The 115,343-nt window shown below is 64.6% G+C and carries 94 protein-coding genes (1 of these 94 running past the window's edge); 34 read left to right on the top strand and 60 right to left on the bottom strand.

All coding sequences use genetic code 11. The annotated features are described in order from the left end of the window. From J2Y55_RS10605 to J2Y55_RS10585, 5 genes are all read left to right on the top strand, one after another. On the top strand, positions 1 to 1,032 hold the 3' portion of the coding sequence (locus J2Y55_RS10605) for an ATP-dependent nuclease (RefSeq protein WP_310151916.1). It extends 567 nt beyond the left edge of the window; the window shows 1,032 of its 1,599 coding nt (coding positions 568-1,599); its start codon lies beyond the left edge, outside the window; its stop codon occupies positions 1,030 to 1,032. Further along, positions 1,019 to 2,110: a UvrD-helicase domain-containing protein gene (locus J2Y55_RS10600; protein WP_310152046.1), complete on the top strand. Its 1,092-nt coding sequence runs from the start codon at positions 1,019 to 1,021 to the stop codon at positions 2,108 to 2,110. Before J2Y55_RS10605 ends, J2Y55_RS10600 begins: the two co-directional genes overlap by 14 nt. A gap of 9 nt (positions 2,111 to 2,119) precedes the next feature. After that, positions 2,120 to 2,710, top strand: a complete 591-nt coding sequence (locus tag J2Y55_RS10595; protein WP_310151913.1) for a hypothetical protein — start codon at positions 2,120 to 2,122, stop codon at positions 2,708 to 2,710. Continuing rightward, the gene (locus J2Y55_RS10590) at positions 2,703 to 4,379 is read left to right on the top strand and encodes a hypothetical protein (protein ID WP_310151911.1); all 1,677 of its coding nucleotides are present in this window, start codon (positions 2,703 to 2,705) and stop codon (positions 4,377 to 4,379) included. Before J2Y55_RS10595 ends, J2Y55_RS10590 begins: the two co-directional genes overlap by 8 nt. Before the next feature lie 79 nt (positions 4,380 to 4,458). After that, the gene (locus J2Y55_RS10585; protein ID WP_310151909.1) at positions 4,459 to 5,562 is read left to right on the top strand and encodes a hypothetical protein; all 1,104 of its coding nucleotides are present in this window, start codon (positions 4,459 to 4,461) and stop codon (positions 5,560 to 5,562) included. 85 nt (positions 5,563 to 5,647) lie between these two features. Here the strand turns inward: J2Y55_RS10585 and J2Y55_RS10580 are convergent, their stop codons facing one another. The 6 genes from J2Y55_RS10580 to J2Y55_RS10555 all read right to left on the bottom strand — a co-directional run bounded on the left by J2Y55_RS10580 (position 5,648) and on the right by J2Y55_RS10555 (position 9,103). Beyond that, positions 5,648 to 6,421, bottom strand: a complete 774-nt coding sequence (locus tag J2Y55_RS10580) for a hypothetical protein (RefSeq protein ID WP_310151906.1) — start codon at positions 6,419 to 6,421, stop codon at positions 5,648 to 5,650. A gap of 299 nt (positions 6,422 to 6,720) precedes the next feature. Further along, entirely contained in the window at positions 6,721 to 7,317 is a 597-nt protein-coding gene (locus J2Y55_RS10575) for a mobile mystery protein B (protein WP_310151903.1), read from the bottom strand. Continuing rightward, complete coding sequence (locus J2Y55_RS10570; RefSeq protein WP_310151900.1) at positions 7,314 to 7,775, bottom strand: mobile mystery protein A; 462 nt, start codon at positions 7,773 to 7,775, stop codon at positions 7,314 to 7,316. Before J2Y55_RS10570 ends, J2Y55_RS10575 begins: the two co-directional genes overlap by 4 nt. A gap of 275 nt (positions 7,776 to 8,050) precedes the next feature. Then, positions 8,051 to 8,443: a hypothetical protein gene (locus J2Y55_RS10565; RefSeq protein ID WP_310151897.1), complete on the bottom strand. Its 393-nt coding sequence runs from the start codon at positions 8,441 to 8,443 to the stop codon at positions 8,051 to 8,053. 66 nt (positions 8,444 to 8,509) lie between these two features. Further along, complete coding sequence (locus tag J2Y55_RS10560; protein ID WP_310151894.1) at positions 8,510 to 8,854, bottom strand: hypothetical protein; 345 nt, start codon at positions 8,852 to 8,854, stop codon at positions 8,510 to 8,512. An 87-nt stretch (positions 8,855 to 8,941) separates the two neighbouring features. After that, positions 8,942 to 9,103, bottom strand: a complete 162-nt coding sequence (locus J2Y55_RS10555) for a hypothetical protein (protein WP_310151892.1) — start codon at positions 9,101 to 9,103, stop codon at positions 8,942 to 8,944. 279 nt (positions 9,104 to 9,382) lie between these two features. Between J2Y55_RS10555 and J2Y55_RS10550 the strand changes: the two genes are divergently transcribed. Continuing rightward, entirely contained in the window at positions 9,383 to 9,976 is a 594-nt protein-coding gene (locus tag J2Y55_RS10550; protein ID WP_310151890.1) for a tyrosine-type recombinase/integrase, read from the top strand. An 89-nt stretch (positions 9,977 to 10,065) separates the two neighbouring features. On the opposite strand, the gene J2Y55_RS10545 is transcribed toward J2Y55_RS10550, so the two are convergent. Next, positions 10,066 to 11,058 carry a hypothetical protein gene (locus tag J2Y55_RS10545; RefSeq protein ID WP_310151889.1) on the bottom strand — a complete coding sequence of 331 codons (993 nt, stop codon included), beginning with the start codon at positions 11,056 to 11,058 and terminating at the stop codon, positions 10,066 to 10,068. Between the two features lie 86 nt (positions 11,059 to 11,144). Between J2Y55_RS10545 and J2Y55_RS10540 the strand changes: the two genes are divergently transcribed. Next, complete coding sequence (locus tag J2Y55_RS10540) at positions 11,145 to 12,008, top strand: glycoside hydrolase family 75 protein (RefSeq protein ID WP_310151887.1); 864 nt, start codon at positions 11,145 to 11,147, stop codon at positions 12,006 to 12,008. Between the two features lie 289 nt (positions 12,009 to 12,297). Here J2Y55_RS10540 and J2Y55_RS10535 read toward each other — a convergent pair whose 3' ends face one another. Together J2Y55_RS10535 and J2Y55_RS10530 are read right to left on the bottom strand one after the other, a co-directional pair. Further along, entirely contained in the window at positions 12,298 to 12,849 is a 552-nt protein-coding gene (locus J2Y55_RS10535) for a hypothetical protein (protein WP_310151885.1), read from the bottom strand. A 14-nt stretch (positions 12,850 to 12,863) separates the two neighbouring features. Next, positions 12,864 to 13,667 carry a hypothetical protein gene (locus tag J2Y55_RS10530; RefSeq protein ID WP_310151882.1) on the bottom strand — a complete coding sequence of 268 codons (804 nt, stop codon included), beginning with the start codon at positions 13,665 to 13,667 and terminating at the stop codon, positions 12,864 to 12,866. A gap of 409 nt (positions 13,668 to 14,076) precedes the next feature. Between J2Y55_RS10530 and J2Y55_RS10525 the strand changes: the two genes are divergently transcribed. From J2Y55_RS10525 to J2Y55_RS10515, 3 genes are all read left to right on the top strand, one after another. Next, on the top strand, positions 14,077 to 14,298 hold the full coding sequence (locus tag J2Y55_RS10525; RefSeq protein WP_310151879.1) for a hypothetical protein: 222 nt from the start codon (positions 14,077 to 14,079) through the stop codon (positions 14,296 to 14,298). Next, positions 14,295 to 14,456, top strand: a complete 162-nt coding sequence (locus J2Y55_RS10520; RefSeq protein WP_310151876.1) for a hypothetical protein — start codon at positions 14,295 to 14,297, stop codon at positions 14,454 to 14,456. The genes J2Y55_RS10525 and J2Y55_RS10520 overlap by 4 nt, the downstream gene beginning before the upstream one ends. Positions 14,457 to 14,549: 93 nt before the next feature. Continuing rightward, positions 14,550 to 14,957 carry a hypothetical protein gene (locus tag J2Y55_RS10515; protein ID WP_310151873.1) on the top strand — a complete coding sequence of 136 codons (408 nt, stop codon included), beginning with the start codon at positions 14,550 to 14,552 and terminating at the stop codon, positions 14,955 to 14,957. Positions 14,958 to 15,170: 213 nt separating this feature from the next. On the opposite strand, the gene J2Y55_RS10510 is transcribed toward J2Y55_RS10515, so the two are convergent. From J2Y55_RS10510 to J2Y55_RS10475, 8 genes are all read right to left on the bottom strand, one after another. Beyond that, positions 15,171 to 17,123: a type IV secretory system conjugative DNA transfer family protein gene (locus J2Y55_RS10510; RefSeq protein ID WP_310151869.1), complete on the bottom strand. Its 1,953-nt coding sequence runs from the start codon at positions 17,121 to 17,123 to the stop codon at positions 15,171 to 15,173. 18 nt (positions 17,124 to 17,141) lie between these two features. Next, positions 17,142 to 18,425, bottom strand: coding sequence for a relaxase/mobilization nuclease domain-containing protein (locus tag J2Y55_RS10505; protein WP_310151866.1), 1,284 nt, complete (start codon positions 18,423 to 18,425; stop codon positions 17,142 to 17,144). Beyond that, the gene (locus J2Y55_RS10500; protein WP_310151864.1) at positions 18,422 to 18,844 is read right to left on the bottom strand and encodes a hypothetical protein; all 423 of its coding nucleotides are present in this window, start codon (positions 18,842 to 18,844) and stop codon (positions 18,422 to 18,424) included. Before J2Y55_RS10500 ends, J2Y55_RS10505 begins: the two co-directional genes overlap by 4 nt. A 10-nt stretch (positions 18,845 to 18,854) precedes the next feature. Beyond that, positions 18,855 to 19,115 carry a hypothetical protein gene (locus tag J2Y55_RS10495; protein ID WP_310151861.1) on the bottom strand — a complete coding sequence of 87 codons (261 nt, stop codon included), beginning with the start codon at positions 19,113 to 19,115 and terminating at the stop codon, positions 18,855 to 18,857. Between the two features lie 365 nt (positions 19,116 to 19,480). After that, complete coding sequence (locus J2Y55_RS10490) at positions 19,481 to 21,673, bottom strand: methyl-accepting chemotaxis protein (protein WP_310151858.1); 2,193 nt, start codon at positions 21,671 to 21,673, stop codon at positions 19,481 to 19,483. A gap of 929 nt (positions 21,674 to 22,602) precedes the next feature. Then, the gene (locus J2Y55_RS10485; RefSeq protein ID WP_310151856.1) at positions 22,603 to 23,913 is read right to left on the bottom strand and encodes a hypothetical protein; all 1,311 of its coding nucleotides are present in this window, start codon (positions 23,911 to 23,913) and stop codon (positions 22,603 to 22,605) included. Between the two features lie 143 nt (positions 23,914 to 24,056). Next, positions 24,057 to 24,944 (bottom strand): transglutaminase-like cysteine peptidase, encoded by an 888-nt coding sequence (locus J2Y55_RS10480; protein WP_310151853.1) that lies wholly within the window; start codon positions 24,942 to 24,944, stop codon positions 24,057 to 24,059. A gap of 177 nt (positions 24,945 to 25,121) precedes the next feature. Then, complete coding sequence (locus J2Y55_RS10475; protein ID WP_310152043.1) at positions 25,122 to 26,030, bottom strand: LysR substrate-binding domain-containing protein; 909 nt, start codon at positions 26,028 to 26,030, stop codon at positions 25,122 to 25,124. A gap of 98 nt (positions 26,031 to 26,128) precedes the next feature. On the opposite strand from J2Y55_RS10475, the gene J2Y55_RS10470 reads away from it, so the two are divergent. The 11 genes from J2Y55_RS10470 to J2Y55_RS10420 all read left to right on the top strand — a co-directional run bounded on the left by J2Y55_RS10470 (position 26,129) and on the right by J2Y55_RS10420 (position 39,110). Further along, positions 26,129 to 27,439 (top strand): aspartate aminotransferase family protein, encoded by a 1,311-nt coding sequence (locus J2Y55_RS10470; RefSeq protein ID WP_310151850.1) that lies wholly within the window; start codon positions 26,129 to 26,131, stop codon positions 27,437 to 27,439. A 459-nt stretch (positions 27,440 to 27,898) separates the two neighbouring features. Continuing rightward, the gene (locus J2Y55_RS10465; RefSeq protein ID WP_310151848.1) at positions 27,899 to 29,086 is read left to right on the top strand and encodes an ABC transporter substrate-binding protein; all 1,188 of its coding nucleotides are present in this window, start codon (positions 27,899 to 27,901) and stop codon (positions 29,084 to 29,086) included. Between the two features lie 59 nt (positions 29,087 to 29,145). Continuing rightward, positions 29,146 to 30,018, top strand: a complete 873-nt coding sequence (locus tag J2Y55_RS10460) for a branched-chain amino acid ABC transporter permease (RefSeq protein ID WP_310151845.1) — start codon at positions 29,146 to 29,148, stop codon at positions 30,016 to 30,018. Between the two features lie 40 nt (positions 30,019 to 30,058). After that, positions 30,059 to 31,045 (top strand): branched-chain amino acid ABC transporter permease, encoded by a 987-nt coding sequence (locus J2Y55_RS10455; protein ID WP_310151842.1) that lies wholly within the window; start codon positions 30,059 to 30,061, stop codon positions 31,043 to 31,045. Beyond that, positions 31,042 to 31,812, top strand: coding sequence for an ABC transporter ATP-binding protein (locus tag J2Y55_RS10450; RefSeq protein WP_310151840.1), 771 nt, complete (start codon positions 31,042 to 31,044; stop codon positions 31,810 to 31,812). Before J2Y55_RS10455 ends, J2Y55_RS10450 begins: the two co-directional genes overlap by 4 nt. Continuing rightward, positions 31,805 to 32,545 (top strand): branched-chain amino acid ABC transporter ATP-binding protein, encoded by a 741-nt coding sequence (locus tag J2Y55_RS10445; protein WP_310151836.1) that lies wholly within the window; start codon positions 31,805 to 31,807, stop codon positions 32,543 to 32,545. Before J2Y55_RS10450 ends, J2Y55_RS10445 begins: the two co-directional genes overlap by 8 nt. A gap of 75 nt (positions 32,546 to 32,620) precedes the next feature. After that, entirely contained in the window at positions 32,621 to 33,589 is a 969-nt protein-coding gene (gene nac / locus J2Y55_RS10440) for a nitrogen assimilation transcriptional regulator NAC (RefSeq protein WP_310151833.1), read from the top strand. A 175-nt stretch (positions 33,590 to 33,764) separates the two neighbouring features. Continuing rightward, positions 33,765 to 35,828: a hydantoinase/oxoprolinase family protein gene (locus J2Y55_RS10435; RefSeq protein WP_310151830.1), complete on the top strand. Its 2,064-nt coding sequence runs from the start codon at positions 33,765 to 33,767 to the stop codon at positions 35,826 to 35,828. A gap of 56 nt (positions 35,829 to 35,884) precedes the next feature. Further along, a complete protein-coding gene (locus J2Y55_RS10430; RefSeq protein ID WP_310152040.1) occupies positions 35,885 to 37,570 on the top strand; it encodes a hydantoinase B/oxoprolinase family protein in 1,686 nt (561 codons plus the stop codon). Between the two features lie 18 nt (positions 37,571 to 37,588). Beyond that, a complete protein-coding gene (locus J2Y55_RS10425; RefSeq protein ID WP_310151827.1) occupies positions 37,589 to 38,392 on the top strand; it encodes an SDR family oxidoreductase in 804 nt (267 codons plus the stop codon). 16 nt (positions 38,393 to 38,408) lie between these two features. Beyond that, a complete protein-coding gene (locus J2Y55_RS10420) occupies positions 38,409 to 39,110 on the top strand; it encodes an HpcH/HpaI aldolase family protein (protein WP_310151824.1) in 702 nt (233 codons plus the stop codon). A gap of 95 nt (positions 39,111 to 39,205) precedes the next feature. Here the strand turns inward: J2Y55_RS10420 and ggt are convergent, their stop codons facing one another. From ggt to J2Y55_RS10360, 12 genes are all read right to left on the bottom strand, one after another. After that, on the bottom strand, positions 39,206 to 40,801 hold the full coding sequence (gene ggt, locus J2Y55_RS10415; RefSeq protein WP_310151822.1) for a gamma-glutamyltransferase: 1,596 nt from the start codon (positions 40,799 to 40,801) through the stop codon (positions 39,206 to 39,208). Between the two features lie 107 nt (positions 40,802 to 40,908). Continuing rightward, a complete protein-coding gene (locus J2Y55_RS10410) occupies positions 40,909 to 42,495 on the bottom strand; it encodes an ABC transporter substrate-binding protein (protein ID WP_310151820.1) in 1,587 nt (528 codons plus the stop codon). Between the two features lie 104 nt (positions 42,496 to 42,599). Next, complete coding sequence (locus tag J2Y55_RS10405; protein WP_310151816.1) at positions 42,600 to 43,337, bottom strand: GntR family transcriptional regulator; 738 nt, start codon at positions 43,335 to 43,337, stop codon at positions 42,600 to 42,602. 633 nt (positions 43,338 to 43,970) lie between these two features. Further along, positions 43,971 to 44,942: an ABC transporter ATP-binding protein gene (locus J2Y55_RS10400; protein WP_310151812.1), complete on the bottom strand. Its 972-nt coding sequence runs from the start codon at positions 44,940 to 44,942 to the stop codon at positions 43,971 to 43,973. Further along, on the bottom strand, positions 44,939 to 45,916 hold the full coding sequence (locus tag J2Y55_RS10395) for an ABC transporter ATP-binding protein (RefSeq protein WP_310151809.1): 978 nt from the start codon (positions 45,914 to 45,916) through the stop codon (positions 44,939 to 44,941). Before J2Y55_RS10395 ends, J2Y55_RS10400 begins: the two co-directional genes overlap by 4 nt. Continuing rightward, positions 45,916 to 47,460 carry a gamma-glutamyltransferase family protein gene (locus J2Y55_RS10390; RefSeq protein WP_310151807.1) on the bottom strand — a complete coding sequence of 515 codons (1,545 nt, stop codon included), beginning with the start codon at positions 47,458 to 47,460 and terminating at the stop codon, positions 45,916 to 45,918. The genes J2Y55_RS10395 and J2Y55_RS10390 overlap by 1 nt, the downstream gene beginning before the upstream one ends. Continuing rightward, positions 47,460 to 48,356 (bottom strand): polysaccharide deacetylase family protein, encoded by an 897-nt coding sequence (locus J2Y55_RS10385; RefSeq protein ID WP_310151804.1) that lies wholly within the window; start codon positions 48,354 to 48,356, stop codon positions 47,460 to 47,462. The genes J2Y55_RS10390 and J2Y55_RS10385 overlap by 1 nt, the downstream gene beginning before the upstream one ends. Positions 48,357 to 48,367: 11 nt before the next feature. Continuing rightward, positions 48,368 to 49,153, bottom strand: coding sequence for an SDR family NAD(P)-dependent oxidoreductase (locus J2Y55_RS10380; RefSeq protein WP_310151801.1), 786 nt, complete (start codon positions 49,151 to 49,153; stop codon positions 48,368 to 48,370). A gap of 37 nt (positions 49,154 to 49,190) precedes the next feature. Next, positions 49,191 to 50,042, bottom strand: coding sequence for a nickel transporter permease (gene nikC / locus J2Y55_RS10375; RefSeq protein WP_310151797.1), 852 nt, complete (start codon positions 50,040 to 50,042; stop codon positions 49,191 to 49,193). After that, complete coding sequence (locus tag J2Y55_RS10370) at positions 50,039 to 50,965, bottom strand: ABC transporter permease (RefSeq protein ID WP_310151794.1); 927 nt, start codon at positions 50,963 to 50,965, stop codon at positions 50,039 to 50,041. Before J2Y55_RS10370 ends, nikC begins: the two co-directional genes overlap by 4 nt. Positions 50,966 to 50,970: 5 nt before the next feature. Next, positions 50,971 to 52,479: an ABC transporter substrate-binding protein gene (locus J2Y55_RS10365; protein WP_310151791.1), complete on the bottom strand. Its 1,509-nt coding sequence runs from the start codon at positions 52,477 to 52,479 to the stop codon at positions 50,971 to 50,973. Then, on the bottom strand, positions 52,479 to 53,273 hold the full coding sequence (locus tag J2Y55_RS10360; RefSeq protein ID WP_310151787.1) for a GntR family transcriptional regulator: 795 nt from the start codon (positions 53,271 to 53,273) through the stop codon (positions 52,479 to 52,481). The genes J2Y55_RS10365 and J2Y55_RS10360 overlap by 1 nt, the downstream gene beginning before the upstream one ends. A gap of 431 nt (positions 53,274 to 53,704) precedes the next feature. Here J2Y55_RS10360 and tagH point away from each other — a divergent pair, with 431 nt between their 5' ends. Together tagH and J2Y55_RS10350 are read left to right on the top strand one after the other, a co-directional pair. Further along, positions 53,705 to 55,183 carry a type VI secretion system-associated FHA domain protein TagH gene (tagH, locus tag J2Y55_RS10355; protein ID WP_310151784.1) on the top strand — a complete coding sequence of 493 codons (1,479 nt, stop codon included), beginning with the start codon at positions 53,705 to 53,707 and terminating at the stop codon, positions 55,181 to 55,183. A 162-nt stretch (positions 55,184 to 55,345) separates the two neighbouring features. Further along, positions 55,346 to 55,855: a PAAR domain-containing protein gene (locus J2Y55_RS10350; protein WP_310151781.1), complete on the top strand. Its 510-nt coding sequence runs from the start codon at positions 55,346 to 55,348 to the stop codon at positions 55,853 to 55,855. A 425-nt stretch (positions 55,856 to 56,280) separates the two neighbouring features. Here J2Y55_RS10350 and tssH read toward each other — a convergent pair whose 3' ends face one another. From tssH to J2Y55_RS10310, 8 genes are all read right to left on the bottom strand, one after another. Continuing rightward, positions 56,281 to 59,058, bottom strand: a complete 2,778-nt coding sequence (gene tssH, locus J2Y55_RS10345; RefSeq protein ID WP_310151778.1) for a type VI secretion system ATPase TssH — start codon at positions 59,056 to 59,058, stop codon at positions 56,281 to 56,283. Next, positions 59,055 to 60,098 (bottom strand): type VI secretion system baseplate subunit TssG, encoded by a 1,044-nt coding sequence (gene tssG / locus J2Y55_RS10340; protein ID WP_310151775.1) that lies wholly within the window; start codon positions 60,096 to 60,098, stop codon positions 59,055 to 59,057. Before tssG ends, tssH begins: the two co-directional genes overlap by 4 nt. Beyond that, complete coding sequence (gene tssF / locus J2Y55_RS10335) at positions 60,095 to 62,056, bottom strand: type VI secretion system baseplate subunit TssF (protein ID WP_310151772.1); 1,962 nt, start codon at positions 62,054 to 62,056, stop codon at positions 60,095 to 60,097. The genes tssG and tssF overlap by 4 nt, the downstream gene beginning before the upstream one ends. Before the next feature lie 252 nt (positions 62,057 to 62,308). Next, positions 62,309 to 62,854, bottom strand: a complete 546-nt coding sequence (gene tssE / locus J2Y55_RS10330) for a type VI secretion system baseplate subunit TssE (RefSeq protein ID WP_310151768.1) — start codon at positions 62,852 to 62,854, stop codon at positions 62,309 to 62,311. Between the two features lie 124 nt (positions 62,855 to 62,978). Beyond that, complete coding sequence (locus J2Y55_RS10325; protein WP_310151764.1) at positions 62,979 to 63,464, bottom strand: Hcp family type VI secretion system effector; 486 nt, start codon at positions 63,462 to 63,464, stop codon at positions 62,979 to 62,981. Positions 63,465 to 63,595: 131 nt separating this feature from the next. Beyond that, the gene (gene tssC / locus J2Y55_RS10320; RefSeq protein ID WP_092164285.1) at positions 63,596 to 65,089 is read right to left on the bottom strand and encodes a type VI secretion system contractile sheath large subunit; all 1,494 of its coding nucleotides are present in this window, start codon (positions 65,087 to 65,089) and stop codon (positions 63,596 to 63,598) included. 93 nt (positions 65,090 to 65,182) lie between these two features. Beyond that, entirely contained in the window at positions 65,183 to 65,704 is a 522-nt protein-coding gene (gene tssB, locus J2Y55_RS10315; RefSeq protein WP_310151756.1) for a type VI secretion system contractile sheath small subunit, read from the bottom strand. 80 nt (positions 65,705 to 65,784) lie between these two features. Then, entirely contained in the window at positions 65,785 to 67,080 is a 1,296-nt protein-coding gene (locus J2Y55_RS10310) for a type VI secretion system protein TssA (protein ID WP_310151753.1), read from the bottom strand. 329 nt (positions 67,081 to 67,409) lie between these two features. Here J2Y55_RS10310 and J2Y55_RS10305 point away from each other — a divergent pair, with 329 nt between their 5' ends. The 3 genes from J2Y55_RS10305 (at position 67,410) to J2Y55_RS10295 (ending at position 70,377) form a co-directional block, all read left to right on the top strand. Continuing rightward, complete coding sequence (locus J2Y55_RS10305; protein WP_310151750.1) at positions 67,410 to 69,293, top strand: type VI secretion system Vgr family protein; 1,884 nt, start codon at positions 67,410 to 67,412, stop codon at positions 69,291 to 69,293. Positions 69,294 to 69,297: 4 nt separating this feature from the next. Further along, on the top strand, positions 69,298 to 69,861 hold the full coding sequence (locus tag J2Y55_RS10300; protein ID WP_310151747.1) for a DUF6931 family protein: 564 nt from the start codon (positions 69,298 to 69,300) through the stop codon (positions 69,859 to 69,861). 174 nt (positions 69,862 to 70,035) lie between these two features. After that, on the top strand, positions 70,036 to 70,377 hold the full coding sequence (locus tag J2Y55_RS10295; protein ID WP_310151744.1) for a hypothetical protein: 342 nt from the start codon (positions 70,036 to 70,038) through the stop codon (positions 70,375 to 70,377). A 365-nt stretch (positions 70,378 to 70,742) separates the two neighbouring features. On the opposite strand, the gene J2Y55_RS10290 is transcribed toward J2Y55_RS10295, so the two are convergent. The 7 genes from J2Y55_RS10290 to J2Y55_RS10260 form a co-directional block, all read right to left on the bottom strand. Next, a complete protein-coding gene (locus J2Y55_RS10290) occupies positions 70,743 to 74,030 on the bottom strand; it encodes a serine/threonine protein kinase (protein WP_310151741.1) in 3,288 nt (1,095 codons plus the stop codon). Between the two features lie 102 nt (positions 74,031 to 74,132). After that, positions 74,133 to 74,996 (bottom strand): PP2C family protein-serine/threonine phosphatase, encoded by an 864-nt coding sequence (locus J2Y55_RS10285; RefSeq protein ID WP_310151736.1) that lies wholly within the window; start codon positions 74,994 to 74,996, stop codon positions 74,133 to 74,135. Beyond that, positions 74,996 to 75,733: a type VI secretion system-associated protein TagF gene (tagF, locus tag J2Y55_RS10280; protein WP_310151733.1), complete on the bottom strand. Its 738-nt coding sequence runs from the start codon at positions 75,731 to 75,733 to the stop codon at positions 74,996 to 74,998. Before tagF ends, J2Y55_RS10285 begins: the two co-directional genes overlap by 1 nt. A gap of 6 nt (positions 75,734 to 75,739) precedes the next feature. Further along, positions 75,740 to 79,363: a type VI secretion system membrane subunit TssM gene (gene tssM, locus J2Y55_RS10275; protein WP_310151730.1), complete on the bottom strand. Its 3,624-nt coding sequence runs from the start codon at positions 79,361 to 79,363 to the stop codon at positions 75,740 to 75,742. Positions 79,364 to 79,381: 18 nt separating this feature from the next. Further along, positions 79,382 to 80,959, bottom strand: a complete 1,578-nt coding sequence (gene tssL, locus J2Y55_RS10270) for a type VI secretion system protein TssL, long form (RefSeq protein WP_310151728.1) — start codon at positions 80,957 to 80,959, stop codon at positions 79,382 to 79,384. Next, a complete protein-coding gene (gene tssK / locus J2Y55_RS10265; RefSeq protein ID WP_310151726.1) occupies positions 80,956 to 82,293 on the bottom strand; it encodes a type VI secretion system baseplate subunit TssK in 1,338 nt (445 codons plus the stop codon). Before tssK ends, tssL begins: the two co-directional genes overlap by 4 nt. A 182-nt stretch (positions 82,294 to 82,475) precedes the next feature. Continuing rightward, positions 82,476 to 82,820, bottom strand: coding sequence for a hypothetical protein (locus J2Y55_RS10260; RefSeq protein ID WP_310151723.1), 345 nt, complete (start codon positions 82,818 to 82,820; stop codon positions 82,476 to 82,478). Positions 82,821 to 83,336: 516 nt separating this feature from the next. On the opposite strand from J2Y55_RS10260, the gene J2Y55_RS10255 reads away from it, so the two are divergent. Beyond that, entirely contained in the window at positions 83,337 to 84,719 is a 1,383-nt protein-coding gene (locus J2Y55_RS10255) for a M23 family metallopeptidase (protein ID WP_310151718.1), read from the top strand. Positions 84,720 to 84,981: 262 nt separating this feature from the next. Here the strand turns inward: J2Y55_RS10255 and J2Y55_RS10250 are convergent, their stop codons facing one another. Further along, positions 84,982 to 85,461: a hypothetical protein gene (locus tag J2Y55_RS10250; RefSeq protein ID WP_310151715.1), complete on the bottom strand. Its 480-nt coding sequence runs from the start codon at positions 85,459 to 85,461 to the stop codon at positions 84,982 to 84,984. A gap of 181 nt (positions 85,462 to 85,642) precedes the next feature. On the opposite strand from J2Y55_RS10250, the gene J2Y55_RS10245 reads away from it, so the two are divergent. After that, positions 85,643 to 87,016 carry an amidase gene (locus tag J2Y55_RS10245; protein WP_310151712.1) on the top strand — a complete coding sequence of 458 codons (1,374 nt, stop codon included), beginning with the start codon at positions 85,643 to 85,645 and terminating at the stop codon, positions 87,014 to 87,016. A 9-nt stretch (positions 87,017 to 87,025) separates the two neighbouring features. Here J2Y55_RS10245 and J2Y55_RS10240 read toward each other — a convergent pair whose 3' ends face one another. The 9 genes from J2Y55_RS10240 to J2Y55_RS10200 all read right to left on the bottom strand — a co-directional run bounded on the left by J2Y55_RS10240 (position 87,026) and on the right by J2Y55_RS10200 (position 101,658). Continuing rightward, positions 87,026 to 88,516, bottom strand: a complete 1,491-nt coding sequence (locus J2Y55_RS10240) for a carboxypeptidase M32 (protein ID WP_310151710.1) — start codon at positions 88,514 to 88,516, stop codon at positions 87,026 to 87,028. Positions 88,517 to 88,673: 157 nt separating this feature from the next. Next, positions 88,674 to 89,765, bottom strand: a complete 1,092-nt coding sequence (locus J2Y55_RS10235; RefSeq protein WP_310151705.1) for an NADH:flavin oxidoreductase/NADH oxidase — start codon at positions 89,763 to 89,765, stop codon at positions 88,674 to 88,676. Between the two features lie 183 nt (positions 89,766 to 89,948). Then, positions 89,949 to 93,221 (bottom strand): hybrid sensor histidine kinase/response regulator, encoded by a 3,273-nt coding sequence (locus tag J2Y55_RS10230; protein WP_310151702.1) that lies wholly within the window; start codon positions 93,219 to 93,221, stop codon positions 89,949 to 89,951. Positions 93,222 to 93,376: 155 nt separating this feature from the next. After that, complete coding sequence (locus J2Y55_RS10225) at positions 93,377 to 94,711, bottom strand: beta-propeller fold lactonase family protein (protein ID WP_310151699.1); 1,335 nt, start codon at positions 94,709 to 94,711, stop codon at positions 93,377 to 93,379. A gap of 42 nt (positions 94,712 to 94,753) precedes the next feature. Then, the gene (locus tag J2Y55_RS10220; protein WP_310151696.1) at positions 94,754 to 97,690 is read right to left on the bottom strand and encodes an FAD-binding and (Fe-S)-binding domain-containing protein; all 2,937 of its coding nucleotides are present in this window, start codon (positions 97,688 to 97,690) and stop codon (positions 94,754 to 94,756) included. 7 nt (positions 97,691 to 97,697) lie between these two features. Beyond that, positions 97,698 to 99,224 carry a tripartite tricarboxylate transporter permease gene (locus tag J2Y55_RS10215; protein WP_310151693.1) on the bottom strand — a complete coding sequence of 509 codons (1,527 nt, stop codon included), beginning with the start codon at positions 99,222 to 99,224 and terminating at the stop codon, positions 97,698 to 97,700. A 23-nt stretch (positions 99,225 to 99,247) separates the two neighbouring features. Further along, complete coding sequence (locus J2Y55_RS10210; protein WP_310151690.1) at positions 99,248 to 99,775, bottom strand: tripartite tricarboxylate transporter TctB family protein; 528 nt, start codon at positions 99,773 to 99,775, stop codon at positions 99,248 to 99,250. Between the two features lie 8 nt (positions 99,776 to 99,783). Further along, positions 99,784 to 100,764 carry a Bug family tripartite tricarboxylate transporter substrate binding protein gene (locus J2Y55_RS10205; RefSeq protein WP_310151687.1) on the bottom strand — a complete coding sequence of 327 codons (981 nt, stop codon included), beginning with the start codon at positions 100,762 to 100,764 and terminating at the stop codon, positions 99,784 to 99,786. A gap of 198 nt (positions 100,765 to 100,962) precedes the next feature. Beyond that, positions 100,963 to 101,658 (bottom strand): GntR family transcriptional regulator, encoded by a 696-nt coding sequence (locus J2Y55_RS10200; protein WP_404978875.1) that lies wholly within the window; start codon positions 101,656 to 101,658, stop codon positions 100,963 to 100,965. A 178-nt stretch (positions 101,659 to 101,836) separates the two neighbouring features. On the opposite strand from J2Y55_RS10200, the gene J2Y55_RS10195 reads away from it, so the two are divergent. The 6 genes from J2Y55_RS10195 (at position 101,837) to J2Y55_RS10170 (ending at position 109,423) form a co-directional block, all read left to right on the top strand. Beyond that, positions 101,837 to 103,039 (top strand): pyridoxal-phosphate-dependent aminotransferase family protein, encoded by a 1,203-nt coding sequence (locus J2Y55_RS10195; RefSeq protein ID WP_310151684.1) that lies wholly within the window; start codon positions 101,837 to 101,839, stop codon positions 103,037 to 103,039. 100 nt (positions 103,040 to 103,139) lie between these two features. Next, complete coding sequence (locus J2Y55_RS10190; protein ID WP_310151681.1) at positions 103,140 to 103,817, top strand: transglutaminase-like domain-containing protein; 678 nt, start codon at positions 103,140 to 103,142, stop codon at positions 103,815 to 103,817. A gap of 145 nt (positions 103,818 to 103,962) precedes the next feature. Beyond that, positions 103,963 to 104,445: a MarR family winged helix-turn-helix transcriptional regulator gene (locus J2Y55_RS10185; RefSeq protein ID WP_310151678.1), complete on the top strand. Its 483-nt coding sequence runs from the start codon at positions 103,963 to 103,965 to the stop codon at positions 104,443 to 104,445. Between the two features lie 20 nt (positions 104,446 to 104,465). Next, entirely contained in the window at positions 104,466 to 105,683 is a 1,218-nt protein-coding gene (locus J2Y55_RS10180; protein WP_310151674.1) for an efflux RND transporter periplasmic adaptor subunit, read from the top strand. Positions 105,684 to 105,727: 44 nt separating this feature from the next. Next, on the top strand, positions 105,728 to 108,814 hold the full coding sequence (locus J2Y55_RS10175) for an efflux RND transporter permease subunit (protein ID WP_404978882.1): 3,087 nt from the start codon (positions 105,728 to 105,730) through the stop codon (positions 108,812 to 108,814). 87 nt (positions 108,815 to 108,901) lie between these two features. Beyond that, a complete protein-coding gene (locus J2Y55_RS10170; RefSeq protein WP_310151668.1) occupies positions 108,902 to 109,423 on the top strand; it encodes a tetratricopeptide repeat protein in 522 nt (173 codons plus the stop codon). A gap of 36 nt (positions 109,424 to 109,459) precedes the next feature. Here the strand turns inward: J2Y55_RS10170 and J2Y55_RS10165 are convergent, their stop codons facing one another. From J2Y55_RS10165 to J2Y55_RS10140, 6 genes are all read right to left on the bottom strand, one after another. After that, entirely contained in the window at positions 109,460 to 110,407 is a 948-nt protein-coding gene (locus tag J2Y55_RS10165; protein ID WP_310151665.1) for an amino acid ABC transporter substrate-binding protein, read from the bottom strand. A 14-nt stretch (positions 110,408 to 110,421) separates the two neighbouring features. Then, the gene (locus J2Y55_RS10160) at positions 110,422 to 111,717 is read right to left on the bottom strand and encodes a dicarboxylate/amino acid:cation symporter (RefSeq protein ID WP_310151661.1); all 1,296 of its coding nucleotides are present in this window, start codon (positions 111,715 to 111,717) and stop codon (positions 110,422 to 110,424) included. A 115-nt stretch (positions 111,718 to 111,832) separates the two neighbouring features. Beyond that, entirely contained in the window at positions 111,833 to 113,551 is a 1,719-nt protein-coding gene (locus tag J2Y55_RS10155) for an SDR family oxidoreductase (RefSeq protein ID WP_310151658.1), read from the bottom strand. Next, entirely contained in the window at positions 113,548 to 113,976 is a 429-nt protein-coding gene (locus tag J2Y55_RS10150; RefSeq protein WP_310151655.1) for a thiol-disulfide oxidoreductase DCC family protein, read from the bottom strand. The genes J2Y55_RS10155 and J2Y55_RS10150 overlap by 4 nt, the downstream gene beginning before the upstream one ends. Beyond that, positions 113,973 to 114,641, bottom strand: a complete 669-nt coding sequence (locus J2Y55_RS10145) for a DUF4166 domain-containing protein (RefSeq protein WP_310151653.1) — start codon at positions 114,639 to 114,641, stop codon at positions 113,973 to 113,975. The genes J2Y55_RS10150 and J2Y55_RS10145 overlap by 4 nt, the downstream gene beginning before the upstream one ends. A gap of 88 nt (positions 114,642 to 114,729) precedes the next feature. Beyond that, on the bottom strand, positions 114,730 to 115,287 hold the full coding sequence (locus J2Y55_RS10140; RefSeq protein WP_310151648.1) for a GbsR/MarR family transcriptional regulator: 558 nt from the start codon (positions 115,285 to 115,287) through the stop codon (positions 114,730 to 114,732). Between the last annotated feature and the right edge of the window lie 56 nt (positions 115,288 to 115,343).

The following is a 115,343-nucleotide window of genomic DNA, read 5'->3' as shown; positions in this document are numbered from 1 at the left end:
GTTGATATCGTTAAAGAGAGTCTCAGTTCTACGGAGAGGGTTGATCTTGCTCTGAGCTATCGGCTCATGAAGGACCGCTTTCTGGAGCAACCAAAGGTCAAAAATATCAATGATGCTTTGGCACTGAAAAAGGGTGGGATCAGCGACAAGACGATTTCCGTCTCCCTCGACACCTCTGCGCGCGCGAGCTGGGAGGCGGGGATCATGCCGCATCTGGACGACATTCCGCTCCCGCTGGTTGGCAAGGGCGAGCAAAATTCTGTCAAGATCAAGCTCGCGATGGAGACTTCCGCGAAATCGCATATCATCCTCATCGAAGAGGCCGAAAATCATCTCTCCTATGCCAGTCTGAACGAGCTAATCAGCCACATTTCCGCCAACGCTGGCTCGCGGCAGATATTTATAACGACCCATAGCAGCTTCGTGCTGAACAAGCTGGGGGTGCAATCGGTGCTGCTATTCCAGCGCGGCGAGGGTATTCGCCTTACTGATTTGAAGGATAGTTCGACGCAAGATTACTTCATGAAGCTGCCCGGCCACGATACGCTCCGATTGATCCTGGCAAAGCGCTCCATTCTTGTTGAAGGTCCCTCAGATGAGCTGATCGTTCAACGGGCTTACGTGAAGAAGCACGGCAAGATGCCGCTTGAGCACGGTATCGATGTTATCTCGGTCAATTCGCTTGCCTTCAAGCGTTTTCTTGAGATTGCGGTAATTCTCAAAAAGACCACCGACGTCGTGACCGACAATGACGGAAATGTTGCTGCCATTAAGAAGAAGTATGCTGACTATCTTAGCTCTTCTGTCGTCTCTATTCAGTATGACGATGACGAAGCGGCCAGCACTCTTGAACCGCAGCTCATGAAAAAGAATAAGCTCCCGGTAATCAATGCTGTCTTAAAAAAATCATTTACCGATGAAGCTTCGGCCATAGCCTATATGGTGGCCAACAAGGCTGACACGGCCCTGAGGTTTTTCGAGACAAGCGTGGACTGGTCCCCTCCGGACTATATTGACCGTGCCCTCGGCTAGCCGCGTCATCATTTCCGCCGCAGGCGGTGGCAAGACCACGCGGGTGGTCGATCAGGCGCTCGCTGCGACCGACGGGATAACTGCGCTCGTCACCTACACGCGGAACAATGTGCGCGAAATTCGGCTAAAGGTGCATGCGCGCGTGCCCATCATTCCGATACATGTCGAGGTGATGTCATGGTACTCCCTGCTCCTTCGAGAGATGGCACGTCCGTACCGAAGGGCACTACACAAGAGACGGATCGAAGGCATTCATTTTATCGAGGGCAAGTCGGTCCCGTATATCCCCGAAGCCAAAACAGCCCCCCATTACTTCCTCGACGGTGGTCGCATCTACTCCGACAAAATCGCGAAGTTTATTTGTGAGTGCGACAAGCTGTCTGGCGGTGCGGTTATACGTCGCCTCAAGGCGCGCTTTGCCCATATCATTATCGACGAGATTCAGGATTTGGCTGGTTACGACCTAGAGGTATTGGAGCTCATCCTGAAGGCCAATATTCCGGTGTCCTTCGTTGGAGATCATCGGCAGGCGACGTTTTCTACCAACAACTCGGCTAAGAACAAGGCCTTCGCCGGCCCCGCTATCGTTAAGAAGTTTGAGGCTTGGAAGAAGGCCGGGCTGATCGCCATGGACTACGAATGTCACACGCATCGGTGCAATCAAGCGATCGCCGACCTAGGTGATGGCTTTTTCCCAAGCGAACCAAAAACCAAATCCCTAAACACCGTCGTGTCCGGCCATGACGGCGTGTTCCTTGTCGCCAGCGCGGACGTAGATGCGTATGTGAAACAGCACAACCCGCAAGTATTGCGCTATTCCGCCGCGACCAAGTGCGATCTCGACGATGCGATGAATTTCGGTGCGTCCAAGGGGCTCACTTTCGATCGAGTGCTCATCTTTCCGCACGGCAAGGCGGTTTCCTGGCTGTCGTCCGGAAAACTCAGTCATGTCGAGAAGTCAGCTGCCAAGATGTACGTGGCCACGACGCGGGCGCGTTATAGCGTTGCGTTCGTGTTCGACGGCAAGACTTGTGGCATATCGGCGACCCGGTGGGACCGCAATCAACCTCCAAAATGATAAGCCAAGATGGAAAAAACCGCAGCGCCGAAAAGTGAAACCATCGCTTGCATCGGCTGGGGCTCGCTTATTTGGGACACGAGCCGCCCCTTTTCAGTGAAGGGAAGCTGGCGTGATGATGGGCCTAGCTTGCCGCTCGAATTCGCCCGCCAGTCGGCAGACAACCGAATGACGCTTGTACTGGTCGATATGGACCACCACACCCCCACGCTTTGGGTAGAGTTGGACGCCACGTCCCTTGACCAAGCGGTTTCGGCGCTCGCAGAGCGGGAGGGTGTGCCCAACAAAAGGGTCATTGGTCGATGGCCGAACGACGGCGAGGAACAGTATCTGCATCAGAGCGCAATCGCCGAATGGGCCATAGGTAAAGGCCTGACTGGCGTCGTTTGGACTGCGCTTCCGCCGGGGATGAAAGGGTGTCGCGGCACGGTTCCGACACTCGCCGAGATGAAGACCTACTTAGTAGCGCTGAGCGGCCTAGAGCGCTCCGGTGCAATTGAATATATCCATAGAGCACCCAGGCAGATAGCGACGCCCTACCGCTCTGAACTAGAAATTTCCTTTCCGGTTCAGCATCATAAAGTGAGCGATCATGACTGAACCCGGGGCGGAATCTCACGACGCGCAACACGAACTGCTCGATGCGTTGAACGATCAGCGCGAAACTATTCCGACGTTCGAGGCGTGCGTTAATGCGCATGGAATGTACGAGACGATGCGCTTCGTTCTCCGGCTCAGTCCGCGCAATCACGAGCTGATGGCGATCGTCGAAGCCAACTCCTTTGATACGGATCCCGTAACGTCAGAGGTGATACAGGCCTACTCGACATATATTCACGAGACAATCCACTGGTGGCAGCACGTCGGTTCGACCTCCGGACTTCTGCTTAGTCTGAGCTACCTTGCACAGCTCCACTCCAGCATGGGAGAACTTAAGGAAGTGCTCGCCACTTTCGGACCCAAAAAGCCACTAAAGGGTTGGACCGATCAAGTTTTGTCAGCCGAGGGCAGTGCGGCCCAAGCGAAGCTTGCTTCCGCTAATATAGCCGTCAACAATGCGATCGATGTAGAATACTATAAATCCTACGCGCTTGATCCACGCAAAAATATCAGATGGATGATGGAGGAGAAACATTTTGAATCGGTCGGGCACGGGTATTTTGTAGTTTACAGTCAGCTTGTGGGTATGGTCGCGGCGCTAATCGACCCCGATTTCGAGACACTTCCCAAAATACAAGAGTGGGATCCGGAAATTCTGAGGCTTAACACTGAAAAGTGTGAGGGCTTCTATTGGAGATCACCCGTCCAACTGCCTGCGGTAGGCATGCAGGCGATTTACGAAGGGCAGGCGCGGTTCATTCAGCTCCAGTTTCTGGATGATACTCGGGGTGAGTCGTTATCCTGTAAAGAGTGGCGCGAAATGGGGTTCCTCTCCGGCATTTATGTAGAGGCATTCGAAGCCTTCCTAAAACTCTCCGAAACAGAGTGGCCAGAAAGAATGTCAGATCCCGTAATGGGGCTGTTCCTCCTCGTGTGCGATCTAGCGATCAACCCAACACGGGGTTTTCCTATCGACGTTGACAGCTTTGAAGATTTCATCCTCGATGTTGACGTAGGCATCCGCTTCACCCGGCTGTGTCTAGCGGTCAAAGCGCTTCCCCATTTGAGACGTGCGGTGGTTGATCATTCAAGGGAAGAATATATCGCGATTACAACCGAACTGTCTGACCTTACGGAATATGATTATCCACTTACCGGGCTTCAGAGAATCATCAAATGGATCGACGAGACGCCTGGTCTCAAAGCGCTCATGGAGGAGCATCGGACGTTTGAGTTCGATCAAATGAATCTGCCCACAAGGGTCTTCGTTTCTCACTTCGTTGCGTTTTGCAAAGACAGGTATGCACATCCAGAATTTTTCTGCTGGCCCGGTCGATATTTATCGGGCAGCAGGGATAAACAGGACTCTAGGGAAATTTGGCTGCGCCACCTTTCTTTATTCGCCGATCGAGGAGATAAAGACGGAGTGTATCCGAGAAAATGGCCAATGCGATCAGAAGCGGCAGTCAAGAAGACATTCGATAATTTCTATGGAACTATGGCGCTCTATGACCTGACACGCCAATGGATTTTAAAGAATGGCCCGTTCATCTGTGATTATCGGTGGCTGTTAGAGAATTACGATCAACAGCGTGCGGATACTTGGGCGAACGACACATTCAAGAAGGTGTTCGGCGTCACTTTGGACGAGTTCGAGATAGTGCAGTAAATTACGATGATTTTTTTGTTGATCAGTGTGGTAATATTGGGTGTGTTGCCCTCCTAGATAGGGACGATAATCTCGAAGCATGGCAGTGACCAAGCCTATCCACACACTTAATGCACGCGGCAATATAATGCTGGAGGTGATGCGTGATCATTTTAAACTGACGCCTCAGCACATGCAGCGTGAGATTCAGGGCATGCGTCGTATGCTGGAAGATGCACTTTCGAAGAAGGGCATATCGTACGAGAAGTTGAAAAGCGCGCTTGTTCCAGATCAGAAGCGCCGTGAGATAGCACTCGTTTTCGATACACTCACCATTGAATCAAGCTGGTATGGATTTGACGTTTTCAAACGAATTATTCCTCTCTTAGAGAAGAAGAGTAACCATAGTATTCTGGTGGGAGACTACCTTGATCAACCCGGTCAGACGGATCGGCTTTTTGCAGCGTTCGAGGAGTCAGTTAATCTCCGGCGCAACGTCGAATTCCGTCATCCGACGCAGTTTTACATCGTCTATCTGAATAATTTGTCGGCCTCGATGATTCAACGGTTCGACGAAGGGCTCAAGGACTATGAGGCCTATGTCGGCTTTGCCGATACGACGTATGCGTCTGTCTTCAAGTTATATCTGTCGACTATGCTGGTTAACCTCGGAATCAAGCACGGTTCGCTCTTCATCCAAGGCCACGAGCCGGATCGCCCCGAGACAGACGATGTGAATATGTGCGGATATCCGTTCGAGGCATCCGGCTTTGTATGCCGAAGCATCTCCGCGGATTTGGAAGGGGTGCTCCTCACTTATAAAATTGAACGCCCGGTGTTCCAAGGCTTCGAAGTCGATACCGAGTTCGCTTTGAATGCCATAAGCGTGCAGCCTTTGCCGCTGGACGATTTCACGATCGAGGTCGAAGATGCGAAACTCGCTTACGTTAAGAGCATAAAAGAAGGCTCTGTCGAGCGCGCCGGGTTGGAAGCAATTACACCTGCCGAGCTTGCGGGCCTGATAAAGGCCAAGATATCGGCAAGCTACATCTACAATCTCGTCTTCCTCGCCGAGCACGATGTCGCCAAGTTTAACGTAATCATTGAATTGCCTTCGCGAGCTTCGCGCGAACCCACGCGCTTGCTAGCCGCGCTGGAATACAAGCCGGATCAAAAGGTTCTGAGACTTCTCACTTTGTTTTAAGAGTTCGGCCACTTTTTGAGCTTCACTCTCAGCGCCTGACTATCGCTTTTAACAAAATATAGGGCGTAAAAGGGCGGGAATGTCTTTAGCCGCCCGCGCGCAATTCAGGCGTTTCTCCTCGTTGATCAAGGAGTTCGCCGAGCGCAAGAATGTCCGTCGCCAACCTAGTTTCGAATTTCCGGTCAAGGCCTGATTGACGAGCCAAATTAACAAACTGGTTTTCGCCAATCACGAGGTCCGCATACGGGATGGCCGCACAGAAAGATTGCATATCCCGAAAATCATTCTGATCAATCGGTCTGCTCTGTGCTTCAAGTCGCAACGCAATTTCGCGCTCAATGTAATAGACCGGCACCTCATTGATAATGCGGCGCGCATTCGTTGACCCCACATCTTGAACGGTCTGCCAAGGTATGCCCATTCCGTTTGCAAACCGGATGATGCGTTCCACATCATCGATCATCAGAAGCGCACTGTAGATTCTCCGACGCATGGACACGGGTTCGTTTGCGTGTCTGGCGCGTCGATCCTCCACCAGCGCTCGCAGGCGTTCAGAGCCATCGGAAAAATTGCTGACTGCAGCCGTTCGGACAGCCTCCGACGTTCCGATCAGATACTCGTAAAGCTGGGCGGCCGGGTCCGCACGAATGAAGCGAACTACCCTTTCCGAGATCCGGAGCCCCAGCCGTTCGTCGTTCCATTCGGCGAAAGCTTCAAAAAAGACACTCGACAGAAACCAGTGCGGCTCACGGACAGGCAGGGTCAGCCTGCAACAATTGGCTAAAACCGCGCCCAACTCCGCTTCCAGGCGCCTTTGCCGCCCACGAAAGACGAGCCCTCGGCTGAATGCGGCTTGCATGAATGCCAGATCATGGCGCCGCTCCGGACTGTTGACCTTTTGCGTTTCGTAGATGTTTGTGGACGTGAGGGGCAACGCCAGCGAGCCGGCATCAATGCACTCACGTATGCGCTTCAGAAGCGGTTGTAGACCGGCATGTTCATCCGGTCGCTTAGCCGCGCGGGCCAGCTCAATCCATTTGTTCTGATCGAGATAAACGATACGCAGACGCTTGTTCCAGACTTTGGTTGCCCTTATCCATCCTAGTGTCGAAATGCGCCTGCCAGAAGCGCCAATCTGCCACTCTACAAATCCGCGTCCTACGACCGCGCGAATGCCAGCAGCGCGCGGATGTCGTGACTGTCGGCTGCTTGGAGCGCGGTGACATAGCCCCGGCGCAGCGTCCCAATATCGGCCAGACTGCCACCGCCCCAACTGAACGGCTGGCCGCCCAGCCGTTCGATCAGCAAATCCGCCATCAGCCGCGCATGACGCCCGTTGCCGTTCGGAAACGGATGGATCGCCACAAGGCGGTGATGCAGGCGCACCGCGATTTCATCCGGCGGGAAGGTCTTGTGCTCGACCCAGTAGCGGATGTCGTCGAACATGGCGGGGACTTCAGCGGGGATGCGGTAGGCTTCGATACCGATATTGCGCTCGGTCCGGCGGTACGTCCCTGCCCATTTCCAGACATCGCCGAACATCCGCCGGTGCAGTGTTTTCGCGAAATCCTCGCTCAGGATGTCGGCGGGATTGGTGCCACGGCTGCGGCGAGCCCAGGCCGCACCTTTCACGATGTTTTCCTGCTCGGCCTCGTTCAAGTCGCGCCGATGCGTAATCCAGCTCTGCTTGAGGTCGTCGCGCTCCGAAGGGTCCAGCGGCGTGGCGTCATCCGGTTCTTGAAACAGATCCGTCACGACCGCGCCCACAGATCGCGGTCTTTCAGCGTGTCGCGGATATAGGACTCGATACGCCGTTCCATGTCGGCATCGCCCGTGCCCTGCGCTTCCAGCTTCATCGTATGCGCGACGCGCCCGAGATCATGCAGGGCGATGGCGCGGGCGCGGTCAGTCACGACGCCTTCCAGCGACGTGTTGGGAACCAACGCATAGACCAGGGTGCAGTCGAGGGCTTCCGCCGCACGGCGCAGCGTATCGAGCTTGATGGAGCCGGTCGCTTCCGACTTCTCCAGCGCGTCCACGCTTTGCGGGCTGACGCCGAGACGCCGGGCAAACTGGACGCCGGTCATGCCGAGTGCATCCCGGATTGCCCGGAGCCATCCCTTGGGGGGCTGCTTGTATCGTTCGATCGGCTTCAGCGGCAAAAGCCGTTCGTCGAGGCGCTGGCGGGCGCGGTGTCGCGTGTCATTTTTCATATCAGAGCCTGATCCGTACTATGCGTTATCAGTCTCTGGTATGATACATCATTGCATTAAATCATGCTACAGCCTTATTTTACTTCTGTATTATCAGCCTGTAGCTTGTTTTTTATTTCCCCCAAATCTCATATAAATCGTTATTTTTCAATATGATAATGCAATTTAAGATATGCCGCATACCCAATTTGATACCCGATTATACCCAATCAGCCGTGATGCTGGCCGCGCGTTGTGGCCAGCATCACGGAGAACCGAGACAGGGAGCCATGCCCCTACCGCGTCCCCCACGGACTCGGCAGCGTGTTCGCCGCGCAGTAGCGGCTTCTGAATGTGCCGTACTCGTTTTTCAGGGTGTAGGCGGTATCGCTTTCGACGGTGATTTCCGCCGCGATGCTGGACCGCGATTCATCGCGCGCGGAGGTGCATTCCTGCCGGACGCGATACGTGTTGCCGGTCTGCGTCAGAATTCTCATCCGGCACTGCGCGGGCCCGACGCCGAAAGCTGTGCCGCCGCTATAGGTCGAGAGCGTGCCGTGCGAGGCGTTCCCGCACGGGACGTTCGCCACGTAATGCCCGCGCCTGAGCGGGAACGAGTCGGCGGACATCGCGGGCTGCCCGCAGCCCAGGATGCCGACGATCAAAAGCAGGCCTGTCATTTTCTGCATGGTCTTCTCCGGATGATTGCGTGGCGGCATTCCGGAGCGCGAGGCGCTTCCGGAATGCCTTGAACGTCAGGCCGGGCGCCTTGTTCTGCCATAGAGAAACAGGCCGCCGCCACCGAGCAGGATCATGATGCCCGCGATGCTCAGATAGGGGACGGCGGTCACGCCCTGGCACAGCGCATAGCGCGAGCTGAACAGACAGCCGTTATAGGCAGAACTCGCCGCATCACCGTTGCGCACCGCCTCCTCATAACACTGGTCATACTGTCTGCCGCCGGGGCTGCCGAACAGACCGCAGGTCGAGGTGCCGAGTTTGTAGAAATCGGGCTTGTTCCCCACCCACATGATGACGGCGAACAGGAACAGGGCCGCACCGAAGCCGGTGGCGGCGAGCGAGATGGTCTTGATGTTCACGGACTGACTCCACTGATGGGTGATGGGATTTTCTCGTGAAGAAGGGCCAGGGCGCTTCTGCCCCGGCCCTTCCCTCGTCAGCGGCGCTTACTTGCGCTTCTCGCTCTCGCTGCGCTGGCGGGCGACTTCCGCGTTGTACGCATTGCGCACAACAGCATCGTTGATGGTCTGCGGTGTCACCATCGGCGTCTGCGGATTGAGGTTGAAGTTCTGCTGCGCCTGTTTCTGGGCATGGTCGATGTCAGACATGGTCATCTCCCTTGATGAGCGGCCTTGAATCAAAAAAGCCCCCGGAAAATCCGTGAGGCTTTGCTATGTACGAGAAGGTCAGGTGGTACGACAGACTTGCCTATTCTGTCGCGTATGCCGGAAAATACGCGCGATTCCCTTGCCGATGACTGAACGTCGTGCTAGCAATTTAAGCGCGAAAGGCGCCCCGACGCAGCGTTTGCAAGGGGTTGAAGGCGGTCAACAGAATAGGCAACACTGTCGCGTCCCCTCGTCGGCCTTGCCGGATGGGACGATCCAATGCCGGTTCTTCGCGCGCCAAATGCGAGCCTCTACACACAGGGCGGACAGCGGAAATACCTCACCGCCGCAGAGCGTGCGCGCTTCCTCGATGCGGCCGAACAGTGTGCGCGGCCCGAGGTAAAAACCCTGTGCCTGACGCTGGCCTATACTGGCTGCCGGATCTCCGAGGCTCTGGCGTTGCAGGTCGGGCAGGTCGGCATGGATTCTGGGCTCATCGCTATCCGCAGTTTGAAAAAGCGCAGCCGGACGATCGTCATGCGCGAGGTGCCGGTGCCTAACGAATTGCTTGTGATGCTCGACGCCGTGCACGGCGTGTCAACGCGCAATGCCGATGCATGCCTGTGGCATTGGTCGCGCAGCCGCGCGTGGCAGCTCGTGAAGCAGGTCATGGTGGAGGCGGGCATTCCCTCCGGCATCCATGCGACGCCGAAAGGATTGAGGCACGGGTTCGGGCTGCACGCAGTCAATTCCGGCGTCCCGCTCAATCTGGTGCAGCGCTGGCTCGGCCACGCGAGCATGACTACCACCGCCATCTATCTCCAGGCCATGGGCGAGGAAGAGCGGATTATTGCAGCGCGGATGTGGATGTAGGCAGAAGCCCTGTCGGTTTTGGATTTATCGGGCATCGCGTGAAGAACCGCCTTGCCTTCGGGGGCTATTTAAAAACCCTCGCCAGCGCTCTATCCGCAGCTCGCCGCAGGCGCATTCGCGGAGTCACGCAGATAGCGCCGGCCAAAACTACTGCAAATGGGATAGCCTGTGCATCCCTTGCCCGTGGCGTTGACCTCGCTGACTTCCATCTTTCCCCATACCAGATAGCCCGGAACTCGTTGCGGAAAACAGGCCGCCGCTTTGCGCGCGATCTGCACACCGGCGTCGAAAATTGCTTCCGAGCACTCGCTGGCGTGCGAGGGGCTGCATTCAGCAGACAGAGTGGGGATGATGATCTTGTCTCTATAGGTGTTCATAAAGCGTTTGAGTTCCGCGTCGAGCTCATTCGGTTTATAGGCAAAATGAGCACCATAGAGTTGTGGGCTGATCATGTCGGCGGCAGCGATCAATTCGAGATGAGATCTATCGTAGCCATTAGTGCTGACCATGATTTTTGATCGTGGTGTCGTTTCACGAATTGCCTTCACAAGCTCAGCGCTTGCCTTGCTCGTCTCTATGCTGTCGGCACAATTTCTGAATTTGGAACGCTTGCGTGATTTTTCAGTCCAGTTGTATTCAAGATCAAGCTCAATCGTAACACCACCAAATTCAGCGGCAATAGCTAAAGGTTTATCTCCGCCTTTTAGAGAATCTAGAAAAGCACGTGACTGAAACAAAGGGCTTAACGTGTAAACAGTGCTAATATTTTCGTCAGCTAGGGCTTTTGTAAAGCCGCGCAAGCTAGCAGGATGAAAGTAGCCGTTCGGGCCTTTGTAATCGAATGTCGCTTTGCAGTTGGCGACATCGATATTTTCGTTCAGCCAAATATGAACTTCAGATACGCCGTAAGATTTTATCTCGTCAATCGCGGCTTTTGTTTTTGCGGGGTCGCTGCCTACGCCGTTTGTGTCTCTAACATTCCAGTAAAGCCCACGTTTTGGCGCGTCAGCTGACGCGTTCGATGCAAAAGTCGCGACGGCAAACACGCTCGCGATGAGCGATTTAAGAAAAAATGCTTTCACGCGCCCATCCCCGGATTCAGGAATTGCTATACAACCATAGTTGTTGGATCTTGCAACCTGGGATTTAAAGCAGGAGGGGCTGGCCCATGCGCGCGTGGATTTCAATTTTTGCGGGTGTCCTTATGTTGGAGGCTGCGCACGCCGCTGAATGCCCAACCATTAATCCGATTGCCAAGCATGGCTCCAATACCGCCTGGAAAATCGAAAACGCCTTGGTGTACCGCACCAATATATTGAAGGTGGATGCGGACGGAGCTCCGAATTCCTACCGTGTCGATGGCAGAGGCCTTTCGTTTACGTGCGATGGCGTGGCCGCAATCGAAAACGGGCGGAGGGTCACAACAAGCGATCCCGACTGGCAATCAAAATGCCAGACTGCATGGGCCGCAGCAAAAATCAGTGGAAATTACAATAGTGTGGCCATTTTTGGCTTCATGAAAGATAAAGTAACAGGCCAGCCTGCCATCCAGAAAGCTGGCGACCCACTGCCGGGTGAAGCCTTTATCTCGACAACTTTTGTTGAGGTTAAGGATGCGGCAGAAGGCACGCAGCGTCGATATATCGACGCCACAGCTATTCCGTATGTTGTTTTACCTGAGGCGTTCCGGTCGGCCCATAATGTACAAAATGGTGCGCTTGCCGCAGTGTATCGACCTAAAACCGGAAAGCTCGCCTACGCCGTATTTGGAGATACGGGTGGTCGTCTTGACGAGGCGTCCGTACGTTTACAACAGGATCTTGGCGGCAAGCCGTACGTCAAAATGAGGGGCGTCCTGCGTGCTTACACCAACATAGAGGACCAGGTAGCGGTGGTCGTTTTCCCTGATACCACATCCAAACCACGTCTCGATATCGACGCCTGGCGCGCTGATATCAACGAATCTGGCGCGGCTGCCTTACAGAAATGGGGCGGCGCGGAGCGCCTTAAAGCCTGCACGGCAAGAAATTAGAGCACAAGAAGGCCTACCGCGCTGGCCACCTTCCGATGACGGGACGATCTCCGGCTGCGCTCGTCGCTGACTACTGACGATGGCGAGCTTCGCGCCACTTCAGCACTGTCGCCCTGCACGTTTCAATGACGGCAAGCGGTCGGCGCGCGCGTGAGTCGACCGCCATCTATCTCCAGGCAATGGGTGAGGAAGAGCGGCGCATCGCCGCAAGGATGTGGGCATAGACAAACGTCCAAATTGAGTGATTTGACCGTCAGAGGGGGGCAGTTAAACCGCGCAAATCAGTCGTTCAGCGCCGTCTTCCTTGGAAAACTATAAATATTCCGATGAATATCGTCAAAAGAACGCAACATAAAAGCCATGACAACGTAAGGATCATCCGAACAATTGTTATAGACCATTCCGTCCACAGCAACTCAGCCCGGTACTGCGCGTCAGCAAGCCTTTCCGGAGTGAGATCCGGGCACTCTTGAGAAAATGCTAATTTTACTTCGGGTCGACATACAAAGCCTTTTATAGATCGAGTTGATGCATTGGGAGCCTGGTAAGTGAATTGCGAAAAAGTCGACAGGTAGACAACGCTGGTAAAAGCCAAACTCAGAACGACAAAAATCATAGATTTTTCTACAATTCGTCGGCTTTTTTGTTTATAGAACTGAAAAGAAATAATAAGCCCTAAAAGCTCGACTATCGCCGTTAGTATCATGATCCCCGGTGGCCATGGCGGAGATATTTTCGCCAGATAAGCAAAAAATGGCACAACCGCGCCGCCCGATACCGTCAATACAGACAGACTGCGAAATCGCCTCAGCGTCTGCAAAAAATCGTCATAACCAGACATCGTAGTTATTCCTGCTACTGGCTTACCCTCCATATTCTTGTTCCGGCACCGCCGTCTCGCAAATTGTCAACGTCCATATCAAATATCTTTGAAGAATTAGTCCAAGTTACCAGAACCTTATAACGTCCAGCCATATAGATCCCGTCTTTCTCGGAAGCGTAGTCGGTATAATGATCGCATTCAGATGGCTTAGAGGCGTCTAGTTTTTGAAATTTACACAAATCAAAATAAATCTTATTAATAAACTGAACACGGATAGCTTTGGGATCAGTCACGATTTTCACATCGATCTCTCCGTCGCCGCATTCTGTGGCTGTCGGTAAAATAACGGGCAGACGTCTATTGTTCTTGCGACGGTAATCATTCAATTCCGCTGCCAATCGTTTAGTAAAACTGTTTCCATTTCGATTATCGACCATTTTCCTTGATAGACTAACAGCTATGATGCTGTCCCGTTCGTACGCAGAAATTTTTGAAGCCCAGGTCGAAGTTGGATAGCCTGTAGTTTTGAGCATCGCCTCCATATAAAGCATCTCAAATGCAAAATTGATAAGATTTGTGCTTTTAATTTTTTTTTGTTGACCAAACGCTAGTGTCGTATCAGAGCATGTCATTAGCGTCCGACGATCATCATTAATGTCGATGTCCGTTCCGGACGGCATAAGTGAATTAATGCGCTGATCTGATTTTAAATACTTCTTTATAAAAAAATAATTGCTTTTCGGGTCGTCAACCATTTTCTGAGTTGAAGTCTCGGCTATCGCTGTCGAGCACAACATGCTTGCAATCATGGTACCTGCAGTCAGCTGTCTCAACATCATTGACCCCAGTGCTCAGCAATCTTGACGACTAACACACCACAAAGAGGCACCTTCTACAATCAGGTTTGCGCGTCCGTGGTATCCAGTATGCGACTAAAGCTCCCAGCGAAAATAGTGCCGAGTAGGTCGCGAAGTCCGGTGCTGTCTCAAGCGCGTGGCTAGGTAGCATCCTGTCGCTTCTCAATTTCTGGCACATGACCGTCCTCATTCATGGAAACCTGACCGGGTCCGGCTGCGGTTCAACCCGGCTCGCTTCCGCACTCGTTGCACGCGCTTGTGCAGCTCCGCCCCTCCGGCGCGCGTGACCGCGCGGGGTGTGATCCGCCGCCTATTGGCCCCGCTCCAACGGCTTTCCATGAGGACGGCGCAGTACCGCCTCGAAACGAACACGCAAAGGACTATGACCATGACCACACAAGACACATCACGCCGCCGCCCTGACCACATCATCTGGCAGGTGATAGGCGAAGGCGACGCCGCCAAATGGGTTCGCGTCGGCGCAGGCTGGAGCAACCGCGACCAGAAAGGCGTCTCGCTCAAATTCGACAGCTTCCCCCTCACGGGCCGCATCCAGGTTCGGGCTGTCAGCGAAGCCGACGAAGCCCGCGCCAACGGGGGGCAGTCATGACCCCCAAAGGCAAGCCGCTCAAATCCGTGCCTCTCAACATTCGCGAGGTTGAACGCATTCTCGTGTTTTGCATGGGCTGGGAATACGAGGATGTCGCGGCCTTCTGGCGCGAGGTGCGTTGCATCGAGCGCGAGCGGCGCGAGGCCGATAAAGCTTAAAGCCAAGCATGGGCGCTTCACGCGCCCATGCTCACAGATTGGCCTCAGTCGGGTGGAATGTTTTCGGCATCAGAGGCGCCAGGGGGATGCGTCATGGCGGATGAAACCGATCGCGACAAGCGTTGGCGCGGCAACACGGATCATGATCCCAAACCCGATTTCGCCAGCCGCAGAAACGTCTTGCAGCGCGGCCTCGCCGCGCCGGTTCCGTCAGGACCGGGCGGCATAAGTGGGGGCGGCGCACGCAGCGCAGCGCGCCCAGACCGGCCACGCGACCCCGCCAGTTTCGAAAACAAGCCGCCCACGCCGCCGCGCGACGTGCCGATCGCCGCGCCCAATCCCGGCGAGAAAGAACGGCCCTTCAAGCGCCGTCTGGAGGGCCGCGATACTGTCTCGCGGGAGCAAGGCGCGTCGTCGCGTGACCAGACAAGCGAGCGCAAGGAGTTCCAGCGCTTTGCGCCCGGTGACCTTAGCCGCGAGAGAAATGATCGCTCCCGATAATCATTGATCGCCGTTGGCGCGGCTTGATAGAATCCGTCATGGACGACGGAGAATATCAGGCACAAACGGACGAAGAAGAGCTTGTCGGACGCTATGTGGACAATGCGCTGGGTGAGAAAGAGATCGTCTTTCTCACCCAGCGCTACTGGGATTATCTCGACTGGATCGACGCCAGCGGCCTCGATGTCGCCATGTACATCAGGACATGCGATCTCAGCCGGAAGGATTGCCCCCTGTCGAACGCGCTGGCCTGGAATCTGTACTGGACCTGGCTCGCGCGGGAGAAGGCAGGTTTGCCACGGCCTGACTGGCTGGGGCCGCCGGAGCCTTGGGAGCACGATGAAGATTGACACCGAGATTCTCGAAAGCGGGATCGCTGTGCCAGACGATCTTGCGGGCGGCGATGGGGTTCATGTTCTCGACCAGCACAAGCTGAATATCCTTGCGCATCGTCATCAGCTCGTCAGGCAGGACGAGGCTGCGCGCCGCCTCACCCGTATTGCTGCTGCTGGTCGTGGTCTCGCCGCCGCCTTGCTTGCCGACGCTGGACGAGACGGCGCGCGACAGGCCGGACGATAGCGTCTTCACCGTCGTGGTGCCGCAGAGCTTGGAGAAATACTCCGCCGTCTGCGCATCGCGGCTGCCGAGATATTGCAGGACGCCGCTATTGGCGACGAAGGTGGACCAGCCCTTGCCGTAAATGTGCTCAAGCTGCCCGATGTCCTGCACGATACCCCACATGAGCATGCCGTAGCCCGCCATCAGGCCATAGGCCTGCTCGACCATGGTGAGTTTGCCGAGCGCCGCCATCTCGTCGAGCATGAACAGGATCGGGCGCTCAGGTTTATGCGCGATATTGCGCGCGTTGACGGTGATCGCCTGCTGGAGCAGCAGGCGCAGCCAGCGCGCAAACGGCTTCATCCGATCGGCGGGCAGGATGAGAAACACGCTCGCGGAGTCGTGCTTCAAATCCTCAAAGCGAAAGTCCGACGCGGACAGGCTCTCGCGCACCTGCGGGCTGTCGAGAAAATGCGTATGCGATTGCGCCGACGCGAGCACATTGGCGAGCAGCTTTTCTTCCTTCTGAAGCCCGCGCGCGCCCGCGCCGGAGACGACGGCGTTGTTGCTCTGATACATCCGGCGCAGCAGCGCCTCGGTGCCGTCCGCATCGAGCAGCAGGCAATCGCGGACACGACCGAGGTTGCGCCGCCCCTCTTCCTCCGCGTCAGTTGCGACATGAAGAATGATGCCGACCAGGAAGGCTTTCGCTTCCTCATCCCAGAACTGCTCCTTGCCGCCAGACGACACGACCAGCGAGTCCGCGATGATGAGCGCGTTCTCGTTGATATGCGCAGGGTCCGTTTGCAGCCAGTCGAGCGGATTGAAGCGTGCGGCGGGGATTTTGTAGAGCGGCGCGACCAACCCCCACGGATCGACCACATGCAGCTTTTGTCCCATGCGATGCCGAGCGGGCAGCGACACGAGCGCGTTCTCACCCTTGGGATCAATGCAGATGACGGAGCCGCGATAGGTCAGGAGATTGGGCAGGACCGTCCCGGCCCCCTTGCCCGAGCGCGCTGGACCAATCGTGAGACCGTGGCGGTCACCGATATAACGCAGGGCCTTCAGTTCGACGTTGCCGCTTGCAACATCGGTGACCGGAAACCGCCCGAGATAGAGGCCATCTCCCGCGAACAGGCCGTTCTCGTCGATATGCGCGGCATTGGCCCACATCGCCGAGCCGAAGGTCGTAGATCGCGGCGACGCGTCATACAGGAACCGGGCATAGGCAATGGCGAGGCCGACCGCGAGGCCGGTCAGCGCTGCGATGGGGATCATCATGTTGCCGACGAAGGGCACGAGCGTGATGTAAAGTCCTGCCAGCGCCAGAAGTGCTATCGCAACGTCGCGGTAGCGCCGCATCAGCACAATGATGGCGACGGCGCAGAAGCCGGCGATGAACCCGCCCGCGCCCACCATCACAACCTGAGTCAGCTGATTGAGCTGGATCTGCCCGGTCGGAATGAGCTGGCCCCAGGCATTGGTCTCGCGCCGCGCCGCCAGCCAGGCGACGGGCGCGCCGGTGGTGAAGGTCAGCAGTCCGCGAAAGTGGCGCCCGCACCAAAGCGACAGCGAAAGATGCACATTGTCGAGAAAGTTCAGCATGAGTTCCTCCTGTGATGGTCAGCGGTCGAGCGAAGGCCCGCGCGGGCGAATGCGTCGCGCGAACGGTTTGGACTGGTCGCGATCGGGCGGATCGGGCGGGCGCAGCAGCGCGCCGATACGGCGGGCCAGTTCGCGGCGGCCCTGCCGCTGCGCTTGCGCCAGCGCATCGATGCGGGCTTGCAGTTCACGCCGCTCGCGCATCTGCGCGCGATAGAGTTCTTCCTGCTGGGTCCGATCGCGCGAGAAGGTCGCGTATGACTCGCGCTCGTTCTCGCGGCGTATGACGCGGGCGCGGCCGGTCAGCAGATCCCAGGCACCGCGCATACCAGTGCGCAGCCGCGCGACGCGCTCGCGGGCCTCTCGCTGCCAGCGTTGTTCCTGTCCTTCGCGCAGACGCTCGCGCTCGGCCTGGTGCTGGGCCTTCATCGCCTCGCGTTCGGCGATGAAGGGGGCCTGTTCAGCTTCCTGCGTCTGACGGTTCTCGCGCCGAAGTTCTCGCGCGCGTTCGATCATGCGCGTCTTAAAGGTTTGGTGGACGTCCGCGACGCTCGGCAATTGCGCCGGGTCGCCGAGGCGGTCTGTGATGTCCTTAGTTTTGACGCCTACGGCCCGCGCGAGCGCGAAGACCTCGCCATGGATATCGACCGCGACGAAGCCGCGCCTGTCGCCCTGCGCCAGAAAATACCCGCTCTCTTCCAGCGCGTGCCGGAACCCGGCGAGGCTGTCCGAGCGGATCCACGCGTCGCGGAAGAGCTGCTTCAGCTCTCGCGGATCGAGGCCGAGACGCTGCGCCTGCTGCCATTCCGCCAGATCGAAATTGAGCGGATTGCGCCAACCATTGGTGCGATAGCCTTCCGGCAGCTCCCAGCCGTGTTCGAGGAAAAGATCCCGCGACAGCGCGTTGAGGCGGGTTTTGTAATACGGGAGATTGATCGCCTTCAGCGCGTGCGCATCGATACGGCTCCACACACAGTGCCAGTGCCGCCGCCCGTGCTTCTCGTGGCACACGATGACTCTTGGCTGGCCGGTCAAACCAAGAGACTGCTCCGCACGCTCGACGGCGTCTTTCAGTCCTTCCAGATCGATATGGGCGTCGCGTGGTGGCGAGAGGCTCAGCGAGAACAGGTACTGCTTTGCCTTCGTGGCCTTCGAGATGGCATGCGCTTCGTCGAAGGCCTCGCGTAGCGTCGTGCCGACGAAACCGCGCCGCTCGACCACGGTGACGTGGTCGTTCTCGTCGAGTTTCATCAGGTGTTGAGCGAGGTTGGCCCCGCCGCCGCGCTGCGAGCCGACGAGGATCATAGCCAATCCTCCGGATTGGCTGGCGGCGCGGTCTTGCTGGCGTCGAGGATGCGCTTGCCCAGCGCGTGCAGCAGCAGGAGGCGCATGGTGACGATGGCATCACAGGCATTGTGCAGCCGCTCAATGGTGACGGCGTCGCCGATCAGCGCGCCCGCCTCGGCATGCCGGGCCAGGGTGTTCAGGCTGTCCGCGAGGCCCGACTCGCCGAGCATTGCCAGCATCCGCGCCAGCAAAGCGGCATCGGTGCGCGGCACGAGGCCGACAGCGTCACGATGCTCGGCGTTGTCGCCGAGCAGGATTTTACGGGCATAGGCTCCGAGCGGCACGCGCCCGGCCTTGGCCTGAAGCGCCGCCTTCTCGCCATCCGTCAGGCGAATGGAAAAGGGCCGCGCTTCCGCAGCGCGTTCATGTCTTGCCATGGCCCGGCCCTCAGTTCGGCGTCAGAGGCGACGCGCGGGGGCGCAGGACGCGCTTCCTTGTCTTGCGGGCCGCGATGGCCGGAAGCGACGTTATCGGAGCGGGGGCGGCCGGTTTAGCGGGGGTAACGGCACTGTTTGGCAGGCTGTCGAAGTCGATGCCAGAATGCTTGAGTTGGTGGTTCCAGTCGGCCAAGATGTCGAAGAGGGAGTTCGAATTTAGGTCCGAACTCTCCGCCACTTTCTTGATCTCGCGCCAGTTCGCTTCGCTCACGGCTTCGATGGGGCGGCCTGAGCGGCCGGCGGGCAGTCCGCCCCCTTGCGAAGGCTGTGCGTTCGCCGCCAAAGGCCGCCTGAAGCGGCTCTACAACCGCTTGAGCACATAGCCGGCCGCCTCGCGATCCCAGGTGCCGACCGTCGCGCCGCGCTCGCGCAGCGTGAATTGCTGAACCTTGCCGTTCTCGGTCGTCAAGCTCCCTGAACCGCGCCGGATTTGTCGGAGGCTCCCGCTACTAAGCAGGTGGAGTCATGACGAGTAAGACGACGAACATGGTCTCGCCTGAGGTGCGGGGCCGCGCGGTGCGGATGGTGCTGGACCAGGAGGGCGAGCAATCATTGCCGCGCCGGAGGGGCTGGCCATCAAGCTGCCGCCTTGACCAGCCTGGGCTTCGACGCACCGTGATCCTGGGTCTTGAAGCTGTCGACCATCTGGTTCAGTCGGTCGATCTGCTCTGACAACGAGATCGCCGAAGCAGCGCTTTCCTCCGAAAGGGCCGCATTCTGTTGTGTCATTTCGTCCATATGCGCCACGACCTGCGCCATTGCATCGATGCCGTTGGATTGCTCGCCGGACGCTGCTGCTATCTGCGTGATCGTTCCGCAGAGGGTATTGGCCGACGAGGCGATCTTGCTCAAGACCTCTCCGGTGGCTCTCACCAGCGCCACACCTTGGGTGACTTCCGATCCCGAGGTGCTGATCAGCAACTTGATGTCGCGAGCCGCCTCGCTCGAGCGTTGCGCCAGGGTGCGAACTTCGGAGGCCACGACGGCAAAGCCCTTGCCGGCATCACCTGCCCGCGCGGCTTCGACAGCCGCGTTCAGCGCTAGCAGGTTGGTCTGGAACGCGATTCCGTCAATGACCGTCGTGATGTCGGCGATCTTGCCGCTCGACAGCTCGATGCGCGCCATCGCTTCAACCGCATCGCTGACAATGTCGCCGCCCTGTTCGGCAATGGACGTCGTCTCATGAGCCAGCGAAACGCTATGACGCGAGGACGTGGCGCTCTCTTTGACAGAAGCCGCGAGCTCCTCGGTGGTTGCGGCCGTCTCTTCCAGCGAGGACGCCTGCTGTTCCGTGCGCTGCGACAGATCATTGGCGCCCATCGTGATTTCGCGCGCCGAAAGGCCAATCTGGGCCGCCGTGGCTTGAATCGTGGTCACGGTCGCGCTCAGCTTGTGAACGGTGCCGTTGATCGCAGCCTTGAGTTCGCCGAGTCGGCCCTCATAGGCATTTTCGACCTCTTGCGTGAGGTCTCCCTCGGCCACGGCGTGCAGAACGGTCGCAAATTCGTCCGTCGCGCTGTCGACCACCTGGTTGATCAGATTGACGCTTTCAACGAGTTTTCGCAGCTCGGGCCCAATGTTGTCGCTCGAAACACGCCCGCTGAAATCGCCTTTGGCGGCGCGTTCGACGATACCCCCAACTTGGATCACGACATGGGCCATCGCCTCGGCGCGCGCGATACGCTCGACGGCACCGCGTTGCTCTTCGCCTTCCAGAGCGCGAACCCGAATGATGTTGTCCCTGAACACTGCGATAGACGCCGCCATCGCTCCGATCTCGTCCTTGCGGCCTTGATGAGGGACCACGACATCGAGATGGCCCGAGGTCAGCGACTTCATGACGCTTGTCAGATGCTCGATCGTCCGCACGCTGCGGCGCGAGATCAGCGCCACAAGCGGAATCAGGACCAGGAGCATGAGCATCGCCTTGACCGCGAGCCCCAGTTCGAAGGCAATGAGGGCTGACTGCCTCGGCCCGCGGTCGGTCAGCGTCATGACGACGAGAGGTTCTGCACCATGCAGTGGCAGTGACAACCCTGAAGCTTCGAAGGAGCGTTCCCCCAACTGGAGCGGGGCGGTCGCGTTCGCTGCCAGTGCCCCATCGGGTATGGCGAGAGACTTAAGATCAGGAAGCGTCGAGGCATTCACCATGGCCTTGTAGATGAGCACGGCCTCTGCCCCGGTCAGTCGCTTGATCTCGGCAGCCGTATCAGCCCTAAAGCGAGAACCGATCTTCAAGGTGCCGATGCGCTGCTCGCCAAAATTGATCGGCCGAACGGCTTCGGTCGCGACCTCTCCGGATGAGGGCGATACGGAAAGGCCGTTCGCCGCCTGACCCGCGATGGCCTGGCTCACCAAAAGCTCCCTGCTCTTGTCATCGCCGGCGCTGCTGGGGTTGTGACCGCGCATGATCACTATGCCCTTGGCATCGGTCACTTCAAGCGTGCCGACGATGGGATCGAGTTTTTTGATCTGCGCGAAGAGGCGCTCGAACGTCTCCCGCAGCCTGGCCGTGTCGCCGCTTCGAACCGCCGCGACAACGTCGGGGTGCGTCGCGTAGATCGAGGAGTAGGTTTCGACCCGTTGGCCGATCTTGGCCAGCACGTCCTGAGCTCGATCGCGCGTCGCCAAAGCATCTTTCGCCATGACCAGATCCGCATCTGACTTCAGTTCGAAATGCGAGAGCCCCAGCAGAACGACACAGCACGTCACGCACATGATGATGACAAGTCCGGCAGCCTTGGCGCCCAACGACTGAAATCTCGGCACGTTTCTTCTCCCACGCGAACGCGTGTGGATATATTTAAATACTTTGCGTTAACGATAATGACGCAGCGTCATACTAGAGTTTCGCTGATGGCGCACGCAGAGCGCGCATGGGCGTCGCCGGAGCTTCTTTTGGCTGCCTGGACCAATTCTCGAAAGGGGAACAGGCAGGTTGGCGCCGCGGCGATCATCCCCGCGTGAACGCGCTGTTCGACTGGCGCGGCAAAGGCACGCTGCCCTCTTCAGCTACACCATTGCGCCGACGCCGCCTGCAGGGATTGCAGGTCCGACCCGCTATGACCTTTAAAATCTCGGTGAGATCTTCGATGGGAAGCGCGGCCGCTTCGTCCGGAAGTAACCCCATCGGATTAGTTCGAACGAACTGAAGTTTTCGCTCGAATAGAATAAAATCAAGCCGATACCGCATGCTATTGCTTAACGTGTCGGATTGGCCCTCTTCCGAAATCTAAGCAGGCCATCCCGAAATAAATCTTTTTTGCGCTGGGCAGCCGCTAGGCCTCCCGGGCGGGAGGCACGTCATGCGCTACCTGCAGAACAAGATCTTCATCGCAGGACTTCTTGCGACCACATCGACCTTTGCTTACGCGCAAGGGGCCCAGCCATGGCCGGAGTACCATGAGGGCTTCGCGATCGACGGCAGTCCGACGCCGAGGCCCCACGGCGCTTGCGAACGCAAGCTCATCAGAGGCAACTGGCTGTGGGAATGCGATCCGGCGGCACCCGGCAACCCATTCCGCCTGAGCGCAGTCCCACCGGCAGCGCCCGGGCCAACCCTGGCAGATGCGGGTGGGGTACGATACTACAACGCCGTATCCCCAAATGGCCGCAGAACGCGGGCGCCGAGCCGGGAGTGCATCGTCGTACAATACGCCGATGACCTGCTGTGGACATGCCCGCCACTGACAACCGCGTCAATCGGTACGCCGGCGCCCGCGCCCGCGCCTCAGGGCGCCACTGCCGGCAATGTCCAATATTACAGTGCGGTTTCCTCCAATGGCAGGCGCATGCGCGCACCCAATGCCGCGTGCACCCTGGTTCAGCAGGGCGGCAGTCAATATTGGATGTGCCCACCCCTGACGACGGGAGCCTTGTCCTCGGACGGCTCGAGCAGCGCTGCAAGCTCTGGAGGCGGCGGCGCTGGCGACGGTTCTGGAAGCGGCTCCAGTAACGGGGCGAGCGGCAATTCCGGCGGCGGTGGCCAAGGCGGCGGTGGCCAAGGTGGCGGCGGTCAGGGCGGCGGTGGCCAAGGCGGCGGCGGTCAGGGCGGCGGTGGCCAAGGTGGCGGTGGCCAAGGCGGCGGTGGCCAAGGTGGCGGCGGTCAGGGCGGCGGTGGCCAAGGCGGCGGCGGTCAGGGCGGCGGTGGCCAAGGTGGCGGCGGTCAGGGCGGCGGTGGCCAAGGCGGCGGTGGCCAAGGTGGCGGCGGCCAGGGCGGCGGTGGCCAAGGAGGCGTCGGCCATGGCGGCGGAGGTCACGGCGGTGGCGGTGGCCATGGCGGCGGAGCTCACGGCGGTGGCGGCGGCCATGGCGGCGGAGGTCACGGCGGTGGCGGCGGCCATGGCGGCGGAGGTCACGGCGGTGGCGGCGGCCATGGCGGCGGAGGTCACGGCGGTGGCGGTGGCCATGGCGGCGAAGGTCACGGCGGTGGCGGTGGCCACGGCGGCGGAGGTCACGGCGGTGGCGGTGGCCATGGCGGCGGAGGTCACGGTGGTGGCGGTGGCCACGGCGGCGGAGGTCACGGCGATGGTGGCGGTCACGGCGGCGGCGGTAATGGTGGCGGCGGCCATGGTGGTGGCGGTCACGGCGGCGGCGGTAATGGTGGCGGCGGCCATGGTGGTGGCGGTCACGGCGGCGGCGGTAATGGTGGTGGCGGCCATGGTGGTGGCGGTCACGGCGGCGGCGGCAATGGTGGCGGCGGTCATGGCGGTGGTGGCCAGGGCGGCGGCGGTAATGGTGGCGGCGGTCATGGCGGTGGTGGCCAGGGCGGCGGCGGTAATGGTGGCGGCGGTCATGGCGGCGGTGGCCAGGGCGGCGGCGGCAATGGTGGCGGCGGTCATGGCGGCGGTGGCCAGGGCGGCGGCGGTCATGGTGGTGGCGGCCACGGTGGCGGCGGTAATGGTGGCGGCGGTCATGGCGGCGGTGGCCAGGGCGGCGGCGGCAATGGTGGTGGCGGCCAGGGTGGCGGCGGCGGTAACGCCGGCGGTCGCTGAAAGCCGCAACTGCATCCGGTCAGGCTATGTTACCAGCCTGACCGTTCGCGCGCTCCAATCAGGCAAGCTGATCCCGGCCAGCAGCCGACGCAGACAAAGGCGAGCACGTCCTCAGATCTCCGGCTACCCGAAACGGGTATCCTCGATGATCAGGCCACTCAGGGCCAATGCGGGCGCCGTGTTGCAGCGGTTACGGTGATCGTACCGCCATCGATCGACTCCCAGGCGCGCGGATTGGCTTGCGACATGCGGGTGAAGAACAGGTATCCGGTTTGCGACCAGGGCAGGACGCGGGAGGTCTTGTTGTCGAGAACGAGATCCCCCTCGGAGGTCGTTGCCATCAGCACCGCGTGCCCTTCGCCGGCGGGCGTGGCGACGACCGCGACCAACAGGGTCGACGATGGCCAGCCACGCTCGATCAGCAGCTTGCGCTTCAAGAGCGCGAAATCCTCGCAATCACCCCGCCCGTCGGTCGGGATGCTCCAGACATCCTCGCGGCCAAAATGATCCCGGTCGGATACCTCGGATATCGTGGAGTTCACCCGCGCATTGACCTCGTGAAGGTCGCGCTGGTGTTCCGGTGTCAGCAGAATCTGCCGCGTCAGGGCGCCGGACCGGCGGCATTCCGCCGGGTTGTTGGCGCAGAACGTCAGGAATGCCGGTGGTGGCGACGCCGGCCCGCGGGTCCTGGCCGCGAGCTGATCGGCCTGGGCCGAACCTGGCAGGGTTCCGGCGAAAAGAGCGACACCGAGAGTCCATGTCGCGACGGAGGCAAAGGTCGTCATAGCCGAAACCACATGGTCATGGTCCGCCTTGCGGGTTGCGAGATCGCGGGAAAGGCTGCTGAAGGATGGGGGCCTTTGCTTAAGAAAGAAGGCAATTCTGTGATGAGAATGCGCGGGAGATTCGCGCCAGTCGCATAAGTGCTTTGTGCAATTCGGCTCGCCGGCCAAGGCTGAAAACACCGCCGTCAACAGTGCGGTCCGCGGCGCATCATCGCGCGCCGGGTGAGCCACTCGCGTCAACGCACGGGTTTCGTTCGCCAAAATGGCGGCTCTCCGAAGGCAGGTTCTCGGCCGCGAACGTCGGGCGGTGCCGGAATGGGCGTACGCGTTGCAGTCCAGCCAGCGATCGCTCGCCTCCAACTCGTCCTGACACTAGGCCCGGCAATCGGCGCGTGATTCTTTCAGGCGGCTGCAGTTCGTCCCCAGTGGTGCCTGTCTTCACAGCCCGCGCGAGGCAGGAGACGCAGATCCCGAGCAGGAAATCGGGCGCGCCTCGCCCGCAAGGGTCGGCAACACGGCCGCGATGTGGTCGCCCAACGCCCGCGCGGCGGATGATGGCCGTAGCTCCGCGAACTCCAGCGCAATCCCGATCGCGGGCAGCACCGGCAATCCTGCCGAGACGATGTGCAGATCCGGCGGAACCGCGGTTCGGGTCAGAACGCTTATGGCGTGCCCCGATCGGGCAATGGCGATGAGACCAGCAAGGCTGTTGCTGGCAAAGGCCACCCTGTAGCGACGGCCAGCCGCTTCCATGGCATCGCAGGCCGCGCGGTAATCTAGTGTCATGGGCGCCGAAAGCGCCAGGGGGAGGACGGCCTGGTCAAGGATGTCCGGCTCCACCGCGTTTGCGACCCAGACGAAGTGTTCTCTCCGGATGACCTCGGCGCTGGCCGGATCCGGGAGGGAGACGAGCGCCATCTCGATCTGCCGCCGATGCAGCAGCGGGCGCAGCTCCGAGGTCGGCGCGCAGACCATGCGCAACTCGACATCGGGATGCAGGGCGCAAAACTCCCGCAGCAGATCCGGCAGAAACGCGATCGAGTAATCCTCGGGACAGCCGAAGCTGACCGAGCCCTTGAGGCCGGTTCCGCGCATGTCGGCGAGGATCTCGTCATGCCTGGCCAAAAGGGATTCGGCATGGGCGAGCAGCTTGTCCCCCGCTGTGGTCAGGCGCACGCCCGAGCCGCTGCGGTGCAGGAGAGCCTGGCCCGTCAGCGCTTCCAGGCGCTGCATCTGCATGCTCAACGCCGATTGCGTCCGCCCGATCTGCAGCGATGCGACGCTGATCGAGCCCGTGCGCGCGATGACGGCGAAGTTCCTGAGCAAGGCGAGGTCGAGCGTGCGCATGGTCATCAATTTAATCGATATCGGCTTGAAAGAGTATCAATTTGCGCGGTGCAACAGCCGCAACTAACCATGGGACGCTCCCGCTTCCGAGGTGATCCATGTCGCTGAACGCCGATCCCGCCTTCTGGGCCGCCGCAAACACGCATCTGACGCGCTATGGGCCCGATTTCGAATCGATCATCGTCGAGCGGGCCGAGGGCAGCTTCGTCTATGATGCCGACGATCGCGCTATCCTGGACTTCACCTCGGGCCAGATGAGCGCCGTCCTCGGCCATACCCATCCCGACATCGTCGCGACGGTGGACCGGCAGATGCGGTCCGTGGCGCATCTCTTCAGCGGGATGCTGTCGCGCCCGGTTGTCGATCTGGCCTCGCGTCTTGCCGCGCTCGCTCCCGGTCTCGACCGGGTGCAGCTCCTCACCACCGGGGCGGAATCGAACGAAGCCGCCATTCGCATGGCGAAGCTGGTGACCGGCGGACATGAGGTCGTCGCCTTCGCACAGAGCTGGCACGGCATGACGGGAGCGGCCGCTGCGGCAACCTACAGTGCCGGCAGGAGGGGCTATGGGCCGGTCGCTGCCGGCTCCCTCGTCATCCCTGCGCCCAACTCCTACCGCCCGCGCTTCACGCATCCCGACGGCTCCAATGATTGGCAGGCCGAACTCGACGACGCCTTCGCGCTGATCGACAGGCAGTCGACCGGCAACCTCGCCGCGTTCATCGCCGAACCGATCTTGTCGAGCGGCGGCATCCTCGAGCTCCCGCTTGGTTATCTCGCCGCGCTCAAGCGCAAATGCGAGGAGCGGGGCATGCTGCTGATCCTCGACGAGGCCCAGACCGGCATCGCCCGGACCGGCAACATGTTCGCGTTCCAGCGCGATGGCGTCACGCCCGACATTCTGACGCTGTCGAAGACGCTTGGCGCCGGCCTGCCGCTCGCGGCCGTGATGACCTCGCAGGCGATCGAGGAGAAGGCGCATGAGCGCGGCTTCCTGTTCTACACGACCCATGTCTCCGATCCGCTCCCGGCGGCGGTGGGCGTGACGGTCCTCGACGTGGTCGAGCGCGACGGCTTGGTCGCGCAGGCCATCGCGCGCGGGCAGCGGCTCCGTAATGGACTTCTGTCCCTTCAGCAGAAATTCGAATGCGTTGGCGACGTGCGCGGGCGGGGCCTGCTTCTCGGGCTCGAGATCGTGACCGATCGGCAGAGCAAGGCGCCGGGCTTCGAGCTCGGGGCCAGGATCATGGAAGAGGCCATGCGCCAGGGGCTCAGCATGAACATCGTCAAGCTTCCCGGCATGGGAGGCGTCTTCCGGATCGCGCCGCCGCTGACGGTCTCGGAGGCCGAGATCGACCGCGGCCTGGCGATCATGTCGGACGCGATCGAAACCGCCATCGCCAGGAACTGACCCTGGCGACGGGCGACGTCGCCTTGACCTGATCAGGCTGCCCGGCATAGGCGGAGTTTTCCGCATCGCGCCGCCCCCAACCCCAAGCCGGTTTGCCGTGCGTTAGCGAAAGCGGGCATCTTGGGCGCTCGCTATGGGGCAGCGCGCAAGCTTGGCTCGCGCCCGTAAGCGGGCGTCCCTTTGCTTGGCGGATGCTCTGGCCGATGCCTATGCCCGAGGGGCCGTCGCGCGCGACCCGGACCCTCCAATTTATCGTTGCGCCTTGCCGCGCCATAAAGAAACGCTATGGCGGCAGAATGCAGTTGTGGTTCCCAGAGCGAGTCCGCCGAACCTAGAATTTTCTCCCATCGGGCCTGCAAATCGTGCCCGATCGGGTCGGATCGTTGCGTGCCTGCGACGAAGCCGGTTCCGGCTAACCGCGACACGATCGCGGAACACGATCAGGGAACGGAGTCGATCATGGCCAACACAGTTCACCGCAGGGCTTTCTGCCTTCTCGCATCGGCCATCTGCCTTGCCGGCGCGCCTGTCTTCGAGACCCCAGCGCTGGCGCAGGACAACAGCATCCGCCTCGGCATCGTCGCGCCGATGAGCGGACCCAATGCCCGCTACGGCGCCTTCTCGCTGCGCGGCGCGCAGCTTGCCGCCAAGGACATCAATGCGGCTGGCGGCATAGATGGCCGCAAGATCCAGATCTTCTCTGCCGACAGCCAGGGCACGCCGGTCGAGGGCGTCTCGGCGACACGGCGCCTGATTGATCAGGACAAGGTCGATTTCCTGATCGGCGACGTGTCGAGCTCCGTGACGCTGGCGATGCAGCCTGTCGTCGAGGATGCCGGCGTCCTGCTGATCAACGCGGCTTCGTCGAACCCCAAGATCACCTATGCGGCGGGCGTCGGCGGCTTCAAATGGAGCTTCCGCAACTATCCCACCGATGAGAACCGCGCCCTGATCGTCGCGCAATATGCCGCCGAGAAGCGCGGCTTCACCAAATTCGCCGTGCTCTCGGTCGACAGCGATTATGGCCGCTCGGCGATCGACTTCACCAAGAAGTACCTGCCACGCTTCAACGGCCAGATCCTGACCGAGGACTACTACAAGGAAGGCGAGGTCGATTTCCGCAGCGTGCTGGCCAAGATCCGCGATTCCGGCGCTCAGGCGATCATCATGTACGGCCTTGCCGACACCACGCCGATCGTGGCGCGGCAGATGACCGAGGTCGGGCTCGCCGGCAAGGTGCCGCTGATCGGCAATGGCGAGTTCAACACCGAGAAGACGATCAAGTCGGCGCCGAAGGCGCTCGAAGGCGCCGTCGAGGCCGCAGCCTGGCTGCCGGCCTGGGACAGCCCCAAGAGCAAGGGCTTCGTGACCCGGTTCACGGCCGAATACCGCGAGGCGCCCAACAACCACGCTTATGTCCATTGGGAGACCGTCAACCTGCTCGGCAAGGCGGTCGAGGCCGCCAAGAGCGCCGACCGCGCCAAGGTCCGCGATGCGCTCGCCAAGATCAAATATGACAGCGCCGTGGGCGAGGTGACCTTCGACGACCACAACCAGGCGAAGCTGCCGATGATCCTGTTGCAGATCGAGGACGGCAAGCCGGTGGTCAAGGGCGCCTATTCCGCCGATATCGACTATCCGCGCTGACCGTCCCGCGCGGGTGCAAGAGCGCGGGGGTAAGCGCGCGGGCTTAAGGGGAGGTCGGGATGCTGTTCCAAATCTCAGAGCAGGTCGTCAACGGCATCGTCACCGGGGCCGTCTACGCCCTGGTCGCCGTCGGCATGACGATGATCTTCGGCGTCCTGCGGGCCATCAATTTCGCCCATGGCGAATATTACATGGTCGGCACCTTCGGGGCCTGGGTCGCGATCGAGTATTTCGACCTGCCTTATCCGGTCGCCATCGTCGCCGGCGTCATCGCCACGGCCTTCGTTGCGCTGGTCATCGGGCAGTTCGTGATGCGGCGCATGGTCGGGGCGCCGGCCGAAGCCGGCGTCTTGGCGACGCTGGGCATCGCGCTCATCCTTCAGAACACCGTCATCCTGCTCTTCGGCGGCGGCTACAAGTTCTTCGAAGGCGGCTATATCGAGCCCGTCACCATTCTGGGCGTATCGCTCGCCGAGCAGCGCCTGCTGATCATCGCGGTCGCCGTGCTGGTCTTCTTCGGGCTCGAGCTCCTGGTGACCTATAGCCGCATGGGCAAGGCGATGCGCGCCGTGTCGCAGAACGTCGAGTGCTGCGCCGTGGTGGGCATCGACGTCCGCAAGGTCGTGGTGAGGACCTTCGTCCTGGGGGCGGCGCTCGCCGGCCTGTCAGGGGTGCTGACCGCCCCGGTCAATGTCAGTGTCTACGGCGGCATGGGCGAACTGATCACCTTCAAGACGCTGCCGATCATCATCATGGGCGGCCTTGGAAATGTCCGCGGCACCTTCTTCGCCGCGATGATCCTGGGCATCGCTGAGAGCCTGGTTGCCACCTATGTCGGCCTGCAGTTTCGCGACACGGTCGGCTTCGCCACGCTGATGCTCGTCTTGATGTGGCGCCCGCACGGGCTGTTCTCCGCCCAAGCCCGTTACTGAGCCAGCGACCCTTTCCAGCCAATCTGTCCGAGGATCGACCATGTCGCTGAACGAGAGCTCGCTTCCGCTGCCTGGCCGCGACCTGAGGCTGCCCTTCGGGCTGGCCGTCGTCGTCCTGGCCTGTTGCGCGCCGCTGCTGCTCGGCAACTACGCGCTGCATGCGGTGATCATCTCGCTGATCTTCCTGCTGCCGGCCCATGGGCTCAATCTGCTCGTGGGCTATACCGGCCTGCTCTCGCTCGCCCAGGCCGCTTTTTTCGGCGTCGGCGCCTATGTCTCCGCCCTGATGGCGGTGCATTGGGGCACGCCGTTCTACGTCAACCTGTTCGGCGCGGGCCTCGTTGCCGGGGCGCTCGCGCTGCCGCTTGGCATCCCGGCTCTCAGGCTGCGCTCGACGTCTTTCGTGATGTGCACGCTCGGCTTCGTCATCATCGGACAGGCGGTCGCCAAGAACTGGATCAGCCTGACGCGCGGCGACATGGGGCTGTCGGCCATCCCCAAACCCTATTTCGCGCTCGGGCCGGCCTCGTTCACGGTCTCCGGGACGGTCGGGTTTTACTATCTCGTGCTCGCCATCGCTGCGCTGGCGACCTTCGCCGTCTGGCTGATCGTGACCTCGCCGGCCGGCCGCAACATGGTGGCGATCCGCGAGAACGAGACGCTGGCTGAGTCCGTCGGCGTGCCGACCTGGCGCTACAAGCTGATCGTCTTCATGATCAGCGCGGCCTTCGCCGGGCTCGGCGGCAGCGTCTACGCGCATTATCTGACCGTGGTCAGCCCGCTGACATTCCAGATGTCGAATTCGACGCTGATGCTGATCATCGTGCTCGGCGGCGGGCCGGGCACCATTTCGGGTGTCGTCTTCGGGAGCCTGCTCTTCGTCGGTCTGTCCGAGGCGCTTCGCATCGCTCCCGAATTGCGGATGGTGGCCTACGGCTTCTGCCTGCTGGCGCTGGTCTTCTGGTTCCCCAAGGGCTTTGCGCCGCTGATCACTCGCTTCTGGACCATGCTGAGGGGGCGCTCATGACCGGTCTGCCGATCCTGGAGATCACTGGCCTCAGCAAATCCTATGGTGCGATCCGAGCCGTGGACGGCGTCGATCTGCAGGTCCATCGCGGCGAGATCTGCGGGCTGATCGGACCTAATGGCTCCGGCAAGTCGACCTTCTTCGATTGCACGTCAGGCCTTGCTCGCCCCAATGCGGGCTCGGTCAGGCTCGATGGGCAGGACATCACCGGCTGGTCGCTGAACCGCATCGCCCGGGAAGGCCGCATGCTGCGGTCGTTCCAGAAGACGGTCACCTTCGGTGCGCTCGATATCGAGGAGAACCTCGTCATCGCCGGCCAGATGTTCACCTTCCCGAGTGTCGCCTCGACCTTCGGGCTCGGTGCCCGCTCGCGCGCCCGGGTCGACGGCCTGCGCCAGCGTGCGCGCGAACTCATCAGGTTGTCGGGGCTCTGGGATGTCAAAACCCAGCCGGCGGGCAATCTCTCGGGCGGCCAGCAGAAGCTGATCCAGTTCGCCTCGATGCTGATGCCCGAGCCCAAGCTGATCCTGCTCGACGAGCCGATGGCGGGGATCAATCCCAAATTGATCGAGCGCGTCGTCGAGGCGATCCGCTACGCCAATGAACAGCTCGGCGTCAGCTTCCTGGTGATCGAGCACAACATCGACGTCATCACCAGCATTTGCCAGCGCGTCGCCGTGCTCGACCAGGGGCGCAAGCTCGCCGAGGGCACGCCGGCCGAGATCATGCGCAACCAGGCGGTTCGGGAGGCCTATCTCGGTGGCTGAGACCAGTCTTTCGATTGCGGGCCTGCGTGCCGGCTATGGCTCGCTGGACATTCTCAACGGCGTCGATCTCGACGTGCCGCAGGGCCAGTTCGTCGCGCTTCTGGGCCCCAATGGCGCGGGCAAATCGACCCTGCTCAAGACGCTCTATGGCATGACGACCATCAAGGGGGGCGCCATACGCTGGCAGGGCCGGGACATTGCCGGGCTGGCATCGCGCGCGATCCTGGCGCAAGGCGTCTCCCTGGTGCCCCAGGGCCGCTGCAACTTCCCGCTCATGACGATCGACGAGAACCTGCAGATGGCCGCCTACACCCTGCGCGACGCCAAGGTGAAGGCCGATCGCGACTATGTCTACGAGCTCTTCCCGATCCTGAGGAAGCGCCGCACGACGCTCGCCGGCAATATGTCGGGCGGCGAACAGCAGCTTCTGGAGGTCGCGATGGCTGTGCTCCAGCGCCCGCGCATCCTGCTGGTCGATGAGCCGTCGGTCGGATTGTCCCCGGCCGCGATCGGCATCGTCTTCGACGAGTTGCTGCGCATCAACGCGATGGGTCAAACCATCCTGCTGGTCGAGCAGAACACCAAGAAGGCGATGGAGGTGGCGCAGCGCGCCGTCATCCTGCGGCTGGGCAAGGTGATCTGGGATGGCAAGCCAACCGAGATCAGCCATGACGAGCTCGGCGAGCTCTTCATGACGGGAAAGATGCGCGGCGAGACGGACGTGCAGCACTGACGGTGGTGGCAGCCGGTCGGTTTCGTGTTGCCGGGGAATGACCTAACTTCGCGACCTGTGGAGGCGGCCGGGTCGATGAGTGTCGATTTCAAGAAGTTGAAGAGCTTCGTGAAGGTGGTGGATGCCGGTAGCGTGTCTCGCGCCGCTGGCATGCTGCGCACGGCTCAGCCGGCGCTCTCCCAGCAGATCGCCGCGCTTGAGAGCCATTTCAAGCACAAGCTCCTGATCCGCAGCAATCATGGCATCGCGCCGACCGAAGCCGGGCTGATCCTCTACCGTCACGCCCAGCTCCTGCTGAAACAGGTCGAGCAGGCGCGGATCGATATCGAACAATCCTCGCGCTCGGTCGCAGGCCGTGTCTCGATCGGGCTCGCCACCTATTCGGCGTCGAGCGCATTGTCGCTGCCGCTGCTCAAGGCGATGAAGACGCGCTACCCCGACATCGTCGTCCATATCAATGACAGCTTCGGCCATGTGCTGAGCGAGCTGATCATGACCGGCAAAATGGATATGGCGGTCATCTATGGATCGAGGCCGATCAAGGGCGTCGTGCTGCACCCGTTGTTCCGGGAGGAGCTTGTCCTGGTGTCGCCGCCGGGCGCGGCCATCGGGACGGTCGAGGGGGAGGCGCTCCCGCTCTCGGCTCTGGCCGAGGTCGACCTGCTGCTGCCGAGCCGAGGCCATTTCCTGCGCCAGATGATCGACGAGTCGCTTGCGCGCGCCCGTGTCGCGCCGCGCGTCTGCGCCGAGATCGAATCCGTCTCGTCGCTGGTCGCAGCCGTCATGGACGGTCTGGGTTCGACGATCCTGCCCGGGTCCGTCGCAGCCAGCGCCGCAGGCTTTCGCGGCGCCGATGTCCGGCCGCTGATACGGCCCGCGATGACGGCTACGGTTTCCCTTTGCGTGTCCGACCATCTGCCGATGTCGGAGCCCGCGATTGCAGCACGCTCCGTGCTGATAGAAATCGTTCAGGCCTTGATCCGGGAGGCGCCCTTCGGGTTGAAATCGGCTGGCGAGGCCGAGCGTTCCCAAGCCACGCCATAAACGCCGCGCCATAAATGCCGCGCCATAAACAAAGCCTATAGCGGCAGACTGCAGTCCTGTTGGCCAGCTGCGCGTGGCTGGCTCTACCCTTCCTGTGTCGTCGCGGTGAATGGCTTGGCGTTCGGTTCGCCGGCGCAGCCTCCGCGACCTCCGCAAGGCAGGCTCAGAGGACATCATGGCCAAGCTGGCATTCGATACCGGTGGAACCTTCACCGATTTCGCGCTGCTCGACGATGCAGGCGAGGTGCATCTGCATAAGGTGCTGAGCACGCCGTTGAACCCGGCCGAGGCCGTGGTTCAGGGCGTCACCGAGCTGCTGGAGGCGTTCGGCGAGGTTATCGACACCGCCACGCTGCAGGTCCTGGGCGCCACCACGGTCGTCACCAATGCCGTGCTGGAGCGCAAGGGCGTCGAGACCGGCTTCGTCGCGACCGCCGGCTTTCAGGACATGCTGCGCATCCGCAACGAGGGGCGCTACGATCTCTACGATCTCAACCTGCGCTATCCCGACCCGCTGGTAAGCCGCGCCAACAGTTTCGGCGCCCGGGAGCGCATCGCGGCCGACGGCGAAATCGTCGCCGAGCTGGACGAGGATAGCGTGCGCGAGATCGCCGGGCGGCTGCGCGAAAAGGGGGTCCGCTCGGTCGCGGTCTGCCTGCTCCACGCCTATAAATACCCGGCGCATGAGCAGCGCGTCGCTGCCCTGCTGAAGCACGAATATCCCGATATCTTCGTCTCGCTCTCCTCCGAGGTCTGTCCGGAGGTTCGCGAGTTCGACCGTGCCTCGACGACGGTGGTCAACGCCTATACGCGGCCCCAGATGGCCGGCCATGTCGCCCATCTCCAGCGCGAATTCGCTGGGAAGGGCATCGATCGGCAGGTGCTGTGGATGACCTCCTCGGGCGGTCTGGTTCCCAGCCAGCGCGCAGCCGAGCTGCCTGTGCGCCTGATCGAGTCCGGCCCTGCTGCCGGAGCTGTCGCTGCCGCCGAGTTTGGCCGCATTGCCGGGGAGGGCAGTGTGCTCTCCTTCGACATGGGCGGCACCACCGCCAAGCTGTGCCTGATCCCCAATGGCGAGCCCACGGTCGGCACCGATCTCGAAGTCGCGCACTACCAACGATTCCGGAAGGGGTCTGGCTTCCCCCTCAAGATCCAGTCGATCCAGATGATCGAGATCGGGGCGGGTGGAGGCTCGATTGCCGTCAAGAATCCGCTCGGACTGCTCGATGTCGGCCCGCGCTCGGCGGGCGCCTTGCCGGGGCCTGCCGCCTATCAGCGCGGCGGTACCGAGCCGACCGTCACCGACGCCGACATCCTGCTCGGCTATATGGGGACGGAATCCTTCGTCGGCGGCTCGTTCAAGGTCTCGAAACAGGCCGCCCACGATGCGATGGCGCGCCTGGCCAGCGATCTCGGTGTGGGCGTCACGCGCTGTGCCTGGGGCATCCATGATCTCGTCAACGAGTCGATGAGCAAGGCGGCTGCGATGCATGCGACCGATCTCGGCGTCGATCCCCGCTCCCTGCCCATGGTCGCTTTTGGCGGCGCCGGCCCGGTCCACGCCTATGGCATCGCTCGCAAGCTCGGCATCAAGCGCATCATCTGCCCGACGGGGGCGGGCGTGACCTCCGCGATCGGCCTGATCATTGCTCCCGTCGCCGTCGACCTGTCCGCGAGCTTCCCGATGGGCCTGGCGGCTTGGGATGCTGCGCAGATGCGCCGGCTGCTCGGTGGCCTTGCGGCTCAGGGAGCCGAGGTCGTGTCGGCTGCCGGCGTGCCCAAGGAAACCATCGAAAATCGCTATACCGTGGACATGCGCTATGTCGGCCAGGGTCATGAGATCACGGTCGCGCTGCCCGAGCTCGACCTGCCGCAGGAGGATTTCCTGGCGCAGCTCACGGCCAATTTCACCACGCTCTATCGCGAGCTCTTCGGCCGCACCGTCAAGGCCGGCCTCGAGGTGATCACCTGGCGTTTGCGGGCCGGAGGGCGGAAGGGCAAGGTCACGCGCCCTCATGGCACGACAGCGGCAGAGGCCCTGAAAGGCCGGCGCGACGTCTATTTCCAGGAACTGGGCACGGCCGTCGAGACCCCCGTCTACGACCACTACAGCCTGCCGGTCGGTGAACCCGTGAAGGGGCCGGCCATCGTCGAGCAGCGCGAGTCGACAGCCGTGATCGGTCCAAGCGGGACAGCCCATGTCGATGCGCATGGCAACCTCGTCATCAACATCCTCTGAGGGCGATTCCGATGTCCAAGACCTTGATGGCCAAGACCTCGATGGCCAAGACCTCCATGGCCAAGACCTCGACTGCCAAGGCCGCCACGGATTTCAACGATCCGATCAATCTCCAGGTGATGTGGAACCGCCTGATCTTCATCGCCGACCAGGCCGATACGGTGTTGGGGCGCACAGCCTTTTCGCCGATCGTGCGCGAGAACCACGACTACGTCACCGTGCTGCTCGACAGTCGCGGGCGGGCGCTGGCCCAATGCACCTGGTCGATTCCGGTCTTCATCACCTCGCTGCCGGTGGCCGCACAGACCTATTTCCTGCCGAAATTCCCGCCCGAGACGTTGCAGGAAGGCGATGTGCTCGCCACCAATGACCCCGAGATCGGCACCGGCCATCTGCCCGACGTCACGATGATCACGCCGATCTTCAAGAACGGAAAGATCGTCGCCTATGCCGGCTCGATCGCGCATTTGCCCGATATCGGGGGCGCGCCGCTGCATTCGGAAGCCAGCGACATCTATGAGGAAGGCATCCGCTTCCCGATCGTGAAGCTGCACCGCGCCGGTGTGCCCAACCAGGACGTCCTGGACATCATCGCGGCGTCCGTGCGGCTTCCCACCGAAGTGCTCGGCGATCTGGAATCCATGGTCGCGGCCAACAACGTCATGGGCCGCGAGCTCGTGAAATTCCTCGATGAATACGGCCTCGATGAGGTCGATGGTCTCGCAGACGCGATCCATTCGCGCTCGGAAGCCCAGATGCGCAAGGCGATCCGCGCCTGGCCCAATGGCCGCTATGAGGCTGAAGTCCTCCTCGACGGATACCACGACGACATCACGCTCAAGGCCGCCGTCATCGTTGCCGACGAGACGATCCATGTCGACTACACCGGCACGTCCGACCAGGTGCTGCACTCCATCAACTGCCGCACCAACTACCGCTACGCCCACTCCGTCTACGCGCTGAAATGCCTGCTCGACCCTGAGACGCCCAATAATGAGGGCTGCATCACGCCGGTCACGGACGAGGCGCCGCTCGGCTCGATCCTCAATCCCGAAGCCTGGACGGCCGGCAACTCCCGCAATCTCATCGGCCACGTCATCCCATCGCTGATCTTCAAGGCGCTGGAGGGCATCGTCCCCGACAAGGTCATGGGCGACAGCGGCGGGGCGCCGATCTGGGCGGCCAATTGTGTCGGCCGGCGCGATGACGGTTCGCAATATGGCTCGGTCCAGAATTTCCATGGCGGCCAGGGTGCGCGAGCAGAACTCGACGGGCTGGATACGCTGAGCTTCCCCTCCAACTGCAAGGTCACGGCGATCGAGATGTTCGAGATCGCGGTGCCGGTGCTGACGGAGTGCAAGGAGCTGATCGCGGATTCAGGCGGGGCAGGGCAGCATCGCGGCGGGCTCGGCCAGCGCGTCATTCTGCGCAATCGCGCCAAGGCGCCGATGAACATCTATCTCGCGACCGAGCGCGTGCGCCACCCCTGCTTCGGCGTCGTCGACGGACAGTCGGGCATGCCCGGCAAGGTTGCAAGGAACGGCGAGGCGCAGTTTCCGAAAGGCAAGGTGGTCCTCCAGACGGGCGATCGCCTCAAGGTCGAGACACCGGGCGGCGGTGGCTGGGGACGCGCTGCGGCGCGCTCAGCCGAGCTGATCGCGCTGGATCTTGCGGAGGGGCTTGTCAGCCCCGATGCCACGCGACGTATCTACGGCAAGGCCTTCGCGGCGGCGGCTGAGTAGGGCGAGTAGGGAGAGATCATGGCACTGCTCAAGGGCAAGATCGCGCTCGTCACGGGGGCCGGCACCGGGATTGGGCGTGAGAGCGCGATCCTCTTGGCGCGCGAGGGGGCAACCGTGGTGCTGACCGGACGGCGAGCCGGCCCGCTCGATGAGGTCGCCAAGGTGATTGTGGAACAGGGCGGGCAGGCTGTCAGTCGCACTCTCGATATCGCCGACCGCAGCGCCATCGTCGCGACTGTCGCGGCCATCGAGGCCGAGCTCGGCCCGATCGATATTCTCGTCAACAATGCCGGCAGCGCCAGCAAGGTCCTGAATGCCCGCTTCCTGTCCGAAGCGGAGTGGAACGCAACGCTGAACGTCAACCTAACCGCGGTGTTCTCGCTGACGCAGGCGGTGCTGCCGGCGATGATCGCGCGCGGCGAAGGCACCATCATCACGGTTTCGTCGCTGGCTGCGCTCAATCCCAATCTGCTGGGCGGAGCGGCCTATGGCGCGGCCAAAGCCGGCGTGAAGAACTTCATGGGCTTCCTGCACAACACCTATCGCAACCAGGGCATCCGCGCGACGACGATCCTGCCGGGCGAAACCGATACGCCGATCATGAACAACCGCGCCCGGCCGCCGCTGGCGGAAGAACGCGCCATCATGCTCGATGCCCATGACGTGGCGCGCGCCGTCCTGCTCTGCGCCAGCCTTCAGCCCGGCGCGATGATCCCCGAACTCCACATCTGCCCGACGCGGATGCGCGACACCTCCGCCGATATCGAGACCGCGCGCTGGGTCGGCGCGCCCGACGACACGCCTGACAAGCCCATGCGCTGAGAGCGAGGACAAGACGATGAACGGAGCCAAGCTGCGCGGCAAATTGAGCCGGGGCGAATGCGTCAGCATGCTGGCGACACATCATCTGTCCCCCGGCCATGCCGTCAGGCTGACCGAGCTGGGCGCCGATGCGATCTTTCTCGATTGCGAGCACGGCACCTGGAGTTTTGAGGATGTCCGCCTCACCGCCCAGGCGATCCGGGGCGCTGGCGGTGCGGCGATCGTTCGGCCGGACTGCCACCAGCGCTCCCTTTTGATCCGCTATCTCAACGCAGGCGCGGACGGGCTGATGGTGCCGATGATCGACACGGCCGAGCAGGCACGCGGCGTGGTCGATGCCGTCCGCTATGGCTGCTTTGCCGATCATGAGAAGCGGCTCGTCATCGGCATGATCGAGACCTTGGAGGCGATCGAGGGCATCGATGCGCTGCTTGCCGTCGAGGGGATCGACGTCTTCTTCATCGGCCCCGGAGATCTCTCACAGAACATGGGCTATCCGCCCGCGCCGCCTTTCGGCCAGCCGCGCCCGCAAGCGGTTGTCGACAAGGTCGCGGAGGCCGTCAAGGCGATCCGCGGGGCGGGCAAGGTCGCCGGCACATTGGCAACCGCCGATGAATTGCCGTTCTGGCGAGACAAGGGCGTGCAGTATTTCTACGTTCACTCCGACCCGTTTCTCCGTATCGGGATGAACCAGCTGGCCGGCTTGCTCGCGGGGTAATTTCGCTGCGCTTAAGGCCCTGCATCGTGCCCGGCGCTCACTCTGTGTTGAGCCATCCGGGCACTCCAGGTCGATCAGGCGCCTCCGGCTCCTGATCAGATACCGAGCGCGCAGCCGTCCTTGCGCGGGTCGGAGCCGCCGAGCAGCGTGCCGTTCTCCCAATCGATCCAGATCGCCTGGGCGCCGCCGATCGGCGTCTTGGCGGGCTGAACCTTGAAGCCCCGGCTTTCGAGTGCAGGCCCGCAGGACGCCAGCAGGCGGCCTTCGAGCTCGACGGTCGCGGTGCCGGGCAGCGGGAACAGCCGCGGCAGGTCGATCGCGCTCTGCAGGTCGAGGCCGTGGTCGAACAGCTTCGACAGGAAATGGGCATGGCCCATCGCCTGGTAATGCCCGCCCATCACGCCGAAGGACAGGCAGACCTTGCCATCCTGCGCAAGCATGGCAGGGATGATCGTGTGCATCGGGCGCTTGCGTGGGCCGACCGCGTTCGGGTGGCCCTGTTCGAGCACGAAGCTCTGGCCGCGGTTATGGAGAAGCACGCCCGATTTCGGCGTCAGCAACCCGCTGCCATAGGGATGGAAGATCGAGTTGATGAAGCTGACTGCATTGCGGTCCTTGTCGACGACGGAGATGTAGACCGTGTCGCGATGCTCGGCGCCGCCTGTCAAAGCCGGCAGCGGCGCGGTCGCGCGCGCCGGGTCGATCCGGGCGGCGAGCTCATCGGCAAGCGCGTCCGAGAGCAGATAGTCGACCGGCACATGGCTGAGCGCCATGTCGGCGACGAACTGGTCGCGCGCGGCATAGGCCAGGCGCGTTGCCTCGACCTCGATATGCAGGTTCTCCACGGCAAGCGGATCGGGCTTCGGCGTGAAGCGCTCGAGGATCTTCATGATCATCAGGGCGACGATGCCCTGGCCGTTGGGCGGGATTTCATAAACGGTGCGGCCGCGGAACTGCGTGCTGATCGGCGTGACGTATTCGCCCTCGGCCGTAGCGAAATCCTCCAGCGTGTGCAGGCCTCCAGCCGCCTTGAGATAGTCCACGATCTCGGCGGCGACCGCGCCGCGGTAGAAGGCGTCCCGCCCGTCGCGGCCGATCGCCTCCAGAGTCGCTGCCAGATGGGGCTGGTGCTGGACCGTGCCGGCAGCCGGAGCCTCGCCATTGACCAGGAAGGTCGCGGCCGCATTGGCATCCTGCCGCAGCAGATCGCGCTGGTTGCCGAGGTCATAGGCGACGCGCGGCGTGATCGCGTAACCGTCGCGGGCGAGCTTGACCGCCGGCTGCAGGATCTCGGCGAGCGGCATCCGGCCATGATCCTTGACCAGCCGCGTCCAGGCGTCGACGGCGCCCGGCACCGTCACGGCATGGGGCGAGTGCCGTTCGAGCGTGGTGATTCCGGCCGCGCGGTACCAGTCGAGCGTGGCTGCAGTGGGCGTGCGGCCCGAGCCGTTATAGCCGCGGATATCGGTGCTGCCGCCCTTCGAGATCAGGGCGAAGCAGTCGCCGCCGATGCCGGTCGAGCCCGCCTCGACGACGCATTGCACGGCGCAGGCGCCGACTGCCGCATCGACCGCATTGCCGCCGGCGCGCAGGATGTCGATGGCGACGAGTGTCGCCGCCGGATGCGAGGTGGCGGCCATCGCCTCGCGACCGATGGCGAGGGAACGTCCGGGAAGCTCGAAGTCACGCATGGCAGGCCTGATCTTGGTTGGCCGCAGGCATCGACGCCGACGGCGGTGGGTTCATCAATGACGGGCTCGCCCGGACGGCAGTGTTGCTGCCCTCCGGGCCTGCGTTCTCAGCCCTTGCGCAGATTGGTGAAGACGGGAACGCCGTTCAGCATGCCGGTCAAGTTCTTGCGATAGGCGACGGGCTGGAAATACTGCCCAGCCGGGACATAGGGCACATCCTGCATCGCCTGCAGTTCGATCTCGCGGGCGATCGCTTTCTGCTCTGCCAGAGTAGCTGCCTCGAGCCAGCGGGCGCGCAGCGCCTCGATCTGCGGGCTTTCGGGCCAGCCGGGGCCGGCCTTGGGGCCATTGCCGCGCAAGGGCGAGCTCGTCGCCGGCGAGCCGAGATCGAGGCCCGACCAATAGGTGACGTAGCAGCTCCAGCCACCTTGCTCGATCGGGGTGCGATTGGTGATGCGCTGGAGGACAGTGCCCCAATCGGCCGCGACGAAGTCGACATTCGCACCGATCTGACGCAAGGCGTCGGCCGCAACATCGCAAACCAGCGAGATGCGCGGCACGTCCTGGGCCGCGAGGAAGACGATCCGCTCGCCCTTATAGCCAGCGTCAGTCAGCTCCTGCTTGAGCTTGCCGAAATCCTTCGGCCCTTTCAGTACCGACGCTGCGGCGTCCGACGCCATCGGCGAGTTGCCGGGAAAGAAACCCATGCTGCTGCGCTCGACCTTGGGATCGCCGCCGCAGACCGCGTCCATGCAGGCCTGCTGGTCGATGGCCTTGAGGATCACGCGCCGGATGGCCGGGTTGTTGAACGGCGCCTGGGTATGGTTGAGGCGCAGTTGGCCAGCCATGCCGCTCGGATCCTTGACCTCGACGACGATGTTGGGGTCCTTCCGCAGCAGCGGCAGCAGGTCGATCAGCGGCTGCTCGATCCAGTCCACGGCTCCGGTCTGGAGCGCCGAGACCGCTGTCGCGGGGTCCGGCATGACATTGAACTCGATGCGATCGAGATAAGGCGTGCGCGGCCCGGCCGTGAAGCTCGGCGTGCCGCTGGGACGCGGCACATAGCCCTGGTGACGGGCATAGACATGGCGGGCGCCCGAGACGCGCTCTTCCTTGACATAGCGGAACGGGCCGGAGCCGATCGCCTCCGGAATCTGCTTGAACGGGTCGGTCTCGGCCAGGCGCTCTGGCATGATCGCGGCGACGAGCGCGCTCGGGCGCGCCAGCGCCGCCGGCAGCAGCGGGAAGGGCTTTTTGAGCCGGAAGACGATGGTGCGGTCGTCGGGCGCCGAGAGCTCGTCGGTCACTGCCATCAGAGATTGGCCGAAGGCATCGCGCGCGCCCCAGCGCTTGATCGAGGCGACGGCGTCGCGCGCCAACACCTTGGCTCCGTCATGGAAGACCAGGCCCGGCCGCAGCGTCAGGGTCCAGCGCTTGCCGTCATCGTCGACGACATGGCCTTCAACCATTTGCGGCTGCGGCTGCAGGGCCTCGTCGAGCCCATAAAGCGTGTCCCAGACCAGCAGCGCATGGGTGCGGGTCGAATAGCCGGTCGTCCAGATCGGGTCGATGATCGCGACGTCGGAATAGGGCACGAAACGCAGAGTCCTGGCGTCCTGCGCAAGCGCGAGATGCGGCGCCGCGGGCAGAAAGGTTGCGGCGGCGGAGGCTTTCAGAAACTGGCGTCTGTCCATGTCATTCCCCTGTTATTGATGTCTTGTGCATGGCGTGCAGGCCGCTGCGGGCCCTTGTCGCGCCTGAAATCGGATCGCTTTGGCGCATCCCTCCCGATGCGTGGCTAAGGCAGTTGCAGTGCGCTCGAAGCTACTTGGCCGGCGCGGCGTGGCTTGCCACCAGCGAGATTGCCGTTCGCGAGATTGCCGCTGCGCAGGAATTCGGCGAGGCGCGGCGCCGTGCGCATGACGTGGTCGCGCATGGTCTGTTCGGCGAAGGCGGCATCGCCCGTCTTCATCGCCTCGACCACGACATGCTGGGTCTGCGTGGCGGTGCGCGGCCGGTCGATATGGTGGAGCCAGACGCGCATATAGGGCTCGACGGCGATATGCAGCGCCGAGATCTGCCGCATGAGCTTCGGCCGGCCGCTGAGCCCGCAGATATATTCGTGGAAGGCCTGGTGATGGCTCAGCCAATCGCCGCCGCCGGCTTCGCCGCTGCGCTCCATCCGCTGGATGAAGCTGTCGAGTTCGGCCAGCACCGCGGCGTCGACGCGTGGCATGGCGAGGCGGACCGCCAGCCCCTCGAGCACCGAGCGCATCTCGAAGCTCTCGAAGATCTCGTCGATGGTCAGGCCGGACACCACACAGCCGCGGTTGGGCCGGATCATGACGAGGCCTTCATTGGCGAGGCGCTGGAACGCCTCGCGCACCGGCATGCGGCTCATCGCCAGTTCCTGCGCGATCGTCTCCGGGATCAGCCGCTCGCCCGGCTGATAACGCCCGACGCGGATGGCCTGGAGAATCGCAAGATAGGCCTCCTCCTGCGCCGTGGCGGCGGAAGGTGTTCGTCCAAAGCTCATGGACTCGCTCCCTGCGAGAGCGCTGCCAGGGACGGCAGCGCTCGATTGCATCACTGTATCCAGTGATGCAATCGAAGGGGACAGAAGGCAAGCGTCCGGCCTGCCGCAATGCTGCGCAACAGCGCCTGAACTTTTGGCCTGTCTGTATGAGCGCCCTGCAGCGCGAGCCGTCGGGGGCCGGCTGTATCGTGCGTCGGGCGTTGCCGCCGGGCCTTGCTGTTTGTCCTCGGAACCATGCCGTCATCCTGGGCGTAGCCCTCGGGTCCGTCTTCGATCGGCCCAAGGAGAGGCTCCGCGCAGACCCGGGAGGCATTCCTGAACTTCGACAAGCAGGGCGCGGGGAACCCCTCTCCCGGAGGGAGAGGGGCAGGGGTGAGGGGTAGGCCGTTTGACGCTTTGGCCGTGCCTTCACCGCCGCATCGCTGTCAGGACATCGCGCAACTGGTCCAGGTGCCGACACCTCCCCCTGCCCTCTCCTTACAGGAGAGGGTTCCCCGCGCTTGTCTCGGCAACAAAAGGGTTATTCGGCAAGAGTGTTCGGCTTGCGCTCGCGAGGAAAGGTGTCAGACGGCGCTCCGCTTCGCTACGCCCAGGATGACGGCGTGGTGCCGAGGATAAACGATATCGAGGCACTCACGCCGCCCTGACGAAGCAGGCGGCCTGGGTTCCAGACTGCGCGTCTTTCAGGGCAGGGCGCGTTGTCGCGCAGATATCGACGCGGATCGGGCAGCGGCTGATGAAGGGGCAGCCCGGCGGCGGCGAGAGCGGGCTCGGCAGGTCGCCGGTCAGGATGATCTTTTCGCGGCGGCGCTGCAGGACCGGGTCCGGCAGCGGGATCGCCGAGAGCAGCGCCTGCGTATAGGGGTGCCGTGGTGCCTCGAACATCGCGTCGATCGGCCCGCTTTCCGCGACCGTGCCGAGATAGAGCACCATCGCCTCGTCGGCGATGTGCCGAACCACCGAGAGGTCATGTGAGATGAAGAGATAGGCGAGATCGAGCTCGCGCTGCAGCTCTAGCAGCAGATTGAGCACCTGCGAGCGGATCGAGACGTCGAGCGCCGAGACCGGCTCGTCGAGGATCAGGAGGCGCGGCGATAGCGCCAAGGCGCGGGCGATGACGACGCGCTGGCGCTGTCCGCCCGAGAGCGCGCTCGGCAGGCGCTCGCTGAAGGCCGAGGGCAGGCCGACCCGGTCGAGCAGTTCGATCACCCGTCTGCGCCGGTCGTTGCGCGACCAGCCGGCGATGGCGAGCGGCTCGGCGATGCTGTCGCTGATGCTCATCTTCGGGTCGAGCGCGGCACTGGGATCCTGGAAGACGATCTGGATCTCCTGCGCCAAGGCCGCCCGGTCGCGGCCTTTGAGCCCGGTGACGTCGCGCCCGTCGAACAGGATGGTGCCGCCGGTCGCCTGCTCCAGCCCGATCACGGCATAGGCCGTGGTCGACTTGCCGCAGCCGGATTCGCCGACCAGCGCGAGCGTGCGCCCGGCATGGACGTCGAAGGAGACGCCGTCCACTGCCTTGACCACGCCGCCTCGCGCACCGACGCCCTGGCGCAGCTTGAAATGGACCTTGAGGTCGCGGACCTGCAGCAGCGGCGCGCTCATGCCAGCGCCTCGACGCGGGCCGAATGCCAGCAGGCGGCCGCGTGGCCGGCCTCGACCGGCGCCAAGGGCGGCGGCTCAAGGCAAGCCTCGTCGGCGAGCGGGCAGCGCGTGCGGAAGCGGCAGCCTTCCGGCCAGGCGCCGGCGCTGGGCACCATGCCCTCGATGGTGCGCAAGATTGCCTTGCGCTGGCCCTGCAATGTCGGGATCGTCGCCAGCAGGAGCTTGGTATAGGGGTGGCGCGGCGCGGCGAAGATCGGCTCGACCGGCCCGCTTTCGACGATGCGGCCGCCATACATCACGCAGACATCGTCGGCGAGATCGGCGACGACGCCCATGTCATGGGTGATCAGCACGATCGCGGTGCCGACTTCCTCGCGCAGGCGGCGCATCAGCTCGAGGATCTGCGCCTGGATGGTCACGTCGAGCGCGGTCGTCGGCTCGTCGGCGATCAGCAGGGCCGGGCGGCAGATCAGCGCCGAGGCGATCATGATGCGCTGGCACATGCCGCCGGAGAGCTCGAATGGATATTGCCGCGCGCGCCTGGCCGCATCGGGAATGCCGACACGACTCATCATCGCGATGGCCTCTGTGCGCGCGGCTTTGCCCTGGAGTCCGCGATGCAGGATCAAGGCTTCCTCGACCTGCTCGCCGACGCGCATCAGCGGGTTCAGCGAGGCGACCGGCTCCTGGAAGATGATCGTCGCCTCATTGCCCCGCACATCCGAGAGCGCGGCCTCATCAAGGCCGGTCAGGTCGCGCCCGTTCAACCGGATAGCACCCTGCTGGATCCGTGCCGCCTTCGGCAGCAGGCCGAGCACCGACAGGGCCGTCAGGCTCTTGCCGCAGCCGGATTCGCCGACGATGGCGAGGATGCGGCCGGAGCCGACCGCAAGCGAAACATGGTCGACGATGCGGTTGCCGTCGATCTCGACGACGAGATCGTCGATCGCCAGGACGGGTGCGTCAACCGTCATCATGCCGTTGCCGCGACCACGGCGGCCCAGGGGCTGGTCGGATGAGCCATGCCGATGAAGCCACCATCCGGGGCCGCCATCACGGCCGATGGAATCGAGAAATTCACCGGGTAGAGCGTGTCCTCGACGATCTCGATGGGGAAGGTGGTCGCGACGGTCGCGGCGACATCGGCCTCGGCGCGCGCATCGATCTTGATTGATGGCGTCGAGGCGTCGATGCGCGGGCGATGGAAGACCTCCTCGAGCGAGAGGCCGAAATCGGCAAGGCCGGAGACCAATTGTAGCACTGTCGGGAAGATGGTGCGCCCGCCCGCAGCCCCGATGGCGAGCACCGGGCGGCCGTTCCGGCTCAGCACCAGCGGGCACATATTGGCGAGCGGCTTTTGGCCGGCCGCGATGCTGTTGGGCTGGCCGGGGCGGGGGTCGAACCACATCATGCCGTTGTTCATGAAGATGCCGGCATTGGGCAGCGCGACCTTGGCCCCGAAGCGCGAGAGCAGCGTGTTGGTCAAGGAGACCATGGTGCCGTTGCGGTCGACCACGCTGACATGGGAGGTGCAGCCGGCTTGCGGCGTCGCGGCATGGCCGAGCGTGGTCAGGCGCGTCGCATAGGCCTCCCGGATGGCGCTGGCATAGAGCAGGGCGGTCTGGGCCGGCGTGGTCTCGCGCGAGAGCGGGCCGCTTTCGAGCCTGTTGGCTGCGTCGAGAAAGGTCGGCCCGCCGCTCAGGCCGGGAAGTGCCGCGATGTCGAAATCGCGATAGCGGCCAGCGAGCGCCGGCGCCCAGGCAACCTCATAGGCGGCAAGATCGCCGGCGCGGATCGGCGAGCCGCCGGCTTCGAGATCGGCTGCGATCAGGCGGGCGCTCTCCCCCTCATAGAAGTCGCGCGCGCCGGCCTTGGCCAGCCGCCGCAGAAGTGCGGCCTTGCGCGCCATCGGCTTGAACCGCCGCGTATCGGCCCCGGCCTTGGGCGGGTGCCCGTCATCCAAGAGCAGCGCCGCCGCAGCCGGATCGCGTGAGAGGCCCGCAGTGTCGATCGCGATGCAGAGCGCCGCGAACCAGTCGATCTCCAGGCCGCGCTCGGCATGTTCGATCGCCGGCTGCAGCGCCTCTTCCCAGGAGAGCGTGCCATGGCGTGCGAGCGCCGCGGCGAAGCCGGCGATCGCACCGGGAACGCAGATCGCGCCATAGCCGGAGACATTGCGCTCGTCGACGACGGCCGGCCAGGCGAACCAGTTGCCGCTCTGGCCATCGGTCAGCGGATAATCGGCCGGGTCAAGCCCGGCGGCAGCGCGGACATTGAAGTCGAGCGTCTCGGTGGCGCCGGTCGCGCCATCGGCATGGACGAGGAAGCCGCCGCCGCCGACCCCTGACAGCCAGGGCTCGACGGTGCTCAGCACCAGCGCGGTGACGACGGCGGCATCCATCGCATTGCCGCCGCGCGAGAGCACGGCGGCCCCGGCCTCGGCCGCATGCCGGTTCTGGGCGGCGACGAGGCCATGGGGCGAATGGACGGCGGGCCTCTGGACGGTGAAGGTCTGCATCAGCGCGGGGTCCTGAAGCGGAGCGGGCCGCTGGGATCGGGCAGCCGCAGCGGCACGCTGAAGCGCTCGGCATTGGCGCTTGCGGCGTGATGGGCGGCGAGCTCGCCGACGGTGGCGATCCAGACCCCGTCCGAGGTGGTGACGGCGTCGAGCAGCTTTTCCAGCATGCGGACCCGGCCGGCGCGGCCGGAGATCCAGTCGTGGATCGTCAGCATCATCATCCGGCCCTCGCGGTGCAGCACCTGCCATTCGTCGAGCCAGGCCTCGAGGATGCCGCCTTGCGGGGAGGGCGGGGCACGGTCTGTCGGGCTGCCGGTGAAGCGGAAATAGATCGCGTCATCGACCGCCCAGAGCACCGGCACCTGGGTGACGCCGTCGATCGTATAGGGATGGTCGAAGCCCATCAGCGAGGAATCATAGAGCCCGCGCCGCTTCACCTCCGCCAGCATGGCCGGCGTCATCTCCCAGGCCGGCGAGCGGAAGCCTTTCGGCACGATACCGGCTTGGGCTTTGAACAGGGCCAGCGATTCATCGAGTGCGCGGGCGAACTCGTCCGGGCCGGCCTCGGTCGCGATCTCATGGAAATAGCCGTGCAGGCCGACCTCGTGGCCGCGTTCGACGAAAGCCGGCAGCAGTTCGGGATGGTTTTTCGCCACCAGCCCCGGCACGAACATCGTTGCCTTGATGCCGTAGCGGTCGAGCAGATCGAGGATGCGCCAGATGCCGATGCGCGGGCCGAACAGCCGCTGCTCGATCTGCCCGAGCGTGGCCGGGGCGTCGGGAGCGAGGTTCCACTGATAGGGGCTTTCGGCATCGACATCGATGCTGAAGCAGAAGGCGCTGGTTTTGCCGGCAGGCCAGTCATAGCCGGCGCGAGGGAAGGTCGCGGGGGTCATCGACGCCTCCTTCAAAGCGCGCTCTTCTTGTCCTGATGGACCGCGAGCGAGCCGATCGAATTGCCGCCATCGACCGTCAGCGTCGCGCCGGTGACATAGGATGAGAGGTCGCTGGCGAGGTAGAGCAAGGCATTGCCGACATCCTCGCGCGAGGATGGCCGGCCGAGCGGGATCTGCGAGATCGTGCTCTGGATATGCGCGTCGGTCAGTCCGCTGACCTTGCTGCCGGCGGCGAAGCCCGGTTCGAGCGCATTCGAGCGGATGCCGTATTCGGCGAGCTCGACGCCAAAACCCTTGGTCAATCGGTCGAGTGCCGTCTTAGAGGTGGAATAGACCGCGGCCGTGCGGCGCATCTTGCGCGAGGCGCCCGAGGAGATGTTGATGATCGAGCCCTTGACGCCCTTGCGCACCATCTGCGTCGCGATCTCGCGGGTCAGAATGAAGGGCGCGCGCAGATTGACCGAGAAGATCCGGTCGAACTCCTCCGTCGAGGTGTCGAGCAGGAAGCCGCTGGGATAGATCCCGGCATTGTTGACGAGGATGTCGACCGCGCCCCAGCGCTGGCCGATCTCGTCGGCGAGCGCCTTGATCGAGGCCTCGTCGGTCAGGTCCGCGGGTTTGGTGAAGCTGTCGGGACCAAGGTTAAGCGATGCAGCCAAGGCGTCGAGATCGTCGGCTTTCGCATCGGTCAGAGCCAGCGTCGCTCCGGCCTCGTGCAGCGTCTGCGCAATCCAGCGCCCGATCACGCCGCAGGCACCGGTGACGAGCGCGCGTTTTCCCTTGATGTCGTCGAACATGGCAATGGTCCTCAAAGTTCGAATGGTTGGCGCATGCTTAGCGAAAACGGGGGTCGAGGCGGTCGCGCACGGCGTCGCCGGTCAGGTTGACGGCAAGCACGAGCACGAACAGGCAAAGCCCCGGCAGGGTCGCGACCCACCAGGCGGTGGCGACGTAGTTGCGGCCCGTCGAGAGCATCGCACCCCAGCTCGCGGTCGGTGGCTGGACGCCCAGGCCCAGGAAGGAGAGCCCGGCCTCGAACAGCACCATCAGCCCGAATTCGAGCGTCGCTACGACCGAGACCGCGCCGATGATGTTGGGCAGGAGATGGCGGAAGAGGACGCGCGGCGCGCTGGCGCCCATCAGCGCCGCAAGCCGGACATAAGGCATGGTCGCGATCGAGAGCGTCTGGCTATAGGCGACGCGGGCGTAGCGCGGCCAGCGCGTCAAGGCGAGCACCAGGACGACATTGACGAGGCTCGGCCCCAGCACCGCGACGGTGATGATCGCCAGCAGCACGGCGGGGATCGAGAGGAAGACGTCGACGACGCGCATCACCGCGACCTCGATCCAGCCGCGCCGATAGCCCGCGATCATGCCGAGCGTGATGCCGACCGTGCCCGACAGGATGACCGAGGCGAAGGCGACGATCAGCGAGACGCGTGCGCCATGGATGATGCGGCTGAGCAGGTCGCGGCCGAGCTCGTCGCTGCCGAGCCAGTAATGGAAGCTGCGCGAGACCGTGCCCGGCGGTTTCAGGCGGCCGACCAGGTTCTGGGCATTGGGGTCATAGGGCGCGAGCCACGGCGCCAGGATCGCGGCCAGCGCCACCGCAGCGACGATCGCCAGCGGCCACCAGCGCCAGAGCTGGCGCTTGCGGCGCGCAGGCGAGGCGGCAACAGCGCTCATCGCCCGCCATCCAGCACGATGCGCGGATCGACCAGGCTGTAGAGCAGGTCCGAGATCAGGTTCAGCGCCACGGTGACGAAAGCGCCCATCAGCACGACGCCCTGCACGATCATGAAATCGCGCGCCAGGATCGCCTGCACGGTGACCTGCCCGATACCGGGCCAGGCGAAGACGGTTTCGACGATGACGGCGCCGGCGAGCAGGTTGGAGATTTCGAGCGCCGCGACCGTGATCAGTGGGATCGAGGCGTTGCGTGCAATGTGGCGCACGAGCAGGCGCCCGGTGCGGACGCCGCGCGAGCGGGCGGTGCGGGCATAGTCCTTCGACAATTCGTCGAGCAGGGCCGAGCGCGTGATCCGCGCGAAGGTCGCCATCGAGAGCAGGCCGAGCGCGAAGGACGGCATCACCAGATGCCAGAGGTCGCCGGTCGAGGAGGGCGGCAGCCAGCCGAGCAGCACCGAGAAGACCAGGATCATCAGGATGCCGCTCCAGAAGGTCGGCATGCTCTGGGCCGCGAGCACGAAGCCGGCCGCGAGCTTGGCGATCGGCCTGTCGCGGAAGACCGCGAGCAGGATGCCGATCGGCACGCCGATGCCGCAGGCAACGAGAAGCGCGCCCGCCGCCAGCATCAGCGTATAGGGCAGGCGCGAGGCGATGACCGTCATCACCGGCACGCGCTGCACGACGGACTGGCCGAGGTCGAAGCGGGCGAGATCGGCCAGGAAGTCGAGATACTGGACCGGCAGCGGCCGGTCGAAGCCCATCGCATGGCGCAGCGCATCGACATCCGCCTTGGTCGCCGTCTCCGGCACCAGCAGATAGGTCGGGTCGCCGGTCAGACGCTGGACGAAGAAGATCAGCGTCACCACCCCGATGATGGTGGCGAGCGCCTGTCCGGCACGCCTGAGCAGGAAGCCTTGCACGAAGCTCAGTCCGTCCAGCTCATGCGGTTGAGAAACATGCTTTCATTGGGCGTCGGCTTGAACTGCAGGTTCTTGGTCGCGCCGTAGATCACGACTGCCTGATAGAGCGGCACCAGCGGGGCTTCCGCGGCGATGATCTCGTGAACCTGCTTATAGGCGGCAAGCCGCTTGTCCTTGTCGAGCGTCTGGCGCGCCTCTTCGAGCAGGCTGTCGGCCTTGGGGTTGCGATAGGCCGACCAGCCGCTGCTCTTGTGGATCAGCGGGAAGAGCACGCCGTCGGCATCCTGGCAGGCGCAGGACCAGCGGCCGAAGCTCAGCGTCGAGGTCGCCTCCGGCCCGGCCTGCGAGCGCTTGAGGTAGCTCGCCATGTCCGACATCGCGATCTTGACGTTGAGACCGGCATCGTTGAGCTGCTGCTGGATCGCCTGGACGATGCGCTGGTCGAAGACGGGCGAGGTCGAGAGCTCGATCTCGGCTTTCGCCGCCGGGCCGGCCTCCGCGACCAGGGCCTTGGCCTTGGCGAGGTCGTAGCTTGGTCCCTTGAGGCCTTCGACCCAGCCGAAGCTCGCCGGCGTCAGCAATTGCGAGACCGGCTTGTCGAAGCCGCCGAGCAGGCCGTCGACCAGCCCCTCCTTGTCGATGGCATAGGCCGCTGCCAGCCTGAGCTTGACGTTGTCGAAGGGTGGCTTGACCGTGTTGAGGCGCAGATAGGCGACGCGCTCGGTCAGGCCGATCAGGGCCTTGGCCTTGGTCGCGGATTTGAGCTGGCCGGCCTGGTCTGAATCGAGCGTCACGCCGAGATCGCTGGTCCCGGCCTGCAGATTGGCGAGCCGTGTCGCCCCGTCAGGCACGGCGCGGAAGATCACGGCCGGGAAGGGGCCCTTATCGCCCCAATAGGCGTCGTTGCGCACGAGCGAGACCTGCACGCCGCGCTGCCAGGCCTCGAATTTATAGGGCCCGCTGCCGATGGGTTTCAGGTTGAAGGCGTCCTTGCCGACCGCCTCGACGATGGCCTTGGGCACGATCGAGAGCTTGACCAGCTGGGCGAGCAGGGCCGGATAGGCGCCGTTGGTGGTGAGCTTGACCTTGGTCGGCGAGAGCGCGGTCGCGTCGGTGATCTTGTCGAACTGGCCGAGCTGCGGGCTGCCGAATTTCGGATCTGTGATGCGCTTGACGCTGTAGGCGACGTCGTCGGCCGTCAGCCTGGAGCCGTCATGAAAGGTGATGTCGGGCCGCAGCTCGAACTCGATCTCCGTGTCGGAGAGATATTTCCAGCTTGTCGCAACCTGCGGGACGATCTCGCCCTTGTCGTCGCGGGTGACGAGATTGTCGAAGATGTTGCGGTAGACATAGTAGCTGTCGGGGTTCCACTGCACCTGTGGATCGAGCGAAGACGGCTCGTTGACGAGGTCGACGACGAGCCGCTCCTTCGAGGCCTGGGCCGGAACAGCGCCAAGCGCGAGCACGGCGGCCAGAGCGGCCGCGACATGAGTGGTCCGCGAGAGAATGCTCATCACTGCTGCTCCTTCGAGAGGGGGATAGGGAGAGGGATCGGAGTGTCCGCGGTTGCGGTCATGGGCCGTGCCCTGCGCCGGCGCGCCGAGCGGGCCGCCGGCTGCGCCAGGCGAGCCGACACCGACAGGAAGCCATGGGCGAGGGCGCCGGCGAAGCGCTCGTTCTCCTGCGTGATCGCGAAGCGGGCGGCGTCCGCATCGCCCGCGATCAGCGCTGCCGCCAGCGCGCGCCGGTCGGGCGGCGCGACGGGATGGCCGGCGAGATCGAGCAGGCGCAGGATGCGGTCGGCATGGTCCCAGATCTCGCCGAGCCAGCGCCGTGCGAAGCTGCCGGCACTGCTGACGAGCAGATCGCGCAATTGCCGCTCGGCCAGGCGCGCGGTCGCCAAGGCGGCGGGCTCGCTGCGGCCAAAGACCGATTCCATCACGCCGAGCAGCGAAATCAGCAGGTCGCGTGCCTGACCATTGAGGCGCTGCACCGCGAGCGACGGCTCCAATCGGCGGCGGCCATCCAGCACCGCCTCGATCAGCGCGCCGTCCACCGGGGCGATGCGCCAGCCCTGCCTGGCGTGCCGGCTGACGAAGCCCTGCGCCGACAAGGCGGTCAGCGCGACGCGGATGCCGGCGCGACCGAGGCCGAAGCGCTCGGCCAGGGCGGCCTCGTGGATGAAATCGCCCGGTGCGAGTTCGCAGGCGATCACCGCCTTGCGCAAACGCCGGGTCGCGACATCCATCCGCGCCTCGGAGGCGGGCAGGGTCGCAGTGGGGACGAAGGGCGAGGAGGTGTCGAGCATGGCCGGCAATCTGGAACGGTTTGTGAGATTTCACAAGTGTCATGTGACATCTTATCGCGAGGAGCGTTTGGCCCGTGACCTCACCGCCGCTCCCTCGTCATTGCGAGCGCAGCGAAGCAATCCAGAAGGGCTCGCTCGACGTCCCCTGGATTGCTTCGCTGCGCTCGCAATGACGGCCGATGAGCGTTGCGGAACATCTCAGAGAGCGCTCCAAGACCCCGTTTCGAGGCGGTGGCCGCGCCGACCGGTCCCGTGCCGGAATGGCGGGGAGCCACCAGTTCTGCGGGCCGTGCGATCCGGCCGTCGCAATGCTTGCCTTCGACGCTAAGGATTCTTTGACCTTTCCTTACGTCGCACTATGATTTTCCCGTCGAGCCGTACGATACTTGCGTAGGATTACGGCCGGGCTTTGTGTGAACGGGAAACTGCGCGTGCCGTCGCTTACGCTGTCGATACAGAATGTGGACCGGCTGCCCGATGGCGGCCCGCTCCAGATCACCATCAAGGGCCAGCGCGGGCTTGATATCGGCCGCGACCAGTATCTCGACTGGACCTTGCCCGACCCTGGCCGGATCGTCTCCAGCCGGCACTGCGAGGTGCGTTTCCGCGACGGCGCCTATTGGCTGCACGACGTGTCGAGCAACGGCACCTTCGTCAATGGCAGCGAATTGCGCATGTCGGGGCCGCACCGCCTCAAGGATGGCGACCGGCTCGAGATCGGTCACTACATCATCGGGGCAAGCGTCGACAGCGAAGGCGCGTCGGAGACCGCGCCCGAGGCTGCCGCGCCGTCTTTCGCCCGGCCGGACGAGATGTGGGAGAGCGCCTCGACCGCGCCGCCGATCCCGGCCTCCGAGCTCAGGCCGCCGCGCCCGGCGGCCGAGCAGAACGACCTGATGAACTGGTATGTCGATATCCCGGATATCGACGAGCCGGCGCGCCGCAACGAACCGGCCTGGCTGCCGCCGGACCGGAGCGCTGCCCCCGCCGTGTCCACACCTGCGCCTGCGCCCGTTCCGCCGCCGGGCCCGAATGGTGAAGCGCCGGGCTTCGAGGCCTTGCCACCGATGACCGCGCCGCTGCCGGCGCCGCGCGGCGACTGGTCGATCCACCCCATTCCCGATGCGCCCGAGCCGGCACAGCCTTCGCCTGTGCCCCTGGGCGGCTACATGACCTCGCCGCCGGCCGCGATCCTGGCTGCCAAACCCGCGCGCCCGGCTGCCGCCGCTGCCGCCGTCGCCACGGCTCCGGAGCCACCGCCGGCCGCTCCGCCGACTTCGGTCAAGGCTTCGCCTGCCCAGGCTTCGGCCCAGGCGCAGATCGGCAATCAGCTCGCTGCAAGGATGGCGCGCGGCGCCGGCGTCAGCGAGGAGATCTTCAACCGCCGTTCGCCCGAGGAGATGGCCGAGCTCGCCGGCCTGCTGCTGCGGATCACCTGCGAGAACGTCAAGCAGATGCTGCAGGCGCGGGCCGAGACCAAGGGCCTGGTGCGCAGCACCAACCAGACCATGATCCAGGCGCTGGAGAACAACCCGTTGAAATTCTCGCCGACCGTCGAGGACGCGCTGCGGACCATGTTCGGGCCCAGCACGACGAGCTATCTCGACGCCAGGCGGGCGCTCGAGGACAGCTTCAAGGATCTGAAGACCCACCAGATGAACACCTACTCCGCCATGCAGCAGGCGCTGAAGATGGTGGTCGCGGATCTGGATCCCGCCGTCATCGAAGCGGCTACGGACAAGGAAGGCGGGCTCGGCGGCCTGATGGGCTCGCGCAAGGCCAAGCTCTGGGACCATTTCGTCACGCGCTGGAAGGCCAAGACCGAGCGTCACGATAACGGCCTGGTCGATGCCTTCATGCTGTATTTTTCTGAATGCTACGACAGGCTGGCGAGCAAGCTGCGCTCGTGAGCCGCTAGTTTGGCTTCTCCCTGAGCCCTCATCCTTCGAGACGCCGCTTCGCGGCTCCTCAGGATGAGGGCTGGAATGTCCAAACCGGCTCCCGAGCCGTCTTGCGAGCTTTCCACGCACGAACTAGAGTTTCCGCAGCGTCACTCGACGGAGGGCCGAGCCATGCCGACCGGACCTGCTGCCCGCATATTCGATCCCGTGCTGCACCCGTTGCCGCCGATCCTGCAACCGGGGCCGGGCAGCGCCAATGTCCTGATCGGCGGCCTGCCGGCCTGGCGCGGCATCGGCGGGGCCGGTGCGGCTGCCGTGAAGGCGGCGAAGCAAGCCTCGGACGCGACGCTCGATGCGGCGAAAGCTGCCAAGGTGGCCGCGGCGGGCACGCCCGGCGCCCCGGCTGCGGTCACAGCCGAGGAGACCGCCAAGACGGCGGCATCCACCGCGATGAGCGCGACCATCACCGGCGCGGCAGCAGGCGGCGGCGGGGTCGACATCCATATCTGCGCCACGCCCTTACCGCTGCCGCCGCATGGGCCCGGCGTCGTCGTCGATGGCTCGACGACCGTGATGATCAACGGTTTGCCGGCCTGCCGGATGGGCGACACCATCGTCGAGGCGCTCGGGCCGCCCAACAAGATCATGATGGGCTGCCCGACGGTGATCATCGGCGGCTGAGTGCCCGATTGGTGATTCCAGCCCTCATCCCAGACCTGGGATTCGAAGTGCGTCATGGTCGGGCTTGACCCGCCCATCTCATAAACCAGCGCACTCAGGTCATGAGTTTCTCAGGTCTGCGCCCGAGCATGACGGCAGAGCTCGGGGAACCCTTCTCCCCTCGCGGGAGAAGGTGGCTCGGCGCAGCCGAGACGGATGAGGGGGCGCTGTGAGCTTTCCATCTAGCCGAACACGACGCCAACCGGACAGGGCACCGCGCCCCTTATCCGGCGCTACGCGCCACCTTCTCCCGCCAGGGGAGAAGGGAAGAAGGGTGCCTCATTCTCTGGCGGAGCGAAGCGCAGAGCCCCGAGAATGACGCTGAACGATGGACCCTGATCGGCGCCGCTTGCGCGGCCTGTCCAGAACGACGAAGTGTTCCCGCGCTACGTGACCTCGTAGGCGAACTGCCCATCCGCAATCGCGACCTTGGCGCTCTTCACGTCGGTTTTCTCGATCGCCTTGTTGAGGAAGGCGCGCGAGAGCGCCGGCAGCAGCGTGTTGGTGATGATGTTGTCGATCATGCGCCCGCCGGAATCCGGGTCGTTGCAGCGCGAGACGATATGCGCGACCACCTCGTCGCCATAGATGAATGCCGCGTTGTGGTTCTCGCGGATGCGCTTGCCGATGCGGTCGAGCTGGAGGCGCACGATGCCGCCCAGCATGTCGGGCGAGAGCGGGTAATAGGGGATCGTGACGAGGCGGCCGATCAGGGCCGGCGGGAAGACCTGCAGCAGCGATGGGCGCAGCGCCGCCGAAAGCGTCTCGGCATCGGGCTTGGCTGACGGGTCGCGCGCCATGTCCATGATGACATCGGTGCCGACATTCGAGGTCAGGATGATCAGCGTGTTCTTGAAATCGATCCGGCGGCCGGTGCCGTCCTCCATCTGGCCCTTGTCGAAGACCTGGAAGAACAGCTCGTGCACATCCGGGTGCGCCTTCTCGACTTCGTCGAGCAGCACCACCGAATAGGGCTTGCGGCGCACGGCCTCGGTCAAGCGGCCGCCCTCGCCATAGCCGACATAACCGGGAGGCGCGCCTTTCAGCGTCGAGACCGTGTGCGCCTCCTGGAACTCGCTCATATTGATGGTGATGATGTTCTGCTCGCCGCCATAGAGCGCCTCCGCCAGCGCCAGCGCCGTCTCGGTCTTGCCGACGCCTGAGGGTCCGCAGAGCATGAACACGCCGATCGGCTTGTTGGGGTTGTCGAGCTTGGCGCGGTTGGTCTCGATGCGCTTGGCGATCATCGCCAACCCATGGGCCTGGCCGACGACGCGCTTGTTCAAGGTCTCGGCCAGGTTGAGGATGGTCTCGATTTCGTCCTTGACCATCCGGCCGACCGGAATGCCGGTCCAGTCCGAGACGATTGCGGCGACAGCCTGTTCGTCGACATGGGCGTAGATCTTGCGCTCGTCGGGGTTCAGGGATTCGAGCGAGGCGTTCCTGTCCTTCAGCGCGGCGAAATCCGCTTCCGCATCGGCAGGAGCCGCTTCCGCATCCTCGCCGATCGGCGCGGCGGCGGGGGCTGTGTCGTCATTGGCGACGTCATCATTGTCGGCGGCGTCATTGTCGGCGTCCGTGCCGGTGGCGGAAGCGGCCTTGGTTGCTGCTGCCTTGTCGGCTGCTGCTTTGGCGATCTTCTCGCGCAGCGCCTTGATCTCGTCGACGATCGCCTTTTCGGACGCCCATTCGGCTTCGAGCTTCGCCAACTTCTCCTGCAGCGTCGCGGTCTCGACCGCGATCTCGGCGAGACGCTCGCTGGCGTCGGTGCCGATGTCGCGATCGGTCTCCAGCGCGGTCTTCTCCTTGTCGAGCGCGGCAATGGCGATGCGCGTATCCTCGATCGAGGCCGGCGTCGTCGTCTGGCTGATCGCGACGCGGGCGCAGGCCGTGTCGAGCAGGCTCACCGCCTTGTCGGGCAGTTGCCGCGCCGGGATGTAGCGGTGCGACAGCGACACCGCCGCGACGATCGCCGCATCCGAGATGCGCACGCCATGGTGTTTCTCCATCGGCCCCAGAATGCCGCGCAGCATGGTGCAGCAGCGGGCGATGTCCGGCTCGTCGATCTGCACGGGCTGGAAGCGCCGCGTCAGCGCCGGATCCTTTTCGAAATAGAGCCGGTACTCGGCCCAGGTCGTCGCCGCGATGGTGCGCAAGGTGCCGCGCGCCAGAGCCGGCTTCAGCAGGTTGGCGGCGTCCCCGGTGCCCGCGGCCCCGCCCGCGCCGATCAGCGTATGCGCCTCGTCGATGAACAGGATCACCGGTGTCGGTGAGGATTGCACCTCGTCGATGACCGAGCGCAGGCGCTGCTCGAACTCGCCCTTCATCGAGGCGCCGGCCTGCATCAGGCCAATATCGAGCGAGCACAGCCTGACGCCGCGCAAAGGCGGCGGCACGTCGCCCGACGCGATGCGCTGGGCAAAACCCTCGACCACGGCTGTCTTGCCGACGCCGGCCTCGCCGGTGAGGATCGGGTTGTTCTGGCGCCGGCGCATCAGCACGTCGATGATCTGGCGGATCTCGTCGTCGCGGCCGGTGATCGGGTCCATCGTCCCCGAGGCCGCCTTGGCGGTGAGGTCGATCGAGAAACGGTCGAGCGCGGTCGAACCTCTGGCTCCGGGCGCGGCCTCCGCGCCCGGCGTGCCGGCCGCGCGCAATCCCGAGCCGTCCATCGGCTGAAGCGCTTCCTCGTCCGACTGGGCCCAGACGGTGCGGTGCTCGCCGGCCAGCGTGTCGACCGGGATTTTCGCGAATTCCTTGGAGGCGTCGACCAAGGCGCGGCGGACATCGAGCGATTTCAGCGCCGCGACCAGGACATGGCCGGAGCGGATCTGGGTCTCGCCGAAGAACAGCGTGGCGTAGTGCCAGCCGCGATCGAGCAGGTCGGTGACCTGGTTCGAGACGCCTGGCATCTCGGTCTCGTTGCGTTTGAAGCCGTTCACGACCGCGCCGATCTCGCTCAGCATCTTCGCCCGGTCGAGCTTGTAGTGGTCGACCGTAATGGCGATGTCGGATTTGTCGTTCTGGAGCAGATGAAGCAGCCAGTGCGCCACTTCGACATTGCGGTTGCCGCTGCGCTTGGCCCCACGCAGCGCCTGGATGAAGGCGTCGTAGCCTAGGCGATTGAGCTTGCCGGTAATGGCCTCCAGACTGATCTCGCTCATGACGGCCCCTTCGTCTTGTTGGTTTTCGGCGGTTTTTTCGGCTGCGGGGCGGTCTTCTGCCCCGGTTGGAAGCGCGCGTCGCAACGGATCTCGTCGGCATCCACATCGCGCTTCGGCGAGAGCCATGAGGTCCAGCCGAGCTGTCCCGAGCGCGACAGGCGCATCGGCTCGACCTTGCTGGCGGGGATGGTGAGTTCGATATCCCAGGTGATCTCGTGGCCGACGACGAAGAAGATCGCGTCGTTCAGGACCTGGCAGATGTCGCCGCTCGGCAGGAAGCGCCGGTATTCGTCGAGATCGGCCGTATGCAGCCGCACCACGATCTTGTCCTCGATGCTGAAGACACCGGCGCCGATCAGCATGTCGACGCCGAGCCGGGCATGGCGGCCGCCGAGGCTGGAGCGATCGCTTTCCTCGAACTCGATCTTCATGCCGACGAATTCGTCGATCTCGACCTTGAGATCGAACATCCCCTCGAGAAAGCCGCGCAGGCGCGCCGCCGATTTCGCCTGCGCGCCGAGCAGGCCGGAAAAGCTGGCCTTGAGCGCATCCGGCGTGGCGTCGAGGCCGCGATAGGGCGCGCTGCCCAGCCCGATGCCGGAACCGACAAAATCGAAGAAGCGGTCATGGTCGAGGCTGTCATGCTGGGCGACCGGCCGGGCGTCGGCCCAGCTGCGGAAGAACAATTGCAGGAAGCGATTCTGGAACAGGTCGAGAAAGCGCGGAAAGGCGTCGTCGCCGGCGAGCAGCCAACCATGGGCTTCCTCGGTCGTGGCATAGGGCAGGGCGCCTTGCGGGCCGAGCAGGCCGAGGAACTTGACCAGGATGCGCATGCGCCCGGTCGCGTCCGCCCCGGCCTTGGCCAGGGTCGAAGCCGGGAAATCCATATAGGGGTCTTGGCCCAGCGCGACATAATCCTCGCGCGTCGCGCTGGAATCGCCGATGCGGGGCTGCTTGGGGTTGGCGCGCTCCAGCCGCCGCAACGTCTCGTAGAAATCGAAGCGCCAGGGCTCCTGGGTCAGATCCTCGAGGAAGCTCACAGCACCCTCCTCGATCCGGCGCGAGGCGGCCAGCGCGCGATCTCACCGCGCTCGACCGTGCGGATCACGGTCTGGGTGAAGTGGTTCATGCCGGCATATTCGGCGAAGAAGCGGTCGAGGATGGCCCCCAGCAGGAAGGCACCCGAGCCCTCGAAGGCCTTCTCGTCCAGCGTCACGGTGACCTCCGTGCCGCGCGCCGCGCCCAGCCCCGCGCGATGGCGCACACGCCTGACCACGGGGCGGCTGTCGAGCGAACGCGTCCCGCGGATGCGCCGTTCGGTGGCGGCGTCGGCGAGATCGGCGAAGAGGGCGAGCGTCTCGCGCAGCGCCCGCCCATCCTTGCCGCCGCCGCGCTCGAGCAGGCCGAGATGGTTGAGGCTGAGCATGTTGATCAAACGCCAGGTCACGGTCCCGGTATGGGCGGTCTCGCCGCGGCTGCGCAGATAGGAGGCGACCGGCTCGCGCGGCGGCGTCGGCCCCGCCACGCAGACGATGTCGAGCGTCTGGTCCTCGGGCAGGCGGAAATCGGCGCCGCTGCTGCCGACCGGCAATTGCTCGGCGAGATGCCGGTTGCTGCAGAAGGCGCGGATGCTGAGCTCGACGACGCGCGCGGCCAGATCCGTGCCCGGCTTCTCGGTCAGCGAGATGAACATGTCCGTGCCGATATAGTCCGAGGCCGCGCCGCGCTGTTTCTCCTCGATCGAGCGGCGCCGGGGCAGGCGGCGGATGGTGTAGAACAGCCCGGATTCATCGCCGCTTTCGAGCGAGGAGGAGTAGAGCGGGCGCACCGGCACCTTCTCCCGCCCGCCGGCGAAATGCGCGAAGACCTCGACGATGCGGTGCGGTTCGAATTCGAGATAGCGGCTGCGGTCCGGCACGACATGGTGCTCATGGACATTGGTCTTCATCGGAATGCGGTCGGCGCCCATCTCGAACAGGTTCACCGCGGGGCTGGTGTAGAGCGAGAAGGTATTGCCGTCGACGATGCTGCCGAGCCGCGGGCTTGCCTCGTCGAAGACCATGACGATCTCGATATTGCGCGCCGCGAGCGACTGGCGGACGGCTTTCAGCCCGCCCAGCGTGAAGCCGAGGAATTTGCGCGGGAACATGAAATACTCGCGCAGCAGATCGAAGCCCCGGAAGATCCGGGAATCTTGCGGCAGCAGCGCTTCCTCCTCATCCATGCCGATCTGCCGCAGGCAATCCTGCGGCAGGGGCACGGCGACCGGATCCCCGAACGGGTCGAGATAGCGCAGGAACACGCCGATGCAGCGCGCCATGATGTGTTCGTAGAGGGCGTGGGCGTCCGGCTCCGCGCCGGCGAGATAGAAGGGCAGCGTTTCCAGCTTCGTTCCGGAAAACCAGCATTCGGGCTTCGCCTTGGCCTCAGTATCGGAAGGCTCGTCGTCGCGGCGCGGCGTGGTGCGGTGGGTCAGGCCGATGCGCAGGCCCGCCAGCGCCCGCCGGTCGATCGGGATGCCAAGGCCCTGCAGGGCAGCCGGCGTCGCGAAATATTCCGCGCCGGTGATCTCGAAGGGCCAGAGCGTGACGTCGGAGGCGAGCCTGTAACGGCAGGCGACCCGGCGGCCGCGCTGCTGATAGGTCGCATCGATATAGCTGCCCTTCGCGATGGTCTTGCCTTCGCGCAGCGCCGTGTCGCCGAAGGCGGGTTGAAAGCGCGCCAGGATGCAGGACGGCGTCGGCGCCAGATAGTTCGGCACCAGCTGTTCGAGCAGATTGGAGGTGAACTCCGGGAATTCATGCTTGAGCTTGAGCTGCACGCGCGCCGCGAGAAAGGCCGTGCCCTCCAGCAGTCCCGACACCATCGGATCGATGCGGTCGCGCACCAGGCCGCCGAGGCGGTCGGCAATGCCGGGATATTCGTCGCCGAACTCCTTGGCCTGCTGGTAGAGCAGGTCCAGTTCGCGGTTGTAGAGATCGAGGAATTCGCGATCCATGGCAGCTAGAGCGTCGTGTCGAAAAGCGGAAGCCGGTCACTGGGCGACATCATGCCCTCATGCTGCGATGAGCGCCGGAGCGGGCCGGAATGATGTCTGGAGGCGTCATGCGCATATTCCCGAAGGTCGAAACGAACTCGTCTGCCGGCTCTAGAGCAATTTCCGATCCAGTTGGATCATCCAACTGCTCTAGATCATTGTTTTGACACGTTTTCTTCACGCGAACCGGTATCCACTTCGCTCGAAACCGCTCTAGAGGCGGCTGACCATGATCTTGCCCGAGCCCGCCTGCATCTCGGCGAAGAATTCGACGGGGACATTGACCGGGTCCGCCACCATGTCGGCGCGCACGATGAAGCGGACTGCCAGTTCATGCACGGCGATCGACTTGTCGCGTTCGACATGCAGCGATTGCCGGACAAGCCGCGGCTCGAAGAGCAGCAGCGCGTCCTTGATCTCCTGGTCGATATTCTCGATGCCCGCTTCGTCGATCGTGCGATGCGCGATATCGGGCAGGCCGTAATTGAGGATCGACCGGCGAACGGCTTCGTTGGGGCCGAGATCGAAGGACGATTCCAGGTTCACGGTGTTCAGCAGAGTGCCGAGATCGCGCGACAACTCGCTGCGCAATCGGCTTTCCGAGATCGCGGCCCGGCCGGTCACGAGCCGGCCAGCCAAGACGCGCTCGCCGGCTTCGTCGCGCAGATCGACAGCCTTTCTGGCATCCTTTGCCTCCGCTCCGGCGCGGAAGGCCGACATCAACGGAATCCGCAGGCTGACCGATTTCTTGCGACTCATCGCCTACTCCGCAAAGCAAGCAGCGACGGAAGCCGCGCGGAGTGCGGCTTCCGTGATCTCGCGCGCTGCAAAAGGCCGCGACAGCGCTCGCCCGAAGGCTGGTGCTGCAGACCGTCGCGGTTGACTACGCTGCGTCGACCTTGGCGATGTCGTATTTGAACGAGGGCTCCTTGCCCTTGTTGCCCTTGGCGTCCTGCGCCGCGAATTTATACTCGAATTTGGCGAAATTCAGCGAGAACGACAGGGTGGCTTCATCGCCTGAGCCGCTCAAACTGATACTGCTGACGACGATCTCTTCCATGATCAGCGTGACGAAATCGAGCGGCTTGTCGCCGGCCTTGCGCTGGACCAGCGTGCCTTTGCCGATATGGGTACCTTTCGCCAGGAACTGCAGCAACGTGACGGAGGCGGTGTCCGCCTTCATGAAGCACTGCACATCGCTGAATGACGACTTGCCTTTGCCGCCACCGGTTGCCTCATGCATCGAGGCGCTCTGGCTTGCGCCGAAGCTCCAGGATTGGAGCGCGAGCTCCTTTTCATGTCCTTTGACGGTGCTGTCGCCTTCGACTGACGGCGATTCGAGCTTCAGGTGGATGTCTTCGGCTGCCATAGTGGATTCTCCATTGCCAGTGCAGACTAGGCGCCGTTGCCCGCCCGGGCTTCCGGTGCCACTCCCAACCCCGGTAGAGAAGCTGTCGTTGCAGCCGCGCTACCTGGAGCAATCCGAGTTCAGACGGCCTCTCAGGACTTCTGCGGGAGCCGCGACACCAGGCTGAGGCTCACATCCATCCCCTCGAGCTGGTAGTGCGGCCGCAACAGGAAGCGCGCCGAGTAGTAACCTGGGTTTTCCTCGTCCGGGCGAATCTGGACGCTGGCTGCCGCCAGCGGCTTGCGCGCCTTCGTTTGTTCGGTCGATGTCGCCGGTGCGCCATCGACATATTGGTTGATCCATTCCTGCAGCCAGACGGTGAGCTGCTCCTGCTCCATCGTCGAGCCGACCTTGTCGCGCACCATGCATTTCAGGTAATGCGCGAAACGCGAGACCGCGAACATGTATGGCAGGCGGGAGCGAAGGTTTGACGACGCCGTCGCATCGACGTTGTTGTCGTATTTCTTCGGCTTGTAGAGCGACTGCGCGCCGATGAAGGCGGCCTTGTCGGAATTCTTGCGGTGGATCAGCGGGATCAGCCCGGCCTTGGCGAGCTCGGCTTCGCGCCGGTCGCTGATCGCGATTTCGGTGGGGCATTTCAGGTCGACGCCGCCATCATCGCTCGGGAAGGTATGTGTCGGCAGGTTGATGACTTCGCCGCCCGACTGGACGCCGCGAATGCGCGTGCACCAGCCCCATTCCTTGAAGGCCCGGTTGATGTTCACCGCCATCGCATAGGAGGCGTTCATCCAGGCATAGTTCGAGCCGGTATGGCCGTCGGTCTCCTCCTCGAAGCCGAATTCCTCGACCGGGTCGGATTTCGCGCCATAGGGCAGGCGCGACAGCACGCGCGGCATGCACAGGCCGGCATAGCAGGAATCGTCGGAATCGCGCAGCGAGCGCCAGGCGGCATAGTCGGGCGTGTCGAAGATCTTGCCGAGATCGCGCGGATTGGCGAGCTCGTTCCACGAATCCATGCCCATCAATGTCGGGCCGGCGGCCGCGAAGAACGGCGCATGCGCGGAGGCTGCGACCTTGCTGATGTCGCGCAGCAACTGCACGTCCTGCGGCAGGTGGCTGAAATAATAGTCGCCGATCAGGCAGCCATAAGGTTCGCCGCCGAGCTGGCCGAACTCATGCTCATAGACCTTCTTGAACAGCGGACTCTGATCCCATTTCGCGCCGGGATACAGCTTCAGCGTGCGCGACAGCTCGTTCTTCGAGATGTTCATCACGCGGATCTTGAGCTGAACGTCGGTCTCCGAATTCATGATCAGGTAGTTCAGCCCGCGCCAGGCGCTCTCGATCTGCTGGAATTCCGGCGCGTGGATGATCGCGTTGACCTGTTCGGAGAGCTTCTTGTCGAGCTGCGCGATCATCTCCTCGATCGTGTCGAGGACGTCGTCCTTGACCAGCGACTGATCGGCCAGTGCCTGCTGGACCAGCGTCGAGACGGCGTTCTCGACCTCGGTCGCGGCGCGTTCGCTGCGCGGCTTGAAGCTCTGCTTCAGCAGCGAGGCGAACTCATCGACATCGCGCGTTTCGGTCTGCCCGGTTTGGGTAGCGGATTTGAGCTCGGTAGCCATGATGACCGTTCCAAAAAGCGAAGTGGCGCGTCGTGGGCGTGCTTAGGATTGGGCGTGCTTAGGACTGGGCGTGCCTGGGATTTCGGGCGTGCTTTAGGATTTCTCGTCTTCAGGGGCTGGTTTGGCGCGCTCGCTCAGCGCCGCCATCAGTTTCGGGTCGCTCAGCAACTCGCGCAGCTTAGCTTCCGCGCCGGCTTTCCCGTCCATGTAGCTCTTGAGGTTGGCGAGCTGCTCGCGCGCTTCCAGCAGCTTGGCGACGGCCGGCACCTGGCGCGCTACGGCGGCGGGGCTGAAATCGGCCATCTTCGAGAACCGCAGCGCGACCTGGAGCTTTTCGCCCGATGGCGTGTCGCCGAGCTTGTTGTCGACCCGGAAGGTGACGCCAGGCTCGATTGCCGCCATGCGGTTCTCGAAGTTGTCCATGTCGATGTCGAGGAAACCGCGATCCGCCACGTCGGGTTTTTCTGCGCCGGCATAGTTTCCGGACAGGTCCGACATCACGCCCATGACGAATGGAATCTCGATCTTACGATTGGCATCGTAAGGGTCATCGTAGCTGATATGAACCCGAGGGGCTCGGTTGCGTCGGATGAACTTCTGGCCGCTGTCGGACATGTCAACCCCCGAGGCTGCTTCGCTGCGGAAATGAAGCAGAAACACTACATTTCAAAACGGCCGTAAGGTCAACTCCATGATCAACTTTCGTCGAGGTTTCGAAATGCACGTTCCGGTAGCATTTCTCTTAAAAGTGACATGAAATCCCGTTCGGCCATCGCGCGAGCACGCTCGCACAGCAACGGAATGGCGCTGGAGGGCTCGCGTGCACGCAGATGCGTGGCGACCTGCTGAAGAATGTCGAGCGCCTCGCGTCGGCTGCCTGCAGCGGGCGGATCGGCTTCTGTGTCATCCGTCTCGCTATCGGCCCCGGCCTCGATCAACGTGGCCAGGCGCTCGATCGGCAGGTCGAAGACCATGCGGCCACCCACATTGATGGTCGCATCGCTGGCATGCTCGGGGACCAGGAGCTGAACGCTTTCAGCGAGCCCCTTGCCGACGAGCTGGCGCGCCTGGGCGACCAGCAGGAGCGCCGGGCTCGACGGTTCGCGGGTCCGGAAATAGAGCTCGGCGCCCAGCAAAGCGCGGCGGATGCCGGCCGGCGTGTCGAGCGGGATGGAGGGCATGGGGCCCGCAGCATCCGGGGCTGCGCCGTTTGCCTCCGCGCTGCCCGCGGCCTGCGGCGCCAGCGCGGCGCCCGGGTCGCGCTTGACGATAGCGCCGTCGAGCTCGGTTCTGATCTTGTCGAGCGTGGGCTTGAGTTTTCCGAGGCTGAGGCTGCCGGCGTTCTGCTCCTCGACGCAGGTTTCCATCTCGACCAGTGCGGCTGTGGCAGCGACGACCAGATCGCGGTTCTGGACCAGCCCGGCTATCTCGCCGTCGCTGAAGGCTGTTTCCACGGCCTGCAGATCCGGCGCCGGCTCGCCCTCGCGGGCGGTGGCCTCGCCACGGGCGATCTGGACCATCCGGTAGTTGACCGGGCCGATGCGCCGGCTGACCGTCAAGGGGGCGTGCAGCAAGGGCATGATGATGCTGGTCGTATCGTCGAGCGATTCGATGACCACGATGCGCAGGCCGAAATCGCCCTCTTCGGCGGCGGGGTGGACATGCTCCCAGCGTGCGCGCAGCAAGGCCGCCATCGCCGTCAGGGCCGCGACGAAGCCGCTGAGATCGCGGTTGAGGATGCGCAGCTTCGCGAGCAGGACGAGCAGACGCAGATCGCGGGTGCGCTCCAAGAAGGTCTCGACGGCGCTGCTTTCTTTCGCCAGGTCGTTCTTGGTCCGGTCGAAGTCGAAGAAGGATTTCTCCGGCAGCAGGCCCTCCGCCCGCGCGACGAACAGGCTGTAATCGGGGTCATAGGCGAGGTCGAGATCGGGGCCGCAGGGGGCGTCCTCCTCGATGGCTTCGCTCAGGGTCGTGGCGAGGTCCGCTGTCATCCCGATTTTTCCCGATCCATGTCCCTCATCCCGCATCCCTGCCGCGCCGGGGTTCTTGATCATGCCGTAGCGTCGATATGTGACAAGGCGTCCACGAACGCCTTGTTTCCCATGCGTTGCTCGATCTTACAATGATCGCCTGGCTTTATGGTGGACCGAGATCAATCGCGTCCCGGCTAAGAACCGGGCTGAGTTGCACTGTCGCGCCGGTTGAATTGACGGAAACATCGGCTTGCTTTTGGTCAGACGGTCTCTGTGCTAGACCGTGATGCCGGCGGACTATAGATTTCGCCTGGTTAACGACCGCCATATTGGACATGCGAGCCGACATGAGCCGAGAACTTAGCCAGGCCAACCGACCCGCGATCCTGAAGACGCCGTTCGGCGGCGATGTTCTGGCCTTCCGGCGGCTCGACGCCAATGAAGGTCTGAGCGAGCTGTTCGAATACCGCATCGAGGCCTTGAGCGCGAAGGAGAATCTGGATTTCGACGCCGCGCTTGGCCAGCAATGCCATCTTGAGATCAATGTCGTCGAATACGAAGGCACCGTCGTCGTTCGCAAGAAGAAGCGCTACTTCAGCGGTATCCTGGTCGAGGCGCAATGGCTTGGCATGCAGGAGGAGTTCTACCTCTATCGGCTGACGTTGCGGCCCTGGCTCTGGCTGCTGGGGCAGACCGCCAATTGCAAGATCTTCCACAACCAGACGGTCGACAAGATCATCGAGAAGGTCCTGCGCGACGGGCAGCTCGGCGAGCTCAGGCTCGACATCAAATCCTATCCGCAGCTCGAATATTGCGTTCAGTACCGGGAAACGAACCTCGCCTTCGTCAGCCGGCTGATGGAGGAATACGGCATCTGCTACTACTTCGAGCACGAGGCCGGGAGCCATCGGCTGGTGCTGGCCGATCAGGCGTCGTCGCACAAGCCGATCCAGGGCACCGAAACCATTCCCTTCCTGCCGCTGGACACCAACAACCGGCGCGAGGTCGAGCATCTCGGGCATTGGATGGTCGAGCGCCGTTTCCGCACCGGCAAGATCACCTTCCGCGACTACAATTATGAGAAGCCCGACGCCGACATGCAGGCGGAGGAGCAGACCTCGGAAGCCTACCAGCATTCCAAGCTGGAGGTTTACGACTATCCCGGCCGCTATCTGGAGAATGGCGATGGCAAGACCCTGGCCAAGGTCAAGCTCGAATCAGAGCAGGCCTCGGACCGGCGCCGGATCGCCTCGGGCGATGCTGCGACGCTCTATCCCGGCGGCTTGACCACGCTGCAGCGCCATAGCGCCGACAGCGAGAACAAGCAGTTCCTCGTCGTCAGGGCGACGCATTCCTTCGTCTCTCTGCAATCCTATCGCTCCGGCGCGGATGCCGGCGGACACGACTATTCCGGGCAATACGAGTTCCAGCTCGCCGACCGGCCGTTCAAACCGCCGCAGCTCACGGACAAGCCGACGATTTTCGGCCCGCAGACGGCGCGCGTCGTCGGCGAGAAGGGCGAGGAGATCGATGTCGACGATCAGGGCCGCATCCTCGTCAAGTTCCATTGGGATCGCGACGACGAGCATCTCTACCGGGTCCGCGTTGCGCAGGTCTGGGCTGGGGATTCCTGGGGCGGCTCCTTCATCCCGCGCATCGACCAGGAGGTGATCGTCGAGTTCCTGGAGGGCGATATCGACCGCCCGCTGGTCGTCGGCACCGTCTATAACGGCAAGCACAAGATGCCGTTCGGCACGAAGGCCAGCAAGAACATCAACGGCATCAAATCGGACACGACGACGGGCAGCAACGGCTACAATCAGCTGACCTTCGACGACACCAAGAAGGCCGAAAAGGTCGAGTTCCGCGCCGAGAAGTTTCTCGACACGCTGGTCCGGGACACCGAGACCCGTAATATCGGCGAGGATTTCTCGAGCGAGAAGGGCGAGGCTTCGCGTAACATCACACTGAAGAAGGGCGACGACAACCTCAAGGTCGAGACCGGCAACCAGGTTGTCGACGTCAGCCAGGAAATCCTGATCAAGGCGGGCCAGAAGATCACGCTCAAGGTGGGCGATTCGACGATCGTCATGGACAATTCGAGCATCACGTTGACGTCGCTCAACATCAAGGTCGAGGCCAAGGCGGATCTCGACATGTCGGGCACGACGACGCAGCTCAAGGGCCATGCGAGCCTGACGATCACGGGTGGCTTGGTGAAGATCAACTGACGCCATGCGCCAAGATCGCTTTCTCACTGCGCGCGATGTCTTCGAAGCCTTTCCGACTGCGGGAGAGGATATCGAGGCTGCCCCCAGCGACGCCACTCCGCGCGATTTCCTCGTCGGGCTGATCGACAGCAAGACGCCGGAGGATGCGATCAGCTTCTGCGCCTATCTCCTGCCGAGGCGGGAGGCGGTCTGGTGGGGCTGTTCCTGCGTGCGCGGGCTCGCCGATGAGCGAGAGCGCCTTCTCATCGAGCAGAACCGGGCTTTCCAGGCCGCGGAGCTCTGGGTCAAGGATCCGCAGCAATCACGCCGGATCGAGGCGCTGCGCATCGGTTTTGCCGGCGTGCGCGCCGACGCCAGCACCTGGCTTGCGCTGGGCGCGGCCTGGTCTGGCGGCGATATGGCCGACAACCCCCACGCTCCGGTGATGGCCCCGCCGCATCTGACGGCCAAGGCGATTCGCGCCGCAGTCCTGATCGCCTTGGCCCGGAACGCGACGCAGGAGCGCCGCGCCAGGCTGACGACCTGCATCGACCACGGCGTGAAGCTCCTGCAGAGGCGCCCGGGTTGAGGCGGGAGGCGGCGACGGCAGGGGCGGAGAACGCCAAAAACGACCTGAATCCGGCTTTGATCCGGTTGTTCCGACAGGATTCGGACATTCTTCACCTGTTTGATGGAACCTTCCAGATGTTGGCGCATTGGCTCAGTTATGATACGGTGCTTTGATGCAGAATGGAGCAAGGCGATGACCTTCGGCCTTTCGACTGCGCGATCCATGGCTTTCGGAACGGCGCTCGCACTCATCGGACTGACGCCTGTGCTGGCGCAGGACGTAATCGTTCCCGGCGCTTTTCTGGTCGCGGAAGTGCAAGACGAGCCGCAATTGGTGATGGCGCCGCTGCCGCCCACGCGTAACGCGATGACGCGTCCCCAGGCCGTACGCTCGGCCTCGGTCAAGCCGGTGCGCGCCGCCCCGGCGCTCCAGCGCGTGGCTTATGTCGAGGCGCCGCGCCCGCCGCGTCGCGCTGAAGGCTACACCTCTTTCTCCGCGCGGCCCGGCCTCATCTGGCTCGGCACGGTCTACTGAACGTCTCGCGACGGACACCATCGACACATGAGTGATGCGAGCGACGCAAGGATTGCGTCGCTCGATTGCGTTTGGGCGCTCCATCTCGTCCGGGCCCAGAGCCCGTTTGGAAACGCCGCGAGCCCTCATCCTGAGGAGCCATTCCGCAAGGAATGGCGTCTCGAAGGATGCTTCAGGAGGCTCCCGAACCATCTGCAACATCCTTCGAGACGCCGCGTGCCGCGGCTCCTCAGGATGGCGATCAGGCCGCAGCCTGCCCGGGAACGGCGGTGCGTTTCCGATGGAATGGAACACGAGGGCAATTTCCGATCCAATTGGATCGTTCAATCGCTCGCGAACCGAAGTCCACTTCGCGCGAAAACGCTCTAGAATCCCAATCCGAGACCTGGCGTGACGCGCCTGGGCGCGGCGGCTGCGGGCGCCGCTGCGGGGGCAGGCGCGGCTCGCGCCGGCTTGCTTTCGGCCGCGCGCTCGCGTTGGGGTTGCTGGGCGCGCTGCACCGGCTCAGTGCGTGGCGGGCGGCGCACGAGGGCAGGGGCCTGCTTGCCCGGCGCAGGGGCGACATTCGTCGGGGGACAGGTCGGGGCAGGCCTCTCGCGCAGATCGAGCAGTTGCTCGGGCGTGATCGCGGCCGGTTCGGGCGCTGCGCCGATGCGCTGGCGGTAGATACGCAGCGCCTCGCGCGTCGCGACATTGAGATTACCGCTGATCCGGCCGGCATAGCAGCCGATCCGCGTCAATTCCTCCTGCGTTTCGCGCGTCAGCGCTGCAGGGTCGGTCGGGACCGGGCGCGGCGGCCGCGGATCGGCCAATGGCTTGGGGGCGAGCAGGGTGGGGTCTGCCAAGGCAACCTGCATGCCCTGGTCCTGGGCAGCTGCGTTGCGCTGTTCGACCTCTTCGATGGATTGGCGCGGCGCGGTCACCCCGGCGCGGCGCATGGCCTCGGCCTCTTCTGTCAGCCAGCGCGCCTGCGCCTGTTCAAGCGCGATGCGCTGGCGCTCGGTGATCTGGGCATCCTCTGCGGTGGCCCGTGTTTCCGCGGTGGCGCTGTCGATCCTGCGCTTCGCCTCCTCGTCGGCGCGCAAGGCGGCAACGCGGTTGGCCTCCGCGTCGGCGGTTGCCCTGGCGCTTTGCTCCTCGGCGACGCGGCGGGCCTCCGCAGCCTGGAGCTCGGCCTGTTTGCGCATCTCCTCCGCGGCCTTGGCCTCTGCGATTTTGCGCGCGTCTTCAGCCGTCTTGGCCTCTGCGGCGAGGCGCTTGTCCTCGATCGCCTTCGCCTGGGCTTGTTTGCGCGCCTCTTCGGCGGCCTTGGCCTCGGCGATCTTGCGGGCTTCCTCGGCCGCCTTGGCTTCCGCCGCCTGCCGGCGCTCCTCTGCGAGCTTGGCGGCCGGGGCCTGCTTGCGCGCCTCTTCCTCGGCCTTGGCCTCGGCGAGCTTGCGGGCGTTCTCAGCCGCCTTCGCTTCCGCGGCGAGGCGGCGTTCCTCGGCCGCCTTGGCGAGAGCCTGCTTGCGGGTCTCCTCCTCAGCCTTGGCCTCGGCGAGCTTGCGGGCGTCCTCGGCCGCTTTCGCTTCAGCCGCGAGGCGCTTGTCTTCGGCTGCCTTGGCGAGGACCTGCTTGCGCGCCTCCTCCGCCGCCTTGGTCTCGGCGAGCTTGCGGGCATCCTCGGCCGCTTTCGCTTCAGCTGCGAGGCGCTTGTCCTCGGCTGCCTTGGCGAGGGCCTGCTTCCGCGCCTCCTCCGCGGCCTTGGCCTCGGCGAGCTTGCGGGCATCCTCGGCCGCCTTCGCTTCCGCTGCGATCCGACGGTCCTCTGCAGCCTTGGCGTCGGCCGCGCGGCGCGCTTCCTCGGCAGCCTTGGCTTCTGCGACCTTCGCCTCGGCGGCGAGCCTGCGATCCTCGGCGACCTTGGCCTCGGTCAGGCGGCGCACGTCGTCGGCGGTCTTGGCCTCAGCGAGCTTGCGTGCATCCTCAGTCGCCCTCAGTTCGGCGGCGATCCGGCGCTCTTCCGCGGCTTTGGCCTCCGCCAGCTTGCGGGCCTCCTCGGCGGCCTTCGCCTCCGCGACGCGTCGCTCTTCGGCGGCCTTCGCTTCCGCCTGACGGCGTGCATCTTCAGCCGCTCTCGCTTCGGCGGCGATCCGGCGCTCCTCCGCAGCTTTGGCCTCCGCCAGCTTGCGAGCCTCCTCAGCGGCTTTGGCCTCCGCGGCACGGCGCTCTTCTACGGCCTTCGCTTCCGCCTGACGGCGCGCGTCCTCGGCCGCCTTCGCCTCGGCGAGCTTGCGCGCATCGTCCGCGGCCTTGGCCTCAGCTGCGCGGCGGGCATCCTCAGCGGCTTTCGCCTCCGCAACACGGCGCTCCTCGGCTGCTTTGGCCTCAGTGATCCGGCGCGCTTCCTCGGCCGCCCTGGCGTCCGCCAGTTTGCGGGCGTCGTCGGCTGCCTTCGCCTCGGCCAGGCGACGCGTCTCTTCGAGCTCGCGCTCGCGCGCCAGCTTCTCGCTCGCCGCCTTTTCCTGCAGGGCGCGCTCCTGCGCCGCGCGCTGCTCCTGCTCGGCGCGCTCCTGGGCCTGCCGGGCGCGCGCATCCTCGCTGGCGCGGCGCGCGGCCTGGGCGGCAAGCGCCTCCTCATCGGCCAGGCGCGCCGGCCCGGTGCTGGCGATCTGGGCAGGGCTACTGCCGCCCTTCAGCAGGTCGGTGCCGAAATAAAGCCCGCCGCCGAGCAGTGCGACGGCGCTGAGGCCGGCCGCGATCGCCATGCCCGTCTTGCCGCCGCCGCCCGCCGTCGTCGCTTTGGCCTTGGCCGGCTTGCCGACAGCAGGTTGCCAGGCCGCGACCTCCGCCATCGTCGCCGGGCGGTTCTCCGGCAGGGGCTGCAGCATCTTTTCGAGCAGCGGCCGGAAGCGCGGATCGATCTTCGACAGGTCGGGCACGACACGGCGCTTGTCGATGACCTCGACCTGCGAGCCGTTCATGTCGATGGGGCGCCCCTGAAGGCACTCCGCCAGGACCAGTCCGAAGCTGTAGATGTCCGATTTCGGGGTGACGTCGCCGCCGAACAGGCCAAGCTGCTCCGGCGAGACATAGTTGTATTTGCCGGCGAAGCCGCTGCCGATGATCGTCTGCTCGCCGGCCCGCGTCGAGCGCGCGATGCCGAAATCCAGGATCTTGGCCAAGGCCACGTCGGCCCCGGGCAGGATGACGTTGTCGGGGGCGACGTCGCGATGGATGATGCCGAGCTTGTGGGCGGAATGCAGCCCCGACGCGATCCGCTGCTGCAAAATGCAGGTGTCCTCGAAGGACAATGGTCCGCGGACGAGATGGTCCTTCAGCGAGGTGCCGTCGACGAACTCCATCGCCAGATAGGCGCGGCCGAGCTGCGGATCGATCGAGAACAGGTAATAACGCACGATCGCTTCGTGCTGCAGGTTGTGCAGCGAGGAGGCTTCCTTGCGGAACAGCGCGAGCGCGCTTTCGTTCTCGGCGAGATCGGAGCGGATCATCTTGATCGCCACCGCATCGCCGGTCTGGATGGCGTAGCCCTTGTAGATCTCGCCCATGCCGCCGGCGGCGATGGGATGGTCGATCCGGTAGATGCCGTTCAGCGTCGTCCCGACGGCGACGCGGGCGCGCGGAATGATGACGGTGGCGCCGTTGTCGCTCATGGCGCGCGCCCTTCGCGGGAGCTGGCGGCCGACAGGGCGCGGACAAGGCTGCGGCAAGGCCGCCGCATCTCCGTCATCCCTGTTTCATACCGCCGCATCGCTTCAGGCCTCGCGCCCGTCGGCGTCGCTTCTGGCCGGCGAAGGGGAGACTGGCGCTTCCGCGTCCTTCGGCTCGCAGGCCACGACGATCACCGTGACGTTGTCGCTCGCGCCGCGCGCAAGAGTGAGCTCGACCAGATGGTCGCAGGCCGCTTGCGGCGCGCGCCCGGCAACGCCGGCCAGGATTTCGGCATCCGAGACATGGCCGGTCAGGCCATCGCTGCATAGCACGAAAACGTCCCTATCTTCCACCACGCCCTGAATCAGGTCGAGATCGGGGAGGTCGCTCACGCCGATGGCGCGCGTGATGATGTTGCGCCCCGGCCAGCGCTTGGCTTCCTCGGGGGTCAGCTGCCCCTGGTCGACGAGGTCCTGCACCTCAGTGTGGTCGCGCGAAATCTGCGACAGCTGGCCTTGCCTGACGCGGTAGGTCCGGCTGTCGCCGGCCCAGCAGCAGGCGAAGAAGCGCTCATAGATCAGGAGCGCGACGACGGTGGTGCCGAAGGTCGCAAGGCCACGTTCCTCGCCGGCCTTGCGCAGGCCGATATTGGCCTGCAGCACCCGGTCCTGGAACCGCGCGAGAAGATCTGCCGCGGAGGCCGCCTGGCCGATCGTGCGCAGCGCCTCGACGACGGAGGAGGAGGCGAGCTTGCCGGCCTCGTAACCGCCCATGCCGTCGGCGACGCACCAGAGGCCTGCGTCGGCGTGAACGATGTAGCTGTCCTCGTTCTCGCTGCGCACCTTGCCGACATCGGTGGTCGCTCCGGTCTCGAAGCGGAAGCTGGCCTGCTGGTCGAGCGCGCCGGCAAGCATGGCGAGCGGATCGTTGCTCGCGCGCATGGACGGGGGCGGAAGGGTGCTGTCCATCAGGGCTCGACTCCGATCCTGGCCGGTTGCGCGCTCTCGTCAGCGCCGGCGCTTTCCGGACTGGCGGCCGGGCCCGTCAGCAGCAGCGTGAAATGCTGCGCCTCCGGCAGCCGCTCGGCACAGAGCGCGAGTGCCGGAAACCTGTCGCCGCCGATGCTCCACCACCAGGAGCCGGCCGCCTGCCGGGCGGCCTTGTCCGACCGTTCGAGCCGCGCCAGCAAGGCAGGAATCTCGGTCGTGGCGTCGCCGCTTACGCCGAGCAGCCCCCGATTGGAGGCGACGATCGCGGGCTGCGTGTCGCGCGCGACGCTCTCGGGCAAGGGCAGGCTGTCGAGCGCGGCCAGCGTCGTCTCATAGGCGGCGTCGGGCTCCAGCGTATCGAGCAGGAAGGCTTCCGCGCTCTCGAACCATGAGGCTTGTGCGTTCTCGGTCGGCGCGGCGAAGGCCTGTCCTTCGGGCGCCATCGCCAGGACCGCGAGCGGAAAATAGCGGCCGACGCCGTCGAGCGAAGGCATGAAGGCGCCGAGCACCTCGCTGCCGAGATGCGAGCGGCCGAGCCAGAAGCGCCAGATCGGCGCGCTGAGATAGGCCTCCTTCCAGCCCGGCCCGAGCGCCTGGATGCTGGCTGCCATGCCGCCTTGCAGCCAGATCTCCCAGAAGCGCAGGAGTTCGCGCGGCATGTTCACCGCGATGAAGTCGCGCTTGGCCGGTAGCTTGCCGAAAAGGGCGCAGTGCATCCTGCCTCAGCCTCCCGGACATCTGAATTCCCGCAGGGCCGGCAATGTCAGCGGGTTCTTCAGGGACGATACATTGATCTGGTAGGAAATCGACTGGCCGCCGACGGAGTAGCTGGCGACCAGGGCTTCGCCGCGCTTCGTCACCGAGCCGAGGTCGAGGAAGCGGAAGAAGGCCCAGGGGCCGCGCTTCTCCGGTCCGAAGACGGGCGGGCTGCTGGTCACGCCGCCAAACAGCCCCGTGCTCGTGGTCTGGCTCGAGATCACCGTGCGGTCGAGCCCGGCGGGGCCCGGCCAGACCACCGGCGTCGGCCCGCCGCCGGCCTGCGCCACCACGGCGACGCCGCTGATGTCGAGCTTGATCGTCGGGGCTGAGCCGGAGCTCGCCGCCGGCTGCGGCGTGATCGCCATGGTGAAGGACGGCATGTTGCCGCCGGTGCCAAAGAACGCGTCCTTGATGTCGGCGGCGCGCTGGAACTCCTTGAGCGCGGCGGGCGGCAGTGAGCGCGCCACGCTGATGTTCTGCTTGAAGGCCCATTCGGGCTTCGAGGTATCGACCAGCGGCGCGAGATTGGTGGTGTAGAACTTGTCCATGATGCCGCCCGTGCCGAAGAGCCGGCCGAAATCGGCCAATGGCACGTCGCGGTCGCTGCCGCGCGCGAAGGGGTAGCGGTTGGTGACGATCAGGTTGCAGGTCGCGGTGACCTGCGAGCGCAGATCCTGCAGGAGCTGCGATACGGAACTGCCGGTGAGTTCGTTCTCGAAGCTCGTGGCGGCGGTCTGGATCAGGTTGGAGAAGGGCTGCGGGATCAGGTTGGCGCTGTTGCGCAGGGTCTGGATCTGCCCCGGCAAGGTGGCGTTGACCTGCGGCGCCAGCGCCGGGTTGGTCGCGAGCAGGCGCAGATTCTGGTTCACTTCGGAGAAGGCGAGCAGCACCTGGTCGATCGGCCGGCGGCCCTGCTCGCCCTCGAATAATTGGTGGAACGGCTTGAAGGCCGCCTCGATGGTCGCGCCCGGCGCCTGCTCGCCGCTGGCGGTGTTGGGCTTCTCCATTGCCTTGAGCGCGATATCCATGCGCGAGAGCGTGGTCGAGGCGCTGCCGGTGTTGACGCCGAGCCGCTGTGCCAGGTTCTGCGCCTGCTGGGCCTGGCTCAGGCTTCCGGCCGCCGATTGCGTCGCGGCCTGCCCGGCGGGCGCCGGGCGCTCGCGGGTGAGCTTGGTCTCGTCGCGGATCGATTCCAGCACCTGCTTCAGGGGCGAGGTGACGGCCGATGCCGCGCTGAGAGCCGGATATTGCGGCTTGTTGGCGAGCAGGGGCCGGAAGCGCAGCGCCGCCATCGTGCCCTGCCAGGAGGCGATGAAATCCTTGGCGTAGAGCTCCAGCAAGGCGCGCGGCAGCGCCTCGTACTGATCCGAGACGGCGGTCTGGTCGCCGGCCGTGCCCAGCACCCAGCGCTCCTCCTCGATCTGCTTGGCGACGTCGCGCAGGCGGCCGATGAAGCCCTCATGGAAGCCGGCATAGGTATAGAAGAATGGGACGCGGACATTCTCGAGCTCGCCGCCGCGGGGCCCTTCGAAGACGAGCTTTGCGTCGGCGCCGCCCTTGGCGGCGGCCGTCCAGTCGGGCTTGCCCGGCGAGGCGCGCGCCTGGACGCGCAGCAATTGATAGGCGCGCTCGGCCAGGCTCAACCGCGCCAGCGTCTTCTGCGCCTCTTCGATCAAGGGCTCGTTGAGCGTCAGCGTGCCGGCGCCGCCGGAATCGGGCAGGCGCAGCATCGCCGTCAGATGTTGGCTGAGCTCCTCGCGCAGGCGCGCATTGGCGGCGCCCTGATAGAGATTCTCGACCCAGTCGCGCCGCATCCACAGCAGGATCAGATCCTCGTCCATCTTCTGGCGGCCGCCGAGGATGAGATAGACCTTGAGCGCCTCGTAGATGAAATCGGGCCGCGAGCGGTTGGCCTCGATCAGCTCTTCCATGCGGAAGATCAGGCGCGAGCGCAGCAGGCGCTCCAGCCCGGTCTTGTAGGCCGCTTGCGATGACGAGCCGAGCCGGTCCCACTGGCTCAGGCCGAAAGTCGCCTGCACCGGTGGCGAGACGCCCTCCTGCGCATAGCCGGCGGGCAGGGCGCGCAATGCGTCGAGCAGCGGCACGACCTTCTCCAGATCGCGATCGGCGACGGTCGGCTCCTGGATGATCGGGGCTGCGGTCGCCACGAAGGTCTTGGACTGGTCGTTGGTCTCGGCAATCAGGTTGACATTGCGATTGTAGCTCGTCCACCACGCTGCCGCCCCGCCCAGCGTCACCAGAGCGAGCACGCTATAGGCCGCCGCCTTCAAGGCGAAGGCGCGGCGCACCGCCCTGCGGTCGGTCGAGACCCAGGCGGATTCGCCGATCACCACCTTGGTGATCAGATCGGTGAGGAAGAAGCTCTTGCCCGAGCCCGACATCGCTGCGGCGGCAACCTGGTTCGCGCCGAAATTGCGCGCCATCGCGCCGATCAGCTGGTCGATCGGCGTGCCCTGCTGCGTGCCCGAGGTGAAATAGAAGCCGCGCAGGGTCGCGCGCGAATGATAGCGCGTCGGCTCGAAGATGCGGTTGAGGAACTCGATGATCGGGGTCTTCACCGCCGCCATCTGGGTCGGGAAGCCGAAAATCTGCACACGTGCGTTGGGCGTGGGCTCTTCCTGGAGCCGGTCGGGCAATTCGGAATTGAGGCGCTCCACCAGCGCGTCGAACTCGTCGGGCACCTCGCTGATCATGTTCAGCGTCTTGTCGTCGGTCTGGAAGGTATGGCCCCAGACCACGCGCCGCGAGGCCTCGTTCAGATGCTGGAAATACTCCATGAACCCGGAGACCAGATCCATCTTGGTGAACAGCGCATAGACCGGGAAATCGACCTTGAGATTGTCGTGCAACTCGGTCAAGCGCGCCCGGATCGCATCGGAATGGGCGTTGAGCTCGGCCGGCGAGGCGGTCAGCACATCCTCGATGCTGATCGCCAGCATGACGCCGTTGATCGGCTGGTTCGGCCGGTTCTTCTTGAGCAGGTCGAGGAAGGCGAGCCAGCTCTTGCGGTCGGCCGAGGCGTCGGAATCCTGCGTGGTGTAGCGGCCGGCCGTGTCGATCAGCACGGCGTCGTCGGTGAACCACCAGTCGCAATAGCGCGTGCCGCCGACGCCCGCGACGGCGGACGGCGCGCCACCTTTGGCGAGCGGGAACTTCAGCCCCGAATTGACCAGGGCCGTGGTCTTGCCGGAGCCTGGCGGGCCGATCAGCACATACCAGGGCAGCTCGTAGAGATAAGTCGCGCTCGAGCCTGCGGATTTCTTCAGCGTCAGCAGCGCGTCGGCCATGCGCTCGCCGAGCACGTCGCCATCGCCTTCGTCGACAGCGGCATCAGCCAGGCCCTGCTCCAGCGCCGCCGCCTCGCGCCTGCGCCGGATGATGCCCCAGACCAGCAGGCCGAGCACGATGAGCGAGACCACCGCGATGATGGCGAAGCGCACCCATTCGGAATCGAACGGATAGATCCCGGCGACCGAGATCAACGGGCTGGCGAACCAGACCAGCGCGCCGAAGGCGGCAAGCCCGATCAGGCTGATGATGATGCGCAACCAGATGGCCAGGGTCACGAGCGCCTCCGCCTCAGGTCAGCGTTCATGCGGGATCTGCACGTCGACGCGCCGGTTGCGCGCGCGACCTTCGATCGTATCGTTCGAGGCGATCGGGGCGGTGTCGCCCTTGCCGTCGGCGAGGATGCGCTTCTTGTCGCTGAGATCCTCCGTGAGGAGGGCCCCGACGGCCTTGGCGCGCTCGACCGACAATTCGTAGTTGTTGGCGAAGCGCACGGTCTTGATCGGCGTGTTGTCGGAATGGCCGGTGACCTTGATCTGGCCGGGCTCCTTCTCCAGCGTCTGCGCGATGCGCTTGGCGAGAGGGCGGAAGGCGTCGATCACCGTCGCCTTGCCGGGTTCGAAGGAGGCGAAGCTGTTGACGCGCACTATGATGCCGGTCGAGACGGAATCCACTGCCAGCTTCTGCTCGCCGATCTCGGTCGCCAGCGCCGCGCGGATGCGCTCGAGCTGCGTCGTCTTGATTGGCGGCGGAGGCGTGGGCTTCACCGGCTGGACGACGCGCCGCTCGATCGAGACATCGGTCGTCGGGAAGATGCGGCCGACATCGTCGATCACCGCATCGCTGCCGGAGCTCAAGAGCGAACGCAGGGTCAGGTACATGGCGAGCAGCAGGACGCCCGCTAGCGAGGCCATCGCCCAGAACGGGATGCGCACGGTGGTGCCGCGCGCCGCCATGTCCTGGCCCTGCCAGCGCGGCGAGAGCTCCTGATTGACGCGCTGCTTCACCCGCCGCAGCGTCTCGTAGAGATTGCGCTGGATCGTTTGCAAGGTCGCCTGGCCGCCGGCCGAGGTCCGGTGCACGCCCTGAAAACCCAGCGCCAGGCAGGCATGCTGCAACTCCAGCACATTGTAGTTCAGGATCGGGTCCTGCTTGGCCCGGTCGAGTTCCTCGAAGAAGCGGATGCCGCCTGTCCGCTCGCCGAAGAAGCGGCTCAGCATGCTGTATTGTGTCCAGAGCTGGCGATCCTGCGCCGGGATGTTCTGGACGATGTCGTCGGCGGTGGCGCAGAGCGTGTACTTCGCCTGCTTGGCCTGGTCCTGGCCGATGCCGGCGCCGGTGACGTCGGCCTCGAAGCGCTGGATCGCGCCGGCAACCTGGTCCATCAACTGGCTGAACGAGGCATAGGCCAGGGCCACGCGCAGGCGCCCGAGGATCGAGAGGATCGGCGCGGCCGCGCTCATGATCGGATTGTCATTGGGCGCCACCGGCATCTCGCGCGGCGCGACTTGAGGCACGGAGCCCGGTGCCTGCGGCGCGGGCTGGGGCGGGGGAGCGTAGCTCTGCGCCGGCGGCGGCTGGTAGGGCGGCGGGGCCCGCTGCGGATAGCTCTGGCCCGGCGCATCGGCCCAGGCGTCCTGCGCGGCGGCGTTGGGGTCTGCCTGCGGATAGCTCGGCGGCGGCTGGTAGCCCGAGGCCGGATGATAGGAGGCGGGCGGGGGCGGATAGGCTGACGGCGTGAACGGGCCCGGCTGCTCGGGTTGCTGGATAGGCGGGCTCGGTGCGACCGGGCGCCTGCCACCGGGATTGGGCCGCACCACCGTGCGCTCATTGGGGTTGTAGGCAGGTTCGAACGGGTCTTTGGGCTCGGTCATCGCCTGTCTCCGAGGATCGCCCAGAGATCGAGCTGCAGTTCCGGCCAGTCGCCCGAGAAATGCAGGCCGATCGCGTTTGCCGTGCTGAATTCAGGCCAGAGTGGAGAGTTCTTGTCCAGCAGGAAGTAGACATGGTCCGCGACCGCGCGGATCTGCGACGGCGGGGTCGGAATGTGATTGAGGCCGACGCCCGGCAGATGGGCGTTGACGATGTCGTTCATCTTCGTGTTCGGGCCGATCTTGAAGAGCTGCGGGAATTGCAGCTGGATCTCGATCAGGGGCCGGCGCGCTGCGACTTCCAGCACGAAATTGGCGTTGCGGAACAGGCTGCGGTCGCGGATCGTCGAGACGAAGGCGTTGGGCGCGCGCTCGATCAGTTCGAGGCGGATCGCGCGGCGGCCGAGCCTGGCGCTGAGGAAATCCTGCAGGTCGCGCAGGATCGGCTCGAAGACGAGTTCGAGATTGTCGTGGTCGTAGCGCGGATAGGTCCGCGTCCGGCGCTCGGGCGTGGCGAAGGTGGCGAGTTCGCCGACCATCCGCACGAACTCCTCATAGAGCCGCTCGGGATGGATATAGCGCGAATGCCGGAAATGCTGCAGCACCGGCAGGTGCCGGTTGAGCAGCTGCAGCACGAAGAAATCGGCGCTCTGCAGGCCGCCGCCGGCGGTCGGGTCCGCCGCATAGCGCGCCAACTCCTCGAGCTTGGCCTCGATCCAGCCGATGGCGCGGTCGATCCAGCCGTCGATCGCGGGATAGGCCGAGGCGATCAGCACCGGCGGGACGAACTTGTCGTCGAAGACGATGGTCTTGTCGCGCACCTCGACGATGCGGGCGACCGGCATGCTGACATAGCCGGGCTTGGCGGTCTTGCGCAGATCGAAGCCGAGCCGGGGATAGGCGACGTCGATCTCCTCCTCGACGCGCATGGCGGCAGTCGAGTCGATCAGCGTCTCGCTGGCGGTGACATAGCGACTCGCCGTGGCGCTCGTCGGCTCGTCGACCTCGCGCGTATTGGCCGCCGCGACCGGCATGGTCAGCCAGAGCAGCTGCTTGGCGGCGGCGTCCGGCACGTCGATGGGCGCGGGCAGGGGGCTGTGGGCGGGAATGTCGAAGGGCGTGCCGTCAGGCAGGATTCCTGACGCGCGACGCAGGCCGAAGCGGCTCTGCTGGGCGAGGTCGCGGTCGATCTCGAGAGTCGAAAAACCCCAGGGGTAAGGCGTGATGAAGCGCGTGCGCGCATCGACGAGGTTTTCGAGATAGCGATCCGCCTGCTGCAGATGGTGCGGCCGCAGAAAAAGTCCTTCTCCCCAGACGACCTTACTGTTCCAAGACATCGCCGAGCCTTCGAGCCATCGTCAGAATTCCAGATCAAGGCGTGAGCGGCGCATCCCGCTTCGTCACGCAGCCGGCAAACTTAATTTCAGCCACGCTCACGCATCGTAACGTGGCGCAATGGGGCGGAACAAGCACGAAAGCACCGCGTGCCTAATCTTGGCCATGGCCGGCTCAGGCGCGCTCACGCGGCTGGTGCTGTGGGGGGCGGCAGCGGCGCGGTGATCTTGACGCGCCAGGTGCCGGCCTCGTCGGCGAAGGCGGCATAGGTCAGGCGTTCCCAGCTGCGCTTTTCGCGGGCGAAGAAGGCTGCAAGCTTGGCGACGTGCACGCGGATCGCCTCTGTCGCGGGGATTTCCGCCCCGGCGATATCAGGGTTGACGATGGTGACGATCTGCCCGTCGCCATCGAGCTTGCGTGGCTCGACCGATAGCAGGAAGGCGTCCCACTCGTCAGGCACGATCTCGAACAACTCGTCGAGGATCTCGCGGTCGAGGGCTGATTGTTCGGGAGGCAGGGTCGAGGTCATGGCAGGGCTCCTTGCGGCGGAAGACAGTGAGAGGCCAAATCCGTCCAGTGGTTCATTTCCTTTAGGGCTCTGAAGTCATTCGTGTATCTGGCGCGCCTCTCGGCGTTGTGGAGTTATCCTCATGCCTGGCGGTGGAGCGCCGGATCACGTCGCTCCCGGACGCCTCGCATGCTGGGGAATCACAGCGATGTCGCAAGGTGATGACACGGCTTAGCCTAGAGAAACATTGCTGGCTTTGAGTGTTTCAACGGGATGCGTGTCATGTCAATTACGTAATTGATTGACAATTCGCGCTCCGAATCGACAATCGTCGATATCTTGGCGAGGCTATTACGGCAGATTGCCTTTGCGTTGTCTAAAGTCACAGATCCACCCGTGTAAGGAAATGGGCGCCGCGTCCCTTTCGGCAGTTGGTGCGGCGGCAGACCTGAAGCGTCGTTGCGGCGTTGACTTTCGCCCGGCTCGGCGGAGAATCGTGCGCGCCGTTTTCCAGGACATGCTTGGAGGAGCCCGGCCTTGAGTTCCGCCCCGTCCAAACCGCAGACAGCGGCCGAGCGCGTTGCTGCCCGGATGAAGGCGGCAAAGGCCGCGGAGGCCAGGGCTGCCGCCGAGGCAAAGCTTGCTGCCGCCGAAGCGAAGGCCCAGGCGCAGCTGCGCAAGGCCGAACCCGCGACCGAGGGCCAAGGCAAATCAGACAAGCGCGACAAGGCGGCCAAGCTCTCGCGGCCGGGCCGTCCGCGCTGGACCATGACGGTTGGCCCGGCGACGATCGCGCTGGTCCTTGTCGCCTTCGCCCTGCTGGCCGGGTGGGGCGCGATCACGACCAGCACCCTGATCTTCGGCGACAAGCTCTCGGTCCGCCTCGTCGCGCAGCAGAGCGACATGCAATTCGCCTATGAGCAGAAGCTCGTGGTCTTCCGCACCCAGCTCGACCGTTTCGCCCGGCAGACCCGATTGGAGCGTGACGGCGTCGAGGGGCGCATCGCCGATCTGATGCTGCGCCAGGCGGCGCTCGAGGCGCGCCAGGCGATGCTGACCGCGCTCGCCGACCAGACCCGCGTGCCCGACGGCGCGAGCCCGGTGAAGTTCGGCGAGGCCGGCGGAGCGCCGATCAAGGCGGCCTCGGTGCAGCGCGCCGCGCCGCAATCGACCTTCACCATCCTCGATCCGAGCTATCCCGCACCCGAGCGCGTGACCTATCTCGAACATGCGATCGACCGTTTCGAGAAGGTGCAGCTGGGTTCGCTCAACGGCCTGACTCAGCGCTCGCAATCGACCCTGCTACAATTGCGCTCGGCCTTCTCCGAGGTCGGGCTCGATGCCGAGAAATTCGTCCCGACAGCGGCGCTCGTCCGCGGGCAGGTGGCCAATCTGCTGCCGGAGACAAAGGATTTCGGCGGCGGCCCCTTCGAGAGCAATGTCGCGCAGATCAGGCGCACGCTTTCGGTCCTGGGCCGGCTCAGGACAGCGGCGAACGCCGTGCCGTTCTTCCGGCCGATCCCGGGCAGCGCCGGGCTGATGACCAGCTCCTACGGCACGCGCTCGGATCCGTTCACCGGCGAGGCGCGTTTCCATGCCGGCACGGATTTCCGCTCGCCGATCGGCGTTCCCGTTCATGCCGGAGGATCAGGCGTCGTGCAGACGGCCGGGATCGGCGGCGGCTACGGCAATCTCGTCATCATCGACCACGGCAATGGCATCACCACGCGCTATGGCCATTTGTCGGCGATCAACGTCACCGTGGGCCAGCCCGTCGCGCTCGGCACGGTGGTCGGGCTGGTCGGCAGCACCGGGCGCTCGACGGGTCCGCATCTGCATTACGAGACGCGCATCAATGGCGAGCCCAACGATCCCACTCATTTCATCCGCGTGGGCGAACGGATCTATGCGACCCAATAGCCGCGGGTTGGGCAACGCGGCCTTGGCCGTATTGTCTTGCCCGAAAACGCGGCGTCATCCCGGACAAGCGGCGAAGCCGCGCCGATCCGGGATCCATGCCGGAGCGCTGCCTGGTTAGGCTCAGGAATGGATCCCGGATCTCCGCTTCGCTGTGTTCGGGATGACACCCCGCTTTTGCGTGTAAACAGGGACACTGACAGTGGAGTAAAGCTTCAGCCCCGGACAGGATCCGGGGCCGAGCTGTTTCGCGTGATGGCTCTGTTCAGCTCTTGAGCTTGGTGTTGCACTGGCTCCAGTAGCCGCCGCCCTTCTCGATCCATTTCAGTTCGCCATTGGCGTTGGCCGCCTTGTTGGCGTTGTACTGGTCGACGCAGGTCTTGAGCCGGGCCTTGCCGGGCGATTCCTCGGAGTATTTCGGCGAGACGACCCTGGGGAAGACCGCAGCCTTGGCACGGGCGGGCGCGGCTGCCGGCTTCTGCCCGGGCGCCGTTGCGGCGGGCGTGGCCGCTGGCGCCGGTGCGGGGTCGGTGACGGCTGCTGCGGCATCGTTGTCAGAGGCGTCGTCGTCGCCGCATTGGGCCTTGCGGAAATCGTTCCACTTCTGGCCCTTCAGCGTATTGGCCTTCTTGGCATCCTGATACTTCGCGCTGCATTCCTTCATCGTCAGCGCCGAGGCCGGCGTGGCGAAGACGGATGCGACGGCGATGGCGGAAGCAGATGCGACTATCAAAGTCCTCAGCATTGCGTTCTCCCTAGCGTGGCCCCGTAGCGGGAACTTGATTCAAATCCTAATTGCGCCCCGTTTCAAGCCCCGTTGTCGGATGAGCAGCCATGGCTTAGCGGTTGGAATGACGGCGTTTCCCCGCCAGGACGCCGAGCGGGCATGATGCAAGCGGGCGTGAAGATCACGGAGCGCGTTTCCAATGAGCGACCAGCCACTCTGGGCCCTGAGCGCCGGGCAACTCGCGCAGGCTTTCGCGGCGGATAGCGCCACGCCGGTCCAGGCGTTGGAAGCGGTGCTGGCGCGCCTTGACGCGGTTAATCCGCGCCTCAACGCCGTCGTCACACAAGACCGGGCGGGCGCGCAGGCAGCGGCGTCGGCCAGCGCCCGCCGCTGGGCCCGTGGCGAAGCGCTCGGGCCGCTCGACGGCGTCCCGCTGACGATCAAGGACAACATCCTGACCGCCGGCCTGCGCAGCACATGGGGCAGCGCCTGCTACGCCGATTTCGTGCCCGATCTCGACGAGACGCCGGTCGCCCGCCTGCGTGCGGCCGGCGCCGTCATCCTCGGCAAGACCAATGTGCCGGAATTCACCGTGCAGGGCGTCACTGACAACGCGCTCTTCGGCCCGACGCGCAACCCGTGGAACCCGGGCCTGACGCCTGGCGGGTCGAGCGGCGGGGCGGTTGCGGCCGTGGCGTCGGGCATCGGGCCGTTGGCGCTGTGCACCGATGGCGGCGGCTCGATCCGCCGGCCGGCGGCGCATGTGGGGCTGGTCGGTCTCAAGCCCTCGCGCGGGCTGGTGCCGCGCCGGCACGGCTTTCCCGCGATCCTCGACGCTTTCGAGGTGGTCGGGCCGATCGGGCGCTGCGTCGGTGATGTCCACGCGATGCTGCGCGTCATCACCGGCGCGGAAGCGGTGGCCGAGCCGCCCGCCGCAAAACGGATCGCCTTCATTCCGCGCTTTGGCGACGCACCGGTCGACCCAGTGATTGCTGCAAGCGTCGCCGGTGCAGCCGCGCGCTTTGCCGGGCTCGGCCATACCGTCGAGCGCCTCGACGATTTCACCCTGGTCGAGCCGGTCAACGCGATCTGGTCGATCGTCAGCGAAACTGGCGTCGCCTGGCTGCTCGATGCGCATCTCAAGCTCGGGAGGGACGCGCCTGTACAGCCCGGGATCGCCGCGATGGCCGAACGCGGTCGTGGCCATTCGGCGAGCGATTATCTCGGCATGCTGCGGACGATCGAGGTGGCTGGCGAGGCGTTCGACGCGCTCTTCTCCCGCTTCGACCTGCTGCTGACGCCGGCGACGGCGGCGCAGCCCTGGCCGGTCGGCCAGACGCACCCCGATGTGATCGACGGCCAATCCGTCGGTCCGCGCGGGCACGCGGTCTTCACCGCCTTCGCCAATGCGCTGGGCTTGCCGGGGCTGACCTTGCCGGCGAGGCCGGACCGGGACGGCATGCCGATCGGTTTCCAGCTGATCGGGCCGCAAGGCGGCGATGATCGCCTGCTGGCGCTGGGAGCCGCCTATGAGCAGGCATTCGGCGGCTTTCCGATGCCGGTGCTGGACTGACGGCGAAGGCTAGCCTTCACCATAACGCCGGCGCAGATGCGCCTTGAACACGCCGGCGTCGAGCGGGCGGCCGGTGGCGTGGGTCAGCAGTTCGTCGGTCTCGTAGAGGCTGGCCTGGCTATGGATATGGCTGCGCAACCAGCCGACCAGGGGCGAGAAATCGCCGCGCCCGATCGAAGGCAGGATCTCGGGCTCGGCCTTGCAGGCGGCCTCGAAAATCTGCGCCGCCGTCATCGCGCCCAGCGTATAGGTCGGGAAATAGCCCCAGCCGCCGCTGGGCCAATGCACGTCCTGCAGGCAGCCGCGCCGGTCGTCGGGCGGCGTCACGCCGAGCAGCGCCTTCATGCCGGCGTTCCAGGCCATGGGCAGCTCCGAGAGCGGCATCTCGTCGGCGATCAGCGCCTTCTCCAGCCGATAGCGCAGGATGACATGGGCCGGATAGGTGACCTCGTCGGCATCGACGCGGATAAAGCCGGCCTCGACCTTGGTATAGCGCGCCAGCAAGGCCTCCTGCTCCCAGGCCGGGCCCGAGCGGCCAAAAGCCTCGCGCATCAAGGGCGCGGCAAAGCGAATGAACGCGGCGGAACGGCAGGCCTGCATCTCGACCAGAAGCGACTGGCTCTCATGCAGGCTCATGCCGCGTGCCTGGCCGACGGGCTGGTTCATATAGGCCTGCGGCCGGCCCTGCTCGTAGAGCGCATGGCCGGTCTCGTGCAGCACGCCCATCAGCGCCTTGGCGAAATCGCTCTCGTCATAGCGCGTGGTGATGCGGACATCGTTGTCGGCCCCGCCGCAGAACGGGTGTGTGGAGACATCGAGCCGGCCGCGCTCGAAATCATAGCCCAGAGCCGCCATCATCTTGAGGCCGAGCGCCCGCTGCTTCTCGATCGCGAAAGGGCCTTGCGGCTCCGGCGTTTTGGGCCGGCGGGCTTGGAGCGCCAGGACCTCCTGCGTGAAGCCGGGCAGGAAGGTGGCGAGATCGTCGAACAAGGCGTCGATCTTCTCCGAGCGCCCGCCCGGCTCATAATCGTTCAAGAGTGCGTCATAGGGGGAAAGGCCTAGCTTTTCGCCCTTCGCCTGGCCGATCTGGCGCTGCAGGTTCAAGACCTCGCTCAGGAACGGCAGGAGGCCGGCGAAATCGGACTCCGCGCGCGCCTGCCGCCAGCGCATCTCGCAGACCGAGATCGCCTTGCTCGACGCCTCCACCAGATCGGCGGGAAGCGCAGTCTGGACCGTCCAGAGCCGCCTGATCTCGCGCAGATTGGCGCGCTCCCATGGGCCGAGCCCGTCATCGGCCTCGGCCGCGCCCAGCCAGTCGCCGATGCGCGGCTCGACCGCCATGCCATGGCGCAGCACGTCGAGCAGCGCCATGCTCTCGGCCCGCGTCGCCGCTGCCCCGGTCGGCATCATTGCGGCATTGTCCCAGCTCAGGATGCCGATGGCGTTGGACAATGCGGCGATGCGGCCGAAATGATTGGCAAGCTCGGAATAGGCGGTCATGCTTGGTGTTTCCCTTGTCGACAGTTTTCCAAAGCCCTCATCCTGAGGAGCGTTCGAAACGAACGCGTCTCGAAGGATCATCCAGCGCGCTCTGGAGCATCCTTCGAGACGCCGCTGCGCGACTCCTCAGGACGAGGGCTGAGGCAAGTGATCGGGTTCAGCCGAACAGGCTTTTGTACTGGCGCGGCTGCGAGCGCAGATATTGCGAGGGCGGCTTCACGGTTGCGCCGAGCTGGGCTGCGGCGTGCCAGGGCCAGCGTGGGTCGTAGAGCATGCCGCGCGCCAAAGCGACGAAGTCGGCGTCGCCCGTGCCGATGATCGCCTCGGCTTGGTCGGCTTCCGTGATCAGCCCGACCGCGATGGTCGGCAGGCCGGTTGCCTGCTTCACGGCGCGCGCCAACGGCACCTGGTAGCTCGGGCCGAGGGGAATTTTCTGCGCGGCCGAGAGGCCGCCGCCGGAGACGTCGATGAAGCTGCAGCCGCGCGCCTGCAAGGCGGAGGCGAAGGCGAGCGTCTGCTCGATATCCCAGCCGCCCTCGACCCAATCCGTGCCGGAGACGCGGATGCCGACGGGAAAGGAAGATGGCACCGCCGCCTTGACCGCCTCGAACACGGCGAGCGGGAAGCGCATGCGGTTCTCCAGCGAACCGCCATAGGCGTCCTCGCGCCGGTTGGAGAGCGGCGAGAGGAACTGGTGCAGCAAATAACCATGGGCCCCGTGGAGCTCGATTGCATCGAGGCCGAGCCTGACCGAGCGCTTGGCAGCGAGCGCGAAGCTCTCGACGAGCCGGGCGATCTCATCGGCCGTCAGGGCGTGCGGAGCCCTGGCGTGGCCCTCAAAAGCCACGGCCGAGGGGGCGAGCGTCTGCCAGCCGCCCTGGTCGAGGCCGAGCTGGCCGCCGCCGGCCCAGGGCTGCGCCACCGAGGCCTTGCGGCCGGCATGGCCGAGTTGGATGCCGATCGGCATCTCGGAATGCGCGCGCACGGCGGCGAGCGCCTTTGCCAGCGCGGCTTCGGTCTCGTCCGACCAGAGGCCGAGATCGAACGGGCTGATCCGCCCTTCCGGCTCGACGGCCGTCGCCTCGAGAAAGAGCAGCCCGGCGCCCGACAAGGCGAGATGGCCGAGATGGATGATGTGCCAGTCGGTCGCGCGGCCGTCCTCGGCCGAATACTGGCACATCGGGGCAATGACGATGCGGTTGGCGAGGGTGAGTTCGCCGAGCGTGTAGGGGCTGAAGAGCTGGCTCATCGTGGTGGGTTCGCCTTGAGTGGAGCAGGGCTTGGAATGGGCAGTGTTTGGAATGGGCAAGTTCGCCTGCATCTCTGCCAAGTCTAGCCGCAGCGCAGCATGCCTGGCCATGCGCAAGCCTGCACGCACCGGGCGCTGCAAACGCAAGCGACCTTCCGGCCCGGAACGCAGAGGAGGCGCTTCTCAATCCAGGATCGAGCCGAGGATCTTCTCCAGCGTGTGCAGCCGATAGGGCTTTCTCAGCAGCGCGGTGCGGGCTGCGCCCTCGAAACCCTCGACCTGATCGCGGCCGGTGGCGAAGATGATGGCGAGTTCGGGCTTCAATGCGCGTAAGCGGTGCGCCAGTTCGCTGCCCGAAATATCGGGCAGGCCGATATCCGTCAGCAGGATGTCGATGTCGCGTCCCGTCGCGATATCGAGCGCCTTCAGCCCGTTCTCCGCCTCGATGGCGACATGGCCGAGATCCTGGACCATATCGGCAGTGTCCATGCGGATGATGGCGTCGTCCTCGCAGACGAGCACGGTCAGGTTGCTTCGCCGCGCCGGCTCCGGCACAGGGGTGGCCGCATTCTGCAACGCTGCCTTCTGCGCCGCGCTTTTCGGCTGGGGGCGGGCGGTCTCATAGGACGGTGTCTTGCCGTCCTGCACCAGAACCTGGCGGATCTTCCGCGCCAGCGCCTCGCGCCCATAGGGTTTTGAGAGCAGGTTGACGCCCTCGTCGAGCCGCCCGCCATGGACGATCGAGTTCTCGGTATAGCCGGATGTGAACAGGACGCTGAGCTGGGGCAGCCGCGCCTTGGCCTTGCGCGCCAGCTCCGGGCTCTTCAGCGGGCCGGGCATGACCACATCGGTGAAGAGCAGGTCGATCGCGACCCCGCTCTCGATGACCGCGAGCGCGCTCTGGGCGTCGGGCGCCTTCAGCACGCGGTAGCCGAGCTCGCCCAGCAGCGCGATCACGGTCTCGCGCACCGCCTCGTCATCCTCGACGACGAGGATGGTCTCGCTGCCGCCGGTGACCGGGCCGGCCTCCTTCTCGACCAGCATGTCCTCGGTCTGGAGCGAGCGCGGCAGATAGAGCTTGATCGTGGTGCCCTGGCCGGGCTCGCTATAGACCTTCACATGGCCGCCGGACTGCTTGACGAAACCATAGACCATGGACAGGCCGAGCCCGGTGCCCTTGCCCGGCGGCTTGGTCGAGAAGAACGGCTCGAAGATCTGGTCCATCACCTCGCGGCTCATGCCCGAGCCGGTGTCGGTGACCGAGATCTGGACATATTGCCCCGCAGTGACGTCGCGATGGGCGTCGCTATAGGCGTCGTCGAGGAAGGCGTTTCCGGCCTCGATCGTCAACCGGCCCTGGCCGTCCATGGCGTCGCGCGAATTGATCGCCAGGTTGAGGATGGCATTCTCGACATTGGCCGGGTCGACCAGCGTGTGCCACAGCCCGCCGGCGATGATGCTCTCGATCTCGATCGCGTCGCCCAGCGTGCGCCGCAGCAGGTCGTCCATGTCGCGGATCAGGCGGCCGACATTGACGACCTTGGGCTCCAGCGGCTGGCGGCGGCCGAAGGCGAGCAATTGGGCTGCGAGCTTGGAGCCGCGCGCGACGCCGGCCATGGCGTTGTCGACGCGCTTTTCGGCTTTCTCGTCGCCTGCGATTTCCCGCGACAGCAATTGCAGATTGCCGCTGATGACCTGCAGCAGGTTGTTGAAGTCGTGGGCGATGCCGCCGGTCAGGTTGCCGATGGCTTCCATCTTCTGGCTGTGGCGGAGTGCTTCCTCGGCCTTGGCGAGTTCGGCGGTGCGGGCGGCGACGCGCTCCTCCAGCGTATCGGCCAGGTCCGCGAGGGCGGCTTCCGCCGTCTTCTGCGCGTCGATGTCGGTGTTGGTGCCGACCCAGCGCGTGATCGCGCCGCGCTCGTCATGGGCGGGCACGGCGCGGGCGATATGCCAGCGGAATGTACCGTCCTGGCGGCGAAGCCTGAATTCGGTCTCGTAGGTGATGCCGTCGCGCCGGGCATTCTCCCATGCGGCGGCGGCGCTCGCCGCATCCTCGGGATGGACCACCGCCATCCAGGCCTCACCGTCGAGCGTGCCCGGGGCCGCTCCGGTGAAGGCGTAGACGCGCTCGTTGAACCAGTCGAGCTGGCCGTCGGGCGTGGCGGTCCAGACATGGTTCGGCATGGATTGCGAAAGCGTGCGGAAGCGCGCCTCGCTCTCCCTGAGCGCGGCTTCCGCCTTCTTGCGGCCGGTGATGTCGAGGAACAGCACGGAGAAGCGGTCTGGTCCGATGCGCCTTGCCCGAGCCTCGAACCAGCGATGCTTCATCGCGGGAACATTGATCTCGTAGCGCGCCGGCTTGCCGGTCTCGAGCACGATGGCATAGGTCGTGATCAGCTCCGGCGGCAGGTTCGGGATGATCTCGCTGACATTGCGGCCGATCGCATCGACCATCCTGACATCGGTGCGCGCCTCGAAGGCGGGATTCATCTCGACGAAGCGGAAATCGACCATCGTCCCGGCGGCGTCGCGCACCGCCTCGGCGATGAAGAACCCCTCCTGCATCTGCTCGAACAGATTGCGCCAGCGCGCCTCGCTGGCGCGCAGCGCATCCTCGGCCGCCTTGCGCGGCGTGATGTCGAAGCAGACGCCGACAAAACGGCGCTGCCCGCTCTCGGGCGTCGAGACCGCCTCGCCCTGTCGCGCGATCCAGCGGGTTTCGCCGGTGGCGGGGTCGAAGCGGCGGTATTCCGCATAGGCGAGGGGGTTGTCCTCGGTCAGGCGCTGCGGCCCCGAAAGGGCGCGGTCATCGGGATGCAGCAGGCTGACGAGCAGATCGTCGGTGACCTGGACATCCGGCGGCAGTCCCCAGATGCGACGATATTCGTCGGAGACGTCGAGCAGGCCGCTTTCGGGATACCATTCGAAGACGCCGACGCCGCCGGCCTCCTGCGCGATCTTGAGCCGCTGCTCGGTGCGGACCCGCTCGGTGATCTCGATGACCACGGCGAAGACGCCGGCCGGGCGGCCGTCTTCGCCGAGGATCGGCATGTAGTCGAGATCGAGCCAGCAATCCTCCGGCACGCCGTGGCGGTTCAAAGTGAGGCGCTGTTCGCGTAGCGAGAGCGTGCCGCCGGCGAGCACGGTGTCGAGCACGCGGGTGTTGAGCTCGGCCGCTTCCGGCCAGCCCTCGAGCACATTGGCGCCGAGCAGGGCAGGGTGGCGCTTGCCGGCGAAGGCGGCATAGCCGTCATTGTAGATCAGCGTGCCCTGCGGCCCCCACAGCATCACGACCGGCAGCGGCGAGCTGAGCGCCAGCGCCGTCGTGGTGCGCAGGCTCTGCGGCCAGGTTTCGATCGGCCCCAAAGGTGTCCGCGACCAGTCGAATTGCGCGATGAGCGCGCCGATCTCGCCGCCATTCTCCAGGAAACCATATGGGTCGTGCGGAGCCAGCATGAGACGCTCTGGTGGAGTTCTACGAAACCCCTGACATGTGGCCGGGATCGCAGAATACGGCAAGCGCAAAGGCGCGATCGGCCGTGCGCCGCCCGTCCGGACGTCGAAAAGGGTTACGGCGCCAGGACTGCGGAGCCAGGACTATGGCGCCAGGACTACGGCGCCTGGAACGCGCCGATCATGTAGCTTTCATTGCCGATCTCGGTGACGCGCCCCTTCACCTCATAGCTTGCGAGATCGACGATCCAGACGATGCTGGAGTTCGGCTTGCCCTTGGGTGCGCCGGTGATCGCGGCGTATTTGCCGTCGGGGGTGATCGCGATGCCGCGCGGGCGCGAGGGCTCGCCGCCCGGCGTCTTCAGTTCGATCCGCCGGATCGTCGCGGGCCCACCCGCGATCGCCTTGGCGACATCGATGATGTCGATGTTGTTGGCGCGGAAATGCGTGGAGAGGATGCGCTTTCCATCCGGCAGGAAGGCGGCCACGAACGGTCGGGTCGGCGTGGCCTTGTCGTCGGTGCCGACCAGGACGCGCGCGACCTCGGCTTTGGCGGGGTCGGACAAGGCCTTCTCGACATCGATGATCGAGACCGTGTTGCCGGGGATGTCGGTCTGAGCGCTCTCGCGGGAGGCATGCGCCACCAGCTTGCCGTCCGGGCTCACCGAGATGCCGAAGCCGCCGGCCTGCACCGGGATGCGCGCAAGCTCCGCGCCGGCCTCGCCGGCGATCGCCTTCTGCAGGCTCATCACCGTGATGTCGTCGGTGCCGCCATTGGCCCCGAAGATCGTGCCGCCGCCAAGCGGGCTGATCGTCACGCCATTGGTGTCGGGGAAGCAGCCGAATCTCGGATCGGGCGCGCGATGCGGCACCGGATCGGGCGGGCAGGGGAAGCCGGGCTTGCCATAGGCCTGCTCGACCCTACGGATCACCCTGTTGGTTGTGAGATCGACGATGCTGAGATGCCGGCCACCATCCTCGTCGCCTTCGCGCTCGGCATGGGCGAGCACCGCATGCTTGCCATCCGCCGCAATGGCGAAGCCGGTCGGCCCAAAACCTTCCGTCTCGATATAGCCCGCGACGGCGGCGAGCGTATCGTTGCTGGCGGGATCGAGCGCCTTCACCAGGTCGATGATCGTGACGGTGCCGGCATGGCCGTGCTGGAAGGCGGCCGCTGCAGCGGGCGTCGAGCGGCCGGAATGGTTGACGACATAGGCCCGCTTGTTGTCGGGCGCGATCGCGATCGAGATCGGCTGGCCGCTCGAAATCACGCTCTTGCCGTCGACCTCGATATCGGGCGTGACGCGCAGGCGGTTCACCACCGCCTTCGGCGTGCCGTCATTGGCGGGGTCGAGAGCTTTATCGAGATCGATCACGAGCACGACATTGTCCCAGCGGCCGCTCGCCAGAAAATAATCCTTCGCCATGGTCTGATGCACATGTCCCATCGAGCAGAGCAGGATCGCGCTGCCCAGAAATGTCGTCCGTAGCATGGTCGTTCCTCCCGTTGGATCGCCCGTTTGCCGGGTCGTTGATCAGCTTGGCTGGTCGGCTTTGTCCTCCAGCGCCTCGGCGAGCACGCGCGCGACATGCATCGCTTCGCGGCCCGCGCCGTCATGGATCTGGTGGCGGCAGCTCGTACCGTCGGCGACGATGAGATCGCCCGCGCCGGCCTTGCGCACGGCCGGCAGCAAGGCGAGCTCGCCCATGGCGAAGGAGACGTCGATCGTCGCCGCGCCATAGCCGAAGGCGCCCGACATGCCGCAGCAGCTCGATTCGATCGGGCGGACATCGAGGCCGGGAATGGCGCGCAAGGTTGCCTCGACCGCGCTCATTGCCGCGAAAGCCTTCTGGTGGCAGTGGCCATGCAGATGCGCGATGCGGCCGGCCTGGTCCTTGAGGGGCAGGGTGGTTGTCCCCGCCTTGATGTCGGCGGCCAGAAGCTCTTCAAGCAGGAACGCGGCGCTCGCCACCGGCTCGACCTCGGCCTTGGGCAGAATTGCGCCGAATTCGTCGCGGAAGGTCAGCAGGCAGGAGGGTTCGAGGCCGACGATGCGCGCGCCCTTGGCGACGAAGGGCGCCAGCGCTTCGAGCGTCCGCTTTGCCTCGCTGCGCGCCTCCTCGACGAGACCGGCCGAGAGGAAGGTGCGCCCGCAGCAGAGCGGCCGGCCGCCATCCCCAGGCTCGACCTTGTGCAGGCGATAGCCGCCGGCGGCCAGCACGTGCTCGGCGGCTTCGAGGTTCTCGCGCTCGAAATAGCGGTTGAAGCTGTCGCCGAAGAGCACGAGGTCGCGGCCGTCGCCCTTCACCTCGCCCGGCGTCGCGGTTCGGCCGGCTTGCGCCCACGGCCTGCGCCAGACCGGCAGCGAACGTTTCGCGCTGAAGCCGAGCCAGCGTTCGGAGAGCCGCGCCAGCAGTGGAATGCGGTCGCGCAGGTTCATCAGGGCTGAGAGCTTGGCTGCATAAGGCGCATAGCGCGGCAGAAAGGCGATCAAGCGCTCCTTCCGCGGCAGGCCGTGGCGCTGATGGTAATGGTGCAGGAACTCGATCTTCATCCGCGCCATGTCGACGCCGGTCGGACAGTCGCGCTTGCAACCCTTGCAGGACACGCAGAGATCGAGCGTCTCCTTCATCTCCGGCGAGGTGAAGGCATCCGGCCCGAGCTGGCCGGAGATGGCGAGCCTCAAGCTGTTCGCCCGCCCGCGCGTCAGATGCGTCTCGTCCTGCGTGGCGCGCCAGGACGGGCACATCGTGCCGCCGGTCATCTTCCGGCAGGTGCCGTTGTTGTTGCACATCTCGACGGCGCCGCCGAGCCCGCCCCAGTCGGACCAGTCGAGCGCTGTCTCGGCCGGGATCGGCGTGGCGTAGCCCGGCGCGAAGCGCATCAGGCTGCGATCGTCCATCCTGAGCGGGCGCACGATCTTGCCGGGGTTCAAGCGGTTGTCGGGATCGAAGCCGTCTTTGACCTGCTCGAAGGCGCGGGTGAGGGGGCCGCCGAACATCGGCTCGACGAATTCCGAGCGCGAGATGCCGTCGCCATGCTCGCCGGAATAGGAGCCCTTGAAGCTGCGCACCAATTCGCAGGCTTCCTCGGCGATGCCGCGCATCGCCTTGACCCCGGCCTCGTCCTTCATGTTCAGGATCGGGCGGACATGCAGGCAGCCGACCGAGGCATGGGCATACCAGGTGCCGCGCGTGCCATGGCGCGCGAACAGCGCGGTGACGGCGTCGGTATAATCGGCGAGATGTTCGAGCGGGACGGCGCAATCCTCGATGAAGGAGACCGGCTTCCCATCGCCCTTCATCGACATCATGATGTTGAGGCAGGCCTCGCGCACCTCCCAGACCGGCTTCTGCCTGGAGGGTTCGACCACCTCGACGACGGCATCAGTAAAGCCGTGATCGGCCATGCACTGGTCGAGGCGCTTGAGGTCGTGCTTGAGCGCGGCGAGATCGTCGCCGGCGAATTCGACCAGCAGCAGGCAGTTCGGCTGGCCCCGGGTGATGTCGGCGAGCGTGCGCACGAAGAGCGGAATGTCGGCGCCGAGCACGAGCACATTATTGTCGACGAGTTCGACTGCGACCGGTCCCAGCGCCACGATCGCCTTGGTCGTCTCCATTGCCGAACGGAAGCTCGGGAAATGGCAGACGCCCATGACGCGATGCGTCGGCAGCGGCGAGAGCTTCAGCGTCGCCTCGGTGGTGATGGCGAGCGTGCCCTCCGAGCCGACCAGCAGATGCGAGAGGTTCGGCCGGGCGGGCAAGAGCTCGTCGAGATTATAGCCGCCGACCCGGCGCTGCACCTTGGGGAAGATCGCCTCGATCTCGGCCCGGTGCCCGTCCGCCAGCGCCAGCATCCGCGTCATCAGATCGCGCGCCCTGATCGACTGATTGTCGCCGGCGAAGCCATCGCCCAGCGCGAAGGGCTCGCCGTCATGGAACAGCGCCTTCATGGCGATGACATTGTCGACCGTCTTGCCATAGCGCAGCGAGCGCGCGCCCGAGGAGTTGTTGCCGGTCATCCCGCCGATGGTGCAGCGGCTGGCGGTCGAGGGCTCGACCGGGAAGAACAGCCCGTCCTTCCGGACATGCGCGTTGAGCGCCTCCAGCACGAGGCCGGGCGCAACCGAGATCGTACCGGCCGCCGGATCATAATCGCGGATGCCATTGAAATGCCGGCTCATGTCGAGGATCAGCGCATCGCCGATCGGCTGGCCGTTCTGCGAGGTGCCGCCGCCGCGCGCGATCACCGGCACGCCATGCTCGGCGGCGATCGTCAGGGCGGCCGCGATATCGGCCTCCGATTTCGGGAAGACCACGCCCTGCGGGACGATCTGGTAGATCGAGGCGTCGGTGGCGTAGCGCCCGCGCGTGAAGGCGTCGAAGCGCACTTCGCCCTCCAGCGTCTGCGCGAGACGGCGTTCGAGGCCGAGATTGCGGGAATGGGATGCGGTCGTGGCGGTCTGGTTCATTGTTGCGTCATTCCGCCGCCTCGGCCGGCTTGGCGGGCCGGCCGCGTCGCCGCAAGGCGCCGATTCCATCCATGACCGGCCCCCAGAGCAGCAGGAACAGCGCCAGCCCGACCAGCGTCGTCACCAGCCCGTTGGCGGCGAAGACCTTGAGGCTGCCGCCCGAGCCGAGCAGCGCCTGGCGGAACGAGTCCTCGGCCCTGTCGCCGAGCACCAGCGCCAGCACCAGCGGCGCGAGCGGATAGTCGAGCTTCTTGAAGACATAGCCGACGAGGCCGAAGCCCAGCATCAGCCAGATGTCGAAGATCGAGTTCGAGATCGTGTAGGCGCCGATCGCGCAGACGATCAGGATCACCGGCGCGACATAGGAAAACGGGATGCGCATGATCGCCGCGAACAGCGGCACGGTCGCCAGCACGATGACGAGCCCGGCGAGATTGCCGAGATACATCGAGGCGATCAGCCCCCAGACGAACTGCTTCTGCTCGACGAAGAGCAGCGGCCCCGGCTGCAGCCCCCAGACCAGCAGGCCACCGAGCAGGACGGCCGCCGTCGCCGAGCCTGGAATGCCCAGCGCCAGCATCGGCAGGAGCGCGCTGGTGCCCGCCGCATGCGCCGCGGTTTCGGGTGCGAGCACACCTTCGATATTGCCCTTGCCGAAGCTGTCGGGCTGCCGCGAGAAGCGCTTGGCGAGACCGTAGCCCATGAAGGAGGCGGCGATCGCCCCGCCCGGCGTCACGCCCATCCACATGCCGACGATGGCGGAGCGCAGCAGCGTTGCCCAATAGCGCGGCAGCCCGGCCCAGGTGCGCAGCACCACCTTGAGGTCGATCTTGGCCTGCTTGCCCTTGAAGACCAGGCCCTCCTCGACGGTCAGCAGGATTTCGCTGACGCCGAACAGACCGATCACCACGACCAGGAAATCGAAGCCGCGCATCAATTCGGTCGACCCGAACGTCATGCGCAGATCGCCCGAGATCGAATCGAGCCCGACCGCCGCGAGCAGGAAACCGATGCAGAGCGAGGCCAGGATCTTGGCGCGGTTCTCGCGACCCATGCCGATGAAGGAGCAGAAGGTCAGAAGGAACACGGCGAAGAACTCGGCCGGCCCGAATCTGAGCGCGAAGGAGGCGACGAGCGGCGCCACGAAGGTGATCAGGAGCACGCCCGAGAGCGCGCCGATGAAGGAGGCGGTGAAGGCGGCCGTCAGCGCCTCCGCCGCCTTGCCCTGCACGGCCATCGGGTAGCCGTCGAAGGTCGTCGCGACCGACCAGGCCTCGCCCGGGATGTTGAACAGGATCGAGGTGATCGCTCCCCCGAACAGCGCGCCCCAATAGATCGAGGAGAGCAGGATGATCGCCGAGGTCGGGTCCATGCCGAAGGTCAGCGGCAGCAGGATCGCGACGCCGTTGGGCCCGCCCAGGCCTGGCAGCACGCCGACGATGATGCCGAGCACGACACCGATCACCATGAAGCCGACATTGTGCCAGGAGAGCGCCACCTGGAAGCCGGCCATCAGGGAGGAGAAATCGTCCATCGCTTATCCTCAGTAGCCGATCTTCAATAGCCGAGCAGGGCCTCTAACGGGCCTTTCGGCAGCGGTACGCGGAACTGCAGCTCGAACACCCAGAAGCAGGCGAGCGGCACGAGGATCGCCGTCAGCACGATCGCCCACCAGCGCGAGGTCGCGACGATGCTCATGAAGACGAGGATGAAGATGCCCGCGGCGACGTAGAGGCCGAGCGGCTGGATCAGCGCCACGAACAGCACCAGGGGCGCGAACACCCGCGCAACCTGGCCGAGCTGCTCATAGCTGACGAAGACGCGGTTCTCGGCCCGGAACGACTGCACCAGGATGAAGAGCGAGGCGGCCAGGAAGATCCAGCCGACGCGCGCCGGGAAGAAGCCGTTCTGCGGACCATTGTCCCAGCCCGCGCCGCGGCCATAGGAATCGTAGAGTACGAGCAGGCCGAGCCCGATCAGGAGGAGCGCGGTCGTGATCTCGACGGGGCGGCGGGAGAGGCCGCGCGGGGCTTGATTGTGCGGGACTTGGCTGTGCGGGACTTGGCTGTCGGAAGCGCCGGACATCACAGGCCTCACTTGGCCATGAAGCCGGCATCGCTCATCAGCTTGGCGTGCTTTTGCTCATCGAGCTTGAGGAACTGCACGAAGGCGTCGCCGTCGCGATAATCGGGAACCAGCGCGTTGCGCGCCAGATAGTCCTTCCACTCCGCGTTCTGCGAGACCTTCTTGAACAGCTCGACATAGAAGGCCTGCTGCTCCTTCGTCACCTTGCCGGGCATGAACATGCCGCGCAGCATCTGGTAGCTGACGTTCAGCCCCTGCGAGGCGCAGGTCGGGATGTCGGCCCAGGACAGGCCGTCCGCGACCTTCTCGCTATAGGCCATCTTCTGTTCGGCGAAGACGCAGAGCGGTCTGGTCGCCCCGCCGCGCCAGTTCGCCAGATCTTCGGCCGGGTTGTTGGTGTTGGCGTCAACATGATTGCCCGAAAGCTGGGTCGAGGCCTGGCCGCCGCTGGTATAGGGAATATAGGCGAATTTGACGCCGCCGGTCTTCTCCATGCCGAAGACGAGCAGATTGTCCTCGCGCTTGGACGAGGTGCCGCCGATCTTGAGCGGCTCGGGCGCTGCCTTGGCTGCCGCCATGAAATCGGCCGCGGTCTTGTAGGGGGATTTCGCATTGACCCAGAGCAGGAAGGAATCCTGCGCCATCATCGCCACCGGCGTGTAGTCCTGCCAGTTCAATGGCAGCCTGGTCGCCATCGGCGTCATGAAGATGCCGCTCGAGGTGGTGATCAGCTTGTGCGGATCGCCGGCCGATTTCTGGATGTCGAGCATGCCCTCGGCGCCGCCGGCGGCCGGCTTGTTGACGACGATGATCGGCTGGGTGGTGAGCTGGTTCTTCTGAATGATGCCCTGGATCGTGCGGGCCATCTGGTCGGAGGCGCCGCCAGCCGAGAAGGGCACGACGATCTCGATCGCCTTGGTCGGCTCCCAGGCAGCTGCGGGCGCGACGCCGGCAAACAACGCGGATACGGCAAGCCAATGCTGCTTCATGATCCTCAACCTCCCTTAAGTCGCGCTCTGACGGCGTCGTGAGGGAAGCCTAGAACCAAAGAAATCTGCATTCAATCTGAAATTTACAACGACACAAAATGACCACCAATCGTCATTGCGAGCGCAGCGAAGCAATCCAGGAGGGCTCGCTCTACGTCCCCTGGATTGCTTCGCTGCGCTCGCAATGACGCAGGGTTGCTACGCGACCTCTGCCTGCGCCGCCTTGCGCTTGTTGCGCAGGTGCTGGAACAGGATGTCGCTGAGTTCGCTGCCGGCGCGCCGGCGCAGCGCGTCCAGGATCGCCTCATGCTCCCGCATCGCCTCGCCCCAGCGGTCGCGCTCCTTGGCGAGATTGGCCGAATAGCGCACGCGGCGGATGCGCCCGGCGAAGCTGGCATAGGTCGCGCTCAGTGTCGCATTGCCGGCCGCCTCGACGATCATGCGATGGATCGCCTGGTTGCACTGGAAGTAGCCATGCATCTCGCGGCGCAGGTAGAAACGATACATTTCATGGTGCGTTTGCTCGATTTCGGCTACTTCCGCGTCCGAAATGCGCTCGCAGGCCAGGCGTCCGGCCAATGCCTCAAGCCCGCCCATCACGTCGAAGAGCTCGCGCAGATCCTCAGCACTCAATTCGCGCACGCGTGCGCCGCGGTTCGGCAGCAGGTCGATCAGCCCTTCGGCAGCGAGCACTTTCAGCGCCTCGCGCAAGGGCGTGCGCGAGATGCCGAAGCGGTCGCAGAGCAGGCGCTCGGGAATGCGCGCGCCATCGGCGAGATTGCCCTCGACGATGTAGTCGCGCAGCGCCGTCACCAGCCCGTCATGCAGCGAAACCGCCGCCTTGGGTGTCGTGTTGGCGGGCGCGTCGTGCATCTCGGGTGCTGGAATCTGCATGATTTCCAGGTCCGGAATTGTGCTTGTCATGGCCAATGGGTACGCCAAGCTTGGTCGGCTGTCGAGATAGCGGGCGCTCGCTTTGCGTTCTAATGAGAGATTGCATTCTCAAAAAATGAATGCAAAAAATCGGCTATGAAGAACGCGCAATCGAAATGCGCACGAGGGAGGATACGCCATGGCAACGCAGCAGGGTCGACATTTCCTGCATATTCCGGGGCCGAGTCCCATCCCCGATCGTGTCCTGCGCGCCATGGACATGCCGATCATCGACCATCGCAGTGCCGAGTTCGCCAGGCTCGGCAAGGCTGTGCTGGAGGGCTGCAAGGCCGTCTTCAAGACCGCGCAACCGGTGGTGATCTACCCGTCCTCGGGCACCGGTGCCTGGGAGGCGGCGATCGTCAACACGCTTTCATCAGGCGATACCGTGCTGATGGCGGAAACCGGTCATTTCGCCACGCTCTGGCGCCAGATCGCGGCGCGTTTCGGCATCAATGTCGATTTCATCCCGGGCGATTGGCGCCGCGGGGCCGATCCGGCGGCGATCGAGGCCAGGCTCGTCGCGGACAAGGCGCGCACCATCAAGGCCGTGATGGTGGTCCATAACGAGACCTCGACCGGTTCGACGAGCCGGATTGCCGAGATCCGCAAGGCGATCGACGCTGCCGGCCACCCGGCCCTGTTCATGGTCGACACCATCTCCTCGCTCGCCTCGGTCGACTACCGCCATGACGAATGGCAGGTCGACGTCACCGTTTCCGGTTCGCAGAAGGGGCTGATGCTGCCGCCGGGCTTGAGCTTCAACGCGGTCTCCGAGAAGGCGATGGCGGCTTCAAAAACCAACACGCTGCCGCGTTCCTATTGGGACTGGCAGGAGATGGTGAAGATCAACGCCAACGGCTTCTTCCCCTACACGCCGGCGACGAACCTGCTCTATGGGCTGCGCGAGGCGCTCGCGATGCTGCAGGAGGAGGGGCTGGACAATGTCTTCTCCCGGCATCGGCGCCTTGCCGCCGCGACGCGCGCCGCCGTCAAGGCCTGGGGGCTGGAGGTGCTCTGCGAGAACCCGGCCGAGCAATCGCCGGTGTTGACCGCCGTGATGATGCCGCCGAGCCACAGCGCCGACCGCTACCGCAAGATCACGCTCGAGAAGTACAACATCTCGCTCGGCTCCGGGCTGGGCAAGGTCGCAGACAAGGTCTTCCGCGTCGGCCATCTCGGCGAATGCAACGAGCTTATGCTGCTGGGCGCGCTGTCGGGCGTCGAGATGGGGCTGGCGGCGGCCGGCGTGCCGCATCGCAGCGGCGGCGTCATGGCGGCGATGGCCGCGCTCGAGGCGCGCGACGACGGCAATCAGGCGCCGGTTGCGGCGGTGGCCTGAGCGCTGTGTACCTGAAGGCTGTGTAGAGGTTCGCGCCACGCTGCCATCGCGGGGCGGCCTCTATGGTGCTAGGCTTCGCGCGTCACCTCCGGCGCGGGGCATGAAAGCGATGCAGGACAGCCACCGCGTGCTCTTCACGAGCCCGGCCGAATTCATCGACAGCGATCACCCGAATGTGATTGAGCAGGCGCAGCGGCTGACGGCGGGCGTTGCCGAGCCGGTAGCCCAGGCGCGGCTGCTTTATGCTGCGGTGCGGGATGAGATCCGCTACGATCCCTATCGCGATTATCTCGACACCGGCAGCTATCGCGCCAGCGCCGTGCTTGCGGCCGGCACGGGCTATTGCGTCGGCAAGGCGGCGCTCTATGCCGCGCTGTGCCGCGCGCTCGGCATCCCGGCGCGGATCGGCCTCGCCGACGTCATGAACCATCTCGCCACGCCGCGCCTGCTGGAGGCTGTCGGCACGAATGTCTTCGCCTATCACGGCTATGCCGAGGTTTTTCTCGGCGGCCGCTGGCTGAAAGCCTCGCCGACCTTCAATGCGAGCCTGTGCGCGAAGCTCGGTGTCGCGCCGCTGTTTTTCGACGGCCGGCATGACGCGCTGCTCCAAAGCTTCGACGGGCAGGGTCGCGAATTCATGGCCTATATCGCCGATCACGGCGCCTTCTTCGACGTGCCGGTGAAATTCCTGATCATCGAAATGACGCGGCTCTACCCGAAACTCTGCATTCCCGGCGGCCTGCGCGGCGCCTCGATGGAGCAGGAAGCGAAGGTCTGAGCGCGCAAAAAGCGCGGCTGAGACGCCGTCCAACGGCCAACGCCAGATTGCGCTCAGGAAATTGTGCAACTGCGAAGGCGATCCAGAAATCGCCGCAATCGCCGCCCATATCATAAGCAGGCTTATGATATCCGAGGCACCGCAGATGAAGCGCCCGCTGAAGCGTGAATTGACGTTCCAATTGGTCGAGACCGCGCGGCTCCTGCGGGCCTATGTCGACCAGCGCGCCCACCAGCATGGCACGACCCGCGCGCAATGGGGCGTGCTCGGGCGCCTGCGCCGCCAGGAGGGCCTCAACCAGGCCGCCCTGGCCGAGCAGCTCGATGTCCAGCCGATCTCGGTGGGTCGGCTGCTCGACCGGCTGGAGCAACAGAAGCTGGTCGAGCGCCGGCCAGACCCGAACGATCGACGCGCCTACCTCCTGCATCTGACGCCCGATGGACGCGCGCTGGTCGATGATCTCGACACGGTGCGCGGCGAGATCGCCGGCGAAGTGCTGGATGGCGTCGAGGAGGCGGCGATCATCACGACGCTGGAGACGCTTGCCATGATGAGCGAACGCATCCGCCTGCAGAAACAAGAACGCCTGACACAGCTTGCGGCGAATCTCGCCGACAGCGCCGCTTGATCCCCCGGAGCCACTCACCGATGCAGCGTAAGACTCTTTTCTCGATTGCTCTCCTGGCCACGGTCGCAGTTGCGACCGGCGCGTGGTTCACGACGTCTCGCGGCGCCGTCGATCCCGGTGACGGTGCGCGTTCGGCCCGTGCCGGGCGCAGCGGCGAGGGCGCTCCCGTCGCCGTGGTGACGGCGCTGGCCGAGCGGGCCAACATGCCCGTGCGCAAGCGCGCCATCGGCTTCGTCGAGACACCGGCCAGCGTCGTGGTGAAGTCGCGGCTCGACAGCCAGCTCATGGAGCAGAACGTCGTCGACGGGCAGTTCGTCAAGGCGGGCGATCTGCTCTTCACCCTCGACGACCGCGACCTCAAGGCGCAGATCGAGAAGGACGAGGCGGCGATCGCCCGCGACCAGGCACTGCATAAGCGCACCGAGGCCGATCTGACGCGCTACCAGCAACTGCTGCTCAAGAATGCCGGCACGCAGCAATCGGTCGACCAGGCGACGGCCGATGAGCGCTCGGCCGCGGCGACCATCCTCTCCGACAAGGCGACGCTCGACGCCGACAAGCTCAAGCTCGGCTACACCCGCATCCTGGCGCCCATCGACGGCCGCGCCGGCGCGGTCCAGGTCACGCCGGGTAATCTCGTCGGCGCCAACAGCACCGGCCTGGGTCTCGTCACCTTGACCCAGATGAAGCCGCTGCGGGTCACCTTCACCTTGCCCGAGCGCGACCTGTCGGTGCTGCAGCGGGCTCTCGGCTCCGGCCGCGCCATTCCCGTGACGGCGAGCGTGCCCGATTCCGGCAAGCCGCCCGCTCAGGGAACCCTGAACTTCGTCGATTCCACTGTCGACATGACCTCGGGCACGATCACGGCCAAGGGCTCCTTCAGCAATGACGACCTCGCGCTCTGGCCCGGCCAGTATGTCGATGTCGAGATCGCCGCCGACACCCTGATGGGCACGACGGTGGTTCCCACTGTCGCCGTCCAGACCGGCCAGAAGGGCGCCTATGTCTATGTCGCCAAGGCCGACCAGACGGCCGAGCTGCGCCAGATCAAGGTCGCGCTGAGCGATGGCGACCGCACGGCGCTGAGCGAGGGCCTCGAGCCCGGCGAGCGCGTCGTCACCGACGGCCAGATGCGGCTCAAGACCGGTGTGCGCATTCGTGAGCGCGCCGCCAAGGACAGCGCGCCGGCCGATCCGGCCGCGCAGGGCACGCCCATCGCGCAGGGAGCCAAGTCGTGAACATCTCCGGCTTCTGCATCCGCCACCCGGTGGCGACGATCCTGATGTCGGTCTCGCTCGTGCTGGCGGGGCTGTTTGCCTATCGCTTCCTGCCGGTCGCGGCCCTGCCGCGCGCGGAATTCCCGGTGGTGAACGTCTCCGCGCAATTGCCCGGCGCCTCGCCCGACACCATGGCGACCTCGGTCGCGACGCCGCTCGTCAAGCAGTTCGCCACTATCGCCGGCATCGATTCGATCGCGACGACGAATGCCCAGGGGTCGACCTCGATCGCGATCCAGTTCGTGCTGAACCGCAATATCGACGCGGCCGCCGCCGATGTGCAGGCCGCCATCACTCGCGCCCAGAAGCAGCTCCCGCTCGAGATGACGACGCCGCCGAGCTACCGCAAGGTGAACCCGGCCGATGCGCCGATCATCCTGATGGCGCTGAAGAGCGATGTCGTGCCGCTCTCGCAGCTCGATGCCTTTGCCCAGCAGGTCATCTCGCCGGCGCTCTCGACGGTCGACGGCGTCGCGCAGGTCCTGATCTTCGGCAGCCAGAAATACGCAGTCCGCATCCAGATAGACCCGATCGCGCTGGCCGCGCGCGGCATCGGCGTCGACGATCTGCAGGCGGCGATCACCGCGACCAATGCCAACACGCCGGTCGGTACGCTGCAGAACACCAGCCAGCAGCTCACCATCCAGGCCCGCACGCAGCTCGCCGATGCCGCGCAGTTCGCCAACGTCATCATCGCCACGCGCAACGGCAAGCCGGTGCGCCTGGGCGATGTCGCCAAGGTCATCGATTCCGTCGAGAACTCGCTGACGGCGAGCGCCTATGACGGCATGCCCGCGGTGGTTCTCGCCGTGCAGCGCCAGCCCGACGCCAACACCGTCGAGGTCGTCGACAAGGTCAAGGCGATGCTGCCGGCCTTTTCCGAGCAATTGCCGGCCGCGGCTTCTTTGTCCCTGCTGAACGACCGCTCCGTCTCGATCCGCATGGCCGTGGACGATGTCCAGTTCACCTTGCTGCTGACGATCGGCCTCGTGGTGATGGTGATCTTCGCCTTCCTGCGTCGCGTCGCCGCGACCTTCATCCCTGCCGTGGCGGTGCCGATCTCGATCATCGCGACGCTTGCGGCGATGTATGGCTTCGGCTTCTCGATCGACAACATCTCGCTGCTCGGCCTGACGCTCTCCGTCGGCCTCGTCGTCGACGACGCCATCGTGATGCTGGAGAACATTGTCCGCCATATGGAGGAGGACGGGATCCCGGCTTATGAGGCGGCGCTCAAGGGCGCGGGCGAGATCGGCTTCACCATCATCTCGATCTCGCTCTCGCTGGTCGCGGTCTTCATCCCGGTTCTGCTGATGGGCGGCGTCATCGGCCGCATCTTCAACGAATTCGCCGTGGTCGTGACGGTCTCGATCCTGGCCTCGGCCTTCGTCTCGCTGACGCTGACGCCGATGCTGTGCTCGCGGCTGCTGAGCGGCTATTCGGAGCACCATAAGGAGAACGCCTTCGGACGCGTGCTCGAGGCCGGGTTCGACGGCATCCTGCGCGGCTATGACAAGGCGCTGACGGTATGCCTGCGTTTCCAGCCGGTGATGCTGCTGGCCTTCTTCGGCACGCTTGCTCTCAGCGTCTGGCTGCTCCAGACCGCGCCCAAGGGCTTCTTCCCCCAGGAGGATATCGGCCAGCTCCAGGTCGCGACCGAGGCGCGCCAGGACGTCTCCTTCCCGGCCATGCAGGCGCTCCAGGCACAGGTGGCGGATGTGTTCAGCCGCTCGCCTTTCGTCGCCCATGTCGCCTCCACCGTCGGCGGCAGCAGCGGCAATGCCGGCGCCCTCAACGCCGGCCGCCTCTTCGTCGAGCTGAAGCCGCAGAATGAGCGGCCGCCGCTGCAGGCGGTGCTTGCCGGCCTGCGTCGTGATCTCGCGCCGATCGCCGGCATCACCGCCTATATGACGCCGGTCCAGAACCTCAACATCGGCGCGCGCGCCTCCAAGAGCCAGTACCAGCTCGTCGTGCAGGGGCTCGACCAGGGCCTGATGAACGAATGGTCGGTGAAGCTCGCCGACGCGATGGCCCGTGATCCCGCGACCTTCATCGACGTCACCACCGATCTGCAGAACAGCGCGGCGGAAGCGACGCTGGTGATCGACCGCGACAAGGCCAACCAGCTCAAGATCGGCTCCGACATCCTGCGCTCGACGCTCTATTCCGGCTTCGGCGTGCGTCAGGTCTCGACCATCTACACCACCGGCGACAGCTATCAGGTCATCGTCGAGTTCGATCCCAAGGGCGGCTGGTCGGCCGACAAGCTCGACCAGATCCGCATCCGTGCCAGCAACGGCAATCTGGTGCCGCTCAGCGCCTTCGCGCGTGTCGAGCGCACGACGGGCCTGCTCACCGTCAACCAGCTTGGCCAGCTTCCGGCCGTGACGATCTCCTACAACCTGCCGGCGGGCGTCGCGCTCGGCGACAGCGTCACCAAGATCGAGGCGCTGAAGGCCGAGATCAACCTGCCGAAGTCGCTCTCGACGACATTGGCCGGCACGGCCAAGACCTTCCAGGATTCGCTCGCCAATCAGGGCCTGCTGATCGCGGGTGCGATCCTGACGATCTATATCGTGCTCGGCATCCTCTATGAGAGCTTCATCCACCCGCTGACGATCCTGACCGGATTGCCCTCGGCCGCGATCGGCGCGCTGGGCGCGCTCAGGCTGTTCGGGCTCGATCTCTCGGTCATCGCCATCATCGGCCTTCTGATGCTGATCGGCATCGTCAAGAAGAACGCGATCATGATGATCGACGTTGCGCTCGTGCTGAAACGCGAGGGCAAGACGCCGCAGGAGGCGATCCACCAGGCCTGCGTGATGCGGTTCCGGCCGATCCTGATGACGACGCTCGCGGCCTTGATGGGCACGCTGCCGATCGCGCTCGGCGCCGGCGCCAGCGCCGAGCTGCGTCAGCCGCTCGGCATCGCCGTGGTCGGTGGGTTGATGATCTCGCAGGTGCTGACGCTGTTCATCACCCCGGTGCTGTTCCTCTACATGGAGCGGCTCTCGAACGGGCTCGACTGGCTGTTTTCGCGGAAGAAGCCGGGAGAGGTTGCCGCACACGCCCATCCGGCTCCGGCGGAGTGAGGCCCGACAGGGAAGGGGATCGTGGTCCGGTCTCTGGCGGGTTATCCAATGGGGCCAGACCCTGGGTGGTCGCATAGGGCGATTTCGATGTTGCCATCGAGTATGGCATCGAGATCGCTCGAATGGCGCGGGACAGAGATGCGGCCGTCTGTTGTTGGTTTGGCGATTGGGCTGCTCATCTGCTCGGCGGCAGCGTCTCATGCTGATGAAGCCTGGGATGCTTATCAGCGCGACGATTATGCGACCGCGCTCAGATTATGGCGCGTTCAATCCGACAAGGGCGACGTCGCGGCCCCGGCCCATATCGGCGATCTCTACCTGCAAGGATCTGGGGTCAGCGAAAGCCGGGCCGAGGCGTTCAAATGGTATCGCCTATCCGCGGAGCGCGGATTTGCCCGGGCCCAATCCTATATCGGCGATATGTACCGAAGCGGAAACGGCACGCGCCAGGACAAGGCCCAGGCGGTATTATGGTACCGCAAGGCGGCGGAGCAGGGCTTCCCGACCGCAATGAACGCGCTCGGCGACATGTACAATGTCGGAGAGGGCGTCGCCAAGGATGAGGCCGAGGCGCAGCGCTGGTACCAAAAGTTCAACGACGCGAACTGACGATGAGGTCCCCGCATGCCTCATCGACGTGATCGATCACTCCGGCTTGAGCGCGAGCGACCGGAAAATCGTATTCAGCTGCGGGCTCATCGGTAGATCGATGCTGTCACCGCCCGGCAGCCGTTGCAGGAACCAGCGCTTGTAGAGGCGGTCGAGATCGCCATCCTCCGCCAGCTGGTGAAAGGCTTCGGCAACGGTTTTGGCCAGCGGCGCATCGCCCTTGCGGAACATGATGCCGTAAGGGTCGTAAGACAGGAAGTCGCCCAGCACAGTAAAAGCGTTCTTCGCCTTGTTCTGGGCGATCAGGCCATAAAGCAGCACGTCATCGAGCGCGAACGCCTCCGCCTTGCCGCTGACGATCTCGGCGAATGATTGGGCGTGATCCGGCGCAACGAGTAGTTTTATGTCCAATTTGAACTTTTCGGACAGGTCGCGCATCGCTTTTTCGTTGGTGGTTCCTGCCGTCACCACCACGGTCTTGTCCTTCAGATCGCGGAACGAGCGCACCGGCGAATTGAGCTTCACCATCAGCTTGGTGCCGGAGACGAACATGGTGGGCGAGAAGCTCACCACCTTTTGCCGTTCGATATTGCTTGTCGTCGATCCGCATTCGAGGTCGATTTTACCTGCGACAACAGCCTCGATCCGGCTCTCGGACGTCACGGGCACAAATTTCAGGCTGAGATCGCGATCGACCTCCCGACCGATCGCTTCCACCAGCGCCCGGCATATCTCGATGGAGTAGCCGACCGGCTCTTTGCCGGCCGACAGATAGGAAAACGGAATCGAGCTCTCGCGGTAGCCGATCGTCACGAAACCTGAATCACGCGCCGATTTGAGAACCCCCGTCAGGACCGTCGCCGGTTCACTCTGCGCCAGGGCATGGCCCGGTGCGAGCGCAACCCAGACCAATGCGAGAGCGGTGAGAGATCTCGTGATCCCGGCAATTGCAGCTGCCCAAATCTCGGCTGCCCAAACGGACACGCGATCACGGGGTCTCACGCGGGCACCGCAGCGGGGAGCGCCGCGTCGAGCGAGTGGGCAAATGCCTCGGCCTCGTCCTCAGGCAGCAATTCCCCTTCCCATTTGGCGACGACCGCGGTCGCGATCGAATTTCCGACCGCGTTGGTCGCTGAACGACCCATATCGAGGAAGGTATCGACGCCAAGGATCAGCAACAACCCGGCCTCGGGGATGTTGAACTGATTGAGCGTCGCTGCGATCACCACGAGCGATGCGCGCGGCACCCCGGCCATACCCTTCGAGGTCAGCATCAAGATCAACAACATCGTGATCTGTGTGCCCAATGTCAGCGGGATATTGTAGGCCTGCGCGATGAACAGGGTAGCAAATGTGCAGTACATCATCGAGCCGTCGAGATTGAACGAGTATCCCATCGGCATGACAAAGCTCGAGATCTTCCGTTTCACACCAAAACGGTCGAGAGCGTCGAGGATTTTGGGGTAGGCAGCCTCGGAGCTGGCTGTCGCAAAGGACAGCATGAATGCTTCCTTGATCAAGACCAGCAGCTTGAGCACTCTTGGGCCAAGGAACACGTAACCAGCCAGGACCAACAGACCCCACAGGACGAACAATCCCAGATAGAAATCCCCCATGAACACCGCGAATTTCAGCAGGATCTCGAGGCCGTTGACGGCGACCGTTGCGGCCATCGCAGCGAATACGGCGAGCGGTGCCAGCTTCATCACATAGCCGGTGATCTTGAGCATGACATGCGCAAGCTGGTCGATGCCTTCGACGATCAGCTTGCCCTTCTCACCCAGAGCGGCAAGCGCGACGCCAAAGAACATCGAGAACACGACGATTTGCAGGATCTCGTTGTTCGCCATCGCCTCCGCGAACGACTTCGGCACGAGGTGCGCCACGAAATCCTTCAAGGTGAATTTCGAGGTCGCGAGATTGGCCGATGCGCCGATGTCAGGTAGCGGCAGACCCAGATTATGTCCGGGCTGCAGCAGATTGGCCAGAATAAGGCCCAGCACCAGGGAAACCAGCGATGCCGTGACGAACCAGCCGAGCGCTTTGCCGAAGACCCGTCCGACAGATGCCGCATCGCCCATATGCGCGATGCCGACGACCAGGGTCGAAAACACCAGTGGTGCGATCAACATCTTGATCAGCCGCAGGAATATGTCCGACATGATCGAGATATAGCCAGCAATATCCGATGCGCTCTTCCTGTCAGGAAAATTAGAGAAGATCATGTAGCCAACAATAATGCCCAGAACCATCGCGATAATAATGTTAGCCGCGGGGGGTAATTTCTTTGGCATGTCGCGGCTCCTGAGCGAGAGACTGAAGCTTTTGATAATCGTCGTGGGCGGCTACTCTAAGAAGTGAGTCCTGATTTCTGACGTTGGCTAAGAATGCGGGCTGTGTCCAACTTCGTCAAGCGCCATCAAGACGCTCAATCCGTCCGGCATCAGAGTCTAAATGGCCGACAGCAGGCAGCAGCCAGCCCTTATAGTGCGTCAGCAGGCCGATCACGGGCAGCGTCAGCTTCACGTCGAAATGGAAGCGCCCCTCAGTGTCGGCATATTCCCGCGCTTCCGATTTCGGCTGCAGGAATGAGGGCAGGGGCAGGCCCAGGCAACGCATCGTCGCGACCGGCAGTTCGAGCCCGCCGCCGTCTACGGCCAGGCCGAGCTTGAAGGAGAGAGGTCCGAACGCCTCCCAGAGTTCGCCCCCGGCATGCGTCGAGAGCCGCGATGAAAACCGCACCCCGCCGAAGTTTCGCGTCCAGATCTCGGCAGGGCCGGAGGGGGAGGCGATGCGCTCGATGGAGAAGGTGAGCGGAATGTCGCGGCCGGCCGGCGGCAGGCCGATGATCTTGCGCAGCAGCCGGGCGATGACGCCGTTGCCGGTCTCGATCTCGGAACGGCCATGCCAGACCGGCGAGCCGTTCCTGCCATGCAAGGTTTTGAGCGGCGCGGCCAGTGCCGCAAAGGCGGCCTTGCCGAGAGCGGCCTCGAAAACCGCTTCGCCATGACGTGTCGTCTCGCTATGCGTGCTGATCGCATAGGGCGTCATTTCGGCCTCGATGGCGGCGAGCGTCAGCGCGCCTGCCGCGGGCCGCGCCCCGGGCGCGATCTGGCCTGCGAGCAAGGCGCGCAATGCGGCGGCAGCAGGCAGCGTCGGAACATGCGGCCCGTCGCCCCGCTCGGCCAGCAGGGACCAGCGCGCCGTCCGCAATTCGCTGTTCGCATCGAGCCCCGTCGCCTCGACCAGCATGCCGCCACGGTCGGAGGTCGGCAGCCGTGTCAGCTTGCGCCCCGCCAGCAAGGCGGGGATCAAGGGCTTCAGTTCGCCGAGCCAGCCAGCTCGGCGCAACCGCGCCAGCATGCCGATGCCGAACTGCTCGATCGGCGATTCGAGGCCGGCCTGGAAGGCGACGCGCGAGCGCACAGCGAGCCTTGGGCCGAGCCATTGCGCATCGACGGTCTCGACGGCGGCGCCCCGTCGCGAACCGAGACCCGGCATCGTCACCCGCCGCCCATCGATCCAAGCATCCGTCTCCTGGAGTTCGCCCTCGCGCCAGATCGGGATCGGCCTGCCGGCATAGCTCAGGATCGCGGCGATGACCGCCTCGCCGACCTCGCTGCGCCCGCCGGGCGTGATCGTGATGTCGAGCGTGTCGATGCGCCGCCAGCCTTCGGTCAACACTGTCACGGCAGCGCAGGACAAGGCCGGCGTCGAGCTTGCGCCGGCAAGCGCGACGAGCCCGCGCTCGTGGGCGAGGCTGTCCAGCGCCGGGCCGAAACCGAGGATGTAGTCGCGCGCATCGGCGAGATCGACGACATGGGCGCCGGCCGTCAGCGCCGCGCGCGGAACGTCATAGCCTGCTCCCTGGAACGGCCCGGAGGCGTCGATGACCAACCAGGGCGAGAGTTTAGCCAAAGCCGCGTCGAGATCGCGCCGGTGGTCGAGGCCGATGCCCCGGATTGTCGTCGTCGCGGCGGTGGCGATGCTGTCGGCGAGTGCGCGCGCTTTGGTTTCGCTGCGCGAGGTGAGGGTCAGATCGAGCCCGTCCATGCCGGCGATATGCCGGGCGAGCCTTTGCCCGAAGACGCCGGTTCCGCCGATCAGCAGCACGCCTTTGGTCGTCATGACGCCTCGGGCAGGCTGAACCGATGGCGCTGGGCTGGACCCGGCATCTCGCAGGAGGCCTTCTGGCCAAACAGGCGATAGCGGTTGCGCGCGACCCGGTCGTAGAGCCAGTCGCGCAGGGTGCGTGGCAGAACCCTTCCCGCCAGCAGCAGCCGTGCCGGCCCGTCGAGATGCCTGATCAAAGCGAGCACGCCGTCGGATTTCGGCAAGGCGACGCCGTTCTCGATGAACAGGAAGCTCTCGGGGGCGTCAGGATCGATGCCGTGGGCCAGCGCCAGTTCGCGGCCTTCGCGCGACTGGATCGCGACGAAGCGCATCGCCTGGTCGCGCTCATGCTTCAAAGCGTAGCGCACCCCGCCTGAGCAGAGCACGCAGACGCCGTCATAGAGCCAGACCGGCGGGTTGTTCCCGGGAGGCCGGCTCATGAATGCTGGTCCCGGTAATGCCCGGTCTGATCAAGCAATTCGCCGAAAAGCGGGTGGGCGAGATGCAGCGTGAAAGCGAAGGCGCCGGGGCCGGTCTCGCCATGGCTGACGGTCAGCGCGCCGGGCGAGAGCCAGGCAGGCAAGGGCAGCCGGAAGCGGCCGAGCTGAAGATTGTAGCCGGCGCTGCGAAACAGCAGCATCCCACCCTCGACATGGAGCGTCAGCGCCATTGCGATGCCGAAGCCGATATACTCCTCCAACCCGGTCGGGCCCGAGAAGCGCTTGGCGGAATGGATGACCTGCGGAAAGCCGGCCTGCCTGGCGTAGAGCCGGGTCCAGACCTGGCCGCCGGTCGTGGCATCCTCGGTCACGGTGACGACGCTGGCGACGTCCGTATCCAAGCAGATCGGCAAGGGCGCGCCGATCAGGCGCAACGCCTGCGACAGGATGCGCCCGGCCCGGTTCATGCGCAGCTCGGTGATGTGTCCGACATAGGTCGCAGCGGCGTTGCCGCTCAAGCGCTTGGAGAAGCGGCGCTGGACGTCGGCGGGAAGTTCGCTCCATGGCTGCGGGCCCAGCAGGGCGCGGAAGCGCAGATCGACGAGGGCGGGCGTCGCGGCAGGTCCGGCGGGCTCTTCCATCTGCCTGTGTGCATGAGCCGACATGGTGGCTTGCTCCAGCTCCTTGTTTCAACGCGTTCTCGTCACGCGAACCGGTGTCCGCTTCGCTCGAAAGCGCTCCAGGCCGCCCGTTTCAGCTCTTTCCTCCGGGCAGGAAGGAGGCGATCTTCGATCCCAGCCGGATCAGCATGTCGCGCTTGCCCTGCGGGATCGACAGCATCTGGCCGTACCAGCGGTCGAGCGCGGCGGTGAACTCCAGCATGTCGTGCAGGCGCTGCCGCGCGACCGGGGTGACCTTCGGGTCGTGGTCCGCCTTCGCGACGCAGTTGCGCAGCGCCGTCAGTGCCGGGTCGATCTCGCGCTGCTTGCGGCCAGCGGCGATGCGCGCCGCGATCTCCCAGACATTGGTCTCGGCCTCGAAATGGTCGCGCCGGTCCTGCCGCATCGGCACGCGCCGGATCAGGTTCCAGCCCAGCAATTCCTTGATCGAATTGGAGACGTTGGAGCGGGCCATGTCGAGGCTCTCGGCGATGTCCTCGGCGGTCAGCGGCCGCTCGGCCAGATAGAGGAAGGCGTGGATCTGGCTGATCGAGCGGTTGACGCCCCACTGCCCGCCGAGATCGCCCCATTGCAGGATGAAGGCCTCGAGCGGTTCGGGGAGCGCTTCTCTCGTGTCTGTGATTTCTGTCATAACAGAAATGTAAGACAAGGCACCGACCGGCGCAAGCCTCGGCCCAAGAGATCGTC

Source organism: Allobosea sp. BE125 (assembly GCF_031456075.1).
GTDB lineage: Bacteria > Pseudomonadota > Alphaproteobacteria > Rhizobiales > Beijerinckiaceae > Allobosea.
The sequence above is the reverse complement of the archived record's forward strand: the minus strand, read 5'-3'. Positions and strand labels throughout refer to the sequence as shown.

What these genes read in the sequence shown, in the direction of transcription:
- J2Y55_RS10595 (WP_310151913.1), top strand. Translation starts at nt 2,120, where the DNA reads ATGGAAAAAACCGCAGCGCCGAAAAGTGAAACCATCGCTTGCATCGGC.
- J2Y55_RS10590 (WP_310151911.1), top strand. Translation starts at nt 2,703, where the DNA reads ATGACTGAACCCGGGGCGGAATCTCACGACGCGCAACACGAACTGCTC.
- J2Y55_RS10585 (WP_310151909.1), top strand. Translation starts at nt 4,459, where the DNA reads ATGGCAGTGACCAAGCCTATCCACACACTTAATGCACGCGGCAATATA.
- J2Y55_RS10580 (WP_310151906.1), bottom strand. Translation starts at nt 6,421, where the DNA reads ATGCAAGCCGCATTCAGCCGAGGGCTCGTCTTTCGTGGGCGGCAAAGG.
- J2Y55_RS10570 (WP_310151900.1), bottom strand. Translation starts at nt 7,775, where the DNA reads ATGAAAAATGACACGCGACACCGCGCCCGCCAGCGCCTCGACGAACGG.
- J2Y55_RS10565 (WP_310151897.1), bottom strand. Translation starts at nt 8,443, where the DNA reads ATGCAGAAAATGACAGGCCTGCTTTTGATCGTCGGCATCCTGGGCTGC.
- J2Y55_RS10555 (WP_310151892.1), bottom strand. Translation starts at nt 9,103, where the DNA reads ATGTCTGACATCGACCATGCCCAGAAACAGGCGCAGCAGAACTTCAAC.
- J2Y55_RS10550 (WP_310151890.1), top strand. Translation starts at nt 9,383, where the DNA reads ATGCCGGTTCTTCGCGCGCCAAATGCGAGCCTCTACACACAGGGCGGA.
- J2Y55_RS10540 (WP_310151887.1), top strand. Translation starts at nt 11,145, where the DNA reads ATGCGCGCGTGGATTTCAATTTTTGCGGGTGTCCTTATGTTGGAGGCT.
- J2Y55_RS10535 (WP_310151885.1), bottom strand. Translation starts at nt 12,849, where the DNA reads ATGTCTGGTTATGACGATTTTTTGCAGACGCTGAGGCGATTTCGCAGT.
- J2Y55_RS10530 (WP_310151882.1), bottom strand. Translation starts at nt 13,667, where the DNA reads ATGTTGAGACAGCTGACTGCAGGTACCATGATTGCAAGCATGTTGTGC.
- J2Y55_RS10525 (WP_310151879.1), top strand. Translation starts at nt 14,077, where the DNA reads ATGACCACACAAGACACATCACGCCGCCGCCCTGACCACATCATCTGG.
- J2Y55_RS10520 (WP_310151876.1), top strand. Translation starts at nt 14,295, where the DNA reads ATGACCCCCAAAGGCAAGCCGCTCAAATCCGTGCCTCTCAACATTCGC.
- J2Y55_RS10515 (WP_310151873.1), top strand. Translation starts at nt 14,550, where the DNA reads ATGGCGGATGAAACCGATCGCGACAAGCGTTGGCGCGGCAACACGGAT.
- J2Y55_RS10510 (WP_310151869.1), bottom strand. Translation starts at nt 17,123, where the DNA reads ATGCTGAACTTTCTCGACAATGTGCATCTTTCGCTGTCGCTTTGGTGC.
- J2Y55_RS10505 (WP_310151866.1), bottom strand. Translation starts at nt 18,425, where the DNA reads ATGATCCTCGTCGGCTCGCAGCGCGGCGGCGGGGCCAACCTCGCTCAA.
- J2Y55_RS10500 (WP_310151864.1), bottom strand. Translation starts at nt 18,844, where the DNA reads ATGGCAAGACATGAACGCGCTGCGGAAGCGCGGCCCTTTTCCATTCGC.
- J2Y55_RS10485 (WP_310151856.1), bottom strand. Translation starts at nt 23,913, where the DNA reads ATGCAGTTGCGGCTTTCAGCGACCGCCGGCGTTACCGCCGCCGCCACC.
- J2Y55_RS10475 (WP_310152043.1), bottom strand. Translation starts at nt 26,030, where the DNA reads ATGCGCACGCTCGACCTCGCCTTGCTCAGGAACTTCGCCGTCATCGCG.
- J2Y55_RS10470 (WP_310151850.1), top strand. Translation starts at nt 26,129, where the DNA reads ATGTCGCTGAACGCCGATCCCGCCTTCTGGGCCGCCGCAAACACGCAT.
- J2Y55_RS10465 (WP_310151848.1), top strand. Translation starts at nt 27,899, where the DNA reads ATGGCCAACACAGTTCACCGCAGGGCTTTCTGCCTTCTCGCATCGGCC.
- J2Y55_RS10460 (WP_310151845.1), top strand. Translation starts at nt 29,146, where the DNA reads ATGCTGTTCCAAATCTCAGAGCAGGTCGTCAACGGCATCGTCACCGGG.
- J2Y55_RS10455 (WP_310151842.1), top strand. Translation starts at nt 30,059, where the DNA reads ATGTCGCTGAACGAGAGCTCGCTTCCGCTGCCTGGCCGCGACCTGAGG.
- J2Y55_RS10450 (WP_310151840.1), top strand. Translation starts at nt 31,042, where the DNA reads ATGACCGGTCTGCCGATCCTGGAGATCACTGGCCTCAGCAAATCCTAT.
- nac (WP_310151833.1), top strand. Translation starts at nt 32,621, where the DNA reads ATGAGTGTCGATTTCAAGAAGTTGAAGAGCTTCGTGAAGGTGGTGGAT.
- J2Y55_RS10435 (WP_310151830.1), top strand. Translation starts at nt 33,765, where the DNA reads ATGGCCAAGCTGGCATTCGATACCGGTGGAACCTTCACCGATTTCGCG.
- J2Y55_RS10430 (WP_310152040.1), top strand. Translation starts at nt 35,885, where the DNA reads ATGGCCAAGACCTCGACTGCCAAGGCCGCCACGGATTTCAACGATCCG.
- J2Y55_RS10425 (WP_310151827.1), top strand. Translation starts at nt 37,589, where the DNA reads ATGGCACTGCTCAAGGGCAAGATCGCGCTCGTCACGGGGGCCGGCACC.
- J2Y55_RS10420 (WP_310151824.1), top strand. Translation starts at nt 38,409, where the DNA reads ATGAACGGAGCCAAGCTGCGCGGCAAATTGAGCCGGGGCGAATGCGTC.
- ggt (WP_310151822.1), bottom strand. Translation starts at nt 40,801, where the DNA reads ATGCGTGACTTCGAGCTTCCCGGACGTTCCCTCGCCATCGGTCGCGAG.
- J2Y55_RS10410 (WP_310151820.1), bottom strand. Translation starts at nt 42,495, where the DNA reads ATGGACAGACGCCAGTTTCTGAAAGCCTCCGCCGCCGCAACCTTTCTG.
- J2Y55_RS10405 (WP_310151816.1), bottom strand. Translation starts at nt 43,337, where the DNA reads ATGAGCTTTGGACGAACACCTTCCGCCGCCACGGCGCAGGAGGAGGCC.
- J2Y55_RS10400 (WP_310151812.1), bottom strand. Translation starts at nt 44,942, where the DNA reads ATGAGCGCGCCGCTGCTGCAGGTCCGCGACCTCAAGGTCCATTTCAAG.
- J2Y55_RS10395 (WP_310151809.1), bottom strand. Translation starts at nt 45,916, where the DNA reads ATGACGGTTGACGCACCCGTCCTGGCGATCGACGATCTCGTCGTCGAG.
- J2Y55_RS10390 (WP_310151807.1), bottom strand. Translation starts at nt 47,460, where the DNA reads ATGCAGACCTTCACCGTCCAGAGGCCCGCCGTCCATTCGCCCCATGGC.
- J2Y55_RS10385 (WP_310151804.1), bottom strand. Translation starts at nt 48,356, where the DNA reads ATGACCCCCGCGACCTTCCCTCGCGCCGGCTATGACTGGCCTGCCGGC.
- J2Y55_RS10380 (WP_310151801.1), bottom strand. Translation starts at nt 49,153, where the DNA reads ATGTTCGACGACATCAAGGGAAAACGCGCGCTCGTCACCGGTGCCTGC.
- nikC (WP_310151797.1), bottom strand. Translation starts at nt 50,042, where the DNA reads ATGAGCGCTGTTGCCGCCTCGCCTGCGCGCCGCAAGCGCCAGCTCTGG.
- J2Y55_RS10365 (WP_310151791.1), bottom strand. Translation starts at nt 52,479, where the DNA reads ATGAGCATTCTCTCGCGGACCACTCATGTCGCGGCCGCTCTGGCCGCC.
- J2Y55_RS10360 (WP_310151787.1), bottom strand. Translation starts at nt 53,273, where the DNA reads ATGCTCGACACCTCCTCGCCCTTCGTCCCCACTGCGACCCTGCCCGCC.
- J2Y55_RS10350 (WP_310151781.1), top strand. Translation starts at nt 55,346, where the DNA reads ATGCCGACCGGACCTGCTGCCCGCATATTCGATCCCGTGCTGCACCCG.
- tssH (WP_310151778.1), bottom strand. Translation starts at nt 59,058, where the DNA reads ATGAGCGAGATCAGTCTGGAGGCCATTACCGGCAAGCTCAATCGCCTA.
- tssF (WP_310151772.1), bottom strand. Translation starts at nt 62,056, where the DNA reads ATGGATCGCGAATTCCTCGATCTCTACAACCGCGAACTGGACCTGCTC.
- tssE (WP_310151768.1), bottom strand. Translation starts at nt 62,854, where the DNA reads ATGAGTCGCAAGAAATCGGTCAGCCTGCGGATTCCGTTGATGTCGGCC.
- J2Y55_RS10325 (WP_310151764.1), bottom strand. Translation starts at nt 63,464, where the DNA reads ATGGCAGCCGAAGACATCCACCTGAAGCTCGAATCGCCGTCAGTCGAA.
- tssC (WP_092164285.1), bottom strand. Translation starts at nt 65,089, where the DNA reads ATGGCTACCGAGCTCAAATCCGCTACCCAAACCGGGCAGACCGAAACG.
- tssB (WP_310151756.1), bottom strand. Translation starts at nt 65,704, where the DNA reads ATGTCCGACAGCGGCCAGAAGTTCATCCGACGCAACCGAGCCCCTCGG.
- J2Y55_RS10310 (WP_310151753.1), bottom strand. Translation starts at nt 67,080, where the DNA reads ATGACAGCGGACCTCGCCACGACCCTGAGCGAAGCCATCGAGGAGGAC.
- J2Y55_RS10305 (WP_310151750.1), top strand. Translation starts at nt 67,410, where the DNA reads ATGAGCCGAGAACTTAGCCAGGCCAACCGACCCGCGATCCTGAAGACG.
- J2Y55_RS10300 (WP_310151747.1), top strand. Translation starts at nt 69,298, where the DNA reads ATGCGCCAAGATCGCTTTCTCACTGCGCGCGATGTCTTCGAAGCCTTT.
- J2Y55_RS10295 (WP_310151744.1), top strand. Translation starts at nt 70,036, where the DNA reads ATGACCTTCGGCCTTTCGACTGCGCGATCCATGGCTTTCGGAACGGCG.
- J2Y55_RS10290 (WP_310151741.1), bottom strand. Translation starts at nt 74,030, where the DNA reads ATGAGCGACAACGGCGCCACCGTCATCATTCCGCGCGCCCGCGTCGCC.
- J2Y55_RS10285 (WP_310151736.1), bottom strand. Translation starts at nt 74,996, where the DNA reads ATGGACAGCACCCTTCCGCCCCCGTCCATGCGCGCGAGCAACGATCCG.
- tagF (WP_310151733.1), bottom strand. Translation starts at nt 75,733, where the DNA reads ATGCACTGCGCCCTTTTCGGCAAGCTACCGGCCAAGCGCGACTTCATC.
- tssL (WP_310151728.1), bottom strand. Translation starts at nt 80,959, where the DNA reads ATGACCGAGCCCAAAGACCCGTTCGAACCTGCCTACAACCCCAATGAG.
- tssK (WP_310151726.1), bottom strand. Translation starts at nt 82,293, where the DNA reads ATGTCTTGGAACAGTAAGGTCGTCTGGGGAGAAGGACTTTTTCTGCGG.
- J2Y55_RS10260 (WP_310151723.1), bottom strand. Translation starts at nt 82,820, where the DNA reads ATGACCTCGACCCTGCCTCCCGAACAATCAGCCCTCGACCGCGAGATC.
- J2Y55_RS10250 (WP_310151715.1), bottom strand. Translation starts at nt 85,461, where the DNA reads ATGCTGAGGACTTTGATAGTCGCATCTGCTTCCGCCATCGCCGTCGCA.
- J2Y55_RS10245 (WP_310151712.1), top strand. Translation starts at nt 85,643, where the DNA reads ATGAGCGACCAGCCACTCTGGGCCCTGAGCGCCGGGCAACTCGCGCAG.
- J2Y55_RS10240 (WP_310151710.1), bottom strand. Translation starts at nt 88,516, where the DNA reads ATGACCGCCTATTCCGAGCTTGCCAATCATTTCGGCCGCATCGCCGCA.
- J2Y55_RS10235 (WP_310151705.1), bottom strand. Translation starts at nt 89,765, where the DNA reads ATGAGCCAGCTCTTCAGCCCCTACACGCTCGGCGAACTCACCCTCGCC.
- J2Y55_RS10230 (WP_310151702.1), bottom strand. Translation starts at nt 93,221, where the DNA reads ATGCTGGCTCCGCACGACCCATATGGTTTCCTGGAGAATGGCGGCGAG.
- J2Y55_RS10225 (WP_310151699.1), bottom strand. Translation starts at nt 94,711, where the DNA reads ATGCTACGGACGACATTTCTGGGCAGCGCGATCCTGCTCTGCTCGATG.
- J2Y55_RS10220 (WP_310151696.1), bottom strand. Translation starts at nt 97,690, where the DNA reads ATGAACCAGACCGCCACGACCGCATCCCATTCCCGCAATCTCGGCCTC.
- J2Y55_RS10215 (WP_310151693.1), bottom strand. Translation starts at nt 99,224, where the DNA reads ATGGACGATTTCTCCTCCCTGATGGCCGGCTTCCAGGTGGCGCTCTCC.
- J2Y55_RS10210 (WP_310151690.1), bottom strand. Translation starts at nt 99,775, where the DNA reads ATGTCCGGCGCTTCCGACAGCCAAGTCCCGCACAGCCAAGTCCCGCAC.
- J2Y55_RS10205 (WP_310151687.1), bottom strand. Translation starts at nt 100,764, where the DNA reads ATGAAGCAGCATTGGCTTGCCGTATCCGCGTTGTTTGCCGGCGTCGCG.
- J2Y55_RS10200 (WP_404978875.1), bottom strand. Translation starts at nt 101,658, where the DNA reads ATGCAGATTCCAGCACCCGAGATGCACGACGCGCCCGCCAACACGACA.
- J2Y55_RS10195 (WP_310151684.1), top strand. Translation starts at nt 101,837, where the DNA reads ATGGCAACGCAGCAGGGTCGACATTTCCTGCATATTCCGGGGCCGAGT.
- J2Y55_RS10190 (WP_310151681.1), top strand. Translation starts at nt 103,140, where the DNA reads ATGAAAGCGATGCAGGACAGCCACCGCGTGCTCTTCACGAGCCCGGCC.
- J2Y55_RS10185 (WP_310151678.1), top strand. Translation starts at nt 103,963, where the DNA reads ATGAAGCGCCCGCTGAAGCGTGAATTGACGTTCCAATTGGTCGAGACC.
- J2Y55_RS10180 (WP_310151674.1), top strand. Translation starts at nt 104,466, where the DNA reads ATGCAGCGTAAGACTCTTTTCTCGATTGCTCTCCTGGCCACGGTCGCA.
- J2Y55_RS10175 (WP_404978882.1), top strand. Translation starts at nt 105,728, where the DNA reads ATGTCGGTCTCGCTCGTGCTGGCGGGGCTGTTTGCCTATCGCTTCCTG.
- J2Y55_RS10170 (WP_310151668.1), top strand. Translation starts at nt 108,902, where the DNA reads ATGTTGCCATCGAGTATGGCATCGAGATCGCTCGAATGGCGCGGGACA.
- J2Y55_RS10160 (WP_310151661.1), bottom strand. Translation starts at nt 111,717, where the DNA reads ATGCCAAAGAAATTACCCCCCGCGGCTAACATTATTATCGCGATGGTT.
- J2Y55_RS10155 (WP_310151658.1), bottom strand. Translation starts at nt 113,551, where the DNA reads ATGACGACCAAAGGCGTGCTGCTGATCGGCGGAACCGGCGTCTTCGGG.
- J2Y55_RS10150 (WP_310151655.1), bottom strand. Translation starts at nt 113,976, where the DNA reads ATGAGCCGGCCTCCCGGGAACAACCCGCCGGTCTGGCTCTATGACGGC.
- J2Y55_RS10145 (WP_310151653.1), bottom strand. Translation starts at nt 114,641, where the DNA reads ATGTCGGCTCATGCACACAGGCAGATGGAAGAGCCCGCCGGACCTGCC.
- J2Y55_RS10140 (WP_310151648.1), bottom strand. Translation starts at nt 115,287, where the DNA reads ATGACAGAAATCACAGACACGAGAGAAGCGCTCCCCGAACCGCTCGAG.